The organism is Lactobacillus johnsonii ATCC 33200 (genome assembly GCF_000159355.1).
In the GTDB taxonomy this organism is placed as follows: domain Bacteria; phylum Bacillota; class Bacilli; order Lactobacillales; family Lactobacillaceae; genus Lactobacillus; species Lactobacillus johnsonii.
On the sequence record NZ_GG670120.1, the window covers coordinates 189,645 to 281,964 of the forward strand.

82 protein-coding genes, 2 tRNA genes, 1 other RNA gene, 3 pseudogenes and 1 riboswitch are annotated in these 92,320 nt (G+C 34.0%); of the genes and pseudogenes, 75 read left to right on the top strand and 13 right to left on the bottom strand.

The genetic code is table 11. From position 1 onward, the window contains the following. Positions 1-53: 53 nt before the first annotated feature. Complete coding sequence (locus HMPREF0528_RS00955; RefSeq protein WP_034525035.1) at positions 54-719, bottom strand: YigZ family protein; 666 nt, start codon at positions 717-719, stop codon at positions 54-56. Positions 720-841: 122 nt separating this feature from the next. Here HMPREF0528_RS00955 and HMPREF0528_RS00960 point away from each other — a divergent pair, with 122 nt between their 5' ends. The 10 genes from HMPREF0528_RS00960 (at position 842) to trxB (ending at position 11,224) form a co-directional block, all read left to right on the top strand. After that, entirely contained in the window at positions 842-2,029 is a 1,188-nt protein-coding gene (locus tag HMPREF0528_RS00960) for a DEAD/DEAH box helicase family protein (protein ID WP_004893874.1), read from the top strand. Next, positions 2,026-2,697 carry a ComF family protein gene (locus HMPREF0528_RS00965; RefSeq protein WP_012846454.1) on the top strand — a complete coding sequence of 224 codons (672 nt, stop codon included), beginning with the start codon at positions 2,026-2,028 and terminating at the stop codon, positions 2,695-2,697. Before HMPREF0528_RS00960 ends, HMPREF0528_RS00965 begins: the two co-directional genes overlap by 4 nt. An 81-nt stretch (positions 2,698-2,778) precedes the next feature. Continuing rightward, entirely contained in the window at positions 2,779-3,324 is a 546-nt protein-coding gene (gene hpf, locus HMPREF0528_RS00970; RefSeq protein WP_034525038.1) for a ribosome hibernation-promoting factor, HPF/YfiA family, read from the top strand. 157 nt (positions 3,325-3,481) lie between these two features. Further along, complete coding sequence (gene secA, locus HMPREF0528_RS00975; RefSeq protein WP_004893881.1) at positions 3,482-5,881, top strand: preprotein translocase subunit SecA; 2,400 nt, start codon at positions 3,482-3,484, stop codon at positions 5,879-5,881. A gap of 81 nt (positions 5,882-5,962) precedes the next feature. Beyond that, a protein-coding gene (prfB, locus tag HMPREF0528_RS00980) for a peptide chain release factor 2 (protein WP_098043176.1) occupies positions 5,963-7,079 on the top strand; the annotation gives its coding sequence in 2 pieces (ribosomal slippage) (positions 5,963-6,034 and positions 6,036-7,079; 1,116 coding nt in all). Between the two features lie 18 nt (positions 7,080-7,097). Further along, positions 7,098-7,376, top strand: a complete 279-nt coding sequence (locus HMPREF0528_RS00985; protein ID WP_004893888.1) for a hypothetical protein — start codon at positions 7,098-7,100, stop codon at positions 7,374-7,376. Next, the gene (gene hprK / locus HMPREF0528_RS00990) at positions 7,369-8,328 is read left to right on the top strand and encodes an HPr(Ser) kinase/phosphatase (RefSeq protein ID WP_004893890.1); all 960 of its coding nucleotides are present in this window, start codon (positions 7,369-7,371) and stop codon (positions 8,326-8,328) included. The genes HMPREF0528_RS00985 and hprK overlap by 8 nt, the downstream gene beginning before the upstream one ends. Continuing rightward, positions 8,325-9,161: a prolipoprotein diacylglyceryl transferase gene (gene lgt / locus HMPREF0528_RS00995; RefSeq protein WP_004893893.1), complete on the top strand. Its 837-nt coding sequence runs from the start codon at positions 8,325-8,327 to the stop codon at positions 9,159-9,161. Before hprK ends, lgt begins: the two co-directional genes overlap by 4 nt. 36 nt (positions 9,162-9,197) lie before the next feature. Further along, positions 9,198-10,217, top strand: a complete 1,020-nt coding sequence (locus HMPREF0528_RS01000) for an NAD(P)H-dependent glycerol-3-phosphate dehydrogenase (protein ID WP_004893895.1) — start codon at positions 9,198-9,200, stop codon at positions 10,215-10,217. A 71-nt stretch (positions 10,218-10,288) separates the two neighbouring features. Further along, positions 10,289-11,224 (top strand): thioredoxin-disulfide reductase, encoded by a 936-nt coding sequence (gene trxB, locus HMPREF0528_RS01005; RefSeq protein ID WP_004893896.1) that lies wholly within the window; start codon positions 10,289-10,291, stop codon positions 11,222-11,224. Between the two features lie 80 nt (positions 11,225-11,304). On the opposite strand, the gene galE is transcribed toward trxB, so the two are convergent. Genes galE through HMPREF0528_RS01020 form a run of 3 tightly spaced genes read right to left on the bottom strand, consistent with a single transcriptional unit; the run spans position 11,305 to position 15,146 of the window. Next, positions 11,305-12,297, bottom strand: a complete 993-nt coding sequence (galE, locus tag HMPREF0528_RS01010) for a UDP-glucose 4-epimerase GalE (RefSeq protein ID WP_004893899.1) — start codon at positions 12,295-12,297, stop codon at positions 11,305-11,307. 31 nt (positions 12,298-12,328) lie between these two features. After that, complete coding sequence (locus HMPREF0528_RS01015; RefSeq protein WP_004893901.1) at positions 12,329-13,282, bottom strand: beta-galactosidase small subunit; 954 nt, start codon at positions 13,280-13,282, stop codon at positions 12,329-12,331. Then, positions 13,266-15,146, bottom strand: coding sequence for a glycoside hydrolase family 2 TIM barrel-domain containing protein (locus tag HMPREF0528_RS01020; RefSeq protein ID WP_004893903.1), 1,881 nt, complete (start codon positions 15,144-15,146; stop codon positions 13,266-13,268). The genes HMPREF0528_RS01015 and HMPREF0528_RS01020 overlap by 17 nt, the downstream gene beginning before the upstream one ends. Positions 15,147-15,359: 213 nt before the next feature. On the opposite strand from HMPREF0528_RS01020, the gene HMPREF0528_RS01025 reads away from it, so the two are divergent. The 13 genes from HMPREF0528_RS01025 to whiA all read left to right on the top strand — a co-directional run bounded on the left by HMPREF0528_RS01025 (position 15,360) and on the right by whiA (position 34,744). After that, on the top strand, positions 15,360-16,370 hold the full coding sequence (locus tag HMPREF0528_RS01025; protein WP_004893906.1) for a LacI family DNA-binding transcriptional regulator: 1,011 nt from the start codon (positions 15,360-15,362) through the stop codon (positions 16,368-16,370). Positions 16,371-16,555: 185 nt separating this feature from the next. Continuing rightward, positions 16,556-18,520, top strand: a complete 1,965-nt coding sequence (locus tag HMPREF0528_RS01030; protein ID WP_004893907.1) for a sugar MFS transporter — start codon at positions 16,556-16,558, stop codon at positions 18,518-18,520. Between the two features lie 11 nt (positions 18,521-18,531). Continuing rightward, positions 18,532-20,538 (top strand): beta-galactosidase, encoded by a 2,007-nt coding sequence (locus tag HMPREF0528_RS01035; RefSeq protein WP_004893909.1) that lies wholly within the window; start codon positions 18,532-18,534, stop codon positions 20,536-20,538. Between the two features lie 127 nt (positions 20,539-20,665). Next, the gene (locus tag HMPREF0528_RS01040; protein ID WP_004893912.1) at positions 20,666-21,835 is read left to right on the top strand and encodes a galactokinase; all 1,170 of its coding nucleotides are present in this window, start codon (positions 20,666-20,668) and stop codon (positions 21,833-21,835) included. Positions 21,836-21,853: 18 nt separating this feature from the next. Then, positions 21,854-23,323 carry a UDP-glucose--hexose-1-phosphate uridylyltransferase gene (locus tag HMPREF0528_RS01045; RefSeq protein ID WP_004893914.1) on the top strand — a complete coding sequence of 490 codons (1,470 nt, stop codon included), beginning with the start codon at positions 21,854-21,856 and terminating at the stop codon, positions 23,321-23,323. Between the two features lies 1 nt (position 23,324). Continuing rightward, entirely contained in the window at positions 23,325-24,311 is a 987-nt protein-coding gene (locus tag HMPREF0528_RS01050; RefSeq protein ID WP_004893915.1) for an aldose epimerase family protein, read from the top strand. A gap of 146 nt (positions 24,312-24,457) precedes the next feature. Further along, a complete protein-coding gene (locus HMPREF0528_RS01055; RefSeq protein ID WP_004893918.1) occupies positions 24,458-26,182 on the top strand; it encodes a phospho-sugar mutase in 1,725 nt (574 codons plus the stop codon). Between the two features lie 98 nt (positions 26,183-26,280). Beyond that, the gene (gene uvrB / locus HMPREF0528_RS01060; RefSeq protein ID WP_004893919.1) at positions 26,281-28,296 is read left to right on the top strand and encodes an excinuclease ABC subunit UvrB; all 2,016 of its coding nucleotides are present in this window, start codon (positions 26,281-26,283) and stop codon (positions 28,294-28,296) included. Positions 28,297-28,310: 14 nt separating this feature from the next. Beyond that, the gene (gene uvrA, locus HMPREF0528_RS01065; RefSeq protein ID WP_004893921.1) at positions 28,311-31,166 is read left to right on the top strand and encodes an excinuclease ABC subunit UvrA; all 2,856 of its coding nucleotides are present in this window, start codon (positions 28,311-28,313) and stop codon (positions 31,164-31,166) included. A gap of 61 nt (positions 31,167-31,227) precedes the next feature. Beyond that, positions 31,228-31,767 carry an HdeD family acid-resistance protein gene (locus tag HMPREF0528_RS01070; protein WP_004893923.1) on the top strand — a complete coding sequence of 180 codons (540 nt, stop codon included), beginning with the start codon at positions 31,228-31,230 and terminating at the stop codon, positions 31,765-31,767. A gap of 108 nt (positions 31,768-31,875) precedes the next feature. Next, complete coding sequence (gene rapZ, locus HMPREF0528_RS01075) at positions 31,876-32,751, top strand: RNase adapter RapZ (protein WP_004893926.1); 876 nt, start codon at positions 31,876-31,878, stop codon at positions 32,749-32,751. A gap of 10 nt (positions 32,752-32,761) precedes the next feature. Continuing rightward, positions 32,762-33,799 carry a gluconeogenesis morphogenetic factor MgfK gene (gene mgfK, locus HMPREF0528_RS01080; protein ID WP_034525042.1) on the top strand — a complete coding sequence of 346 codons (1,038 nt, stop codon included), beginning with the start codon at positions 32,762-32,764 and terminating at the stop codon, positions 33,797-33,799. A gap of 3 nt (positions 33,800-33,802) precedes the next feature. Then, positions 33,803-34,744 (top strand): DNA-binding protein WhiA, encoded by a 942-nt coding sequence (gene whiA / locus HMPREF0528_RS01085; RefSeq protein WP_004893933.1) that lies wholly within the window; start codon positions 33,803-33,805, stop codon positions 34,742-34,744. Between the two features lie 48 nt (positions 34,745-34,792). On the opposite strand, the gene clpP is transcribed toward whiA, so the two are convergent. Both clpP and HMPREF0528_RS01095 read right to left on the bottom strand, forming a co-directional pair. Further along, entirely contained in the window at positions 34,793-35,380 is a 588-nt protein-coding gene (gene clpP / locus HMPREF0528_RS01090; RefSeq protein WP_003647009.1) for an ATP-dependent Clp endopeptidase proteolytic subunit ClpP, read from the bottom strand. Positions 35,381-35,521: 141 nt separating this feature from the next. Next, a complete protein-coding gene (locus HMPREF0528_RS01095) occupies positions 35,522-36,970 on the bottom strand; it encodes an APC family permease (protein ID WP_004893945.1) in 1,449 nt (482 codons plus the stop codon). Positions 36,971-37,405: 435 nt separating this feature from the next. Between HMPREF0528_RS01095 and HMPREF0528_RS01100 the strand changes: the two genes are divergently transcribed. The 10 genes from HMPREF0528_RS01100 to HMPREF0528_RS01145 all read left to right on the top strand — a co-directional run bounded on the left by HMPREF0528_RS01100 (position 37,406) and on the right by HMPREF0528_RS01145 (position 47,536). Continuing rightward, positions 37,406-38,437: a sugar-binding transcriptional regulator gene (locus HMPREF0528_RS01100; protein WP_004893947.1), complete on the top strand. Its 1,032-nt coding sequence runs from the start codon at positions 37,406-37,408 to the stop codon at positions 38,435-38,437. A gap of 54 nt (positions 38,438-38,491) precedes the next feature. Continuing rightward, a complete protein-coding gene (gap, locus tag HMPREF0528_RS01105; protein ID WP_003647012.1) occupies positions 38,492-39,508 on the top strand; it encodes a type I glyceraldehyde-3-phosphate dehydrogenase in 1,017 nt (338 codons plus the stop codon). Between the two features lie 106 nt (positions 39,509-39,614). Continuing rightward, positions 39,615-40,826, top strand: a complete 1,212-nt coding sequence (locus HMPREF0528_RS01110) for a phosphoglycerate kinase (protein WP_004893954.1) — start codon at positions 39,615-39,617, stop codon at positions 40,824-40,826. Positions 40,827-40,844: 18 nt separating this feature from the next. After that, entirely contained in the window at positions 40,845-41,600 is a 756-nt protein-coding gene (gene tpiA / locus HMPREF0528_RS01115; protein ID WP_004893957.1) for a triose-phosphate isomerase, read from the top strand. A gap of 46 nt (positions 41,601-41,646) precedes the next feature. Beyond that, a complete protein-coding gene (gene eno / locus HMPREF0528_RS01120) occupies positions 41,647-42,945 on the top strand; it encodes a phosphopyruvate hydratase (RefSeq protein ID WP_004893959.1) in 1,299 nt (432 codons plus the stop codon). Between the two features lie 123 nt (positions 42,946-43,068). Next, complete coding sequence (secG, locus tag HMPREF0528_RS01125) at positions 43,069-43,302, top strand: preprotein translocase subunit SecG (protein WP_004897700.1); 234 nt, start codon at positions 43,069-43,071, stop codon at positions 43,300-43,302. Between the two features lie 83 nt (positions 43,303-43,385). Further along, positions 43,386-45,728, top strand: coding sequence for a ribonuclease R (rnr, locus tag HMPREF0528_RS01130; RefSeq protein WP_004893965.1), 2,343 nt, complete (start codon positions 43,386-43,388; stop codon positions 45,726-45,728). Between the two features lie 14 nt (positions 45,729-45,742). Beyond that, entirely contained in the window at positions 45,743-46,198 is a 456-nt protein-coding gene (gene smpB / locus HMPREF0528_RS01135; RefSeq protein WP_004893968.1) for an SsrA-binding protein SmpB, read from the top strand. Between the two features lie 12 nt (positions 46,199-46,210). Next, a complete protein-coding gene (locus HMPREF0528_RS01140; RefSeq protein ID WP_004893969.1) occupies positions 46,211-46,780 on the top strand; it encodes a GNAT family N-acetyltransferase in 570 nt (189 codons plus the stop codon). Between the two features lie 186 nt (positions 46,781-46,966). Further along, the gene (locus HMPREF0528_RS01145) at positions 46,967-47,536 is read left to right on the top strand and encodes a TetR/AcrR family transcriptional regulator C-terminal domain-containing protein (RefSeq protein WP_004893972.1); all 570 of its coding nucleotides are present in this window, start codon (positions 46,967-46,969) and stop codon (positions 47,534-47,536) included. On the opposite strand, the gene HMPREF0528_RS01150 is transcribed toward HMPREF0528_RS01145, so the two are convergent. Both HMPREF0528_RS01150 and HMPREF0528_RS01155 read right to left on the bottom strand, forming a co-directional pair. Further along, positions 47,533-48,048, bottom strand: coding sequence for an LURP-one-related family protein (locus HMPREF0528_RS01150; RefSeq protein ID WP_004893974.1), 516 nt, complete (start codon positions 48,046-48,048; stop codon positions 47,533-47,535). The two genes, HMPREF0528_RS01145 and HMPREF0528_RS01150, sit on opposite strands and share 4 nt — an antisense overlap. A gap of 29 nt (positions 48,049-48,077) precedes the next feature. After that, the gene (locus HMPREF0528_RS01155) at positions 48,078-48,938 is read right to left on the bottom strand and encodes a Cof-type HAD-IIB family hydrolase (RefSeq protein ID WP_004893976.1); all 861 of its coding nucleotides are present in this window, start codon (positions 48,936-48,938) and stop codon (positions 48,078-48,080) included. A gap of 76 nt (positions 48,939-49,014) precedes the next feature. Between HMPREF0528_RS01155 and HMPREF0528_RS01160 the strand changes: the two genes are divergently transcribed. The 3 genes from HMPREF0528_RS01160 to tsaE all read left to right on the top strand — a co-directional run bounded on the left by HMPREF0528_RS01160 (position 49,015) and on the right by tsaE (position 51,239). After that, entirely contained in the window at positions 49,015-49,710 is a 696-nt protein-coding gene (locus tag HMPREF0528_RS01160; protein WP_004897693.1) for a uracil-DNA glycosylase, read from the top strand. A gap of 73 nt (positions 49,711-49,783) precedes the next feature. After that, positions 49,784-50,761 (top strand): phosphate acetyltransferase, encoded by a 978-nt coding sequence (gene pta / locus HMPREF0528_RS01165; RefSeq protein WP_004893980.1) that lies wholly within the window; start codon positions 49,784-49,786, stop codon positions 50,759-50,761. A 1-nt stretch (position 50,762) separates the two neighbouring features. Continuing rightward, on the top strand, positions 50,763-51,239 hold the full coding sequence (gene tsaE / locus HMPREF0528_RS01170) for a tRNA (adenosine(37)-N6)-threonylcarbamoyltransferase complex ATPase subunit type 1 TsaE (RefSeq protein WP_004893981.1): 477 nt from the start codon (positions 50,763-50,765) through the stop codon (positions 51,237-51,239). Positions 51,240-51,255: 16 nt separating this feature from the next. Here tsaE and HMPREF0528_RS01175 read toward each other — a convergent pair whose 3' ends face one another. Then, a complete protein-coding gene (locus HMPREF0528_RS01175; protein WP_004893984.1) occupies positions 51,256-51,789 on the bottom strand; it encodes a 3'-5' exonuclease in 534 nt (177 codons plus the stop codon). 117 nt (positions 51,790-51,906) lie between these two features. On the opposite strand from HMPREF0528_RS01175, the gene murB reads away from it, so the two are divergent. From murB to crcB, 11 genes are all read left to right on the top strand, one after another. Beyond that, a complete protein-coding gene (gene murB / locus HMPREF0528_RS01180) occupies positions 51,907-52,812 on the top strand; it encodes a UDP-N-acetylmuramate dehydrogenase (RefSeq protein ID WP_004893987.1) in 906 nt (301 codons plus the stop codon). A 65-nt stretch (positions 52,813-52,877) separates the two neighbouring features. Further along, positions 52,878-53,969, top strand: coding sequence for an ABC transporter ATP-binding protein (locus HMPREF0528_RS01185; RefSeq protein ID WP_004893990.1), 1,092 nt, complete (start codon positions 52,878-52,880; stop codon positions 53,967-53,969). A 3-nt stretch (positions 53,970-53,972) separates the two neighbouring features. Next, positions 53,973-54,785, top strand: a complete 813-nt coding sequence (locus HMPREF0528_RS01190; RefSeq protein ID WP_004893994.1) for an ABC transporter permease — start codon at positions 53,973-53,975, stop codon at positions 54,783-54,785. Further along, a complete protein-coding gene (locus HMPREF0528_RS01195; protein ID WP_004893996.1) occupies positions 54,782-55,579 on the top strand; it encodes an ABC transporter permease in 798 nt (265 codons plus the stop codon). The genes HMPREF0528_RS01190 and HMPREF0528_RS01195 overlap by 4 nt, the downstream gene beginning before the upstream one ends. Beyond that, complete coding sequence (locus HMPREF0528_RS01200; RefSeq protein ID WP_004893998.1) at positions 55,576-56,649, top strand: ABC transporter substrate-binding protein; 1,074 nt, start codon at positions 55,576-55,578, stop codon at positions 56,647-56,649. Before HMPREF0528_RS01195 ends, HMPREF0528_RS01200 begins: the two co-directional genes overlap by 4 nt. Before the next feature lie 40 nt (positions 56,650-56,689). Then, the gene (gene cdaA, locus HMPREF0528_RS01205) at positions 56,690-57,538 is read left to right on the top strand and encodes a diadenylate cyclase CdaA (protein WP_034525045.1); all 849 of its coding nucleotides are present in this window, start codon (positions 56,690-56,692) and stop codon (positions 57,536-57,538) included. Beyond that, on the top strand, positions 57,535-58,503 hold the full coding sequence (locus HMPREF0528_RS01210) for a CdaR family protein (RefSeq protein WP_004894003.1): 969 nt from the start codon (positions 57,535-57,537) through the stop codon (positions 58,501-58,503). The genes cdaA and HMPREF0528_RS01210 overlap by 4 nt, the downstream gene beginning before the upstream one ends. 24 nt (positions 58,504-58,527) lie before the next feature. Beyond that, complete coding sequence (glmM, locus tag HMPREF0528_RS01215; RefSeq protein WP_004894005.1) at positions 58,528-59,883, top strand: phosphoglucosamine mutase; 1,356 nt, start codon at positions 58,528-58,530, stop codon at positions 59,881-59,883. A gap of 21 nt (positions 59,884-59,904) precedes the next feature. After that, positions 59,905-59,967: riboswitch (Fluoride riboswitch) on the top strand. A gap of 86 nt (positions 59,968-60,053) precedes the next feature. Continuing rightward, on the top strand, positions 60,054-60,869 hold the full coding sequence (locus HMPREF0528_RS01220; RefSeq protein ID WP_004894009.1) for a Cof-type HAD-IIB family hydrolase: 816 nt from the start codon (positions 60,054-60,056) through the stop codon (positions 60,867-60,869). Then, positions 60,862-61,242, top strand: coding sequence for a fluoride efflux transporter FluC (locus HMPREF0528_RS01225; protein ID WP_004894011.1), 381 nt, complete (start codon positions 60,862-60,864; stop codon positions 61,240-61,242). Before HMPREF0528_RS01220 ends, HMPREF0528_RS01225 begins: the two co-directional genes overlap by 8 nt. Positions 61,243-61,247: 5 nt before the next feature. Further along, positions 61,248-61,607 carry a fluoride efflux transporter CrcB gene (gene crcB / locus HMPREF0528_RS01230; protein ID WP_004894013.1) on the top strand — a complete coding sequence of 120 codons (360 nt, stop codon included), beginning with the start codon at positions 61,248-61,250 and terminating at the stop codon, positions 61,605-61,607. A gap of 52 nt (positions 61,608-61,659) precedes the next feature. On the opposite strand, the gene HMPREF0528_RS01235 is transcribed toward crcB, so the two are convergent. Then, positions 61,660-62,877, bottom strand: coding sequence for a DUF4097 family beta strand repeat-containing protein (locus HMPREF0528_RS01235; RefSeq protein WP_004894015.1), 1,218 nt, complete (start codon positions 62,875-62,877; stop codon positions 61,660-61,662). A gap of 111 nt (positions 62,878-62,988) precedes the next feature. Between HMPREF0528_RS01235 and HMPREF0528_RS01240 the strand changes: the two genes are divergently transcribed. Both HMPREF0528_RS01240 and HMPREF0528_RS01245 read left to right on the top strand, forming a co-directional pair. Next, positions 62,989-63,696, top strand: a complete 708-nt coding sequence (locus tag HMPREF0528_RS01240) for a hypothetical protein (protein WP_004894016.1) — start codon at positions 62,989-62,991, stop codon at positions 63,694-63,696. A gap of 1 nt (position 63,697) precedes the next feature. Beyond that, the gene (locus tag HMPREF0528_RS01245; RefSeq protein WP_004894019.1) at positions 63,698-64,474 is read left to right on the top strand and encodes an alpha/beta fold hydrolase; all 777 of its coding nucleotides are present in this window, start codon (positions 63,698-63,700) and stop codon (positions 64,472-64,474) included. Positions 64,475-64,518: 44 nt separating this feature from the next. Here the strand turns inward: HMPREF0528_RS01245 and HMPREF0528_RS01250 are convergent, their stop codons facing one another. Then, a complete protein-coding gene (locus HMPREF0528_RS01250; RefSeq protein ID WP_004894022.1) occupies positions 64,519-65,409 on the bottom strand; it encodes a metal ABC transporter solute-binding protein, Zn/Mn family in 891 nt (296 codons plus the stop codon). A 163-nt stretch (positions 65,410-65,572) separates the two neighbouring features. Between HMPREF0528_RS01250 and coaBC the strand changes: the two genes are divergently transcribed. The 19 genes and pseudogenes from coaBC (at position 65,573) to HMPREF0528_RS01345 (ending at position 83,025) form a co-directional block, all read left to right on the top strand. Further along, positions 65,573-66,781, top strand: a complete 1,209-nt coding sequence (coaBC, locus tag HMPREF0528_RS01255; RefSeq protein ID WP_004894024.1) for a bifunctional phosphopantothenoylcysteine decarboxylase/phosphopantothenate--cysteine ligase CoaBC — start codon at positions 65,573-65,575, stop codon at positions 66,779-66,781. Then, entirely contained in the window at positions 66,778-67,293 is a 516-nt protein-coding gene (locus tag HMPREF0528_RS01260) for a VanZ family protein (RefSeq protein WP_004894026.1), read from the top strand. The genes coaBC and HMPREF0528_RS01260 overlap by 4 nt, the downstream gene beginning before the upstream one ends. Positions 67,294-67,366: 73 nt before the next feature. Next, entirely contained in the window at positions 67,367-68,098 is a 732-nt protein-coding gene (locus tag HMPREF0528_RS01265; protein ID WP_004894030.1) for a YebC/PmpR family DNA-binding transcriptional regulator, read from the top strand. 160 nt (positions 68,099-68,258) lie between these two features. Continuing rightward, positions 68,259-69,236, top strand: a complete 978-nt coding sequence (comGA, locus tag HMPREF0528_RS01270; RefSeq protein ID WP_004894034.1) for a competence type IV pilus ATPase ComGA — start codon at positions 68,259-68,261, stop codon at positions 69,234-69,236. Next, a complete protein-coding gene (locus tag HMPREF0528_RS01275; RefSeq protein WP_004894037.1) occupies positions 69,202-70,203 on the top strand; it encodes a type II secretion system F family protein in 1,002 nt (333 codons plus the stop codon). Before comGA ends, HMPREF0528_RS01275 begins: the two co-directional genes overlap by 35 nt. Positions 70,204-70,215: 12 nt before the next feature. Next, a complete protein-coding gene (gene comGC / locus HMPREF0528_RS01280; RefSeq protein WP_004894040.1) occupies positions 70,216-70,512 on the top strand; it encodes a competence type IV pilus major pilin ComGC in 297 nt (98 codons plus the stop codon). Continuing rightward, entirely contained in the window at positions 70,509-70,925 is a 417-nt protein-coding gene (locus HMPREF0528_RS01285; RefSeq protein ID WP_004894043.1) for a type II secretion system protein, read from the top strand. The genes comGC and HMPREF0528_RS01285 overlap by 4 nt, the downstream gene beginning before the upstream one ends. Beyond that, complete coding sequence (locus HMPREF0528_RS01290) at positions 70,915-71,133, top strand: hypothetical protein (protein WP_004894048.1); 219 nt, start codon at positions 70,915-70,917, stop codon at positions 71,131-71,133. Before HMPREF0528_RS01285 ends, HMPREF0528_RS01290 begins: the two co-directional genes overlap by 11 nt. A gap of 5 nt (positions 71,134-71,138) precedes the next feature. Then, positions 71,139-71,642 (top strand): competence type IV pilus minor pilin ComGF, encoded by a 504-nt coding sequence (gene comGF / locus HMPREF0528_RS01295; RefSeq protein WP_004894050.1) that lies wholly within the window; start codon positions 71,139-71,141, stop codon positions 71,640-71,642. 205 nt (positions 71,643-71,847) lie between these two features. Next, the gene (locus HMPREF0528_RS01300; RefSeq protein WP_004894051.1) at positions 71,848-72,849 is read left to right on the top strand and encodes a class I SAM-dependent methyltransferase; all 1,002 of its coding nucleotides are present in this window, start codon (positions 71,848-71,850) and stop codon (positions 72,847-72,849) included. 25 nt (positions 72,850-72,874) lie between these two features. Beyond that, on the top strand, positions 72,875-74,083 hold the full coding sequence (locus HMPREF0528_RS01305; protein ID WP_004894055.1) for an acetate/propionate family kinase: 1,209 nt from the start codon (positions 72,875-72,877) through the stop codon (positions 74,081-74,083). Positions 74,084-74,139: 56 nt separating this feature from the next. Next, positions 74,140-74,506, top strand: a transfer-messenger RNA (tmRNA) gene (gene ssrA / locus HMPREF0528_RS08925). Positions 74,507-74,752: 246 nt separating this feature from the next. After that, the gene (locus HMPREF0528_RS01310; RefSeq protein ID WP_004894057.1) at positions 74,753-77,119 is read left to right on the top strand and encodes a glycoside hydrolase family 68 protein; all 2,367 of its coding nucleotides are present in this window, start codon (positions 74,753-74,755) and stop codon (positions 77,117-77,119) included. Between the two features lie 237 nt (positions 77,120-77,356). Then, positions 77,357-78,247, top strand: a complete 891-nt coding sequence (locus tag HMPREF0528_RS01315; RefSeq protein WP_004894060.1) for a DUF3737 family protein — start codon at positions 77,357-77,359, stop codon at positions 78,245-78,247. Positions 78,248-78,249: 2 nt separating this feature from the next. Then, positions 78,250-79,418 (top strand): annotated as a pseudogene (locus tag HMPREF0528_RS08930) (MalY/PatB family protein). Between the two features lie 59 nt (positions 79,419-79,477). After that, positions 79,478-80,443, top strand: a complete 966-nt coding sequence (gene manA / locus HMPREF0528_RS01330; RefSeq protein ID WP_004894069.1) for a mannose-6-phosphate isomerase, class I — start codon at positions 79,478-79,480, stop codon at positions 80,441-80,443. Positions 80,444-80,467: 24 nt separating this feature from the next. Continuing rightward, positions 80,468-80,860 carry an SdpI family protein gene (locus HMPREF0528_RS01335; protein ID WP_034525189.1) on the top strand — a complete coding sequence of 131 codons (393 nt, stop codon included), beginning with the start codon at positions 80,468-80,470 and terminating at the stop codon, positions 80,858-80,860. Beyond that, complete coding sequence (locus HMPREF0528_RS01340) at positions 80,860-81,570, top strand: response regulator transcription factor (protein WP_004894075.1); 711 nt, start codon at positions 80,860-80,862, stop codon at positions 81,568-81,570. The genes HMPREF0528_RS01335 and HMPREF0528_RS01340 overlap by 1 nt, the downstream gene beginning before the upstream one ends. A 3-nt stretch (positions 81,571-81,573) precedes the next feature. After that, positions 81,574-83,025 carry a sensor histidine kinase gene (locus HMPREF0528_RS01345; protein WP_004894077.1) on the top strand — a complete coding sequence of 484 codons (1,452 nt, stop codon included), beginning with the start codon at positions 81,574-81,576 and terminating at the stop codon, positions 83,023-83,025. 41 nt (positions 83,026-83,066) lie between these two features. On the opposite strand, the gene HMPREF0528_RS01350 is transcribed toward HMPREF0528_RS01345, so the two are convergent. Then, positions 83,067-85,259, bottom strand: coding sequence for an LTA synthase family protein (locus HMPREF0528_RS01350; RefSeq protein WP_004894079.1), 2,193 nt, complete (start codon positions 85,257-85,259; stop codon positions 83,067-83,069). A 159-nt stretch (positions 85,260-85,418) separates the two neighbouring features. Between HMPREF0528_RS01350 and HMPREF0528_RS01355 the strand changes: the two genes are divergently transcribed. The 7 genes and pseudogenes from HMPREF0528_RS01355 (at position 85,419) to HMPREF0528_RS01385 (ending at position 90,519) form a co-directional block, all read left to right on the top strand. Beyond that, positions 85,419-86,021 (top strand): VanZ family protein, encoded by a 603-nt coding sequence (locus HMPREF0528_RS01355; protein WP_034525049.1) that lies wholly within the window; start codon positions 85,419-85,421, stop codon positions 86,019-86,021. A gap of 82 nt (positions 86,022-86,103) precedes the next feature. Beyond that, complete coding sequence (locus HMPREF0528_RS01360) at positions 86,104-87,447, top strand: glucose-6-phosphate isomerase (RefSeq protein WP_004894083.1); 1,344 nt, start codon at positions 86,104-86,106, stop codon at positions 87,445-87,447. 104 nt (positions 87,448-87,551) lie between these two features. After that, a pseudogene (locus HMPREF0528_RS01365) lies at positions 87,552-88,708 on the top strand (MFS transporter). Further along, on the top strand, positions 88,701-89,141 hold the full coding sequence (locus HMPREF0528_RS01370) for a hypothetical protein (RefSeq protein WP_004894090.1): 441 nt from the start codon (positions 88,701-88,703) through the stop codon (positions 89,139-89,141). Before HMPREF0528_RS01365 ends, HMPREF0528_RS01370 begins: the two are co-directional and overlap by 8 nt. A 151-nt stretch (positions 89,142-89,292) precedes the next feature. After that, a tRNA-Glu gene (locus HMPREF0528_RS01375) sits at positions 89,293-89,364 on the top strand. A 5-nt stretch (positions 89,365-89,369) separates the two neighbouring features. Further along, positions 89,370-89,442: transfer RNA gene (locus HMPREF0528_RS01380), tRNA-Gln, on the top strand. A 57-nt stretch (positions 89,443-89,499) separates the two neighbouring features. After that, positions 89,500-90,519 (top strand): serine hydrolase domain-containing protein, encoded by a 1,020-nt coding sequence (locus HMPREF0528_RS01385; RefSeq protein ID WP_004894092.1) that lies wholly within the window; start codon positions 89,500-89,502, stop codon positions 90,517-90,519. Positions 90,520-90,745: 226 nt separating this feature from the next. Here HMPREF0528_RS01385 and HMPREF0528_RS01390 read toward each other — a convergent pair. Beyond that, a pseudogene (locus HMPREF0528_RS01390) lies at positions 90,746-91,657 on the bottom strand (phosphatase PAP2 family protein). Positions 91,658-92,320 lie beyond the last annotated feature (663 nt).

A 92,320-nucleotide genomic window follows, 5' to 3' on the forward strand; every position in this document is an offset into this window, starting at 1 on the left:
TAAAACTAAAAATAAAAAGTTAACTTTAAACGTTAAAACAACGTAAATCTTTTTTATTGTTCATGGAAATTTAAATTAGTAACAGGAATTTCATTAAATCTTTGGTCTATTTTCTTGAAATCTACTTTTCCCGATAATAAATTAATTAGATCCTCTTCAACTTGAGTGATTTGATCTAGATCTAGGAAAATTTTGATTGTTACATCAGTAGTATATATTTGATTATCAATGAGGATTTTATTTTCATTTAAATAGTGATTAACCTCATCAAGTCGATTATAAGGAATTGTAAATTCAATTAATTGCTGCATGACGCATTTTACAACACCAATATTTTGAGCAGCTTCAGTTACAGAATTTGAATAAGCGCGGATTAATCCACCAGCTCCCAACTTAATGCCGCCAAAATATCTTGTGACTACAGCAGTCACATCTTTTAATTTCATTAATTGCAGAGCTTTTAGTTCAGGGATACCTGCTGTTCCGGAAGGTTCACCATTATCACTGGCCTTAACTTGATTATCATTTAATCCTAAAGTATAAGCATATGTATTGTGAGTTGCATCATGATATTTTTTAGAAATTTGCTCAATAAATGTTTGGGCTTCTTCCACTGTTTTAGTACGAGCTAACGAGCAGATAAATCTACTTTTTTTGATAACTATCTCATGTTGACCCGATTTACTGATTGTTAAATAGTTTAGTTGTTTTGATGACAAAAAATCGCCTCCAACTGCGTAATTAATATAGGGTGATATTGATGAGTGAATTAAAAGGACGCCAATGAATAGATAGTCAAAATAACCATAACATAAATAGTAAGACGACAAAAGTTCCTGCAATGATAAATGGTTTATGCCAACGATGTAACACTAAAGCAGATGCAACATTACCTAATGGATATTTATATTGCCGAGAATGTATTGGTGTTGGAAGAATAAGTGAAGAGAAGAATTTAGAAAGAAACATTGAAAAAAGTACTTATCCTAAAATAGTTACTCCACTAAGTTGGCAGGGAAAATTAACTGATCAACAGGAGTTGATCTCTAATGAGTTAGTTAATTCCTTTAAAGAACGACGAAATCATTTAATTCATGCAGTAACTGGAGCCGGTAAGACAGAGATGCTTTTTAAAGTAGTAGAAGAAGTTTTAAAAAATGGTTTCCGAATAGCAATTGCTACGCCTCGAATTGACGTAGTTGATGAATTATTTCCCCGCTTTCAAGCAGCATTTGAAAATGTGGAAATTGGAAAATACCATGGACGTGAATATCATGATGCAAAAGACGAGCAATTTATCATATGTACAACACATCAACTTTTAAAATTTTACCAGGCCTTTGATTTGATTGTGATTGATGAAGTAGACTCTTTTCCCTTTTATGAAAATAAAATGCTTCATTTTGCAGCTGAAAATGCTGTAAAAGAAAAGGGATGTACATTTTTTCTAACTGCGACTCCAGATGAAAAATTGCTAAAACAGGCTAAAGGTAAGGCAATTAATTATTCTTTGCTGAAGAGAAGATTTCATAAGGGATTACTACCTGTACCGAAAGAAAAATATTTCTTTAAACCTTTTATTTCTAATAAAGGAAAAGTTCATCCTGTTCTGATTAAGCAGATTAGGAGAATTATAAATCTGAACAAACCTCTTCTGGTATTTGTTCCGAGAATCAAAGATTTGCCCGTATATAAGAAACATTTGACTGCTGTTTTTAAAGAGAAAAAGATCGTGAGTGTATATGCGGGTGACAAAGAAAGGCAAAGTAAAGTCGCTAGATTTCGTAATCAAGAAATTGATATTTTACTAACAACAACGATTTTAGAAAGAGGAGTAACTTTTAAACATGTTCAAGTAATTGTAATTGCGGCAGATGATCCAATTTACAATACTCCAAGTCTAGTTCAGATTGCAGGTCGAGTAGGAAGAAGTGCAGATGACAGAGATGGGCTAGTTTTATTTTGTTATCACAAATATACAAAAAATATCCGACAAGCGATGAAACAGATTAGGATGATGAATAAGTGAATAATTGTTTATTGTGTCACTCTTCTTTTTGCAGAGAGATAAACTATGAAAAATTGTTTTTATTTGTTAAGTACAAGGAAAGATATACTTGTTCTGAATGTCTAAAAAAGTTTGTTAAAAAGAAAGGAAAAATATGTTCAGGTTGTAATAAAGAAATAAATACAGAGGGACTATGTAATGATTGTCTACAGTGGAAGCAGAAATATGTAGGCAATTTGTTAGACAATCGTTCTTTATATCAATATAATGATACTTTTCATGATGTTATGGTGCGGTACAAAAGATATGGAGATTATATTTTGTGTCATGTCTTAGCTGAATTAATTGATCAGTTGCCAGCAGCTGATTATTATGTTCCAGTTCCGAGTTCGCCCAGTCATCTAGAAAAGAGAGGATTTGATACAGTTTGCGCTATTTATCAAAAGTTAGTTCCTTTAACGAAATTATTAGTTAAGGCAGATACGGAGAAAGCCCAGGGAGAAAAGAATAGGGAGGAACGGTTATTAACTAAGCAAACATTTTCGGCTATCGATAATAAAAATGTTAGTGGAAAAATTTTATTGCTAGATGATATTTATACGACCGGTAGAACCCTGTATCATGCACGAGATGCTCTTTTAGAAGTTTATCCTAATTGTAAAATAAATAGTTTTACAATTAGCAGATAAATCATTAGTAAAACCGCTTACAATTTGCTATACTAAATGTGTAAGAAAAAACGTCATAAGACGTTGGAAGGAGAATCTACAATGTTAAAATACAATGTTCGTGGAGAAAATGTCGAAGTTACTGATGCCTTAAGAGAGTATGTTCAAAAGAGATTAAATAAGCTCGAAAAGTACTTCGAAATTAATTCTGATGTAATTGCTCATATCAATTTAAAGGTTTATCCAGATCACACGGCTAAGGTGGAAGTAACAATCCCACTTCCATACCTAGTTTTACGTGCAGAAGACACAACTGATGATATGTACAAGAGTATTGACTTTGTTTCTGAAAAACTAGAACGTCAAATCAGAAAATACAAGACTCGTATTAACAGAAAGAGTCGTGAGAAGGGCTTAAAAGATTTCTTCTATGAAGACTTAGAAGAAGAAAAGAAAGCACCTAAAGAATTTGATATTGTTCGTAACAAGCATTTGGATTTGAAACCAATGAGTGCAGAAGAAGCCGTTTTACAAATGGACTTGTTGGGCCATGATTTCTTTGTTTTTGAAGATGCAGATACAAATGGAACAAGTATTGTATATCGCAGAAATGATGGTCGTTATGGCTTGATTGAAACTAACGAATAATTAAAACAATCTTATAAATTAAGAGTCTCTTGAGCAGCGATAAGCTTAAGAGGCTTTTTCTTGCAATAGTAGATTTCTCATTTTTCCAAATTAATGTTAAAATTACATAGTATTATTTTAGATTTGTGCACAAAATTTAAATTTAAGGACCGATTAAATGGCTAATATTCTTAAAAAAATTTACGATAACGATAGAAGAGAATTAAAGAAATTTGAAAAATTAGCAACTAAGGTAGAATCTTTAGGAGACGAGTACGAAAAATTATCTGATGAGCAACTCCAAGCAAAGACACCAGAATTCCGTAAGCGTTTAGAAAATGGTGAAACGTTAGACGATATTCTACCAGAAGCATTTGCTACAGCACGTGAAGGTGCAAAAAGAGTTTTAGGATTATATCCTTTCCGTGTTCAAATTATTGGTGGTATTGCGCTTCATTACGGTAATATTGCCGAAATGATGACTGGGGAAGGTAAGACCTTAACTGCTACTTTGCCAGTTTATTTAAATGCTTTAACGGGGAAAGGTGTTCATGTGGTAACAGTTAATGAATACCTATCTAGCCGTGATGAAAGTGAAATGGGGCAATTATATAAGTGGCTCGGTTTATCTGTAGGTTTAAACCTTAATTCGATGTCTGCAGATGAAAAAAGAGATGCTTATAATTGTGACGTTACTTATTCAACGAACTCAGAATTAGGATTTGATTATTTAAGAGACAATATGGTTGTCTACAAAGATCAAATGGTTCAACGTCCACTTAACTATGCAATTATCGATGAGGTTGACTCAATCTTAATTGATGAAGCTAGAACACCATTAATTATTTCTGGACAAGCAGAACAAGCAAACAGTGAGTATATTCGTGCTGATCGTTTTGTTAAAACCTTAGTTGAGGATAAAAGTGATGACGATGTAGATGATGAAGAAGACCATGGTGACTACAAGATTGATTGGCCAACCAAAACAATTAATTTGACCAATCAAGGAATTAAAAAAGCTTGTGAACACTTTGGTTTGAAGAATTTGTATGACATTGATAACCAAGTTTTAGTTCACCATATTGATCAAGCGTTAAGAGCTAACTACATTATGTTGAAAGACATTGATTATGTAGTTCAAAATGGCGAAGTTATGATTGTCGATTCTTTCACCGGACGTGTAATGGAAGGTCGTCGATATTCTGATGGACTTCACCAAGCAATTGAGGCAAAAGAAGGGGTTAAGATTCAAGAAGAGTCTAAAACTCAAGCGACTATCACTTACCAGAACTTCTTTAGAATGTATAAAAAGCTCGCAGGCATGACAGGTACAGCTAAGACGGAAGAAGAAGAATTTCGTGAGATCTATAACATGGAAGTAATCACTATTCCAACTAACCGTCCTATTGCTCGTAAAGACTTACCGGATATTTTATATCCAACCTTAGATTCTAAATTTGAAGCTGTAGTAAAGGAAATTAAGGAGCGTCACGCCAAAGGACAACCGGTATTGGTTGGTACTGTTGCTATTGAAAGTTCTGAACGTTTAAGCCAAATGCTTAACCAAGCAGGTATCCCACATGCAGTTTTGAATGCAAAAAACCATGCTAAAGAAGCAGAGATCATTATGAATGCTGGTCAAAGAGGAGCAGTTACAATTGCTACTAACATGGCTGGTCGTGGTACTGATATCAAATTAGGGCCAGGTGTTAAAGAATTAGGCGGTCTAGCTGTTATTGGTACTGAGCGTCATGAATCTCGCCGTATTGATAATCAGCTTCGTGGTAGATCTGGTCGACAGGGTGATCCTGGTGTAACAAGATTTTATCTATCTTTAGAAGATGATTTGATGAAGCGTTTTGGTGGAGATCGAGTAAAATTATTCCTTGATCGAATATCTGATAATGATGACGACAAAGTCATTGAATCACGTATGATTACTAAGCAAGTTGAATCAGCTCAAAAGCGTGTTGAAGGTAACAACTACGATACTCGTAAGCAAACTTTGCAATACGATGATGTTATGCGTACGCAACGTGAAATTATTTACGGGGAAAGAATGCAGGTTATTTCTGAAGATAAATCATTGAAACCTGTTTTAATGCCAATGATTAAGCGGACTATTGATCATCAGATTGATATGTATACCCAAGGCGACAAAAAAGATTGGCGTAATGATCAATTAAGAGATTTTATTTCATCTGCTATTACCGATGAAGAAACTACGAAAAAGCTTAATATGAAGCACTTAAGTGCGGAAGAACTTAAGAAGCGCCTTTATCAGATTGCAGAAGATAATTATGCTGAAAAAGAAAAACAACTTGCTGATCCTGAACAAATGTTAGAATTTGAGAAAGTTGTTATCTTACGTGTTGTAGATGAACGCTGGACTGATCATATCGATGCGATGGATCAATTACGACAATCTATCAGTCTAAGAGGATATGGACAATTAAATCCATTAGTTGAATATCAAGAAGCGGGCTATAGAATGTTTGAAGAAATGATCAGTAATATCGAATTTGATGCCACCCGTCTATTTATGAAGGCTCAAATAAGACAAAACATTAGTCGATAAAAATAAAGGGAGGCAGATAATGTCTCTCTTTTTTGCTATTATTAAAGTAAAAATTAATTTTATAATGTGAGGAAAATAAAAATGGAGATTAGTGAAATTCAAGCAGAATTAAATGATCTTAGTCCTAAGTTAGAGCATTTCAGGAGGTCTCTTTGACTTCGATTCATTAAATGAAGGTATTGCGATTAATGAGCAAAAAATGGCAGAGCCAGGTTTTTGGGATAATCAAGAACAAGCACAAAGCTTAATTAATGATACTAATCGAATGAAGGAAAAAAGTGAAAACTTTAAGCAACTTGAAGCAAAATTCGATGATGCTCAAACTGCTTTAGAATTACTTAAAGCAGATCCAGACCCTGAATTGAGTGAAGAATTATCTGAAGAAATGGTGTCATTATCACAAAGTTTTCATGATTATGAATTATCATTATTGTTATCAGATAAGTATGATCAACATAATGCTTTAATGGAAATCCATCCCGGTGCTGGTGGTACTGAGGCCATGGATTGGGCTGATATGCTTTTAAGAATGTATCAACGCTATGCAGCTAGTCATGATTTGAAATTTGAAATTGAAGATTATGAACCTGGTGAAGAAGCTGGTGTTAAAAGTGTAAGCATCCGGATTCAAGGAAAAAATGCTTTCGGATTACTTAAATCTGAAAATGGTGTTCATAGATTAGTAAGAATATCTCCTTTTGATTCGGCAAAAAGACGGCATACATCTTTTGCTTCTGTAGAAGTAATACCAGAGATTGATCAAAGTATTGAGGTTGATATTAATCCAGATGATTTAAGAATTGACGTTTATCGTTCAAGTGGTGCTGGAGGTCAGCATATTAATAAGACTTCTAGTGCAGTTCGAATCACCCACTTACCTACTGGTATTGTTACCTCATCGCAGGCTCAGCGATCCCAATTGCAAAATAGAGAAACTGCAATGAATATGTTACGGGCAAAGTTATTCCAGCTAGAAGAAGAGAAGAAAAGAAAGCAGACCGAAGAACTTAAAGGTAATCAAAAAGAAATTGGCTTTGGATCTCAAATTCGCTCTTATGTTTTTCATCCTTACAATATGGTAAAAGATCATCGGACTAATTTTGAAACCAGTGATGTAAATGGTGTAATGGATGGAAAATTAGATAATTTTATTTATGCTTATTTACAGTGGCTATTGAGCCAAAAAAATCCGAATTAAAGTTTAAGGAAAAGATCTATGGGATTTGTAACTATTTTAATATTGGTATTAGCTGCTTTAATGATTTTAAGTATTTTATTTTCAATATTTAAATTCTTTATTGGCTTGTTACCTGTTGCTATAATTGTTGCTTTGATTATTTGGCTACTGGCTAAGTTTTCTGGTAACAAAAAAGATACAGAAAAAACTAATAGCCATAATCCAGTGCAGCCATCCACTAATAATCAAAAGCGAAAGAAAGCACGAAATGTTTCAGTTAAAGATGTAGAAGATAAAGAGGATAACAAAAATGGTTGAAGCAGTTAAAGTCAGTGAATTAGTAAAAGATCTCCCTTCACTTAGAGTGGTTGAAGGAAAGGAATATCTGGATCAAAAGTTAATTGATACTTCTGATATTTCACGTCCAGGTTTAGAATTAACAGGTTATTTTGATTTTTATCCTAAAAATAGAATTCAATTGCTAGGAAGAACAGAAATTTCTTATAGTGCACGACTAGATCATGATTTGCGTGAGCGAGTATTTACCAAAATGGCAACTCCAGAAACTCCTTGTTTCGTTGTGTCACGAGGTTTACCAATTCCGTCAGAGATGCTTGAAGCAGCTGAGAAAGAAAATATACCTGTTCTCTCGAGTAATATGGCTACAACACATTTATCAAGTGTCATTACTCAATTTCTAGATGAAAAACTTGCACCTCGAAAGAGTATTCACGGTGTTTTAGTAGAAATCTATGGAATGGGTGTATTGATCATTGGAAATTCTGGTGTTGGTAAGTCAGAAACAGCCCTAGACTTAATTAAACGGGGACACCGTTTAATTGCGGATGATCGAGTTGATGTTTACCAAAAAGATGATAAGACGGTAGTGGGAGAAGCTCCTAAGATCTTAAAGCATTTAATGGAGATTCGCGGAATTGGAATTATTGATGTGATGAATCTTTTTGGTGCTGGAGCAGTTAAAGAAAGTACTGAAATTAAATTGATAATTTGTTTGCAAAATTGGGATCCAAAAGCCAATTATGATCGCCTAGGATTTAATGAAAAGACGCGTGAAATTTTTGAAGTAGATGTACCGCAAGTAACTGTTCCAGTTAAAGTGGGACGAAATCTGGCTATTATTATTGAAGTAGCAGCTATGAATTTCAGAGCTAAGAAAATGGGCTATGATGCTAGCCAAAAATTTGAACAAAATCTAACTGAATTAATTTCAGACCATTCTAAAAAAGACGAGGGTGAAAGCAGGAAATGAGTTTAGCTTTAAATCCTGTAGCTTTTAATCTGGGCCCGCTTCAAGTTAAGTGGTACGGTATTTTAATGGCTACGGGAGTTTTAGTAGCAACTTTAATGGCAATTAATGAAGGAAAGAAAAGTCATATTATGCCTGATGACTTCATTGACTTTCTCCTTTGGGCAGTTCCGATTGGTTTTATTGGGGCTCGAATATATTATGTAGTTTTTGAATGGGGCTATTTTTCTCAACATCCCGACCAAATAATTGCTATTTGGAATGGTGGTATTGCTATTTATGGTGGTTTGATCGCTGGACTAATAGTGTTGTTGATTTTTTGTCATCAACGAATGCTACCGCCATTTCTAATGCTTGATATCATAGCTCCAGGTGTAATGGCTGCGCAGGTAATTGCTCGGTGGGGTAATTTTATGAATCAAGAAGCGCATGGTGCTAAAACCACTTTATCCTTTCTAGAAAGTCTACATTTGCCACATTTCATTATTCAGCAAATGTATATTAATGGTTCATATTACCAACCGACTTATTTGTATGAGTCGACATTAAATTTAATTGGCTTAATTTTAATTTTGAGTTTACGTCATAGAAAACATCTTTTTAAGCGTGGAGAAATATTTTTAAGTTATGTAATTTGGTATTCCGCTGTTCGTTTCTTTGTTGAAGGGATGAGAACGGATAGTTTATACATTGCTAATACAATTAGAGTTTCACAAGCATTGAGCTTGATTTTGTTTTTTGGCGCAATTATTCTTTGGATTTATCGTCGTAAAGTTGTAAAGCCAAAGTGGTATTTAGCTGGCAGCGGTTTAAAATACCCGTATAATAGAGATTGAAAGAAATAATTTTTTATAGAAAGTTTGAGTAAAAAAATGGCAAAGATTGCAGTTTTAGGTAATGGTTCATGGGGTTCTGTTCTTGGTTCAATGTTAGCTGATAACGGAAATGATGTAGTATTATATGGAAACATTGATAGTGTTAACCAAGAAATTAATGAACATCATACTAATACTCACTACATGAAAGATTGGAAACTTAATCCGAATGTGCCCGCTACTGGAGATTTAGAAAAAGCATTGGATGGTGCCGAAATTGTTTTATTTGTTTTACCAACTAAAGCAGTTCGTATTGTTGCTAAAAATGTACGTAAAATATTAGATAAAACTGGCGCTACTCCTTTATTGGTAACTGCAACTAAAGGAATTGAACCAGGAAGTAAAAAACTAATTTCAGATATTTTAACTGAGGAAGTTTATCCAAATGATAGTGAAAAAATAGTAGCTATTTCAGGCCCTAGTCATGCTGAAAATGTTGCTCAAAAGGATTTAACTGCAATTGCTTGTGCATCTACTAGTGAAGAAAATGCTAAGAGAGTACAAAAGATATTTTCAAATAACTATGTCCGTTTCTACACTAATGATGATTTAGTGGGAGTTGAAGTAGGTGGAGCAGTGAAAAATGTTATTGCAATCGCTGCAGGTATCTTAGTTGGTAAAGGATATGGTGATGATGCAAAAGCTGCTTTAATGACTAGAGGCTTAGCTGAAATTACTCGTTTAGGAGTTAAATACTTCGGCGCAAAACCAATGACTTTTTCAGGTCTTTCAGGAATTGGTGATTTAATTGTAACAGCAACTTCTCAAAATTCTCGTAATTGGCGTGCAGGTAAGCAAATTGGAGAAGGAAAGAGCCTTGATTATGTTTTAGATCATATGGGCCAAGTTGTCGAAGGTGCTACGACTGTTAAGGCAGTACATGAATTAGCAGAAGAAAAGAATATTGATATGCCAATTAGTGAAGCTATTTATCGTGTTTTATATGAAAATGCCGATGTAGATCAAGAAATTAAGACAATGATGGGAAGAAATCCTAAGCCAGAAATTCAACTATAAGCAAAAAGATTGCAATTTTTATTTGTTCATAGTAATATATACTTATAAAAAGTAAGAATAGAGGCTAGAATATGGCTGAGAAAAAAAATTACGATGTAATTGTAATTGGAGCAGGCCCTGGTGGTTTAACTGCTGCTTTATATGCCGCTCGAGCTAATTTGAAAGTAGTTATTTTGGATCGTGGTATTTATGGCGGCCAAATGAATAATACTGCTGGCATTGATAATTATCCTGGCTTTGTTGATATTCAAGGACCTGAATTAGGCGAAAAGATGTATCAAACTGCTACAAATGCTGGAGCTGAATTTGCTTATGGCGATGTACAAAGTATTATCCAAGATGGCAATAAAAAGATCGTTAAAACTGATTCGGGTGAATACGAAGCTGGTGCGGTCGTTATTGCTACTGGTGCAGTTCATAAGCATCTTGGAGTTCTCGGTGAAGAAGAATATGCTGGAAAAGGTGTATCATATTGTGCTGTTTGTGATGCCGCTTTCTTTAGAGATGAAGATGTTGCTGTAGTTGGTGGCGGAGATTCAGCTATTCAAGAGGGGCTATATTTGGCACAGTCTGCTAAGTCAGTCACGGTTATCCATCGGCGTGATCAACTTCGTGCAAAAGCTGAATTACAAAAGAAAGCTTTCGAAAATGATAAGATGAAGTTTATCTGGAATGCTCAAACTGAAGAAATTGTCGGAGATGGCAATAAAGTAACTGGTGTGAAATATAAGGACAAAGAAACTGGTGAAGAAAAAGAAGTTAAAGTAGCTGGTGTATTTATTTATGTTGGTATTCAACCACAAACGGATGCTTTTAGAGATTTAGGCATTACTGATGAACAAGGCTGGATCCTAACTGATGATCATATGCGTACTAAAGTTGTTGGGGTCTTTGCTTTGGGTGATGTTCGAGCAAAAGAACTTCGTCAAATTGCAACTGCTGTCGGTGAAGGAAGTATTGCTGGTCAGGAAGTCTACAACTACTATCAAGGTTTGAGCGAAAAGTAAATTATCCAAATTAAAAGCTGTCTATCATGAGTTGGTAGACAGCTTTTGTTGTACGTGAAATTAAAATTATTATTTTGCTTTTACTTATCTTCATAGCCCTTTGGGTGACTCTTGTGCCAGTTCCAAGCAGTTGCGATAACGTCATCAACATTTTCATGCTTTGGCTTCCAGCCTAGAACTTTACGTGCCTTACTTGAATCGGCAACTAATGAGTCAGGATCTCCGCCTCTTCTTGGTCCAATAGTGTAAGGGATGTCAATGCTAGTAACTTTCTTAGCAGCTTCAAGAATTTCTAAGTTTGAGTAGCCTTGAGCAGTACCTAAGTTAAAGACATCAGACTTGTTAGTTTCCATTACGTGCTTAAGAGCTAAGATATGGGCGTCAATTAAGTCTTCAACTTGAACGTAGTCACGGACATTAGTACCGTCTTTAGTGTCATAGTCGTCACCAAAAATAGTAAAGTTGCCATCACCAGAAATAGCACTCTTTAAGATATTTGGAATCAGGTGAGTTTCAGGACCGTGATCTTCACCAATTGAGCCGTCGCTTGAAGCACCAGCAACATTAAAGTAGCGAAGAGCGATAGACTTAATGCCGTCAGCGTTGTCAGCCCAGTGCATAATCTTTTCCATCATCATCTTGGTTTCGCCATAAGGATTGATTGGATCAAGTGGTGTATCTTCAGTAATCGGTAAAGTCTTTGGAATACCATAAGTAGCAGCGGATGAAGAAAATACTAGGTATTTAACTTTAGCGTCATCCATTGCTTGAAGAAGAGAAATCATACCTGAGACATTGTTGTCGTAGTATTTCAAAGGTTTCTTAACTGATTCAGGAACTAATGAGTAAGCGGCAAAGTGCATAACAGCATCAATGTTTTCGTCCCGTAAGATCTTGCTTACTAAATTAGTATCTTCGATGTCGCCTTGATAAAATGTAGCTCTCTTGTCAACAGCCTTTCTATGACCAGTGTAGAGAGAATCAAGGACAACAACATCGTTTCCCTCTTCAATTAATTTTCTAACAGCATGAGAGCCGATATAACCGGCACCACCAATAACTAATACTTTCATATTTATAATACTCCTTCTAAATTTATTATTTTTAACTTAATTTGAATGAAAATTCAAAATTTTTACTTGAATCTATTCTATATTTTTCTTCAACATCTGTCCCCCAACTGTCTATTCCCCCTACACCGCGTACTTTTCCAGCGATTACTAAAACTGTTCTGCGTGCTAGTGGAAGTTCTTCAATGTGTGTGGCATTTTCTAATTCTTCAGCGGTATAGGGGAGGCAACTAAAGTTAAGTGGTTTATCAGTTTTATTAATTTCTAGTTGAAAATCATTTGTATCACGATCTGCATTATTCAGGCTAGTATTTCTAGTGATAATTAATTTATCTGTGTCCATATGCATGCCATTTTCTTGTGGAACCAAATATTTTGTGACAGGTAAACCTTTTACGTGAAATACTCCTTTTTTTGCCCCTGCTTTACGATCAGGATAGGTTTCAGAAGAAAGTCCGTAATATTCAAATCCAGTTGCCATCGTAGGCATGATAAAACGTATTCCTAGGACTGGAAGAGATGGCAATCCTTCTTTTCCCATGTAACGTATTTTAATAGTTGCGTGTCCACTGGAATCAATAACATAGGTAATCGTGCATATAGTTGCCGGCGTAGTAGTAGTTTTATAATCAAAACTAATTTTTACGAGATTTGCATATTCATGGTTAGAAAATTGATTATTGAATGGAGCGATAGGTAGAGGATCAAATTTTTGATCATCAACTGTTAGATGAATTTTACTACATTGGCTGAACATATCCGCTCCTAACCATTGAGCAGCCTTAACGCTAAAGCCATTACCCCGATCGTTATCAGTTGTGGCACGCCAAAATGTTGGAGTAGGGATACGATAGAGCCATTCTTTATTATTGATTTTTAGGGATTCAAGTCCGCCTTTTTCATAACTAAAAATATATTGAAATTTTTTAGTTTGTACTCCTAACGCTGCATCTCCGTAAATAATGTGGAGTTTATTTGTGTAATCCATAATAATATTTAACCTCCTGCATTGCTGGTTTTTCAGTTCGATCAGCAAACATTAGACCATCCCCAGAAAATTCATAATCTGAGTGTCGATCATCAAAGTCGCCCCCGTATCTGAGTGCTTTTTTACCGCTTATTGGATCATAGGTTAAAAGAGCTTGATCAATAAAGTCCCAAATAAATCCGCCTAAATATTGTGGATATTCATCAATTAATTTAATGTAAGATTTCATTCCACCATCTGAATTGCCCATATCATGCATATATTCGCATTCAAGAAATGGCTTTGAAGGATTATTTTTTAAATATTTTTCAGCTTCTTTAGGTGGGAGATACATGTAACTTTCTAAATCAGATATTTTATTTTTTAAGTCTGGTGTATGAACTACACCTTCATAATGCGTAAGGCGTGTATCATCGTGCGATTTATAGAATTGATTCATTGCTATTAAATTTTCACCAGCATATGATTCATTACCTAGCGACCAAAAGAGAATAGAAGTATGATTCTTTAAAGTTTCATAATTACTTCTGGCACGATCAATAACTACATTACGCCATTCTGCTAAAGATCCTGGAACATTATACGAAGGCTCAACTTCTCCCATTTTTTGCCATGTTCCGTGAGATTCTAAATTATTCTCTGCCATAACGTAGATACCATTTTGATCACATAAGTAATACCACGGAATTTGATTAGGGTAATGGCAAGTACGTACCGCATTGATATTGTTTTTTTTAAAGGTCTGAATATCGGCTTTCATATCCTGTTTAGTAATGGTACGTCCGCTATTCATATTCCATTCGTGTCGGTTGACTCCATTTATAATTAGTCTCTTTCCATTGAGTAATACAACTTTATCGTCAGTTATTTTAATTTCTCGAAATCCAAATTTATAAGAATTTAACTCAATTAGATTTTTATTTGAATCGTGGACTTCAATAAATAACTGATATAAATAAGGGTGATGGTTATCCCAAAGATGAATGTTTTCCAGTAATTTATTTTCGATTGTAATTGTTGAAGTTAGATTATGTTCTTCATCCAGTAAAGTTTGCCCATTGATATCTTTTATTTTTAAACGTACATATCCATTTTTTGTACCAGTAAAGGATAATTTGGCATTGAAAATTCCATCATGATAGTCATTTGTAATTGTTGGTTTTAATGCAAGATCCATTAAATGTGTTTCTGGAAAAGCAAGTAGCTTTACTGAGCGGAAAATTCCAGAAAATCTAAACATATCCTGATCCTCTAAAAAAGAGGCAGTACTGTGTTTGAATACTTGTACAGCTAAAATATTGTTCTTTTCTTTAAGGTAGGGGGTAAGATCAAATTCAGATGGAGTAAAACTATCTTCACCATATCCAATAAAATGACCATTTAGCCAAACAAACATTGCTCGTTCTACTCCTTCAAAGAAAACATGAACGTGCTTTCCTTGAAAAGAATTATCTAGATCAAAATGTTTAATGTAAGAACCGACCGTATTATCTTCTCCTTCACTGAATGAACGATCTGTTTTCTGTCCTAGCGAATAAGCTGGTCTGCGAAAAATTTTTCCTTCCCAAGGATAGAGGGTATTTATATATTGATTTTGTGCATAATTATTTAATTCAATTTCACTTGGAACAGGAATGAAATCAAAATCTGAAGCATCAAAATTAGTTTTGTAAAAACCAAGTGGTCTAGTTTGGGGATTATCAGAAAATTTAAATTGCCATTTTCCATCTAGACTTTGAATAAAACTGCTACGTTTTTGTTCCCATTCTTTATAATTTTTGAAATATAAATGATCACTGTGCGCTGCAATTTGATTAACGCGGAAAGTTTCTGGATCATCTAGCCATCGAATATTTGCTTTCATGGTTCTACCTGATTTCTAAGAATATTATATTGAAGACGCTTTTATTATATCACTTAAATAAATAATTTACTAAAAAATAGTAAATTATTTACAAATAATATTTGTGTTTTATTGATTAGTTTTGAAAATGATCTTCTGAACTGATAATGTTATTTATAGAAGAAATAAAACTTTTGTTTAAACAGAGTAATTAAATTATAGAAAGAATTAATTATGGCAACTATAAAAAAAATAGCAGAAGAATCTGGTTATTCTCCAGCTACTGTATCTCGTTTGTTAAATAATGATCCTAACTTATCCATTACAGCTGATACAAAAAATAAAATTTTAGAGATTGCTAATAAGTTAGGTTACTGGAAAGATCATCAAGAAAAGAAAATTCGTCCTACGATTGCACTGTTGTATCGTGTTAATCATGAAGAGCAATTACAAGATGAATATTTTACTTCGTTAAAGAATGCTTTAATTTCAACAGTTGAAAAAGAAGCCCTTCAAATGAAAACATTTTATGAAATAGATGATTTAATAAAAAATGCTTCTTTATTTCAAGGATTTATTGGAATAGGGGCTGCACCAATTGAAAATAAAAAATTAAAGCAGTTGCATAAGATATTGCCTAATGGAGTTTTTGTTGATACAAATCCTGATCCTGAATTATTTGATTCTATTCGCCCAAATCTTGAACTTACGGTTAAAAATGCGATCGATCTGTTCTTCAAAAAAGGATATGAAAAAATTGGATTTATTGGTGGAGTCGGACCAAAGCATGACGGAATTCAAGAATTTGATCGACGAGCTAGTGCTTTTGCTGAGTATTTGAAAGCTAAAGGAAAAAATAATAATTATATGTTTGTTGAGGGGCCTTTTAGTGTTGAAAATGGTTATCAATTAGGTAAAAAGGTTACGGCAAAATGTAAAAATAAGTTTCCGCAAGCATTTTTAATTGCTTCTGATACGCTAGCAGTGGGCGTTTTACAAGCATTTAATGAAGAAGGGATTAATATTCCAAAAGAAACAGCGATATTAAGTATTAACAATAGCAATGTTGTTAAATATGTTTCTCCGCCTTTGTCGTCTTATAATATTGACCAGCAAGAAATGATTGATATGGCATTAAGTATGCTGATTAATTTAATTATTAAACCTGATCGAGCTCATATTGATGTAAATATGAACACAAAATTAGTTATCCGTAAAAGTTTTATTCCTAAGGAAGATAAATAATTTAATAAATAAAAATAATTTTTTCATAGAAAAATAAAAAAGGAATGCTGATAGAGACATTCTTTTTTATTTTGATATTTAGTAAATTATTTAGTAAATAAAAGTTATTTATTTACTAGGAATATAAATGCGAGTATTATATCAATGTAAGCGATTGCGCAGTTTGCGATGAGGAGGAAATTTTTATGAAATCTCATGGAAAGTCAGGAAAGCAAATTTTTTCCTACGCGTCATTTTGTTTGGGTAACTTAGGTCATTCAGCTTTCTATGGTGTAATGAGCACATACTTTGTTATTTTTATCACCAGTAGTATGTTCAGTGAAATGCAGGCATCTATTGCAGATAAGCTGATTGGATTAATTACTGGTTTAATGGTTGTCATCAGGATAGCTGAATTAGTAATTGATCCTATTTTAGGAAATATAGTCGATAATACTAAAACAAAGTGGGGAAAGTTTAAACCTTGGATTTTAGTGGGTACACTAGTAAGTACACTACTTTTATTGGTATTGTTTACTGGAATTTTTGGTTTAGCTCAAAAAAGTTGGCTCTTATTTGCTGTATTATTTATCTTAATTTATATCGGTTTTGATATTTTTTATTCATTATCTGATGTTTCTTATTGGGGAATGGTGCCAGCTTTAAGTGAAGATTCACATGCACGTGGAATTTATACATCATTGGGTGCTTTTTCAGGAACAATTGGCTGGAACGGATTAACAATTATCGTAGTACCGATTGTGACCAGTGTTACTTATATGGTAACTGGTAAGCACGAAGAAGGAGCAGCTGGATGGCTAGCTTTTGCAGCAGTAATTTCCGCTCTCGCCATTGTCTGTGCTTTAATTGTTTGCTTTGGTACTAAGGAAAAGCACAATATTATTAGAAATTCGGCGAAGCAGAAGACAAGTTTGAAGCAAGTTTTTGGAGCAATATTTCATAATGATCAAATCTTATGGCCAAGTCTTGCTTACCTCTTATATTCATTAGCTTATATTATTACTAATGGTGTTTTGTTTTATATGTATAAATTTGTAATTGGTAAGCCTAACGAATTCTGGGTAGTAGGTGTTATCGCAACTATTATTGGCTTTTGTATCAGTCCAAGTTTTCCAATTTTAAATAAATATATTCCAAGAAAATGGTTATTTGTTGCTGGTCAAACTTGTATGGTTTTAGCTTACGTTCTCTTCATTTTTGGACGTAATAATGTAATCCTAATGGATTTGGGATTAGTTTTACTAAATATCAATTTCGCTCAGTTGGTAACTGTATTGACTTTAACTGATGCTATTGAATATGGTCAGCTTAAGAATGGGCAAAGAAATGAAGCAGTTGTCTTAGCGGTTCGTCCAATGATTGATAAATTTACTGGGGCAGTTTCTAATGCTTTAGTTGGTTATGTTGCAATTGCGGCTGGAATGACTGGAACAGCTACTGCTGCTGATATGACGGCTCATGATATTAATACTTTCAATATTATTGCCTTATATATTCCATTAATTTTAGCTGTTTTGTCAATCATTGTTTTTTTGACAAAAGTAACATTATCAGAAAAGAAACATGCGGCCGTTGTTGAAGAATTAAAAGATAAATTGGCGGAGGGCAAGATTGAAAATGATAAAGAAGAATCTGATGCGAGTGTTACAAATGAAATTGTTTATGCACCAGCGGATGGTAAATTAATGAATTTAAGCGAAGTTATTGATGAGAATAATAAGCCATTTCCAGGTAAAGGATTTGCTATCAAGCCAAGTAGAGGAAGGATCTATGCCCCATTTAATGGGAAAATTAAATTTACCTTTGTTACTAAACATGCTTTCGAAATTATTTCCGATGAAGGGTTACAAGTAGTGGTACATGTTGGTTTAGGAACGGTTAACTTACGTGGAAAAGGCTTTGAGACTTACTATGATGATGGCCAAAATGTGAGAAAAGGAGATTTATTACTTGGATTTGATCGAGACCTTGCTCTTGAAAATGGTTATCAAGACACAGTAATTGTTTTTTATACACAACCACGAAAAATTGTAAAAACCAGTGAAGTTGAAACTGGTAAGACTGTTAAGCATGGAGAAGAAGTTGTAAGCGTGGAATTTAGAGAAGCGCTAAAGAATTCAGAAAAAACAATGAGATTACAAGCAGAATAAAGGAGAAAAATATGACACAATTATCACGCTTTTTATATGGTGGAGATTATAATCCTGAGCAATGGCCAGAAGATACTTGGGCAAATGATATACAAGTTTTTAAACAAGCACATTTAAACTCAGCTACTATTAATGTTTTTTCTTGGGCTTTATTAGAGCAAAAAGAAGGAGAATATGATTTTTCAAAATTAGACAAAATAGTTAAAGAATTATCTGATGCTAATTTTGATATCGTCCTTGCAACTGCAACTGCAGCTATGCCTGCTTGGATGTTTAAAAAATATCCTGATGTGGCACGAGTAGATTATCAGGGAAGACGACATGTTTTTGGGCAAAGACATAATTTTTGCTCCAATAGTAAAAACTATCAAGTTCTTGCTAGTAAATTAGTTAAAAAAATAGTAAGCCGATATTATAAAAATCCTCATATTAAAGTTTGGCATGTTAATAATGAGTATGGGGGCAATTGCTACTGTGACAATTGTCAAAATACTTTTAGAGACTGGCTAAAATATAAATATAAAAATTTAGAGACTTTAAATAAAGCATGGAATATGAATGTGTGGAGCCATAGGATTTATGATTGGGATGAAATAGTAGTTCCAAATGAATTAGGAGATGCCTGGGGAGCAGAAGGCACTGAAACTATTGTTTCTGCATTATCGCTTGATTATTTGCGTTTTCAATCTGAGAGCTTATTGAAACTTTTTAAGATGGAGAAAGCTATTATAAAGAAATATGACCCAGTGGCTTTAGTAACAACTAATTTTCATGCTTTACCTAATAAATTACTTGACTATCAAAAATGGGCAAAAGAACAAGACATTATTTCTTATGATAGTTATCCAAGTTATAGCATGCCAACTTATCAGTCAGCATTTTTATATGATTTGATGCGTTCGTTAAAACATCAACCCTTTATGCTGATGGAATCGACACCTGCTCAAGTAAATTGGCAACCATATAGTCCATTGAAGAGACCGGGACAAATGGCAGCTACAGAATTGCAAGCAGTTGCTCATGGAGCAGATACAGTTCAATTTTTTCAATTAAAACAAGCCATTGGCGGATCGGAAAAATTCCATAGTGCAGTAATTTCACATTCTCAAAGAACTGATACTAGAGTATTTAAGGAAGTAACAGAACTAGGAGAAAAACTAGAAAAAACTGGTTCGACAATTTTAGGATCAAAGACAAAGGCAAAGGTAGGAATTGTTTTTGACTGGAATAACTTTTGGTCTTATGAATATATTGACGGAATTACGCAAGATCTTGATTATGTAGAATCAATTTTGGATTATTATAAACAATTGTATAAGCGCAATATCCCAACGGATATCATTAGCGTTGACGACGATTTTAGTCAATATGACTTAGTTGTAGCTCCAGTTTTATATATGATAAAAAGCGGTTTGGCAGAAAAAATTGATCAATATGTAAAAAGGGGTGGTAATTTTGTTGCTAGCTATTTATCTGGAATAGTAAATGAAAATGATAGCGTGTACCTTGGGGGATACCCTGGTCCTTTAAAAGATGTTTTAGGTATCTGGGTTGAGGAAAGCGATGCAGTAATTCCAGGACAAAAAATTACTGTTTCCTTAGATAGTAACAATTATCAAGCTAACTTAATTTGTGATTTGTTGCATTTAGAAGGTGCACATGCTTTAGGAAACTATAATAGTGAATTTTATAAAGAAACACCAGCAGTTAGTGAGAACAAATGGGGGAAAGGTACTAGCTGGTATATTGGAACGCAATTAGATGAAGCGGGATTAAGTAAAATATTTGATCATCTTATTTCAATTGTGAATATAAAATCTTTAATAGAGACTAAAACGGATTTAGAAATAACTAAAAGAGTTACAAAAAGCGGAAAAGAATTATACTTCGTCTTAAATATGAGTAATGATACAAAAGATTTGCCGTCTGAATTTGATGCATATAAGAATTTATTTACGGATAAAAGTGCAAATAAAAAGATGAAGGCATGGGAAGTGCAATTATTGAGTAAGCTTTAGAAATAAGTTAGGTATAAAGGATTAATATTAACTTTATACCCTTTTTATGAAATTTAATAAATTTATTTACTAAATAGTTTTATAATTAATTATGAAAACGATTACAAAAAATTAAGAGGTAAAAATTATGAATAAAGATGAATTACTTAAAGATTATCAAGAAGTATTTAGTGAAAGTGGAAAAGATGTTTTCTTCTCACCTGGTCGAATTAATGTGATTGGAGAGCATACTGACTATAATGGAGGACATGTTTTTCCAGCAGCAATTAGTTTAGGTGTTTACGGCGTTTATGGACCAAGAGATGACAAAAAGGTTTGTCTTTATTCAGGTAATGTAGATGGTGAAATTGTCGAATTTGATTTAGATAATGATTCAGTAGAAAAAGATAAACGCTTTTGGACTAATTACTTTAAAGGAATGATTACTTATTTACGTCAAAGAGAAGACGGCGAAAAAATTAACCATGGTTTTAATCTTTATATTAAGGCTGACTTACCATCAGGATCTGGTCTATCTTCAAGTGCAGCAATTGAAATGCTAATGGGAATGATTTTAAAAGATGAATTTGATTTAGATGTTGATCGTCCAACTTTGGCAAGACTAGGACAAAAAACTGAAAATGATTTCGTTGGCCTAAATTCAGGAATCATGGATCAATTTGCTTGCATCATGGGTAAAAAAGATAGTGCTATTTTCCTTGATTGTAACACGATGGAATATGAATATAAGCCACTTAAACTGGGCGATTATGAAATTATTATTATGTCTACTAATAAAGAGCATACTTTAGCAGATTCTGCTTATAACGATCGTGTTAGTGAATGTCACAAGGCCTTAGAAAAACTACAAACTAAGCTTGATATTAAAGCACTAGGTGAATTAGACGATAATACTTTTGATGAATATTCATACCTAATTAACGATGAAACGGAATTAAAACGTGCTCGTCATGCAGTTAGTGAAAACGGAAGAACAATCAGAGCAACTAAGGCCATGGAAGATAACGATCTTGAAAAATTGGGTCGATTGATTGATGCATCTCATATTTCCCTTCATTATGACTATGAAGTAACGGGTAAGGAACTTGATACTTTAGCAGAAGCAGCTTGGAAACAAGACGGAGTTTTAGGGGCCAGAATGATTGGTGGCGGTTTTGGCGGTAGCGCAATTGCAATTGTGAAGAAGAACGAAGCTGAAAACTTTAAGAAAAATGTTGGCAAGATTTATCGAGATGCAATTGGTTATGACGCAAGTTTCTACGATACAGAAATTGTAGATGGAACTAAGAGAATTTAATATTAAGAGGCTACAGAAATGAAAATTATTGAGAAATTTGCAGATGAAGTTATTGAAAGTGGAGCCTATCAAGAATTAGATCGTGTATACATAATTAACAAGATCAAAGCCTTAGTTGGTGATGAAGACCAAGAATGTGATGAAAAACAAACATCAGTACACCAACTTGTGCAAATGGCTGTCGATCGTAAAATTATTCCAGATGACAATACTTCACGCGAAGTCTTGAATGATGAGTTATATGATTTGAAGACTCCAACACCTTCAAAAGTAAATGAAATTTTCTGGCAAAAGATGCAAAAGTCAGCTAATAGAGCAACTGATTGGTTTTATAAGCTTTGTGTTGATAATAATTATGTCAAAAAAGAAGCAATTGCTAAAAATATTGTTTTTTCAGGCAGGAGTTCTAAGAATCATGAATTAGAAATTACTATTAATCTTTCAAAGCCTGAAAAAGATCCTAAAGCCATTGCTGCCGCAGCTCACAATACTGGTAATAAATATCCTCAATGTGCTCTATGCTTAGAAAATGAAGGTTATGTTGGCGGATATGGAAAAAATGCCAGAAGTAATTTACGTGTAATTCGAATGACTATCGGTGGTCGTCCATGGGGCTTTCAATATTCACCATATGCTTACTTTAATGAGCATTGTATTTTCTTAGATCAAAAGCATATTCCAATGATTATTAATCAACAAACCTTAATTAATTTGATTGATATTGAAAAACAACTCCCAGAATATTTTGTTGGTTCAAATGCAGATTTGCCAATTGTCGGCGGTTCAATGCTGGCTCATGAACACTATCAAGGCGGACGTCACGTCTTTCCAATGATGAAGGCAAAGATTAAGAAAGAAGTTATTTTTGATAAATATCCGGATGTTAAGGTAGGAATAGTTGATTGGCCAATGAGTGATTTGCGGCTAATTAGTAAAAATTCACTAACTTTAATTAGTCTAGGTAGTAAGATTATTGATTTTTGGGATCGTTATAATGATCAAGATCGTCAAATTACGGCTTTTGATGGTAAGACTAGACGTCATACGGTTACTCCAATTATGCATCGTGATGAAGAAAAATTTGTTCTAGATTTAGTTCTTCGCGATAACAATACTAGCGATAAGTATCCATTAGGAATTTTTCATCCACATTCTGAGCTTTGGCATATTAAGAAAGAAAACATCGGTTTAATCGAAGTTATGGGGAGAGCAATTTTGCCTGGAAGACTTAAGAAAGAACTAGAAGAAGTAAAGAAATATTTACTCGATGAAAATAATGAGATAGCTGAAAGCCATCTTGCTTGGGCTCAAGAAATTAAAGCTAACCATCAAATTACTAGCGAAAATGTAGATAGCATCCTTCAACAAGCTCTAGTTGAAGTGTTTGATCAAGTTCTTGAGTGTGCCGGGGTCTTCAAGAATAATGAAAATGGAGAAGCTGGCTGGCAAAAGTTTACCGAGGCTTTAGTTAGCGAGGTAGATAGATAAAATGAAAACAAGTTTTAGAAAGTATAGTCGTAAAAATGGTCAGGACTTATGTGAAATTAGTCTTGAAAATAATCAAGGAATGAAGGTTAAGATTCTTAATTATGGAGCAACTTTAGAAAAAGTTCTACTTGATGGCGAAGATATGATTTTGTCATTAAATAGTCCAGAAGATTATTCAAAAGAAAGAAATTTTCTGGGTGGGACCGTTGGCAGAATTTGTGGACGCGTTCGGCTAGGTCAATGGAAACATGGCAACCAAATATATCAACTTCCTCAAAATGATGGAGAAAACCACATTCATGGTGGTATTGGAACTGATATGAAAATCTGGAACTTTAAATTAAAAAATTCAGAACAAGAGTCTCGAGTTGATCTCTTTCTTTTTGATCCAGATGGAGATAATGGCTATCCCGGCAACATGAAGTTATATGCCACTTATAAGCTTGATAATGAAAATAACTTGTCATACAAATTAGAAGCTGTTAGTGATCAGTTAACAATTTTTAATCCGGCTAATCATACATATTTCAACTTAGGTGAAAGAGCTACCGACTTAAAACTCCAACTTGCAGCGGATTACTATTTGCCAGTAGGTACGGATGGATTGCCAAATCAAGGAATGAAAAATGTAGAGAATACAGTGTTTGATTTTAGACAAGGTAAGAAGATATCTGCTGCTTTAGATAGTGATGATAGTCAAATTAACTTGCGTAACGGTCTAGATCATCCTTTTATTTTGAATGGGATGCAGCCTGCAGCAGTGTTGTCATCTAATAAATACAAAATGATTATGACCACTAATGCACCAGCAATTGTTACTTATACAGCTAACCATTTTAATCATACTGGTGTAGCAAACAATGTTGGACAATACGATGGAATTACTTTAGAAGCACAATATCCACCAGCAGAAGGTATAGAATTAGGAGAAATTACTTTACTCCCTTTTGAAAAGTTTGAGCGTAAGATTAACTGGAACTTTAGTTAATTACATACAAACAGTAGTAAATTTTATAAAAGCGTTTAATATCTTTTGCAAACAGAATAATTTAATTGTTAATTATGATAGCAATTTCACAATGAGTTGCGTTAAAATAGCAGATGAAACCATAAAATGTACGTAAAGAGGAAATTATGAACGCAAAAGAAATTTATAGTCAATGGACTAACGCAAATAATTTGCCTGATTATTTAAAGGATCAATTAAGTGACCTAGGTAAAGATGAAAAGTGGATTGAAGATGCTTTCGGACAAGATATTAATTTTGGTACTGCCGGAATGAGAGGTAGACTTGAACCTGGTACAAACAGAATTAATTTGTTTACTGTGGGAAGAGTAACCGAAGGTCTTGCAAGACTAATTGACGAAAATGGTGAAGAGGCTAAGAAACGGGGCGTTGCAATTTCTTTTGATTCGCGTTATCACTCAAGAGAATTTGCCGAACATGCAGCTCGTATTTTAGGTGCACATGGAATTCATGTATACCTATTTGATGATTTAAGACCAACTCCTGAATTATCATTTGCTGTTCGTCATTTAAATACCTTTGCCGGAATTAACATTACCGCATCACATAATGCTAAACAATATAATGGTTATAAGGTTTATGGCGAAGACGGTGCTCAAATGGCGCCAGAAAATGCAGATCGTTTGTTTGCTTATGCTCAAAAAGTTGATGACATTTTTAGCATTAAAGCTGCTCCTGTGGAAGAACTACGCGCTAATGGCACCCTACAATTAATTGGTGAAGATGTAGATAAAGCATACTTAGCTCATTTAAAGGATGTTACTGTTGATCCTGAAATGGTTAAGGCTAATGCTGATAAATTAAAAATTATCTACACTCCATTACATGGTACTGGAAAGATGCTATATGATCGTGCCTTCAGACAAGGTGGCTTTGACAATGTGATTCCAGTTCCAAGTCAATCTATCATTGATCCAGAATTCCCTACAACTATCAAACCTAACCCAGAATACCGTGATGTATTTGAACCAGGATTTAAGCTTGCTAATGAAGTAGATGCAAATGTTATTATCGCAACTGACCCAGATGCAGATAGAATGGGTGCAGCTGTTAGAAAATCAGATGGTGATTTCCAAGTTTTAACTGGTAATCAAATTGCTACATTAATGGCATACTACTTATTAGTTCATATGAAAGAAAATGGAACTCTTTCGTCAGATTATGAATTAGTAACTTCAGTAGTTTCAAGTGCACTTCCATTTAAGATTGCTGATGATTTTGGTATTAAAACTAAGCATGTGCTAACTGGATTCAAGTACATTGGTGAAGAAGTTGACCGTATGAATAAAGAAAATGACGGTAAATTTTTGATGGGATTTGAAGAAAGTTACGGTTACTTATTTAAGCCATTCGCTAGAGATAAGGATGCTATGCAAGGTGCATTAATGTTTGCAGAAGTAGCAAGTTACTATGCATCTAAGGGAATGACTGTTTTTGATGGATTACAAGAGATCTGGCAAAAATATGGTGTAGCTTACGAAATTACTAAGGCTATCGAAATGCCTGGTATTGGTGGTCAAAAGAAGATGGCTGAATTAATGAGTAAGTTGCGTAAAGAACATTTAACTGAAATTAATGGGGCAAAAGTTGTTAAGATTCAAGACTTCGAAACCCAAGAAACCATTGAAGATGGAAAGAAAACTCCATTAACTGGTTTCCCTAAGTCTAACGTTTTGAAGTATTTCTTAGATGATGAAACTTGGGTTGCTCTTCGTCCGTCAGGAACTGAACCTGTAATTAAGGCTTATGTTGGAGTAAATAAGAAAGATATTGAAACTGCAGAAAAAGCTGCAGAAGAGTATCAAGATGCATTAGCTAATTTGTTAAAGTAATGCAAAAATAGTGCGAAAATACGTTCGCTGTAGTAAAATGAATACGTTATATAGAAGTTGGGCTATTTTAGTCCAACTTTTTTTGCGGAGGATGAAAAATGATTAGACGACAAAAAAATAAAAAATTTGAACTTGTCTCTAAATTTCAACCAGCAGGAGATCAAGAGCAAGCAATTAAAAAGTTGACTGATGGATTTGAGCAAGGAGAAAAAGCACAAATCCTAGAAGGTGCTACTGGAACCGGTAAGACTTTTACTATGGCAAATGTAATAGCTAAGTTAAATAAGCCAACTTTAGTAATTTCTCATAATAAAACTTTGGTTGGCCAACTGTATGGTGAATTTAAAGAGTTTTTCCCTAAGAATGCCGTTGATTATTTTGTGTCTTATTATGATTACTATCAACCAGAAGCTTACGTACCACAATCTGATACTTATATTGAGAAAGATTCATCAATTAATGATGAAATTGATCAATTACGGCATAAGACCACTAGTGATTTAATGTCGAGAAATGATGTAATTGTTGTGGCGTCAGTATCATGTATTTATGGTTTAGGTGATCCAAGAGAGTATGCGGCTAGTGTAGTTTCTTTATCTGAAGGCCAAGAGTTTAGCCGGGATGTGTTATTACGAGATTTAGTAAATATTCAATATGATCGTAATGATATTGATTTTCAGCGTGGACGCTTTAGAGTACGCGGTGATGTAGTAGAAATTTTTCCAGCAGGATATTCTGATCATGCATTTAGAGTTGAATTTTTTGGTGATGAGATTGACCGAATTGTTGAAGTGGATTCTTTGACCGGTGAAGTAATTGGAGAGCGAGAACAAGTTTCTATTTTCCCAGCAACTCACTTTGTTACTAATGAACAAATTATGGAAAGAGCTTTGGCCTCAATTAAAGATGAAATGAATATTCAGGTGAAAAAGTTCGAAGGGGAAGGAAAACTTTTAGAAGCTCAACGAATTAAACAAAGAACCACGTATGATATGGAAATGATGAGTGAAGTTGGCTACACTAATGGAATTGAAAACTACTCTAGACACATGGAAGGACGAAAAGCTGGACAGCCACCACATACCTTGTTAGATTTCTTTCCTGATGACTTCTTAATTTTAATTGATGAATCGCATGCCACAATGCCAGAACTAAAGGCAATGTACAATGGAGATAGGGCACGTAAGCAAACCTTAATTGATTATGGTTTTAGACTTCCATCTGCTTTAGATAACCGACCTTTAAAATTAGAAGAGTTTGAAAAACATGTAAATCAAATCATGTACGTATCAGCAACTCCAGGTGATTATGAGCTTAATCAAACTGATCACAAGGTTGAGCAAATTATTCGTCCTACTGGATTACTTGATCCTGAAATTGAGGTTAGACCAATTAAGGGACAAATCGATGATTTAGTTGGTGAAGTTAATAAGCGTATTGAACGTAATGAGCGCGTTTTTGTTACAACTTTAACTAAAAAAATGGCTGAAGACTTAACCGACTATTTAAAGGATTTGGGGATAAAAGTACGATATCTACATTCTGATATCAAAACTTTAGAGCGTCTTGAAATTATTAGAGATTTAAGACTAGGAAAATTTGATGTACTAATAGGGATTAATCTTTTAAGGGAAGGTATCGATGTTCCTGAAGTGTCTCTAGTTGCAATTCTAGATGCTGATAAAGAAGGTTTTCTTCGTTCTACCAGACCTTTGGTTCAAACAATTGGGCGTGCTGCTCGAAATTCAAATGGTAAGGTAATTATGTATGCTGATTCAATTACTGATTCGATGCGTGAAGCAATTGACGCTACGGAGAGAAGACGTAGTCTACAAATGAAATTCAACAAAGAACACGGCATTACTCCTAAAACTATCGTTAAGCCAATTAGAGATGTAATTTCTATCACTAAGGATAGTGATGATAAAGAGAATAAAGAAAGTTTTGCTGACCTAAACTTTGATGAATTGACTAAGAAGCAAAAACAAAATATGATTAAGACTTTAACTGCACAAATGCAGGAAGCTGCTAAAAAGTTGGACTTTGAAGAAGCAGCTAACTTGCGTGATGCAATTATGGACTTAAAAAAACAGGTGCATGAAAAGAAAAAGTAGAGGAGGATAGTTAAATGGTAAATGATAAAATTGTTATTCACGGAGCACGGGAACACAATTTAAAAGATATAAGTTTATCAATTCCAAAAGATAAATTAGTAGTTATTACTGGTTTATCGGGCTCTGGAAAAAGTTCACTGGCATTTGATACCTTATATGCTGAAGGTAGAAGACGATATGTAGAATCGTTGTCAAGCTATGCTAGACAATTTTTAGGGCAAATGGATAAAGCTGATGTTGACTCAATTGATGGATTAAATCCCGCAATCTCAATTGATCAAAAGACGACATCACATAATCCACGCTCAACGGTCGGAACCGTAACAGAAATTAACGATTATTTACGTTTATTGTGGGCTCGTGTAGGTCATCCGATTTGTCCCAATGATGGAACTTTAATTGAAAGACAAAGCGTAGATCAAATGGTGGATCGAGTAATGGATTTGCCTGAAAGAAGTAGAATTCAAATTTTGGCTCCAGTTATCCGTTCTAAAAGAGGAGAACATAAAGAGGTATTTAAGCGAATTCAGCGTGCGGGGTATGTACGGGTAATTGTAGATGGCGAAATGCATGAAATTACTGATGAGTTTGAGCTAGATAAAAACAAGAGACACAGTATTGATATTGTTGTGGATCGTTTAATTGTTAAAGAAAATATTCGTAGTCGGTTATTTGATTCAGTAGAAGCAGCTCTTCGTTTAGCAGATGGGTACATGGATGTTGATGTAATTAAGGGCGAACGCATCAATTTTTCGGAATACTATGCATGCCCTATTTGTGGTTTTACTGTTGGTGAAATGGAACCACGGTTATTTTCATTTAATGCACCTTTTGGAGCTTGTCCTGATTGTGATGGACTAGGTATGAAGCTTTCAGTAGATGAAGATTTAGTAATTCCTGATAAGGATAAGTCATTAGGTGAAGGAGCCTTAGTTCCTTGGGCTAACTCTAAATACTATACAGCGATGTTAGAACAAGCATGTACAGCCATGAAAATACCCTTAGATAAACCATATAAAAAATTAACTAAAAGACAAAAGGATTTAATTTTAAATGGATCTAAGGGAAAGAAAATAAAATTCCATCTCGAAGGAGACTTTGGTGTAAACGATACAGTTCAAGAATTTGAAGGAATTTTAAATAATATCAATCGTCGATACCACCATCCAATGTCTAAATTCATGCGTGATGCAATGGGTAAGTATATGACTGAACTGACTTGTTCAACTTGTCATGGTAAAAGATTGAATGAAAAGGCTTTAGCCGTGAAAGTAAATGGTAAAGATATTGCTGAAGCATCTGATCTTTCGATTGCAAAAGCATTAGAATTTTTCAATTCAGTTAAATTAAGTGAACAAGAAGAAATGATTGCTAAGCCAATTTTGAAAGAAGTGCGGGATCGTTTGACATTTTTAATTAATGTTGGATTAGACTATCTTACTTTATCTCGTTCTGCTGGCACTCTATCTGGTGGAGAAGCGCAAAGAATTAGACTAGCAACTCAAATTGGTTCTAACTTGTCAGGCGTTATGTATATTCTAGATGAACCATCAATTGGTCTTCATCAGCGTGACAATGATCGTCTTATTTCTTCCCTTAAGAAAATGAGAGATCTTGGAAATTCTCTAATTGTAGTAGAACATGATGATGAAACCATGAAGCAAGCCGATTACTTAGTTGATATGGGACCGGGAGCAGGAGTATACGGCGGAAAAGTGATGGCTGCAGGTACGCCTGAAGAAGTAATGAAGAATCCCCATTCTTTAACTGGGGAGTACTTGTCAGGTAAAAAGATTGTTCCAGTTCCATTAGAGCGAAGAAAAGGTAACGGTAAGAAAATAACTGTTACTGGTGCAAAAGAAAATAATTTAAAAGATGTTTCTGTTGATTTTCCTTTAGGTAAATTAATTGTTGTAACCGGAGTATCAGGTTCCGGGAAATCAACATTAGTTAACTTGATTTTGAAACGTGCTCTGGCACAGAAGTTGAATAATAACTCTGCAAAGCCCGGTAAGTATGAATCAATTGAGGGATATAAAAATATCGAAAAAATTATAGATATTGATCAAAGTCCTATTGGACGAACTCCGCGTAGTAATCCAGCCACATATACTAGTGTATTTGATGATATTCGTACTTTATTTGCCCAGACTAATGAAGCAAAAATGCGTGGCTATACTAAGGCTAGGTTTTCTTTTAACGTTAAGGGAGGTCGTTGTGAAGCATGTCATGGAGATGGAATTATTAAGATAGAAATGAATTTCTTGCCTGATGTGTATGTCCCTTGCGAAGTTTGTCACGGAACAAGATATAACTCAGAAACTTTGGAAGTAACCTACCGTGAAAAAAATATTTCTCAAATTTTAAACATGACAATTAACGAAGCATGCAAATTCTTTGAAAATATTCCTAAAATTCATCGTAAATTACAAACAATTGTTGATGTAGGATTAGGATATGTAAAGTTAGGACAATCAGCAACTACTTTGTCTGGTGGAGAAGCACAAAGAATGAAATTAGCTTCTGAATTACAAAAACTTTCTACTGGAAATAACTTCTATATCTTGGATGAACCTACAACTGGGTTGCACACTGATGACATTAAACGTCTGTTAGAGGTATTGCAGCGCTTAGTTGATGAAGGAAATACAGTTTTAATTATTGAACATAACTTAGACGTCATTAAAAATGCAGATTGGCTAATTGATCTAGGCCCTGAAGGAGGAGATGGTGGTGGACAAATTGTGGCTACTGGTACTCCAGAAGAAGTTGCTCAAGTCAAAGAAAGCTATACTGGTCAATATTTAAAACCTGTTCTTAAAAGAGATACTGAATTAACTAAGCAAATGATAAATAATAAAAAAGAGTAAGAAGAAAGTTAATGGTGTTTTAGGAAATTAAGTGTAGAATATTATCTGGGAGGATATAAAAATGAACGACATTTATAATTCTAGACATCAAGGCTTTGATTGGGGCTCATTTATAGCAGGGATTTTGTTTGTTATAGCATCATTCTTGTTATTACGCTACCCTGGTCGTGGTTTACAAGCATTTGTATTTGTATTCGGTATTTTATCAATTTTACAAGGCCTAATTTGGATTTCAGCATATGTTAAATTTCATAATATTTTTGATTTGAGCTGGGTAACAATAATTTCTGCAATTATTGATATTGTAATTGGTGTTTTGTTCCTATGCTCACGTGAAATTGGGGGATTAACTTTAGCTATTTTATTTGCTATCTGGTTCTTAGCTGATTCGATTATTGGGATCATTTTCTCATGGCACTTACGTGAATATTCAACTGGATACTTTGTTCTTTGCTTAATTTTAAACATCATTAGTTTAATTATTGCTTTTGCTTTACTATTTAACCCAATGTTAGCCGCTATTACTTTAGTTTACTTAGTAGCATTTTGGTTAATGGTATTTGGAATTAATGAAATTTTTGTTTCATGGATGCATAGATAAAATAAAAAGTCGTATATCGTTGGAAAACTACCAAAGATAACGACTTTTTATTTTATTTAAAAAATGGAACACCCGGTATGTTATAATGTCGATTAAGGAGGGATAATTATGGCTGAACAAAAGAAACAATTATTGATTGTTACTGGTATGAGTGGTGCAGGTAAAACTGTGGCAATTAAAGCATTAGAAGATATGGGATATTTCGTGGTAGATAATTTACCACCGGAATTATTGGGAAGTTTCTGGGAATTAATTAACAATTCTTCGGATTTTAGTAAGGCAGCAGTAGTTGTTGACTTGAGAGTAAAGAGTTTTTATAAAGATTTGGTTGACGAAATCAAGTCTTTAGAGGATAGTCAAAATGTTCAGTCAACAGTTTTATTTTTAGATGCTTCAGATGATGTCTTAGTGTCTCGGTATAAAGAAACAAGACGTTTGCCTCCTTTGGCTCATACAGGTAGATTGCTTGATGGAATTCAAGAAGAAAGAAATATTTTATCAAGAACAAAAAATATTTCAAATATAATTATTGATACTTCTCACCTTTCTACTAAAGAATTAAAGGCAAAATTAGTAGATAAGTTTGGAGATAATCGAACTCGGACGTTTTCAATTGAAGTAATGAGTTTTGGATTTAAATATGGTATTCCAATTGATGCAGATATTGTAATGGATGTAAGATTTTTGCCAAATCCATTCTATATTCCCCAACTTAAGCCATTTACTGGTTTAGATCGTCGAGTTTTTGATTATGTAATGAGCAAGAAAGAAACTAAAGAGTTTTATGCTAAGTTTTTAGATATGTTGGAGACGGCTATTCCAGGATATATTGCTGAAGGAAAAGAAAAATTAACTATTGCAATTGGTTGTACAGGTGGTCAGCACAGAAGCGTTTCAATTGCACGCCAATTAGCGGTTGATTTAGCTAAAAAATATCCTGTTGATATTTCTCACCGAGAGATTAGTCGTTATATTGGACAATAAAGGAGCGGAGATGGCGTACGGAGAAAATAAAATTGTACATGTCATTCGTGGACGTCGCCCTAAAATTGTTGTTATTGGCGGAGGGACAGGTTTACCTGTTATTTTAAATGCTCTAAAGGAGCAAAACGCTGATATAACAGCTATTGTTACTGTGGCTGATGATGGCGGATCGTCCGGTGCAATTAGAGATTATATTAATGTGGTGCCACCAGGGGATATAAGAAATGTATTGGTTTCTTTATCTGATTTACCACAAGAAGAAAAAGATATTTTTCAATATCGATTTAATTCATCTGACTCATTTTTTGCAGGTCATGCAATTGGAAATCTAATTATTGCTGCCTTAGATGAAATGCAGGGAAATATTTTTGACGCTGTTCAATCCCTATCTAGAATGATGCGAATTGATGGAAGAATCTTTCCTGCTTCGAATGAGCCTTTGACTTTAAATGCGGAATTTGTCGATGGAACAACTGAATCAGGAGAAACAGAAATCACATCAAAAGACAAGAGGATTAAACGTGTCTGGGTTACCGATACTGACTCAGATGAAGAACCTAAAGCTGTGTTGCCAGTTTTAGCAGCTATTATGCAAGCAGACGCAGTAGTTTTAGGACCGGGTAGTTTATTTACATCGATTTTACCTAATTTGATGATTTCTAATTTAGGGGATGCTGTAAGACAAACTAAAGCTGAGGTAATTTATATTTGTAATATTATGACCCAGCAAGGTGAAACAGATCATTTTACAGCAGCTGAGCATGTGCAAGTTATTAATGACCACTTAGGAGGCCATTATATTAATACAGCTTTGGTTAACGGCGCTAAGATTGATATGACTAAATTTAACCCAGCCGATTACGATGCTTATCTTGAACCAGTAAGGAATGATTTTGCCGGATTGAGGGCTCAAGATTGTCGAGTAATTACAGCTGACTTTATCGATCAACATAGTGGATTGGTTTTTCATGATGGAAAAAAAGTGGCTGATGAAATTTTGAATTTAGCTTTTGAAGCATATTGTCGAAGACAGAAGGAACAGGACTAGTTAATGGTTTCATACGCAAGTGATGTAAAAAAAGAACTTACAAGTCTGCCAGTTCATCCCGAACACGCTAAGGCAGAATTAGCAGCTTTTTTGCGAATGAACGGAGTACTTAGCCTGCACGATCATCAATTTAGTTTGGATATTACAACTGAAAATCCAGCGATTGCAAGGAGAATATTTTCTCTTATTAAGACTGCTTATGGAATTGAACCTCTATTAATTGTTTCTAAGAAGATGAAATTAAAGAAAAATTATCAGTATTTAGTTAGACTTCAAAAACAAGTTCATGAAATTCTAACTGACTTAGAAATTTTTGATAGTAATAATGGTCTTATTACGGGAATTCCCGAAAAGATTATGTCTTCGGAACAAAGAGCAATGTCCTATTTAAGAGGAGCTTTTTTAGCATCTGGAAGTGTAAATAATCCAGAAACTAGTCGCTATCATTTAGAGATTTATTCTCTTTATGAAGATCATAATCAAGATCTATTAAAGTTAATGAACAATTTCTTTTATTTAAATGCAAAAGAAACTAGGAGACGAAGTGGCTATATCGTCTATTTAAAAGAAGCAGAAAAAATTGGTGATTTTCTCCATATAGTTGGTGCAGTGAACGCGATGCTAGCTTTTGAAGATTTAAGAATTATGCGTGATATGCGTAATTCGGTGAATCGTTTAGTGAATTGCGATACAGCGAATCTAAAAAAGACTGCAAATGCAGCAGCTAAGCAAGTTGAAGATATTCAATTGATTGAAGAAAAATTTGGTTTAGAAAACTTACCTGAAAAATTGACTGTGCTAGCTCGTTTTAGGTTAACGCATCCAGAACTTTCTCTTAAGGAAGTTGCAGCACAAGTACCAGATGGTCCAATCTCAAAGTCAGGGGTTAACCATCGTTTTCAAAAAATTCGTGAAATAGCGAAGCAATTAAAAGAAGAAAATTAGATAAAAAAATAGAGCTCACATCGTGAGCTCTATTTTTGTCTAAATAAATTAGTCTTTCTTTTGGTTTACCAAAATTTCATCGATTAAACCATAGTCTTTAGCTTCTTCAGCAGACAAGTAATTGTCGCGTTCAGTATCCTTAAGGATCTTATCAAGAGGTTGACCAGTGGTTTCATGTAAAATTTGGTTAAGTTTTTTACGACTCTTTAAAATTTCATTAGCTGCAATTTGAATGTCAGTTTGTTGACCTTGTGCACCACCTAATGGTTGGTGGATAAGAACTGTTGAGTTTGGTAATGCAAAACGTTTACCCTTAGTTCCACTAGTTAAAAGAATGGAAGCCATAGAAGCAGCCATACCAATGGCAATTGTAGATACGTCTGATTTGATAAAGTTCATTGTATCCATAATTGCTAATCCAGAGGTAATAACACCACCTGGAGAATTAATGTAAAGAGAAATGTCTTTAGTGTTATCTTGTGCATCTAAGAATAAAAGTTGAGCAATGATGGAATTAGCCATTTGGTCATTAATTTCACCACTAAGCATAATGATTCTATCTTTTAATAATCTTGAATAAATATCGTAAGCACGTTCACCACGTGCAGTTTGTTCAATAACTGTAGGTACGAGCATTAATTTTACCTCCTAAACAAAATTAGCACTCTAATAAGTACAGTGCTAATTAAATCACTTACTTTTAATCATGTCAACTGATCAAGCTTAATTTTATGTAGAAAAAATGACCGATATATTTTTTATATCGGCCATTTGTAATTAATCCATTAGTGGATTATTACCATCTTCTTTTTTCTTGATTGCTGGTAAAATCAATCCTAAAGCGATCAAGATAATTGGAGTAATAATATTAAGGAAAAGTGTAAATGGATCAGGAGAGTAAATTCCTAAAATACAACATGCAGCTGTTACAATGAAACACCAAATTCCAGCAGTATACGCAAGACCTTGATTTTTTGTCATTTGATAAGAAGTATCAAATTTTGTTTGATGCTTTCTAAGAGCAATATAAGCTGCAAATACCCATAAATAGCGCATTGGCATTGTAGTAGAATTTAATTTAACTAATTGTGCCATAACAGCTTGTGCATCTGGTAGTAAAGCTTGAGCTGCAATTAAACCACCGGAAAGGATAACAACCATCCAAATACCGTTGATATATGCTCCATGTTTATTAACTTTAAGGAGTTTCTTAGGGATGAATTTTTTAGCTTCTTTACTACCTAATAACATTCTAAGTGGAGCATCGATACTAATAACTAAGGTAGAAAATTGTCCAATAACGTTACACCATGAATAGATATACATAAACAAGCCACCAACATGGTAATAATCACCTAAACGCTGGAATGCCATATAAGCACCGTTTGAAATATATTCATTTAAATTATTATTAACGACCTTAGGATCAAACATCAAAGCCATGGCAAATGTTCCTAAAATAGCAGAAATCATAACCATAATAGCAAGAGCCATCATTGCTTTCGGGAAGTTTTTTGAAGGGTCTTTAACTTTATTTACATAGGGAGATATTTTTTCACATCCACCAACAGCAAAAACTAGAATTGAAAGAGAAGTTAAATACTTAAGATTGAATGTTGGCATTAAACTTTTCCAATTAAAGTTAATTGAATAATATCCTGCGTGAGGGTTAATTGCTGGAGCAGCAAACATCATAATGATAAACAAAATAGACATGATAAACATTGATGATCCAGCAATAGTGGCTAAACTTTTAAGAACAGGAATTCCTTTACTAGTGACCCAGCAGAAAAATAGGAAAACAACTAAAGTAGCAAGTTGAGTCCACGCTGTTGGAAGACCATCGTACCATTTGGTATTTCCAAAAATTCCCCAAGCCATCGCTCTTAAGCCACCGGTACCTTTACTGGAAATATAAACGACGTGACAAGCCCAATACGTCCATCCGGCATAATATGCCCATTTTGCACCCATGGTCGCATTAACCCAAGATGAGACACCACCGTTGGCATTTTTAAATGTAGCGCCTAATTCTCCAACCATTAATGCATAGGGAACAAAATAGAGTAAAAACATTAGAACCCAACTGAAAACGACCTTAGTACCATCGAAGTAAACATAACCATTTACAACATTGCCAAAGCCCCAAACGGTTGAAAATGCCATCATTGCCAGTGTAGGCCAAAGCATTTTTTTGGCGTCAGACTTTTTTTCTTCTTCGATCATAAAATAACCTTTCTGTCTATGTACATAATTAACACCAAATTTAATTATAACGAAAATGCTTACAAATGATAGGCTATTTCTAAATAAACCGAGTAATTAAATGATACAAAAAAGCAGCCATCATACGCTGGCTGCTTTTATGCGCCCCCTGAGAGTCGAACTCAGATTTTAAGAACCGGAATCTTACGTGCGATCCATTACACTAAGGGCACGACAAACTAAAATAAGTATATCAGAAAATGTAGAAAGTACAAATTAATTATTCTGAATGATATATCTTGAATTTAAAAAAAGATATTGCTATACTAAAGACTGTCGAGAGAGAAATGTGAATTGAAATATAGTTAATTCACGTCTCTCTAATATTTTTAAGCTTTTTGGGTCGCTTACCGTCATATGGTGGTATCATTTTTGACCCAATAGAGGGAGCGAGCAATGGACTCGGATTTAACCTTGTTGCAAAGCTTAGTTCCTGATGTTTTAAAAATAATTCGGCAACGTTTTCTTGTTCTTGAACAGATTTCGCTGTTAGCTCCAGTTGGGCGAAGAGTTGTTGCTGAAAAATTAGGATTAAGCGAGCGCAATGTGCGAACTGAAACTGATTATTTACGGCAGTTAGGACTCATTAATATCCAGAGCTACGGTATGGAATTAACTGATAAAGGAAAGAGAACTTTAAAAGAAGCTGCTCCTTTAATCGATCGCTTGTTTAACGCTAGTCAAACTGAGATTGAATTGGCACAAAAATTAGGGATCGATCGAGCCATTATTGTTCCTGGTGATATGGATCGACAAGAGCGCGTTGTTGACTTAATGGGTGAACAACTTAACTCGGCACTTGATTTACTTTTACCATTAGGAAAAAGTATTATTACCGTTTTAGGTGGTACTACTGTGGCGGGAGTGGCACATCATCTTTCTCCTAAATTAAGCCGCTATCGGGATTTGTTATTTGTTCCCGGAAGAGGAGCAGTTGGAGAAAGCGTTGAAATCCAGAGTAATACTGTTGCTCAGATGATGGCTTCTGAGACAGGTGGAAAGCATAAAGGGCTATATTTACCTGAAAATGTTTCATCTGAGGCTTTGACTTTGTTGCTTCAAGACACAGATATTGCGAATGCGATTTCAAACATTTATAATAGTGATATGGTGATACATGGAATTGGGAGAGCAGATGTCATGTCAAAGAGACGTGGCTTAGATGTAATGACTAGTTCCAAGCTTCGAAATGATGGAGCTGTGGCCGAATGTTTTGGGTATTTCTTTGACCAACAAGGTAGACTTGTAAAACGTATCCCACGGATCGGTCTTCAATTAGAAGACTTAGATAAAATACCTCATGTATTTGCAATTGCTGCTGGGGCTAGTAAAGCCTCTGCAATTGTAGCTTACATGCATCATGCTCCTAAACAAACGTGGTTAATCACGGATGAAGGAGCCTCAAACTTGGTTTTAAAGGGGAAGTAATTCCCGTTTAAAATAAATTGTTACTTACATATTTCCTAAGGAGGAATATAAGATATGACAGTTAAAATTGGTATTAACGGTTTCGGCCGTATTGGTCGTTTAGCATTCCGTCGTATTATGGATTTAGGCGAAAAGTCTTCAGATATTGAAGTTGTTGCAATCAACGACTTGACTACTCCAGCACTTTTAGCTCACTTACTTAAGTACGACTCAACTCATGGTACTTTCAACCACGAAGTTTCAGCAACTGATGACTCAATCGTAGTTGACGGTAAGAAGTACCGTGTTTACGCTGAACCACAAGCACAAAACATTCCTTGGGTTAAGAACGATGGCGTTGACTTTGTTCTTGAATGTACTGGTTTCTACACTAGCAAAGCTAAGTCAGAAGCTCACCTTAAGGCTGGTGCAAAGCGTGTATTAATTTCTGCACCTGCAGGTTCAGACTTGAAGACCATTGTTTACGGCGTAAACGATGATACTTTGACTGCTGATGACAAGATTGTTTCAGCTGGTTCATGTACTACTAACTCATTAGCACCAATGGTTAATGCCTTACAAAAAGAATTCGGCATTGAAGTTGGTACTATGACTACTATCCACGCTTACACTTCAACTCAAATGCTTTTAGATGGTCCTGTACGTGGTGGTAACTTACGTTCTGCACGTGCTGCAGCTATCAACATTATTCCTCACTCAACTGGTGCTGCTAAGGCTATTGGTCTTGTTGTTCCAGAATTGAACGGTAAGTTGAACGGTCACGCACAACGTGTTCCAGTTCCAGATGGTTCTGTAACTGAATTAGTTTCAATCTTAAGCAAGGATGTAACTGCTGACGAAGTTAACGAAGCAGTTAAGAAGTACGAAAGTCCTTCATTTGCATACAACGACCACAATATCGTTTCTAGCGACGTTTTAGGTATGACTGCTGGTTCAATCTTTGACCCAACTCAAACTATGGTAACTACTGCAGGTGACAAGCAATTAGTTAAGACTGTTGCTTGGTACGACAACGAATACTCATTCACTTGCCAAATGGTTCGTACTTTATTGAAATTTGCTACTCTTTAATCATTAATTGTTTATTACTGATTTTAAGTAAGCAGACGAGAGAAGGCGGAGGGAATTACTTCCTCCGCCTTTTTTCAAATAATCTATCGGAGGTAAATTAGTTTAAATGGCTAAATTAATCGTTTCAGACCTTGATCTTAAAGGTAAAAAAGTTTTAGTTCGTGTTGACTTCAATGTTCCAATTAAGAATGGTGTTATTGGTGACGACAACCGTATTGTTGCTGCATTACCAACTATTAAATACATCATTGATCACGGTGGTAAAGCAATTTTGCTTAGCCACTTGGGTCGTGTTAAGTCAGATGCTGACAAGAAAGAATTGTCATTACGTCCAGTAGCAGAACGTTTAAGTGAATTATTAGAAAAGCCTGTAACTTTTGTACCAGAAAACGAAGGTAAAGAAGTAGAAGAAGCTATCGACAACATGAAGGATGGCGACGTTGTCGTTCTTGAAAACACTAGATTCCAAGATATTGACAACGACTTTGGTAAGCGTGAATCTAAGAACGATCCAAAGCTTGGCGAATACTGGGCAAGTCTTGGTGATGTATTTGTAAACGATGCATTTGGTACTGCTCACAGAAGTCACGCTTCAAACGTTGGTATTGCAACTGCTATGAAGAAGGCTGGTAAGCCTGCAGCAGCTGGTTACTTACTTGAAAAGGAAATTAAGTTCTTAGGTGATGCTGTTGAAAACCCAGTTCACCCATTTGTAACTATTCTTGGTGGTGCAAAAGTATCAGATAAGATTGGTGTCATTGAAAACTTAATTCCTAAGTCAGATCACATTTTAATCGGTGGTGGTATGGCTTATACTTTCTTAGCTGCACAAGGTCACAAGATTGGTAAATCATTGTTTGAATCTGACAAGGTAGAACTTGCTAAGAGCTTGCTTGAAAAGGCTGGCGACAAGATTGTTCTTCCAGTTGATAACGTTGCAGCTACTGAATTCTCAAATGATGCTCCTCACGAAGTTGTTGGTGACGATATTCCTGACAACGAAATGGGTCTTGACATCGGTCCTAAGACTGTTGAAAAATTCAGAGATATCTTAAAAGATGCTAAGACTGTTGTATGGAACGGACCTATGGGTGCATTCGAAATGCCAAATTACGCAGAAGGTACTTTGGAAGTTGGTCGTGCATTAGCTGACTTAAAGGATGCTGTAACTATTATTGGTGGTGGTGACTCAACTGCTGCTGCTAAGCAATTAGGAATCGCTCCTAAGATCAGTCACATTTCTACTGGTGGTGGTGCTTCACTTAACTACCTTGAAGGTAAAGAATTACCAGGAATCGCTTGTGTTTCTGACAAGTAAAATTAGGAGGAATTTTTAATGCGTACACCAATTATTGCTGGTAACTGGAAATTACACATGAACCCTGAACAAACCATTGAATTTGTTAATGCAGTTAAGGGTAAGCTGCCAGATCCAAGTAAAGTTGAATCAGTTATTGCTGCACCTGCAGTTGATCTTTATGTTTTAAAGAAGACTGCTGAAGGCTCAAACTTACATACTGGTGCAGAAAATGCATACTTTGAAGTTGAAGGTGCCTTTACTGGTGAAACTTCACCTAAAGTTTTGAATGAAATGGGTATTGACTACTGTATTATTGGTCACTCAGAACGTCGCGGTTACTTCCACGAAACTGATGAAGACATTAACAAGAAAGCTAAGGCTTTATTTGCTAATGGCGTAACTCCAATTATTTGCTGTGGTGAATCTCTTGAAACTCGTGAAGCTAACAAGCAAGATGAATGGGTAGTAGCTCAAATTAAAGCTGCTTTAGATGGCTTAACTGCAGAGCAAGTTTCTAAACTTGTTATTGCTTACGAACCAATTTGGGCTATCGGTACTGGTAAGACTGCTTCTGCTGATCAAGCTGAAGAAATGTGCAAGACTATTCGTGAAACTGTAAAAGACTTGTACAATGAAGAAACTGCTGAAAATGTTCGTATCCAATACGGTGGTTCAGTAAAACCAGCTAACGTAAAAGAATTAATGTCTAAGCCTGACATTGATGGTGGTTTAGTTGGTGGTGCTTCTCTTGATCCAGAATCATTCTTAGCATTAGTAAACTACCAAGATTAATTAACAATTTATTTAAACGGAATTAGAAGAAAAAAGGAGAATCTCCATGTCTGTTATTACTGATATTCACGCACGTGAAGTTCTTGACTCTCGTGGTAATCCAACCGTTGAAGCTGAAGTTTACACTGAATTAGGTGGCTTTGGTCGTGCTATTGTACCATCTGGTGCTTCTACTGGTGAACATGAAGCAGTAGAATTACGTGATGGTGACAAGTCTCGTTTTCTTGGTCAAGGTGTTTTAACTGCTGTTGAAAACGTTAATGGTGAAATTGCAAAAGCTATTATTGGCTTAGATGTAACTGATCAACGTTTAATTGACCAAACTATGATTGACCTTGATGGTACTCCAAACAAGGGTCGTTTAGGTGCTAACGCTATGTTGGCTGTTTCATTAGCAAGTGCACGTGCTGCAGCTGATGAATTAGGTTTACCTTTATACGAATACTTAGGTGGACCAAACGCTCATGTTTTACCAACTCCAATGATGAATGTTATTAACGGTGGTAAGCACGCAGATAACAACGTTGATATCCAGGAATTCATGATTATGCCAGTTGGTGCTAAGTCTCTTCATGAAGCTGTTCGTATGGGTGCAGAAACTTTCCATACTTTGAAGAGCTTGCTTCAAGAACGTGGTGAATCAACTGCTGTAGGTGACGAAGGTGGTTTTGCACCAAACTTGAAGAACAACGAAGAACCATTTGAAATTTTAGTTGAAGCTATTCAACGTGCTGGCTACAAGCCTGGTCAAGATATTTCTATTGCATTTGACTGTGCAGCTTCTGAATTTTACAACAAGGATACTAAGAAGTATGTGACTGTTGCTGATGGCCGTGAGTACACTGCTGAAGAATGGACTTCACTTATGGAAGACATCGTTGATAAATACCCAGTTATTTCCATTGAAGATCCTTTGGACGAAAACGATTGGGAAGGTTGGAAAGTCTTCACTGAACGTTTAGGTGATAAGGTACAAATCGTTGGTGACGATTTATTCGTAACTAACACTAACTACCTTGAAAAGGGTATTAAGATGGGTGTTGCTAACTCAATCTTAATTAAGCTTAACCAAATCGGTACTTTGACTGAAACTTTTGAAGCTATTGAAATGGCTAAGGAAGCAGGGTACACTGCTGTTGTTTCTCACCGTTCTGGTGAAACTGAAGATACTACAATTGCTGATTTAGTTGTTGCAACTAATGCTGGTCAAATTAAGACTGGTTCAATGTCAAGAACTGATCGAATTGCTAAGTACAACCAATTAATGAGAATTGAAGAAGCTTTGGGTTCAACTGCTCAATACAAAGGAATTCACAGTTTCTACAACTTACACAAACAATTTTAATTAATAGTTGAAATAAAAGAAAAAGGGACGTTGCTTTAGGTGACTCCCTTTTTCTTTTAGCATTCATTAGCTAAATATGGTAAAATCAGTACAGTAAGAAATTTAGGTAATGGAGGCAGCGCTTTGTATAATATCGTCATGACGCTACTCATCATTGTTAGCTTTTTAATTATTATTGCTACGTTGATGCAGCCGCAAAAGCAACAAGATGCCTTAAACGCATTGTCCGGCGGTGCAGTATTTAGCGGCCAGACAAAGAAGCGTGGATTTGAAGCATTAATGGAAAGGATTACCGCTGTATTATTGGTTCTCTTTTTTGCTCTTGCTTTGATCTTGGCAGTACTTTCATCCAAGTAAAAAAAACCTTCCGGTCACAGGAGGGCTTTTTTAATTTCTTTTAACTTAACTTATTTTATAAAGAAATTGAGGCAATTTATATAATGACACAGAATGAACGAGTTTTAGCTGATGTTTATGAAACATTTAGACATAATCCTCAAGAACAATATGACGTGGATCAACTTGAAGATGATCTTAGTCGTAGCCAAAGATTGAATTTTCCTGATTTGGTTAAAGCTTTAACTTTTTTAGAGCATAGTAAAAAGATTGTAACTGATGGTCAGGGAAAGTACCAGTTGAATCAATTAAACACCGTTGCTGAAGGTACCTTTAAGGCAAATGATAAAGGATTTGGTTTTGTCAGATTTGATGATGAAAGCATGGAAGATGCCTTTATTGATAAACATAATACTAAATTTGCTATTGATCGGGACCGCGTTAAAGTAAAAATTATTGCTGGTGCTAATCCATGGAATGGCAAAGGTCCAGAAGGTAAAATCGAAGAAATTACTGAACGTGGTGTAGAAACTTTAGTTGGAGAATTTCATCCATACTCTGATGAAGTAGTAAAATCAAGTGGATTTTACGGTTATGTTGTTAGTGAAAATAGAAAATTAAAGAAATATAAAATTAATATCACTGATAATGGTGTTAAGCCACAAATAGGTGATATGGTGAAAATTTCTATTACTAAATATCCTGATGAAGATCAACCAGATGAAATGCAGGGTGTAGCACTTCTCACAATCGGTAATAAGAATGATCCTGGTGTTGATATCATGTCAATTGTTGTTGATAATGATATTCGGACTGATTGGCCTGAAGAAGCAATGGATCAAGCAAATAACATTCTTGATCATGTAACTGAAGAAGAAAAAAGTAAACGGGTTGATATTATCGATCAACCAGCTGTAACAATTGACGGTGACGATTCTAAAGACTTTGATGATGCAGTCGTAGTTTGGAAACTCCCTAATGGTAACTATCACTTAGGAGTACATATAGCTGATGTATCTCATTATGTAAAAGAAGGCACACCGCTAGATAAAGAAGCTTTTGCTCGTGGTAACAGTACATATTTAGTTGATCGTGTTATCCCAATGCTTCCATTTAGATTATCAAATGGTATTTGTTCTCTTAATGAAGGTGTAGAACGTTTAGTTCTATCATGTGATATGGAAATCACTCCAGAAGGTAAACGTGTTGGATATAGAATTTATCCATCAGTTATGAAGTCACATGGACGTTTAACCTACAATAATGTTAATAAAGTTCTTGATCCAAATAATCATGAAAAGCTAGAGCAAAAGTACGCAGATGCAGCACCAATGCTTCATGAAATGGCCGATTTACATAATATTTTGTATAAAAAACGTCACCAACGTGGGGCTATTGATTTTGAAGAACCAGAAGCAAAAATTGTAGTTGATGATAAGGGTAAGCCAACAGATATTGTTCTTCATGAACGTGGAACTGCTGAAAAGATGATTGAATCCTTTATGTTGATGGCAAATGAAACTGTTGCCGAAGACTACTATAAGAAACATACACCTTTCCTTTATCGTGTACATGAAACTCCAGATCAAGAAAAAATGCAATCATTCTTTGAGTTTGTAAGTGCATTTGGACTAAACGTAAAGGCTGATCCAAGTGATGTAAAGTCAAAAGATTTGCAAAAGATTGTAGCTAAAACTGAGGGTACACCTGAAGAAGCTGTTGTTCAAATGATGATGCTTCGTAGCTTAAAGCAAGCACATTATTCTCCTGAAGCACTGGGTCACTTTGGTTTAGCAGCTAAGTACTATACTCACTTTACTTCACCAATTCGTCGCTATTCTGATTTAATGGTCCACCGTATGATTCATGAATATGCAAATAAAAATATGGATCAAGACATTCAAAAACACTTTAAGGCTCAACTTCCAGATGTTGCTGAACAAACTTCAACACAAGAACGAAAATCAATTGATACTGAACGAAGTGTAAACGATCTTAAGATGACTGAGTTTATGGCTGATAAAGTTGGTCAAACATTTGATGCAATAGTTTCTTCAGTAACAAGTTTTGGAATATTTATTCAATTACCAAATACTGTTGAAGGTTTAATTCATATTTCTAATTTAAACGATGACTACTATAATTTTGATGAAAAATCATTAACTTTAACTGGACGTAATTCACATAAGCAGTTTAAGATTGGGATGCCAATAAAAGTTAAGTTGATTAGAGCTGATGTGGAGCAACATCAATTAGACTTTGAAATTTATGATCCGAATGCACCAAAGCGTCCTCAAAGAAGTAATAATCATGGAAAACGTAGCTTTGATAAAAGACGTAAAAATAATGTAAACAAGAGAAATAGCAATACTTCTCATGTAAACAATGGTCATAATTTCAAGATTCGTCATCGTAAAACAACAGCTGTTAAGTCTAATAAAAAATAATTAGGAAGAAAACGATGAAACAAAAAGTAGATAATTTGATTGCTCAAAATAAAAAAGCAAGTCATGATTATTTTATTAAAGAAACTCTTGAAGCCGGAATTGCGTTAACTGGGACGGAGATTAAATCAATTCGTGCACGTAGAATTAATTTACGGGATGGATATGTTCAAATTGTTAATGGATCTGCTTTTTTAGAAAATGTTCATATTAGTGAATATAAAGAAGGTAATCGCTATAATCATGATCCTTTACGATCACGGCGCTTGTTGCTTCATAAAAAAGAAATTGCTCGCTTAGCTGGAATTCAAGCTCAACAAGGAATGGCTATTATTCCTTTAAAAGTCTACTTAAAACATGGATTTGCTAAAGTTTTAATTGGTGTGGGACAAGGTAAGAAGCAATATGATAAACGTCAAACTATTAAAAAGCGTGATCAAGACCGTGAAATTCATCGTAAGTATGGGATTTAGTAGGTGAATTAAATGATTAGAAAGGCAAAATTAACTGATTTTCCTTTAGTTTATCCAATTTTAAAACAAATCTTTGACGAGATGGATATGGATACTATTAAAGCTCTTCCAGAGAGTCAGTTTTATGATTTAATGAAACATGGCTTTTATTCTCCTCATTATCGTTACTCACATAATCGAATGTGGGTAGAAACAGATGATTTAGATCGACCAATTGGTCTCATAGTAATGTATGGCTATGACGATCAAGATTTAATCGATATTTCATTAAAAAGTTCTTATCCGAAAGTTGGCTTGCCTCTGGATGCAGTTATTTTTTCAGATAAAGAGGCACTCCCGCATGAATGGTATTTAGATGCTATTGCTGTTTCTCCAAAACACTGGGGAAAAGGAATTGGACAGAAATTAATTAAAATCGCCCCTGAGATAGCACGACAAAATGGATATAAAAAGATAAGCTTGAATGTTGATCAAGATAATCCTAGAGCTGCTCGTTTGTACGATTATGTGGGCTTTAAAACTACTTCTACCATGACGATTGGAGATCGGATGTATAACCATATGGTTAAAAAAGTTAATTAAAATAAAAGAGAATCAATCATTAAAGAAAGATTGATTCTCTTTGTGTTATTAAATTTAAAGAAATATTTAAAAATAACACTAATTACATTATTGATATTGCACACAACTTAAAAAACTGTTAAACTAATAAAACTATGTAAGATTGGAGAGTGATCATAGTTTTATTAGAAAGGAAATTAGAATGAAATGCTGGATGAATTACAACGAGTTCAAATAGCTTTACATGATATGTTATCTCAACCAGACTTAAAGAAAATAAATATTTCTAAACTTTGTATTGAAGCCGGAATTAGTAGAAGAACTTTCTATTTACGATATGGAAAAATAAATAACTGTATTGAAGCTTGTATTTTGTTGGAGCTAAAAACAGAGTTACGTAAAAATGAAAAAAATAACTTAAGACAAATTCTTAATAGTTTATGTAGCTATATTCAAAAACATAAACAATATTTCTATAATGCATATAATTTCAGTGAAGAAAACTGTATGTGTGAAAAGATGAGGGAACATTTTTTTCAATATATTCGCTCATATGTTTACAAGCGAGGAAGTTTTTCAGAGCTCATCCTTAAACAATTGACTAATATCCTCTATGATCGAATTTGTTTTTGGATTAGTCATAGCTGCAATAAAAGTTATAGTTATTTATTGGAAGATTTAGCAATCATTATTGAATTAATTGATTTTCAAAAGCACGTTTGTTCTCATCAATATCAAGTGTTTAATTTCTCACATTATTATTTAAACTGTGATTAAGAAAGTGCATTAATTTGATTTTGAAAATTAAAAGTTGGCAAAAATAGTGGTTTAGTATGCCACTGTGTAAAAAGCAAACTAATTAAAATAATAAAGGGGACGTCTTCAGGGCGTGAGATATCACAGCTCCAGGTAAGCCCCATGTCAGTGACTAGTGAAGAAACGCTAGCCACTTTTTTAATACCTGAGTAAAATCCGTATCTTCCTTGTTTTAAACTTCCTTTGATCCAATAATTTAACCGAGTAATGTAGAATAAATTAGTAAAACGACTATTAAGTTTTTTTACTTTGATTAGAGAATGATTAACCACATCAACACTATAACTTGCTAAAAGATGGTTAGAGTCTAAATAAAGTCGACCAATTTCATTATGGTTAATATCAGTTAAAATGATTGGTTGGTTAAATTCATTAAGATTGCCTTTTAAGATATAAACTATTTCACCCTGATCATTTTTTACTGGAATTTGACCACAAGTTTGACCATGTGTAAGTTGGACAGTATAACGCATAATTTCATCTGCCTTTAGGAAAATTATGTTTATTTACAAAAATGACGAATTGCGTATGCAACTCCATTATCATTGTTACTTTTAGTAATAAAGTTAGCAATTTTCTTGATTTCAGGTGCAGCATTTTCCATTGCTACACCTACGCCAGCCATGCGAATCATTGATTCATCATTAAGATTGTCGCCAATGGCCATTACTTCATTTGGTTGGTAGCCTTGCAAGCGAGCATAATCCATTAAAGCAATCCCTTTTTGAGCTTTAATATTGTTAATTTCGATATTAGTAGAAGAACTCGCAGTGACAATTAAATCACCCATTTTTCCGATTTCTTCACGAATATGTTTAAATACTTTAGGGCCATCAGGATGAAAAGCAACAAATTTCATGGCTTCAAAGTCTGGTTTTTCAAGCAAATCTTTAAAATCAGAAACATATTTAATTCTCATGATTTCATCTGAGCCAGCAGCAAAAGAAACTGCCTTTTTAAAAGTTAATTTTTTGTTGAGATCAACTAATAGATCAGAAAAGTTAGCAATTCTGCGCAAACGAGAATCTGAATAAACATTATCTGCAGCAACTATTTCAAAGTAAAAACCAGAATCTTTGAGTAATTTATTGATCTTAATGCTTTGGTCTTTAGGAATTGGTTCATTTACAATTAGTTTGCCAGCAGTATTAAAGACCATGGCGCCATTCAAATTAATGAATCCGGTATGAAGTCCGGCTTTAGCAAGTATGCCCTGAGATTCGGAAGGCGCCCGACCTGTTGCAACTAAAAATTCAACGCCTTTTGCTTGTGCTTCTTTTATAGCAGCAATATTTTCAGATGAAATTTGCATTTGTTTATTTAACAACGTGCCGTCCATGTCACTTGCAATAAGTTTAATCATTTTAAGTCCTCCAATCTTTTATCTATATGATATCATGAACTTGGATTTCTTAGAGAGACAAGAGGATAGAATAAGTATGAAAAAATTAATTGGAAATGATTGGGATGAAGTTTTAGCACCAGCTTTTGAAAGTGAAAAGTATCAAGAATTACGTGATTTTTTAAAGGAAGAATATCAAACGAAACAGATATTTCCCGATATGTATCATATTTTTACTGCTTTTAAATTAACAAGTTTTGCAGATACGAAAGTTGTAATTTTAGGACAAGATCCATATCATAATCCAGGTCAAGCTACTGGGATGAGCTTTAGTGTTAATCCAGGAGTTCCATTGCCTCCATCTTTAAAAAATATTTATAAAGAACTATATGATGATGTGGGTGCAGTCCCAGTAAATCATGGCTACCTCAAAAAATGGGCAGATCAAGGGGTATTACTTTTAAATGCAGTTTTGACTGTACCATATGGAAATGCTAATGGGCACCGAGGTAAAGGATGGGAACTAATTACGGACACAGCTATTAAGGCGCTAAGTGACCGAGGAAAAGTTGTCTTCATTTTGTGGGGAAAATTTGCACAAAATAAAATTCCTTTAATTGATGAGGGAAAGAATGTAATTATCAAATCTCCTCACCCTAGTCCTTTTTCAGCAGATCGTGGCTTTTTCGGTTCACGTCCGTTTTCTAGATGTAATGATGCTTTGATTAAATTTGGTGAAAGTCCAATTGATTGGCAATTACCACAAGAAGTAAACCCAGCAGATATGGCATAGTTTTTGTTTTGAGAAAAAGCTTTGAAATTGTAAAATATTATCTATAAATAAAAAAAGAAAGGCTTAATTTGTTATGAAAGTATTTGACTCACTTAAGAAAAAGGCAGAAGAATCAAAGAAAGTAATTGTTTTTCCGGAAGGAAACGATGACAGAATAATAAAAGCTGCTGTTCGTCTCGAAAAAGAAGGTATTGTTAAACCACTTTTACTGGGAAAGCCTGATGAGGTAATAAAGACTGCTCAAAGCTTGAATGTTGATCTAGGCTCAATTGAAATTATTAATCCAGCAGTTTATCCAGATTTTGAAAAAATGTGTCAAGACTTTGTTGAGCTAAGAAAGGGAAAGAATACTTTAGCCGAAGCAAAGGAAATTTTACAAGATGTTTCTTACTTTGGCACAATGTTAGTATATGAAGGAAAAGCCGACGGGATGGTTTCAGGAGCTACTCATTCTACTGCTAATACTGTGCGTCCAGCTCTTCAAATTATTAAGACTAAAAAAGGTATGAGCCGTGTTTCAGGAGCTATGATCATGGAACGCGAAGATGAAAAGTATATTTTTGCTGATTGTGCTATTAATATTGATCCAGATAGTGAAACTCTAGCTGAAATTGCTTATCAATCAAGTAAAACCGCTGAAATGATTGGCCTTGAGCCTAAAATTGCAATGCTTAGCTTTTCAACTAAGGGATCAGCAAAGGGCCCAATGGTAACTAAGGTGCAAGAAGCGGCTGAGTTAGTACACCAAAAATATCCAGACTTAATTTGTGATGGAGAATTACAATTTGATGCCGCAATTGTTCCTCGGGTTGGAGAAGCAAAAGCCCCAGGTTCTGCAGTTGCCGGACATGCAAATGTGTTTATTTTCCCAGAACTACAATCTGGTAATATTTCTTATAAAGTGGCAGAACGTTTAGGTGGATTCAGCGCAATTGGTCCTGTATTGCAAGGTCTTGCTGCTCCAATTAACGATTTGTCACGTGGATGCAAGACGGAAGATGTGTATTTATTAGCTATTTTAACTGCTGCTCAAGCTAATATGGAGAAATAAAATGAACTCATTAGAAATAAATTCTGATGAACAGATGCAAAAGTTAGGCAACGCAATTGGTAAAAGTAGTAAGGGTCATGATTTATTGCTCTTATCTGGTGATTTGGGTGCCGGAAAAACTACATTAACTAAAGGAATTGCAAGAGCTTTAGGAATTAAACGTCCTGTTAAAAGTCCCACTTTTACAATTGTTAGAGAATATCGGGAAGGTAAGAGACCACTTTTCCACATGGATATGTACCGGCTAGAAGATGGAGACTTATCAAGTATTGATATGCCTGGATATCTAGCTGAAGATGGGTTGGTCGTAATCGAATGGCCGCAATTTATTATTGAAGACCTACCTAACGATTATCTTGAATTATCGATTAAGCGTGTAGATGATTCATGGGATTCTACCAAGCGAATAGTTGAATTTAAAGCTGTCGGAGAAAGAAACAAGCTTTGGTTGTCAGAAATAAAAAAATATTTTGAATAATAAAAAATGGTTAAGCTTAGATAGGCTTAACCATTTTTTTGATTGGATCATCTCCAACACGTTTATTTTCCTCAATTAAAATACCTGCACAAGCTTCGCTATCGCTTAAAGCATTATGGTGGTGCCATAAATTGATATTTAAAGCTTCTGAGACTGTATCTAGTTTATGATTAGGAAGATAGGGTTCAAAGGCTTTACTAGTTGCTAAAGTATCAATTGCAAAGTAATGGGGTGCCGGAATATTATAGCGAGCCAGCGATTTCTCCATTACGCGGCAATCAAATCGAGCGTTATGGGCAGCTACTAACATTCCTGGTTGATATAATTTTTTTATTTTTGGCCAGACTTCAGCCATTGTTGGAGCATTTTTTATGTCTTCAGCTGTAATGCCATGAATTCTTATATTTCTTCCATCAAAAGGCATTTGTGGATTGATAACTGTATAAAAACGATCCACAATTTCATTATTTCTAACCATAACTAAAGCAAGAGAACAGGCACTTTCCGGATGACTGTTTGCCGTTTCAAAATCCATTGCAGTAAAGTTCATTTTTATCCTCTAAATAAAACATTATTTTTCTTTTTAGTATAACACTTAAGGTAGAAAACTATCCATTTAATGCGGTATGATTAAAGAGATGATTATTTAAGGAAAAGAGAGATAAAAATGCAACTGATGGATTTAAAAAAACAGGGGATTGACATTCAAGAAAATATTCCATTGAGCCGTTTTACTTTTACTAAGACGGGAGGACCTGCGCAGTATCTTGCTTTTCCTAAAAATTTAAATGAGCTCGAACTATTAGTAGATACGGTTAAAGAAAATAATATTCCTTTAACTGTTATTGGAAATGCTTCTAACTTGATCATTAGAGATGGTGGTATTTCTGGTTTAGTTTTGATTTTGACAAAAATGGACACAATTGTTGCAAATAAAGATGAGGCAACTGTTACAGCGGATGCTGGGGCAAGAATTATTGATACATCTGAAGCAGCATGTGAAGCTGGTCTAAGTGGACTAGAATTTGCGGCTGGTATTCCTGGTAGTGTAGGAGGAGCCGTCTTTATGAATGCGGGCGCCTATGGCGGTGAAACGGAGTTTGTTATTAAGTCTGTTCGTGTCTTAACTCGTGCTGGTGAATTTAAGACTTACACACATGATGAAATGGAATTTGGCTATCGCCACTCCTTGGTTCAAGAAACTGGAGATATTGTTGTGAGTGCTACTTTTGGTCTTGAGCCCGGAGATAAATGGGCTATCAAAGCAAAGATGGAATATTTTAATGGTTTACGCAGAGCAAAACAACCACTAGAATATCCTTCTTGTGGAAGTGTTTTTAAACGTCCAGCAGGACATTTCGTAGGACCAATGATTATTAAAGCAGGTCTGCAAGGTAAAAGAATTGGTGGAGCAGAAGATTCAATGAAGCATGCAGGCTTTATTGTTAATGTTGGCGATGCTACAGCTACTGATTATTTAGATTTAATTCATTTAATTCAAAAAACAATAAAAAAAGACTTTGGTATTGATTTACAAACTGAAGTAAGAATTATTGGAAAAGAAAAAGATTAGATACTAGTACAAAGCTACAAGTAACGGCTTGTAGCTTTTTTTATGAGATAGATGGTGAGAAAAAATTGAGCGATATTATTAAATTAAAGCATGTTCGTAAGGAATATGATGATGGTTTTGTAGCACTAAAGGACATTAATTTAACGATTGAATCAGGAAAATTTTATTCTTTATTAGGTCCATCGGGTTCTGGGAAAACTACTATTTTAAGAATAATTGCTGGATTTAGCGAACCGACGAGTGGACAAGTTTTTTTTGATGGGAAAGATATTACTAATTTAGATGCTGCTAAAAGGAAAATTAATACTGTTTTTCAAAATTATGCTTTGTTTCCTAATATGAATGTTTTTGAAAATGTAGCATTTGGTTTACAAATTAAGAAAAAGGATAAGCAAGAAATAAAATTAGCTGTTAAAGAAGCTTTACACATGGTTCAATTAGATGGTTTTGCAAATCGAGAAATTTCTGAATTAAGTGGTGGACAGCAGCAGCGAGTTGCAATTGCTAGAGCAATTGTTAATCAGCCAAAGGTACTACTTTTAGATGAATCTTTATCTGCTTTAGATAAACGTTTAAGAAAAGATATGCAATTTGAATTACGTGAAATTCAAAAAAAGCTGGGGATTACTTTTATTTTTGTTACTCATGATCAAGAGGAAGCTCTAGCAATGAGTGATGAAATTTTTGTTTTAAATGAAGGGAAAATTCAACAAAGTGGTAGTCCGGTTGATATTTATGATGAACCAGTTAATGACTTTGTTGCTCGCTTTATTGGCGATTCTAATATCTTAAGTGGACGAATGATTAAGGATTATGAAGTAGAATTTGGAAATCATCGTTTTGAATGTGCTGATGCAGGTATTAAACCTGGTGAAAAGGTAGAGGTCGTTTTAAGACCAGAAGATTTAGATATCACTGATATTGAACATGGAAAACTAAGAGTTGTGGTTGAAAGTCAGCTCTTTTTAGGAGATCATTTTGAAATTAAGGCCATTGATAGTGACGAAAATGAATGGTTAATTCACTCAACTAATCCAACTAAAATTGGTAAGAAAGTAGGAGTATATTTTGATCCTGAAGATATTCATGTTATGCGTTTTGGCGAAAGTGAAGCTGAATTTGATAAGCGTTTAGAGGCATATGAAGGAGAGGAGTAAGATATGAAAAAAAGTAAATTGTTTTTTCTCATTCCTTATATTCTATGGCTTGGCTTATTTGTTATCGCCCCTATTATTTTGATTACAATTAATGCATTTAAAGGGGATGATGGCTTTACCTTAAAGAATTTTCAGCAATTTTTTGTTAATGGTACTTTTTTAAGAATGACTCTAAATTCATTTTGGTATGCATTCTTAATTACCTTAATTACGCTGCTAATTTCTTATCCAATTGCCTATATTTTAAGCCAAATGAAAAACCAACAATTTTGGCTGTTATTGATTATTTTGCCTACTTGGATTAATTTGCTTTTGAAAGCTTACGCATTTATTGGCATTTTTAGTAAGCATGGACTATTGAATAATTTTCTACGCCTTTTTGGAATAGCACCTGCAAATATTTTGTTTACTGATTTTGCCTTTATTTTTGTTGCAGCTTATATCGAAATTCCATTTATGATTTTGCCAATTTATAATGCAATTTGTGATATTAATCCTGCTGTAATTCAAGCGGCTTACGATTTGGGTGCAAGTAAATGGCAAACATTTATTAAAGTTTTATGGCCACTTTCAAAATCTGGAGTTGAGTCAGGAATTCAAGCAGTATTCATACCTTCACTTTCTTTATTTATGCTAACTAGGTTAATTGGAGGAAATCGAGTAATTACACTTGGTACTGCAATTGAAGAATACTTTATGACGACTATGAATTGGTCAATGGGTTCGACAATTGGTGTGGTATTAATAGTGTTAATGGTGATTGTTATGCTCTTTACCTCATCAGATCATCATCATAAAAAGGAGATCAAACTATGAAAAAAATAAAATGGTCCCGAATCTATTTTGCTTTTGTTCTGGTTTTGATGTATTTACCCATTTTTTATTTAATATTTTATTCTTTCTCAAGTGGTCATAATATGGATCATTTTGAAAAGTTTACTTTAAGTCATTATCAGGATCTTTTTAATGATAATAGGCTATTAGCCATCTTTCTAGAAACAATTTTACTAGCACTCTTATCTAGTTTGATTGCCACTATAATTGGTACTTTTGGAGCAATTGCAATTAGTCAGACTAAAAATAAAAAAGGACGAAAAACTTTGCTAGCCTTAAATAATGTTTTGATGGTATCGCCGGATGTAATTATCGGAGCGAGTTTTTTAATCTTCTTTACTTTTTTAGGGATTGGCTTAGGTTTTGGATCTGTTTTATTAAGCCACATTGCTTTTTCAATTCCAATTGTTGTATTAATGGTTTTGCCCCGCTTAAAAGAATTTGATTATTCTTTAGTAGATGCTGCTCGAGATTTAGGTGCATCCACTTGGCAAGTTTATAGCAAGGTAATGATTCCGGCTATTACACCAGGGATTTTAGCTGGCTTTTTTATGGCTTTGACTTATTCCTTAGATGATTTTGCAGTTACATTTTTTGTGACAGGAAATGGTTTTTCAACATTGTCAGTAGAAATTTATTCACGTGCGCGCCAAGGAATTAACCTAGAAATCAATGCCTTGAGTACTGTAATGTTTATTTTTGTAATGATTTTAGTACTTATTTATTATGTAATTACTAATCATAAAACCCATATTGGTAAGGGGCGTGCACAATGAAGAAACTATTAATTGGAATAGTAACTATTTTATTAGTCTGCTTTGGCTTAGAAGTTGGGGCCAAACAATTAAATAATAATGGTGTTAGCGCTAATAACAAAAATTTGATTATCTATAATTGGGGTGATTATATTGACCCCAAGCTAATCAATAAATTTGAAAAACAAACTGGATATCATGTAATTTATGAAACATTTGATTCTAATGAAGCCATGTACACGAAGATAAAACAAGGTGGTACTGCATACGATATTTGCGTCCCTTCAGACTACATGATTTCAAAAATGCGTAAAGCTAACTTACTTGATAAAATTGACACTAAGAAAATTCCAAATTACAAAAATATTGGGAGTGAGTTTTTACATCACTCTTTTGATCCAAAAAATACCTACTCTGTTCCGTATTTTTGGGGAACGTTAGGGATTGTATATAATGATAAATTTGTAAAACCTGGGCAAATAAAGCATTGGAATGATCTCTGGTCCAAGGATTATCGGCATAATATTTTATTAGTTGATTCTGCTAGAGATATTATGGGACTTTCTTTAGCGTCTATGGGAAAGTCTTTGAATACTACTAATTCCTTAGATCTGAAATTAGCAAAAACAAAATTGGACGGTCTCGGACCAAATGTAAAAGCAATTATTTCAGATGAATTAAAAATGTATATGATTCAAAATGAAGCTGCTGTTGGAGTAACGTGGTCTGGAGAGGCTCGTACAATGCTAAACGATAATAAACACTTACATTATGTAGTGCCACCTGAGGGCTCAAACTTATGGTTTGATAATTTTGTCATTCCTAGGACCGTAAAGAATAAAAAAGGTGCTTATGCTTTTATTAATTTTATGCTTGATCCTAAAAATGCTGCTCAGAATGCAGAGTATATCGGGTATGCAACTCCTAATGTAAAAGCTCAAGAATTATTGCCAAAGGAAATAAAAAACGATAAACAATTTTATCCAAGTAAACAAGCAATGAACAATTTACAAGTTTATCAAGACTTAGGTCCAAAGAAAATTCAAGAATATAATGATCTATTTCTCGAATTTAAAATGTATGGTCGATAAGAGCTTGGTTTAGGTATAATTGAATTTTAGGAGGGTGGCAATGAAGTTTAATATTGAGCAGATATTTACCTGGCAAAATCTGATGAATATTATTGATATTTTAATTGTATGGTACATTATCTACCGTTTAATTATGTTGGTAAGAGGGACTAAAGCAGTTCAATTAGCTAAAGGGATATCATTAATTATTCTGGTTAGAATTGTAGCTGGGTTGTTACATTTACATACTTTAACGTATTTTGTCGATCAAATTCTTTCTTGGTCAGTAATTGGAATAATTGTTATTTTCCAGCCAGAAATTAGGCGTGGCTTAGAGCATTTAGGTAGATCACCAATTTTTGGTGGGACTACAATGACTGAAAAGCAAGCTGCTGAAAAGATGATTGGAGAATTAGATAAAGCAATTCAGTATATGTCAAAAAGAAGAATTGGTGCTTTGATCACGATTCAACAAAATACAGGACTAGAGGACTATATTGAAACCGGTATTCCAATTGATGCTGATATCACCGGCGAATTATTAATCAACATTTTTATACCTAATACGCCATTGCACGATGGTGCCGTAATTATTCGCAATAATCGAATAGCAGTTGCTGCAGCTTATTTACCTCTTTCTGATAATAGTATGATTCCTAAAAAGCTTGGGACACGTCACCGTGCAGCTGTTGGCATCTCAGAAGTTACTGATGCAATTACTATCGTTGTTTCAGAGGAAACAGGTGGGGTAACTATTACTCGTAATAGCCAGTTTATACTTGATCTAACTAGAGAAGAATATTTGAAATATTTAAATGCTCAATTAGTTCCAAAAGAGGAAGAAGAAAAGCCAAAGTGGTATCAAAGAATTGTAAATCATGTTTGGAATTGGGGGTCAAATAAAAAATGAAAAAGTTTTTTGATAAACCTTGGTTCTATCGAATTATTGCTTTGATTTTGGCTATTTTATTAGCTGTTTATGTAGCATCTAATCAGCAAGGTTATGTTACTCAAGGCCGACGTGAAGAAACATTAAAAACTGCAACTAAAACTCAGGTAATTAAGGCGCCCTTACAAGTTTCGGTTAATACGGATAAGTACTATGTAACGGGATATCCTGAAAAAATAAATTTAACTTTAGAAGGATCGAATGCTTTAGTTACATCTACTATTAATACTCAAAACTTCCGTGTCTACATTGATTTAAGTCATTTAAAAACAGGAGAGCATACTGTACCAATTAAGGTAAATGGTTTAAGTAGTCAATTAACTTATAATATTAGCCCAAGTAAAGTACGCGTAAATATTCAAAAGAGAAAATCTCGTACTCTTCCTGTACAAATAGAGTATAATAAGAATGCTGTAGCTCGTGGATATAATCTTGGAACTGCTAAAAGTGATCCAGAAGTAGTTAATATTACTGGAGCTAAAAGCGAAGTTAACCAAGTTGATCGAGTAGTAGCTCGGGCAAATTTACCAAAGGGAATAGACAGCACATTTGAACGTGAAGAAATGCTGGTAGCACTTGATAAAGATGGACATCAGCTTAATGTCGTTATGGATCCAGTAACGGCATATATTACTATCCCAATTAACTTATCTAAAAAGAAGGTTAAGATAAATGTAACTTCGAAGAATGAATCTTCGACTCATGTTTATTCTTTAACTGCAAAGAAAGAAAATATTGAGATATATGGTGATGAAAATACGCTCAAGAAAATAACGTCTCTTCCTTTAAAGGTTGATTTAAGCGGTATTGATCATGATGTTACAAAAAATATCACACTTAAATTGCCAGATGGCGTTGTTAAGGCATCACCATCAGTAATATCAGTTCATATAAAAGTAACTGATACTACTGTTAAAAAAGAATAAAACAAGGAAAGGTTGTTAAAAATTATGCTTAAATATTTTGGAACAGATGGTGTACGGGGGGTTGCTAATGCTGGCTTAACTCCAGAGATGGCTTTTAAATTAGGTCGTGATGGAGGATACGTTCTTACTAAGGATAAAAAGGATGGAGAAAGAGCTAAGGTATTAGTTTCTCGTGATACACGTATTTCTGGACAAATGTTAGAGTATGCATTGATTTCGGGTTTGCTTTCCGTCGGAATTGAAGTTTTAGAAGTTGGTGTAATTACTACTCCTGGTCTTTCTTACTTAGTACGTGCACAAGGTGCAGATGCTGGTGTTCAAATTTCAGCTTCACATAATCCAGTTGAAGATAATGGAATTAAATTCTTCGGCAGTGATGGCTTGAAGCTATCTGATGCTAAGGAAGAAGAAATTGAAAAATTAATTGATGCACCTGAAGATAAGCTTCCACGTCCTTCCGCAGAAGGTTTAGGAACTGTAACGAATTATCATGAAGGTGCATCTAAGTACTTACAATTTATTGAAAATACTTTACCAGAAGAATTAAGTGGAATTAAAGTTGTTGTAGATGGCGCTAATGGTGCTGCTAGCGCATTGATTTCAAGATTATTTGCTGATATGGGAGTTGACTTTACTACCATTGCAACTCATCCAGACGGTTTAAACATTAATGATCATGTGGGTGCAACCCATACTAAGAAATTACAAGAAGAAGTTGTAAAAGAAGGTGCTCAATTAGGTTTAGCATTTGATGGGGATGCTGATCGTTGTATTGCTGTCGATGAAAATGGTAACGAAGTTGACGGTGATCACATTATGTACGTTATTGGCTCATATCTTGCTGATCATGGTCGCTTAAAGAAAGATACAATTGTTACAACTGTAATGAGTAACCTTGGTTTTACAAAGGCTTTAGAAAGACGTGGCCTTAAAAATATAAGAACACAAGTTGGTGACCGTTATGTTTCAGAAGAAATGAGAGCTAATGGTTATAATCTTGGTGGAGAACAATCCGGTCACGTTATTATCAGCGACTACCACAACACCGGTGATGGGATGCTTACGGGATTACATTTATTATATGTAATGAAGGATACCGGTAAATCCCTCAGTGAATTATTGAGTGACTTTAAAGAATACCCACAACGTTTAATTAATGTTCCTGTTGAAAATAAAAAAGACTGGAAAGAACATAAACGCATTACTGAAGCCATTGAAAAGGTTGAAAAAGAATTAAGTGATGAAGGACGTATTTTTGTTCGTCCATCTGGAACTCAAAGTTTGCTTCGTGTAATGACTGAAGCTCCAACACAAGAATTAGCTGACAAGTACTGTGAAGAAGTTGCTAAGGTTGTTGAAGAAGAAATGGGTTCAAACTAATTATTTTTGGCTTTATTTAAAATTTAATATGGTGATGGTGTTCACCAATTTAACCGATTAATATCTGACGACGCCTACTTCTTGTATCAACAGGGAGGTAGTGTCGTCTTTTTTTATGCATTTTTGTATAATAGAAAGGAGAGTAACCGATTACATAAGGAGAAAAACTAATGAATATAAAATTAATTGCTGTAGATCTTGATGGAACATTATTAAATGATAAACAAGAAATAAGTGTTAAAACCAAGCAAGCACTTCAAAAGGCATCAAAGATGGGAATAAAAATAGTTCCTTGCTCAGGTAGACCATTTCCAGGTATTAAGGACTATCTTAATGAATTGGACTTAAAGGATTCTACTCAGTATGTGGTTGCATTTAATGGAGCTTTAGTGTTAAATTCTCAAGGAAAAGCAATCGTTGAAGAACTGTTAAGCTATAATGATTTTATCTTTTTTGAAAAGATTGCTGATAAATTACAAGCAAATTTTCATATTGAAGTAAGAGATAAGTTTATTACATTAGATCATTTTATTAACTATTATCTATCACGTGAAAGTTGGTTAACAAGAATGCCAATAGAGGTTTCTGAACTAAAAGATATTTCGGAAGATATTAAATTTACTAAGGCAATGTTTTCAGGATCTCCAGCTGAAATGAAGAATATTTATGGGAATTTATCAGAGGAAGTATTTGAAAGATATAATGTCTCAACTTCAGATGAAACTTTGATTGAGATTAATTCTAAGCATGCATCTAAAGGAAATGCGTTAAAAGAGTTAGCTAAAAAACTAAATTTAAAAGAAGATGAAGTAATGATTTTTGGTGATCAAACTAATGATATTTCTATGTTTGATGTGCCGGGATTCTATAAAGTAGCTATGGGAAACGCGGTTTCTGAGATAAAAAAGCGTGCTAATTTTATAACTAAAACAAATAATGAAGACGGAATAGCGTATGCATTAAGAAGGCTGGTTTTTAATGAATAGACGATTGAAAAATTATTTAAGTGTAGGGATTTTTGCTTTTTTTGGAGGTGGACTGCGAGCCTATTTAAATTTAATCTGGTCACAGATTGGAACTTTGACTGCTAATATTATCGGCTGCTTTTTATTGGCATTTTTTACTTATTTTTTTGTTGAATACCGAGAAGGAAGAGATTGGCTAGTTACTGGATTAAGTACAGGATTTGTTGGTTCCTTTACTACTTTTTCAAGTTTTAATTTAGATACGCTTAAGCAATTAGAAAGTGGGATGAATAGTCAAGCAACTATTTATTTCTTTAGTTCGATCTTTATTGGTTTTTTATTTGCTTATTTGGGAATGTTAGTAGGTAAAAGAACAGGTAGAAAGTTGGCATAAAAAGCATGATAACAGTTTTAACAGCCGGATTCGGAGCTATTTGGGGAGCAATTTTAAGATATGGCATTACTAACTATGGTAAAAAACATTGGTCTGAGAAGTTTCCGTACGCAACGCTATTAATAAATCTTACAGGAGCATTTTTATTGGGATTTATTTTTTCTCGTAAATTCTCACCCTTTATCTATGCTTTGATTGGAACAGGAGTATTAGGCGGTTATACAACATTTTCAACGTTAAACGTTGAATTGCTGTCTCATTGGCGAGATCGTAATTACAGTGTATTCACCCCATATGCATTGCTATCATATGGTGGTGGCTTAATTTTAATATTTCTAGGATATAAAATAGGTACTTTGATTTAGATTTCAAAAAAAAGAATGTATCAGATTCCGATACATTCTTTTTTGATAGTTATTAATTTTGATTTTTAATCGAAACTTTTCCTACTTTGCTTGAAATATCAATTAAATTAGTTGAATCTTCTTTACCAACATAGCCTTCAATTTTATCGTAATCATCGTTTCCGTAAATAATGGCATCAAGAGGAAAATCAGTTGGACCAATTTTTTTGGTATTAATTTTGAATTTGAAAAATATTGCCGGTGGGACATTAACCGATATATTACCAACTTTACTTTGAATTGATAAATTAAATTTAGACTTTTCAGCCAGTGATAAGTTAATTTTTCCCACATCAGATTTAATATTACCACTTCCAGTAAGATTATTTAGGAGCATTAATCCGGTATCGGTTACTAAATCTATATTCTCACTTGTAAGCCTATTTACAACAATCTTGCCACTTTTAGTATCCACAAAAAAGTTTTTAGTATTAATATTTTCTAATTCCATATTCCCACTAATTGTGTGATAAGATATTTCTTCTTTTGCATCCACATCATTACTGTTCAGCATTCCTGAGTGACCATTAACATGAAAGACATTAGCGAAAGTATTAGAAATGACAATATCTCCGGATTTTAAGTCTGCTTGTACTCGTTTAAGAGTAGAGTGAGCTAATAGAAAATCTCCTGAAACCGCAGTTACATCTACCATACAATAATTAGAAATTTTATTAATATAGACATCCCCACTTTGACTACGAATAGTTAGAAAACCGGTGAACTCTTTAGGTAAAAATAGCAAAGTTTTATTTTTAAAAATACCAACTAGTTTGCGAGGGCCTTGGGTAATTTTTAAAACATTTCCAACTTTTTCAACCGTTGAGTGTAGGTTTTCAATATCGCGAGACATAAAGTCATGTACGATTAGTTGGGAAGAATTAGTTGGTAAAACTAAAATATCACCCAAGCGGTAGTTAAGATGAATTTCATCAATTTGATTTAATTTTATCTTTAGTTCATTGACTAGTTTTGAATCGAAAATTTTGGCGAAAAAATCATTATATTTTACATAGTCATTTTCTTCTAAACTTTTTAGTTGAGAAAGCATGGTATCAAGATCTGTTAAGTTTAAAAGTGCTTTTTGCTCTGCTTCAACTTGACTAGCACCATGCTGAATTTCTTTTTTTATTAAGTTTTTAATTTTTTTACTTAAAGTATTTTGTAAAGGTTTATTTTCTTTAATATGAGGAAATTTATTGAAAAATTCTTTTAGTTTTTCATCAATCATGCTGAACTCCTTTGATATTTGTTACACTTTTATTATATAGCACTAAAAAATCTATGGATTTACTTTATTAAGTGTAAAAAATAATCTTAAAATTTTCATTAGGAGAAAAAATTGAAATTTGTAAAATGGATTTGGAGATTGGTTGTAGTTGGGCTCATCTATATATCATTAAGTTTAACTTTAACCAGTCCCGTAGAATTAAAAGTAGACAGCACAGCCGGCTTAGTAAAAAGTTCTATTAATAAGGTTGTTGATCAAGCAAATAATAGTGATTTACAAATGGGTGTTAGTTTTCTGCAAGATTCAGGTATTGAAGATACACTCTTGTCGCAGCTGCCTAAAAATATCGAATTAAAGACGTCTTATCAAGGCTTAAATCAATTAAGCACCAATTATTTGGATAATGATAAGTTAACGGATGCTGATCTGAATTTAAAGAATGATACGCAGCAGGAGCAAGTTTTTAATCAAGTCATATTACAATTGGTAAATGAACAGTTGAGGCAAAATTCTGATTCAGTAAAACAGGCTGCTGAGATTTATCATTTAATTTACTTCTTGTTGATTGGACTGTATATTTTAGCAATGGCTTTAGCTTTGTTTGGAAAAAAAGTAGCCCTTATTCCACTTTTAATTGCTGCTATTGGATCATATGGTGTTTTATCTTATGCAGCCCAGATTGCCACGAGTTCGCTGCATGAAAGTGTGTATAGCGGAATTAATGTAAGCCTAAGCAGTGGATTAACACAAGCTTTAATTACCGCAATTATTGCGGCTGTAGGCTGTCTATTTATTAAAATTAAGCAGAAGCGGGAATAAAATGCTATTTAAGACAAGTGATAATGTAGAAATTAATTACCAGTTAACCGGAAAAGGAAAAATAATTGTTTTAGTTAATGGTTTTGGAGCCTATCAAGAAATATGGTCAGCACAAGTACCATTTTTAAATAAACTAGAGTATCAAGTTTTAACCTATGATCACAGAAATATGGGAAAAAGCCAACGAACAGAAAAAGGCCATACTATTGAGCGTTTGACACAAGATTTGAATGAACTGACATCATTTTTGAAAATTAAACAAGCTATTTTTATAGGACATTCAATGGGGGCTTCTATCATCTTTTGTTTAATGAAAAATAATCCAAAGCTAGTTAAACAAACATTGTTAATAGATCAGTCACCTAAAATGCTTAATGATGAAAATTGGAAATATGGCTTTATGGATTATACAAAAGAAAATTATTTAAAAAAATGCCAAGAAATACCACGGGTTCATGAAACATATAATGGCTTGGATGATAATGTGTATGCTAAGTTAATGAAGGCCAAGAAAGCCAATCCATTTAATAGAAAAGATAATGTAGATTTGCTTGAAAATCATATGTCATTAGATTGGCGAAGAGTTTTAGAAAAAACAACAATTCCAACTACTTTTTTTGTTGCAAAGGAAAGTCCTTATTATCGAGAGGGATATGAAAAGAATCTTGAACAAAAGAATAGCCGAATAAATAGCTTTATTATGTCACCGACGGGACATGTAATTATGGCGGAAATTCCACAGCAATTTAATATAAAGTTAAAAGATATTTTAAAGTAAAAAAGAGGGTCTCTTATTAGAGGCTCTCTTTTTAATAAACTAAATTAGTCTAGTTTTTTATTAATATTTGCCAAATTCTGATAATTTTCTGTCATCCATTTTATGTAACTTGTATCGTTGGGAATGGTTTCACGAACTTGTAAGATTGGAATATTTTTTGACTTAGCTCTTTTTACAAAATTATTAACAGTTGAACTGCTTACTTGAGAATTTTTAACAAAGAAAGAAATTCCACGATTATTAATTGTTTGGTTCATTTGATGAATAATTTTGGCATTTGGATCTGTTTCATTTTCAATTGCTTCTTCAAAAGCTTTATCACCAATCTTAAAGTGAGTAGCATTTAAGGCATAGTCAAACACTGGCTCGCTGACATATACTGGCTTTTGTTTTTCACCATCAATAGAATCTGCAATTTTTTGTATCTTATTGATTTTTACAAGATATTTTTTTCCATTTTCTTTGTAGTAAGCTGCATGTTTTTTGTCTATTTTAGAGAGTCGCTCTACTAAATAGTTAACATATTTTTTAGGCATGTTTAAATCAAACCAAATATGCGGATTTGCGCCATTTTTTAGATTCATTAAATCTTCGCCAACTAAAACAGCGGACTTATTAGTTGATTTAGCAAGTTTAGGAAGCCAAGAATCATAGCCTAAACCGTTAGCAACAACAATTTTTGCATTTTGAACTTTTTTTGCGTCTGCAGTTGTTGGTTCAAAGTCATGTGGATCAGTAACACTGTTAGTAATAATAGCAGTTGCTTTACCATATTTTCCTAAGACATTTTGTGCGATATCGGCATAAACATTAGTACTTGTTACGATAGAATTTTTATTTGATGAATTTTCTTTTTTTGAGCAGCCAGTAAGAATTAAAACAAGACTACTAATTGCAAAAAAGAAAGCAAAAATCTTTTGATAATGTTTTCTCATTCTATATATTTATCCTTTCGAATTATGTTGTTTAGATCTGCATTCAATATAAATCATAGCAGAATTTACTAATATTTTTTAATTTGCTAATTTATTTTTAGTAATTCGACTTAGTAAGCTTGTGTTATAGTAGAAAGAAATTGTGAATTAAGGTTGATAAAAAATGAAAGCTACAATATATATAACGGGTAGTATTGCTGCATATAAGGCAATTAGTGTTGTACGTGATTTTCAAAAAGAAGGACATGAAGTAAGAGTAGCGATGACCGAAGAGGCAGTTCATTTGATTGGAACACAAACTTTAGCTGCTTTAACGAAGCATCCAGTATTAACTGATCTCTGGAAGGAGAATAGAGCTGATAAGATCCAGCATATTGAATTGGCCGACTGGACTGATATTGCGGTTGTAGTTCCGGCAACAGCTAACTTTATTGCAAAAATAGCCAATGGGATAGCAGATGATGCTGCAAGTACAACGTTTTTAGCAACTGCTGCACCTAAATATGTTATTCCGGCAATGAACAGCCATATGTGGAGTAATCCTGCATTTCAAAGAAACTTACAGCAATTAAAGCAAGATGGAATCTTTGTAATGGAACCTGATACTGGCCGTTTAGCTGAAGGATATAATGGTAAGGGAAGAATGCCTGAACCAGCAGCAATCATGAACTGGGTAAACTCATCTCTTCAAGTAAATGATGAATTAGCTGGTAAAAAAGTTGTAATTACTGCTGGCGGAACTGTCTCCCCACTTGATCCTGTTCGTTATTTAGGGAATCGCTCTAGTGGAAAGATGGGACTGGCCTTAGCAAATGCAGCTCTTACGGCTGGTGCAGAAGTTGTTTTGATCGTAGGACATGTTTCAGTTCCTATTCCTGCGTCATCAAAAATGACAGTTATTCATGTAGAAACGACTGAAGAAATGCTTGCAGCTGTGAGGAAAGCTTTTTCTACTGCGGATGCTTTAATTATGGCGGCTGCTGTAGCGGATTATGAGCCAGTGAACTACATAGATCATAAAATTAAAAAGCAAGATCAAGGAGATAAACTAAAAATTTATTTAAAAGAAACTCCTGATATCTTAAAAACAATGGGAAGTTTAAAGCAAGAACAGCAAGTTGTGGTTGGTTTTGCAGCTGAAACAAATGATTTACTCGAAAATGCGACTAAAAAGTTGAAAAATAAAAATGCAGATATGATTGTGGCCAATAATGTTAGTCAGGGAGTATTTGGAAGCGATAGGGATAAGGTTACGGTATTAAGAAAAGATAAAGCAAATGAAAATATCGCAGAGACAACTAAAGTAGAAATAGCTAAGAAAATAATTACTTTAGTTGCTGAAGAGCTTGAAAGTAGGAAAGTTATAAAATGAAAAAAACTTTTTTAACTAAGCGAGAAATTATTTTTGTATGTTTAATGATTGCTGTATTACTGGGATTGTTTATTTCTAGTTCAATGACTTATCATGAGCAAGAGATGTCACCGGGATTTATACATCGTCATTTTCCAATTATTGAAAGAATAGTAGGAAATTGGAATATTTATTATGGTGGACGATGGCATAATGCAGTTTTGGACAATGGTGAAGCTGGGATGACACAGTTTGTCATGAGAAAATTTGCTCACTTTTCATCTTATTTTTTAGTGGGTCTATTTGCTTGTTTGGGATTAGATCGATTGTTTAAGAAATGGTGTGGTCCTTTATTTATTTGGCTAGGTATTATTGGTTTGGCTGGATTAGACGAATTTCACCAGTATTTAACTGGAGACAGAACACCTAGTGTTCATGATGTAGCGCTTGATTCAGCTGGTGCACTTTTAGCGATCTTAATTTGTATTTTTGTTTATTGGCTTAGACATCGTGCAGAAAAAAGTAATTCCTAGATTGAATTTAAACCTTTAGTGCGTTATGATTGACAAGGTTAACTATATTAAATAAAAAGAAAGAAGGATTCTTATGTCAGGACATTCAAAATGGCACAATATTCAAGGCCGCAAGAATGCGCAAGACGCTAAGAGAGGTAAAGTTTTCCAAAAATTATCTCGTGAAATTTATATGGCTGCAAAGAGTGGTGGTCCTGACCCTTCAGGAAATCCTACTTTACGTATGGTTATGGATAAAGCACGTGCAGCTAACATGCCTAAGACTAACATTGAACGTGCTATTAAAAAGGCTGAAGGTAATTCAGATGAACATTATGATGAAATTACCTACGAAGGTTATGCACCAGGTGGTGTTGCAGTTTTAGTTGAAGCTTTAACTGATAACAAGAACCGTACTGCTTCTGATGTTCGTGTTGCCTTTACTCGTAATGGTGGTTCTCTTGGTGCAACTGGTTCTGTTGCTTACATGTTTGACCGTAAGGGTTACCTTGTAATTGATCGTTCAACTACTGACGCTGATGAAGATCAAGTTTTGCTTGATGTTATGGATGCTGGTGGAGACGACTTGGAAACTAGTGATGATGCATTTGAAATCTACACTGATCCTAAGCAATTTACTGCTGTACGTGATGCATTGGAAAAAGCTGGCTATAAGTTAGCTAATGCAGAATTAACTATGATTCCACAAAACACCACTCCAGTTCCAGCAGATAAGAAAGAGCAATTTGCTCACTTAATTGATGCATTAGAAGATAACGATGACGTTTCTAATGTATATACTGCTGCTGCAGATGATGATGAATAATAATTTATCGCAAAATAGATCTAAAATTATATTTTAGATCTATTTTTTTGGACTGACCTTTAGGTCAGTCCATTTTTTTTTTGCAAATTATTTTGAATAATAAAAAATAATTTTGATTTTTTGCGTACTAATAAATATAAAGTAAAAGGAGGGATTAAGAGTGAATGAGATGTCGGAAAGAATTTTAGAAGAGGCGATTGAAAGACATGCTAGTGATATTTTTATCTTTCCTATTATCAATGGATACGAGGTAAAAATTCGAACTGCAATGGGTTTAAATAAAATTCAAGAGTTAAGTCGACATGGTGGAAGAGAGCTCTTAAATTATTTTAAGTTTCAAGCACAGATGGATATTTCTGAACGGCGTAGACCCCAGGTAGGAGCGTATCAGATCGAGTTTAAAAGAAAAAAGATATTTTTACGTTTTTCTAGTGTTGGAGAATTTGCCGGAGCTGAATCTTTAGTAGTTAGGTTGATTTATGGAGAAAAGAATAATAATTACTTTCTTCCGGAGCAGTTTAATTTAATTAAAAAACTTACCAATCAACGTGGATTAATAGTTACAAGTGGGCCAACAGGATCGGGAAAAACTTCAACCATGTATGAGTTAGCGCAAGTGATTGGAAAAAATAAAGTTGTAATGACTATTGAAGATCCAGTTGAAGTGTGGAATCCAGACTTCTTACAGACGCAGGTGAATCTAATTGCGGGGATTACATATCCCGATTTGTTGAAAGCAGCTTTACGGCATAGACCGGATATTTTAATTATTGGTGAAATTCGAGATCAAGAAACAGCAAAAATCAGTATTAATGCGGCGTTAAGCGGACATTTAGTGTTAGCTACTATTCATGCTAAGACGGCTTTGCAAACAATATCCCGTCTTGAAGGATTAGGTATTACTAAAGATGAACTGAGCAATTGTTTAACGGCGGTTTCTTATCAACGATTATTACCTATAAAAGATAAGAATGATGTTGCTTGTTTAATGGATATTGGATATGGAGAAATGCTTAATCAAGCCATCACTAATAACGATAAACGTAGTAATTTGCATGATTGGCAGAATAGTTTAAATCAATTAGTAAAACGAGGAAAGATTAGTGAAAAAACTCAGCAACTTTTTGAAGAAGGATAAGTTAAATAGTGCTGACCAATTGATTTTTATTGATTATTTAAGGCAGGCTTTAATTAATGGATATTCCTTGAATGCTAGTTTGAGACTATTACCAAAAATTTGGAGGGGTAATTCTCGTCAACTTCTTTATGTAAATCAACGAGTAGAAGAAGGAAGTCAGTTAGGGGATGTACTGCAAGAAGTGGGATTTTCTAGTACTTTAGCTGCCCAAATAAATCTAGCAATTATTGATGGAAATCTATTATCTTGCTTAGATCAAATGAGTAAGCTTATTCGATTAAAGAATAAGCAATTAAAGAAATTAAAGGGAGAATTAGCCTATCCAGCGCTTTTAGTTGGGATGATGGTTACCTTGCTAATTTGTATGCAAACATTTTTAAAAACAGAAATGTCTGATAATGACTGGACTAGCAATGTAATGCTTGGTGGTCTAGTACTTTTAGTCATAGTAGCAGTATTTTTTATTAGTAAAACAATTAGATTACTTAATAGACAAGATTATTATGCTCTTAAAAAACTAACAAATTTACCTATGATTGGAGCTGTTTTACGGTTATATGTTCATTATCTAGTTGTATCTGATTTAGCAGTTTTATTAATTAATGGTTTTTCACTACAAAAAATCTGTCAACTTACTGCTATGCAACCTGATAGGTCATTACAACAAGTTATCGGGATAAAAGTAAAAAATCAACTAGAAAAGGGTACTGAAATTAAAGAAATTATTGAGCAAGAATTTTTCATACCTAATAATTTGGTCATGCTTCTAGAAACTGGAACAACTAGAAAGGAAATTGGAAAGCGTGCCTTATTACTTAGCAAGACACTTTTTTATGAACTGAATCTAAAATTGAATAGCCTAATTCTCAATATCCAACCGATATGCTTTATTTTTATTGGGATTTGTATTTTAGGGATGTATTTAAAGATATTAATGCCGATGTATCACTTAATGGAAACTATGTAGAGGAAAAATAAAATGAAAAAATTAAAACAATTTATTATAAAAAATAAGCAAGTAAAAGGATTTACTTTAGTAGAAATGGTAATTGTAATTGCTATCATTGCAATGCTGATTTTGCTGATTGTGCCGGGACTAAGCAAGCAAAAAGATAGAGCTACGAGTAAGACTGATGAGGCTTTAAGAACAACAATTGAGACACAAAGACAGCTGGCTGAAGATAATGGAGATGGAACTTCCTTAGAAGAACTTGTAAAAAAAGAGTATATTTCTCAAAAGCAAAAAGAAAGATATGAAAAATTACCACAAAAATGATTTTCAAAAAAACGAGAGGATTTACCTTAATTGAAACAGTAGTTACATTAGCAGTGGTTTGTCTTCTAGTCTTGATGCCAACTCTTTATGTAAAGAATATCAAGGAACAGGTGGTTTTAGATAATAGTACACGTCAAGTGAAATCTACCATTAATAAGTATTTACATCTAGCAACAGTAAAAAAGAGGTCATATTTTTTGTCATATTTTGATAATAATTCTTCAATTCAAATAAGGGAACCTCATAAGGTTTCGCAAGTTTATTTAGATAAACATATTAGGGTTTACAATTTTGATAATCTTTACATTAGCAATCGTGGAACAATTTCACCACGGACGATTACCATTAAGAATGATAAGAAAGAAAATAAAATAAAAATACAAATGACATGGGGAAGAATGGTTGAAGAATAAAAGAATAAAAGGATTTATTTTCTGGGAAGCATGTTTAGGATTTACAATTGCTTGTTTGGGAGTAATTTTATTGGGCTTGACACTTAAGCAAAATAGGCAAACGGAAAAGCAAATTGAAAAAAGAGTAGATAAATCCTATGCTGAATATATTTTTAAACATAGTGATAAGAAAACATTATTAGTCCATGATCATGTCTATCATAGGTAAAAATAATGAAAAGAATAAAAGGTTTTACTTTATTAGAGGCAGTTTTTGCAATTGCGGTTACGATTTTATGTGCGCAAATACTTTTTGGACTCGTAAATACACTTAGAAAAATTAATCATCAAAAAAGTGGAATAAATGAAATTGCATATAGTTATGTACAAGTAAATAATTTTTTAAAAGAAAGTGGGCATGTTGAAGTAAGTACAACTGGATCAGACCCAACTAAAATTATTCTCAGAAAATTTTCTGATAAAAAGAAGAATGATCCAACTTATGAGACGTATGTGATTGATTTAAGCTCAAATGATACTTTAAGAATGCGGACAGATGAGGGTGGACATATGCCTCTACTTTTTAAAGTTAAAAAAATTAGATGTTCTACGTCAAAAGATTCATTTACAATCCTGATAACTGAAAAAGATGGTAGACAAAGTGAAATGTATTTTAAAACAGATTTACCAGAAAAAAAGGAAGTGAATCCAGCTGATGAGAAAGAAAAAAAGAGTTAATCGAGTAAACGGGAGTGCTTTGGTTAGTAGTTTACTGCTTATTAATATCTGTATTACTTTTACGTTAATGTACCAGCATACTTTTACTGAAAATATGGAAAGCAATCTTTCTTTAATAAATTATTTCTCTAAGTAATAAGGAGTGCTTGCTAGTATTTGAGGATACCTATAGAATATTAGAAGGAATATTAAAGAAGGAAGAAAAATGCAAAAAGTAGAAGAATTGTATCCAAAATTTCAGACAGCTATTGAGCATTTACAAAAGGCTCTTAATGTTTCTTTTTCATCTGCATTGACGGAAACCTTTGATAATTTAGAAAACGGGAAGATCAAAGTTGAGTCAGGTGCTCCCGATAAGGAAACTGTAGCTGAATTGACTGAAGAATATCGTCAATTAGATTATGATAATTTGCCACGGGCATTGAAAGTACAAATATTTACTTTATTAGCTTTAAAAGCCATTACTCAAGATGCTCGTGACTATAACTTGATGCCTACACCATCGGTGGTCGCTACAATAATTGCTTTGATTTGGCAAAAAATTGTTCCTACTGGTAAAAAAATTGTGGTTGATCCAGCCATTGGAACTGGAAATTTACTTTATTCAGTAGTTAGACAGTTAATACAAGAGAATCATTCTCAAAATAATTACAATCTAATTGGAATTGATAACGAGGAATCTCTCTTAGACTTGGCTGATATTGGTGCGCATCTTGAAGATTTAAAGATTGATTTGTATTGCCAAGATGCATTAGATCCATGGATGATTGAAAAGGCTGATGTTGTCTTAAGTGATCTACCGGTAGGTTACTATCCACTAGATAATAATGCTCAACGCTATGAAAATCATGCAAAAGAAGGACATTCATTTGCCCATACTTTGTTCATTGAGCAAATTGTAAATAATCTTAAGAGAGATGGCTTTGCATTTTTAGTGGTACCACGATTGCTATTTACTGGCAAAGGCTCTACTGAATTCATGACTTGGTTAGCAAAAAAAGTTAATATTCAATCTATTGTAGATTTGCCAGATAATATGTTTTCAAGCCAAATTCAGCAAAAATCGATTTTAGTTTTCCAAAATCATGGAGATCATGCTGTGGAGCGTGAAGTACTGGTAGCTAAATTAGATTCACTAAAAGGACCAGAATCTTTAGTAGCATTTAATATGAAGTTAAATGATTGGTATGATAAAAATAAAGATTAATTTTATAAGTATATGAGGTATATATATGAAAAAAGTTTTAGCAGTAAATTCAGGTAGTTCATCATTTAAGTACAAATTATTTTCTCTTGATAATGAAGAAGTAATTGCATCTGGTATGGCTGACCGGGTAGGATTACCAGGCTCTGTTTTTACTATGACTTTAGCTGATGGTAGTCAACATGATGAACAAAGTGATATTGCTAACCAAGAAGAAGCTGTTCAAAAGTTACTTAGCTGGCTTAAAGAATATAATGTTATTGATTCCTTAGAAGATATTGCGGGCGTAGGTCACCGTGTAGTTGCTGGTGGAGAAGAATTTACTGATAGTACAGTAATTACTGAAGATAATCTTTGGAAAATTTATAATATTAGTGACTATGCGCCTTTACATAACCCAGCTGAGGCAGATGGTATTTATGCCTTCATGAAAGTTTTGCCTAATGTACCAGAAGTTGCTGTTTTTGATACGTCATTTCACCAATCACTAGATCCAGTTCAATACTTATATTCTGTTCCTTATAAGTATTACGAAAAGTTCCGTGCTAGAAAATATGGTGCACACGGTACTTCTGCGCGCTATGTATCACGTCGCACTGCTGATCTTTTAAATAAACCAGTTGAGGACTTAAAGATGGTTCTTTGTCACTTGGGTAGTGGTGCATCAGTTACTGCTATTAAAGATGGAAAATCTTTTGATACTTCAATGGGATTTAGTCCTGTTGCAGGAATTACGATGAGTACCAGAAGTGGTGATGTAGATCCTTCTTTACTTCAATTTATTATGAAAAAGGGAAACATTACTAGTTTTAACGAAGTTATCAAGATGTTGAATACCGAATCTGGTTTATTGGGTCTTTCAGGAATTTCACCAGACATGAGAGATATTGAAAAAGCTATCAAAAATGGTGATAAGCAAGCTCAACTTACAAAAGATATATTCATTAATCGAATTGTTCGTTATATTGGTGCCTACATGACTGAAATGGGCGGATTAGATGTTTTAGTCTTTACAGCAGGTATTGGGGAACATGATGCAAGTGTAAGAAAGCAAATTATGGATGGTTTTACTTGGCTTGGTCTTGAATATGATGAAGAAGCCAACAAAACTAATCATGAGGGTGTGATTACTACACCAAATTCAAAAATTACTGCTATGATTGTTCCAACAAATGAAGAATTAATGATTGCACGTGATGTTGTTCGTTTAGCAAAATTAGATAAGTTAAACAAATAAGGTTAAAATCAAAGTTATAGCATTTTAATAGGGACTGTGATATCATTGAAACATCTGGGGATGTTTTGGGATTCGACAGGCGTAGATTCGCGTTAACTGCGATTCGTAGGTCACGTCTACGTTAAAAACGTCACAGTTAAATTATAACTGCAAATAACGAAAATTCTTACGCAGTAGCTGCTTAGTCAGCCTGCGTGATCCAAAGATGGATTGCTCGTGTCTATCTACGGGTCTTACCATTTAACGAGCTACGTTTAACTACTTACCTTAATAGTTAGAAATAAGATTCTTAGGTTAGTTTTGATAGTTTAGCCCTGTTATATGGCGTTTTATCAAAGCGAATTTTAAGTAATATAACTATGATCGTAGATGTTAACGACGAAATACGTTTGGACAGGGGTTCAATTCCCCTCATCTCCATAAATAAAAGCCTGTAAGTTACTTACGGGCTTTTTTATTATGTATGTATTAATTGCTATGTTGAAGATTCAAGAATGTGATTAGCAAATTCTGTTTTGAAATAAAATTGATAATCGTTTAACATTCGGTATTAATAAAGGATTTTCTCTAAATCTATACAATTTTTTCTAAATTTTATTTATTTTTTTATAAAAAGATGATAGGTTTTTAGATGAAATGTTAAACGCTTAACATGTAGGAGGAGAAAAGATGTTGGAAAATAAAAATCATAAAAAGATATCTTTAAGCGGAAAATCTTTGTTAATGGGAACCTTGTCAACAGCAGCAATTGTATTAAGTGCATCAACTACAAATGCTGCGACTACTAATGCAGACAATGTTAATGAAAATCAAACTGTAGAAGTAACTGCTACTTCAGTAAATAATAAGCAAGTAACTGAAAAAGATAGTACAGATAAAAGTACTAGTGATGTAGCTGAAAATGCTAACACCAAGAAATCAAACGAAAATAAAGAAACTGCAGAAAATAATACTCAAACACTTGCTACTAATGCTCCAGTAAGTGATGTGAAAAATACAAACACAGTTACAGCTGAACCAACTGTTGATAAAGTAGTAAATAATAGTGATCAAAAGACAACTAATGCTGCAACTAGTGATACTAAAAAAGATGATGTAAAACAAGTTGAAAAGAAAGACGCAGTAGATAAAACAAATACTGAGGAAAATAAAGAGAGTTCAGTAAAGCCAGCTGAAAATGCTACTAAAGCTGAATTAAAGGGCCAAGTTAAAGATATCGTTGAAGAATCTGGTGTTGATACTAGCAAGTTAACTAATGATCAAATTAATGAATTAAATAAAATTAATTTCTCCAAAGAAGCAAAAAGTGGTACTCAGTTAACTTACAACGACTTTAAAAAAATTGCTAAAACTTTAATTGAACAAGATGCTCGTTATGCTGTTCCATTCTTCAATGCAAGTAAAATTAAAAATATGCCTGCTGCTAAAACACTTGATGCTCAAAGTGGAAAAGTAGAAGATTTGGAAATTTGGAATTCATGGCCTGTTCAAGATGCAAAAACTGGTTACGTATCTAACTGGAAAGGCTACCAATTAGTGATTGGTATGATGGGAGTTCCAAACGTCAATGATAACCACATTTATCTTCTTTACAACAAGTATGGTGATAATGACTTTAATCATTGGAAGAATGCTGGTCCTATTTTCGGCCTAGGTACTCCAGTTATTCAACAATGGTCTGGATCAGCAACTTTAAATAAAGATGGCTCAATTCAACTTTACTACACTAAGGTTGATACTAGTGATAACTACACTAATCATCAAAAACTCGCTAGTGCAACTGTTTACTTAAATCTTGAAAAAGATCAGGATAAGATTTCTATTGCTCATGTTGACAACGATCATATTGTCTTTGAAGGTGATGGTTACCACTACCAAACTTATGACCAATGGAAAGAAACTAATAAAGGTGCTGACAACATTGCAATGCGTGATGCACACGTAATTGAAGATGATAATGGTAATCGTTACCTTGTGTTTGAAGCAAGTACTGGAACCGAAAATTATCAAGGTGATGATCAAATTTATCAATGGTTAAATTACGGCGGTACTAACAAGGATAATTTAGGTGATTTCTTCCAAATTTTATCTAACTCCGATATTAAAGATAGAGCTAAATGGTCAAACGCTGCAATTGGTATCATTAAATTAAATGATGATGTTAAGAATCCAAGTATTGCAAAGGTCTACAGCCCACTTATTAGTGCACCAATGGTAAGTGATGAAATTGAACGTCCTGATGTTGTTAAATTAGGTAATAAGTATTACTTATTTGCTGCTACTAGATTAAACCGTGGTAGTAACGATGATGCTTGGATGGCAACTAACAAAGCAGTTGGTGATAATGTAGCTATGATTGGTTATGTATCTGATAACTTAACTCATGGCTATGTTCCATTGAATGAATCTGGCGTTGTTTTAACTGCATCTGTACCGGCTAACTGGCGTACTGCAACTTATTCATACTATGCAGTTCCAATAGAAGGAAGAGATGATCAACTTTTAATTACTTCATACATCACTAATCGTGGTGAGGTTGCTGGAAAGGGTATGCATGCAACTTGGGCACCAAGTTTCTTGTTACAAATTAATCCAGATAACACTACTACTGTTTTAGCTAAAATGACTAACCAAGGAGATTGGATTTGGGATGATAGTAGTGAAAACCCAGATATGATGGGTGTACTTGAAAAAGCTGCTCCAAATAGTGCTGCCCTTCCTGGAGAATGGGGAAAACCAGTTGATTGGGATTTAATTGGTGGATACAACTTGAAGCCACACCAACCTGTAACTCCTATTCCAAATGTACCAACTACTCCTAAAACCCCAACCACACCAGATAAACCAGAGGTACCAACTACTCCTGAAACTCCAACTCCAGAAGTTTCAAAGAATCCAGTTAAGAAAACTAGTCAGTCTAAACTTCCAAAGGCTGGAGATAAAAATAGCTTTGCAGCAGTTGTTTTAGGTGCTGTAAGTTCAATATTAGGTGCTGTTGGTTTAACAGGTGTTTCAAAACGTAAACGCAATAATTAAATTAAAAAAGATGAGTTCCGTTGAACTTATCTTTTTTGCTATAAATATAATTTATCCTAGGATGAAAAAATGTGAATTTTCTCAAAAATAGCTTTTTTCTATAATAAGTTAGAAAAGTAATGGAGTACTACCTATCTATAGGTCAGAAGTATATTTAAGTATGCTTATCAAATATTAGACAATTACTTTTCATAATTTAGACTAGATGTTTGAAAGCTTTAATAAAAGAGGAAATATATGCAAGAAATTAAAGAAAAATATTTTGAAGGAGAAAGAGCCCTGTATGGCCTTTCAAATACAATTTTAAAAGATGTTACTTTTGGTGAAGGAGAATCTCCTTTAAAAGAAACCAAAGATTTAGAGATAAAAGCCACTATTTTTAAATATAAATATCCTTTATGGTATTCAAATAACATTAATATCACTGATACGATGTTTGAAACAATGTCTCGAAGTGGAATCTGGTATACCAATAATGTTTCTATTAAAAATTCTAATCTGCAAGCTCCAAAGTTATTTAGAAGATGCAAAAATATCACATTAGACCATGTTTTCTTTTCCAATGCAGAAGAGACAATGTGGACCTGTGAAGATATTACAATTAAAAATACAGAAATTAACGGGGATTATTTTGGAAAAGATAGCTCTAATATTTACATGGAAAATGTTAGAGTAATTGGAAATTACGTATTTGATGGAGCTAGAAATATTGTATGTAAGAACTGTAGTTTTGTTTCAAAAGATGCTTTTTGGAATTGTGAGAATGTAACTTTGATTAATTATCAGATAGATGGGGAATATTTGAGCTGGAATAGTAGTCATATTACGTTTAAAGATTGTACTATTGAGAGTGATCAGGGACTATGTTACATGGATTATGTTACTTTAGAAAATTGTATCTTAAATCAAACGCGTTTAGCCTTTGAAAAATGTAGTAATATTAAAGCAACTATAAACGGCAAAATTACTAGTATTAAAAATCCAATTTCAGGAATAATTAAGGCTAAAAAGATAGAAATGGTAATTATTGATCCTACTAAAGTTGATCCTAAGGCTACAAAAATTATTTCTATAGAACCAGTTGATAGAGAAGTATCCGTTTCTGATCAAAATCAAGAAGGTGAATAAATTTGAAATATGATTTTAAGACAGTAGTAAATAGAAGACATACGGATTCTGTAAAATGGAATATACAAGATAATGAACTGCCAATGTCGATTGCAGACATGGATTTTAAAACAGCTCCTGAAATTATTTTGGCAATGCAAGAAAAGCTTAAGCTTGGGGCCTTTGGCTATGAAGAAGCCGGAGAGGACTATTTTAATGCTGTAAGCAGTTGGTATCAACTAGAGCATGGAGCTAATGCTGATCCAACATGGATGATCTTTGTCACTGGAGTAGTACCAGCAATTTCATCAATTATCAGACGCATATCCCATATTGGTGATAATGTATTGGTGCAAGAGCCAGTTTATAATATTTTTTATAATTCTATTGAGAATAATGGTCGTCATATATTATCAAGTGATTTGAGCTATCACGATGGAAAATATGAGATCAATTGGCAAGATTTAGAAAATAAATTAGCTAATCCATTGACCACATTAATGCTCTTCTGTAATCCTCATAATCCTACAGGAATAGTGTGGTCACGTAGTGAAGTAGAGAGAATAGCAGCTTTATGTTAAAAGTATCATGTGGTTTTGGTATCGGACGAAATCCATGGTGACATAGTTAGAAATAATGTAAAATATACACCCGCATTTTCTGTTACCAGAGAATTGAGAAATAATGTAATCAGCCTCGTATCACCAAGTAAAACTTTTAATGTTGCTGCTCTTCATGCTGCTACGGTAATCATTCCTGATGAGAATTTACGCATAATTGTTAATCGAGGACTCAATAGCGATGAATTAGCTGAGCCAAATCTAATGGCTATTCCGGCAACAATTGCTGCTTATACGGAAGGACTTAACTGGCTGCATGATTTATTAGATACAATTAATGAGAGAATTTTATCTATGCTGAACATGAAATAAATAAAAACTTGAAAAATGTAAAGATTGTCTCTGGACCTGCAACTTACTTAATGTGGTTAGATGTAAGCGAAATTTCAAAAGATAGTAAAAAATTAGCAGATTATCTTCGAAAAGAAACTGGCTTAATTGTTTCAGCTGGCAGCATTTATCGGGGTAACGGGAGTCAATTTTTACGTCTTAATTTGGCCTCACCAATATCGATGGTAGAGGATGGAATTGAACGATTGATTACTGGAATTAAAAATTTTTCTAAAAAATAACTGAAAGTGGTTTCAAAGTCATCTCAAAAAGATATATACTTTTATTGAGGTGATTTTTTATGGAACCATTATTTTTAACACCATACTTTAGACCAAAAATTTGGGGTGGTCGTAAATTAAATACTGTTTTAGGATATGATATTCCTGATGGAAAGGTTGGAGAAGCCTGGGTAATTTCAGGATACAAAGACGATGCTTCAATTGTTAATGCAGGTCCATTTAAAGGAAAGACATTGCGAGAAGTATATTTAGAGCATCCTGAGTTATTTGGTAATCCAAAAGCAAAGGAATTTCCTTTACTAGTTAAATTCTTAGATGCAAATGATAATTTATCAGTTCAAGTTCATCCAGATGATGAATATGCCAGAATTCATGAAAATGATTCAGGGAAAACAGAAAGTTGGTACGTGCTTCATGCTGAACCAGCTGCTAAACTTATCTATGGGCACAACGCTAAGAGCAAGGAAGAGCTAGAAGATTGGATTAAAAATGGAAAGTGGTCAAAGCTTTTACGCTATGTACCTGTAAAAGAAGGAGACTTTTTATACGTTCCTTCTGGTACTGTACATGCTCTAACAAAGGGTATTATGGTTATTGAAACCCAACAATCAAGTGATGTAACGTACAGATTATATGATTGGGATCGCGTAGATAAGAAGACGGGAAAGAAGAGAGAGTTGCATATTAAGCAATCTCTTGATACTATTCAAGTACCACATAAAGATCCGAAACTGAAAATTACATCAGAAACAGTAGGAGATGCTAAGATTACTACGTTAGCACAACCACCGATGTCACCACATTTTTATTTATGGCAGATTGATGTTGATGGAGATTTTGCTTGGAGTTTAAATGATCATCCTTATCTTCTAGTATCTGTAATTAAAGGTAGCGGTAAGTTTATTGCTGATGGTAAAGAGTATGATATTAAATTAGGAAGCAACTTTATTATTCCTAACGAAATGAAGAACTTTAGTTTCAGCGGTAACTTACGTTTAGTGATTTCAGCTCCGGGTAAAGAATAAATTTAAGTGAATGGAGTTGTTCAAATGATTTATATTGGTTGCGGGGTAATAATGTTTGTAATCGGGGTCATTTGGTTGATTGCTCCTTCGCCCAACCCTAATCGAATTTATGGATATATGTCCTATTTAGCTTCAGTTAATGAAGCAAGCTACCAGTATGCACAAAAAGTAGCTCGTAATTATTTTATGTTATTTGGTTTGATCCAAACTCTTTTAGGATTAGGAATTCGTTTTTTGCATTGGGATCGCTACTTTTTAATTTGGTTGCTTACTTTTTATTTGTTTATCTTGGCTCCGATAATCTTAACTGAAAAGAAATTGCAGGCTTTTTTGCGTGCTCGGCATGAGTTGCCACATGATTATATTGAACCGGATAAGATTAAACATACTAGAGTAAAAGGATTTAAGGACAAATAATGCTAAAGATATTAATGGTTGAAGATGACAATTCTGTTGCGGAAATGATGAAAATGTTCTTTAGTAAAGAGCAGTGGGACGTAGATATAGCTAAAGATGGAGTAGAAGCTGTTGAAATGTTTAAGGCAGATCCAAGCTCTTATGATATCGTTACGCTAGATCTTAATTTACCTAAAAAAGATGGTATAGAAGTAGCAAAGGAGATTAGAGCTATTTCTATCTCAATACCGATCATTATGTTAACGGCTAGAGATTCAGAAACTGATCAGATTTTAGGATTGGGAATTGGTGCAGACGAATATGTTACTAAGCCCTTTAGTCCTTTGGCCTTAATAGCACGGATCAAGGCGCTATATCGCAGAAGCCATCTGGAAAAGGATATGCATGCTTCTAATGGCATAAAATATGATGTAGTAACTAAGCATTTAAAAATTTCGAAGGACCGTCGAGAAGTACGATTTGATGATAAAGTTGTTGAAGGTTTGACCCCTAAGGAATTTGATTTGCTTTATACTATGGCTCAAAAGCAAAAGCAGGTTTTTTCAAGAGACAAACTTTTAGAGCTAGTGTGGGGATATGAGTTTTTCGGTGAGGAAAGAACTGTCGATGCTCATATTAAAAAATTACGTCAAAAATTAGAGAAAGCTGGTCCGCAAGTAGTTCAAACCGTTTGGGGTGTGGGCTACAAGTTTGATGATTCTGAGGTATAGAAGTTGAAGTTATTCTATCAAGAAATTTTAGGTTTTTTGCTGGTAATAATTACTAGTATTGTAATTATTGGCTCATCAACTATTCATTTTGCGACTATTCAAGCCTATTCTCAAAGTTACACTCGCTTAGAAGGATATGGAACTTCGATTGGGAAACTAGCTTTAGCGAAAGATAATCCTAAACATGAATTAGATGCTAAATTTTTGAAAAATTTACAGGTAGTAATGGAATGCGAAGATGTAAATCTTCACATTTTTAATAATAAAAATAGACAAATTTATCCAGAAACTACAATGAACTGGGCTTTACCGCAAAAGTTGTTTAAACAATTAAAGAATGGTAAGACGATTCGCATTAGAAATGATCATGAGGATGGACGAGTAAGTTCTTTTTCAAATAAAGATGCATATACTAGTGTAATTGTTCCCTGGCGTAGTAAAGGAAAACTGGTGGGAGTAATTTGGATCGGTTCACGTGTGCAAAATGTGGAACAAATGATTGTACGAGAAAAGCATAATCTGTTGACAGCTTTACTTAGTTCTTTAGTTATTGGTGGGTTGATCAGTTTTATCTTGTCGTACTATATTTCAAGAAAGATTAAGCTTTTATCGAATGCTACTAAAAAAATCGCACAGGGAGACTTTAATATCCATCTAAAACACAAGGATACTGATGAGATTGATGATTTAGCACGTAATTTTAATATTATGGTTAATGCTTTAAAAGAATCAAACGATGAAATTAAGGCACAAGAAAAGCGACGAGAGCAATTTGTGGCTGATGCTGCTCATGAAATGCGAACTCCGCTTACTACAATTAACGGTTTGTTAGAAGGGTTTGAATATGATGCTATTCCTGAAGAAGCCAAACCTAAGTCTATTGCTTTAATGCACAGTGAAACAAAACGATTAATTAGATTAGTAAATGAAAACTTAGATTACGAAAAAATTAGAAATAATAAAATTAGTCTGATTCAATCAAAATTCAATGCAACTGAAATTTTAGCAAATTTATTAACACAAATGAAGCAAAAAGCTGCTCAAAAGAATGATGAGTTGATTTTAAATTGTCCGCAGCAAGTTGAAGTTTATGCAGATAAAGATCGTTTCACTCAGATAATGGTTAATCTAGTTCAAAATGCATTACAATTTACTGAAAATGGAAAGATTACAATTTCTGCTAAGAGGATTGAGCATGGCGCCCAATTTAAAATAGCCGATACAGGAATTGGAATGAATAAGAAACAAATGAAATACATTTTTGAAAGATTCTATAAGGCAGATCCATCGAGAGCGAAAATTGGCTCGGGAGAATCTGGCTTAGGACTTTCGATTGTTTTATCTCTTATTAAACAGCATGGCGGTAAGATTAACGTCGATTCAGAATCTGGAAAGGGTGCAACGTTTACGGTAACCTTATATGATAAGGGTTATAAGGAATTTATTAAAGACTAACAAAAAGGGTAGTACTTAAAAATATAAGTACTACCCTTTTTCTATTTATCGAGATTATCTTTTCCTGGAGAACTGTTTTGATTATTTTTATTTTTTTCACTTGTAGCTGATTGAATATTCTCAGGAATATTATTGATTTCATCCTTATCAATTTCTGAAGCATCAGTTGTATAGAGCTCAGTAGTTGTCCCCTTGTGCTGAGAATAAAGAGAAGTAGATTTGTTACCTAATTCTTTTCTTAATTGCAACATTTTTTGATAGTTAATTTTGTAGTCGAATTCGTTCGGATTAGTTGGAATAAAGCCAGCTGGAGTGTAGAACCGTAGCAGATTATGATTATTTAACAAATCGGAATAGTGAAGAGAGGTGCGTCCATACTCAACTAATTTAGCAATTTCAGCTTTTTGCTTTTTATTAAATTTAGTGATCTTTTCCCCAGTTTGATGATTGTAAATTGTTCCCTTAATACCTTTACCGCCAATAATTATATATTTCGGAGTAACAATAGTACCGTTTCTAAACACAATTACTTGTCGATATTGTTTGGAGAATAAATCCTGACCAAATTGAATATAATTTTTATTTGAAATTCCTAAAAGATGAAGTAACGTTGGGAGAACATCAATTTCACCGCTGAGCTTGTTATCAATTGTCCCCTTAATTCCATTCATATGGATCATGAAAGGAACTTTTTGAAGTTCTGTTGTGTCATAAGATGTCCATTTACTAAAATCTTTACCTAATACTGGTGCAAGAGCAGATAATTCATCATCTGAACTACCAACACCGTAATGGTCTCCATAAAGGATAACCATTGTATTTTTATCAAGGCCACTCTTTTTTAGATAATCAAAGAATTCTTTAACTGATTGGTCAAGATAATGCGCTGTTTCAAAGTAATTATTGATGGTTGTATTTGAAGTATTTGTAGTAGTAAAGTTATTATCTTTATCTTCTTGATCAAGTTGAAATGGAATATGGTTAGTAACAGTCAAATACTTAACATAGAATGGTTGCTGAATCTGTTCAAGATACTTAATACTTTCACTAAACAATAGCTTATCTTTTAGGCCATATCCGATTTTGTCGTTCTTTTTTTGAGAGAAATAATTTGCATCGAAGAAATAGTTATATCCTAAATTTTTATATACTTCATTTCGATTCCAAAAAGTTCCTATATTACCGTGAAAAACAGCCGAAGTATATCCAGTCTGACGAAGAATTTGAGGTGCACCTTGGAAAGTATTTTCAGATCCTAATGATGAAAATAGGGAACCATCTGAAATGCCGTATGTGCCAGTTTCAAGCATATTTTCTGCATCACTGGTTCGTCCCAAGCCTACTTGATGATAAAAGTTACTAAAGCTAACGGTGTCTTTATTATGATAGAGTGAGTTAAGAAATGGAGTAACTTCTTGTCCATTAACTTTTAATCCAATTAGAAATTGTTGAAAACTTTCTAGATGTAGGACAATGACATTTTTCTCCTTGGCTTTACCAAAATATTCCGGATTTGCTTTTGCATAATGTTTTTTAGTAAAGTCGAGTACTTGATTAATATCTTCTGCATTAGCATTTTTCTTAACTTGGTTTGATTGTGCACTTTTTAAGAGATCATATACTGAATAAGTATCAAGTCCAAGATATTTAACTACGTAAGAGCGGTCGAATGTATTTCTTAATAATCGTGGACGTGAGGTTTCAGCTAAAAACATATTTAAAGTTAACATGAAAACGCCAAATGATGAGACAGCAAATGGACGTTTAAATCCATACTTACGTGGATCAATTTTGATAACTTTAATAATCAATAAGATAATGATAATTATGAGATCCAGCCAAAGAAAAATATCGCTGGGATGCAGTAAAGCAACCGTACTCTTTCCTAGTCCTTGTGATACTTTTCCGGTATTTTGAATAGTTTTACTAGTTAAAAAGTCTGAAAACTGACGATAATAAATGACATTTGCAAAAAGCAAAATCGTATTTATTGTGTCTAAAACTAGCATTGCAATATAAGAGACTAATGGCTTAGAGAAATAGAGCCCTAAACTAAGAATAATAATGCATGTGCCTAAAGGCGTTAACCAGACGATGAAGTGCTGGTATGGGTCACTTAAGCCAAGCTTAAAGTCAAAGTAAGCCGCATACATATATTTTGCCCAAAAACAAAGTGTTAGGATTGTTAAGAAACCAATTCTAGTTTGCCAGAAATTACGTTTTGTTTTATTCACGCTTCACTACTCCTTTTAATAAGGAATATTTTACTGGTAATTTCAAAAAACGACAAACTTTTGTTAAAGGTTTGCGATTTTTTAATATTTTGAAAAAAATCATCTTTCATGGAGATCTTTACGTTATAATTAAGCCAAAATTACGGAGTCGGTTAGGTTATGCTTTTTTTACAATCCTTATATGAATATATTTTTCACCATTATGCAGCGCATATTAATCACTTTGCCTTAATTAAGTTGATTTTGTATAGCTTAGATAAGACACTTTTTTACTTTATTATTTTTGTAATTATTCGATTGTTCTGGCTACTATTGGTGAGACATAGAAGAACCTTAAAGTCAGAAGCTTGTGTATGGATTTTTAGTTTTTATATTATTTTGCTCTTAATGCTGACAGTATTTAGAGATACATATTTTCCATGGCAGTTGACATTTAATTTCCATCGTAGTCTAAGCGATATAAACTTAGTATTTATGAAAGAAACGCTGAAATTGACTCATGGTCAGAGTTTACTTGACTTTTTTTATAATTCGCTTGGAAATGTTTTATGGTTCATCCCGTTTGGTTTCTTATTTCCTACAGTTATTCAGAAAAAAAGTATGGTGGGAACCATTTTGGCTGGGGGATGTTTATCCGTAATTATTGAATCTTTGCAATTTGTTTTAGAAACTGGTGTAAGCGATATAGATGACGTATTTTTTAATGTTTGCGGGACTATAATTGGATTTATATTATATCGAATTATTTATAGATTCTTATAAGAAAAACTCTAGTTTTATGAAGAAGTAACTGCTAAAATAAGGTTTGTATGTGAAAAAGTTACAAAAAAAGGAAGTTTAAATAATGAGTAAAATTGTTCACTTTGATGCAAGTAAATTAACTCCTTTTGTTCATGAAAATGAACTAAAGGAAATGCAAGCAATGGTAACTGCTGCAGATCAAGAATTACGCGAAGGTACTGGCGCAGGTAGTGACTTCCGTGGTTGGATTGATTTGCCAATTAATTATGATAAAGACGAATTTGATCGTATTAAAAAAGCAGCTAAAAAGATTCAAAATGATTCAGAAGTTTTAGTTGGTATTGGTATTGGTGGCTCATACCTTGGTGCCCAAGCTTCAATTGAGTTCTTAAATAGCTCTTTCTACGGTAGAGAAAAAGAAAAGTACCCAACTGTAGTATTTTGTGGTAATTCTCTTTCAGGTTCATACCTTTACGATTTGCTTGAATGGTTAGGAGATAAGGACTTTTCAATTAATATTATTTCTAAGTCTGGTACTACTACTGAACCTTCAATTGCTTTCCGTGTATTGAAGGATAAGTTAATCAAGAAATATGGTAAAGAAGAAGCTGCTAAGAGAATTTACGCAACTACTGACCGTGCTAAGGGTGCTTTGAAGACTGAAGCAGATGCAGAAGGTTACGAAGAATTCGTAGTTCCAGATGATATTGGTGGTCGTTTCTCAGTATTGTCAGCTGTTGGTTTGCTTCCAATTGCCGTAGCTGGTGGTGACATCGATGCTATGATGAAGGGCGCTGCAGATGCACGTGCTGCTTACACTGATCCAGATGTTTTAAAGGACAGTCCTTATCAATATGCAGCAATGCGTAATATCCTTTACCGTAAAGGTTACACTACTGAATTACTTGAAAACTATGAACCATCATTAAGAATGTTTGGTGAATGGTGGAAGCAATTAATGGGTGAATCAGAAGGTAAAGATCAAAAAGGTATTTACCCATCTAGTGCTAACTTCACTACTGATCTTCACTCACTTGGTCAATACATCCAAGAAGGTCGTCGTAACTTAATGGAAACAGTTATTCGTGTTGAACACCCAACACATGATGTAACTATTCCTGACGATAAGGAAAACCTAGATCAATTAAACTTCTTATCAGGTAAAACTATGAATTACGTAAATGATCGTGCTTACGAAGGTGTAGTTCTAGCTCATACTGATGGTGGTGTACCAGTTATGACTGTTGATATTGAAAATCAAGCAGCTCATACTTTAGGTTACTTAATCTACTGGTTTGAATTAGCTGTAGGTATCTCAGGCTACTTAAATGGTATTAACCCATTTAACCAACCAGGTGTTGAAAGTTACAAGAGAAACATGTTTGGTCTTTTAAACAAACCTGGTTATGAAGACTTACATGATGATTTAACTAAACGCTTAAAATAAATCTACTTAGCATATTTTTATAGTATGCAGATCGAATATAGCTAGATAATAGTTAAAGAAAGGGTAGAGGCTAATTGCCTCCGCTCTTTTTTATTGGAGAAAAAATGAAAAAACAGACAGAAAATACATTGGCTGTCCTAGCAACAGAGTTCATGTCCTTTGTTGGAATTTTAACTGAAACAAGTTTAAATGTAACTTTTCCTGCGATGATGAAACAATTTAACGTATCTTTAGATACAATTCAGTGGACTACAACTGGATATCTATTGATGATTGCAATAATTATGATTAGTTATTCTTATCAAAACGAGCGTTTTACTGCTAAGCAATTGTTTGTAACAGCTGCAATTGCATTTATGGTTGGAAGTATTATTTCAGCATTTGCATTAAACTTTTATATTTTATTGTTAGGGAGTCTAAGGTGTGGGTCTCTGTACACCAATGATGTTTAATTTGATTGTAGAAGTAATGTAGAGAGATGAATGGGGCCTATATATGAGAATTGCTGGTTTAGTAGTAGCAATGGCTCCGACTCTCGGTCCAGCTTTTGGGGGAAAGCATTTCTTATTACCTTAATTGGCGGTGGATTTTTATAATTTCTACAATTTTCGCACTATTAGTTTTTATTACTGGAATTTTTGTGATTGGAAGCTACCATCCAGTAAAAAAGAAATCTTTTAATTGGCTGGCTTACGCAATTTTAAGTGCAGGGATGGTAAGTTTAGTAATCGGTGTAAATCAATTGAGTAAAGGACTGAAAAATTGGCGTCTATGGATTTTATTAGTATTAGCCGCAATTTTATTCATCATATTTGTCAGAATTTCTAAACGTTCTACTAGTAAGCTACTTGACTTATCAGTTTTTGAAGATAGGGCATTTATTTTTGGAGCATGTGCTTATTTTTTGCTTCAGTTTATTAATATTGGAGTGAGTTTTGTCTTACCTAACTATATCCAAATCGTTAATAAACAAACATCTTTAATTGGGGGACTCGTTTTACTTCCAGGCAGTATTGTTGCTAGACTCCTGAATTCTTATTTTGGTCGACTATATGACCGCCTAGGAGCAAAAGTGCCATTATATGGTGGCGCGTTTTTAATGGCGCTAGGGAGCTTTTTATTAGCTAATTGGGGCTTAAGCTTAACCACATGGATGATTATTTGTTTTTATGGAATTTTGATGTTAGTGTGTGATTGGTTTATGTTTCAACTAGATAAAGAAAAACCTACAAGAGAAGAAAGTGTAACTAAAGATGAATAATAATTTTTTAGCTATGGAAAAGACCATACACGATTTTGCTCAAGAGCTTTATTTTAGAAATGAAGCTGCAACGGATTTAGTGGAAAAGGATGAACAAAAAGATTTATTACATTTTGATAGAAGCGGTTTTGAAGAATTACAAGAGATTGCTGGTATTTTGAAAGATTTTTGTCAGCCACAAGTTCGAGCTATTTTAGAAGTTAGTGAAGATGCAAATAAAACCGACTTAGATCAGAAGTTATTGAAAAATCAATCCCATCAGTTACTTCAAAACTACGCTAACTTAGAAAAGTTAGTTGCTTATGCGGAGAAACAAGCAGAACAAAAAAATAAGAAATTGAGTAAGCAATGGGTGGAGTTAAAAGAAAATCTAGCTAAAATGAATATTAATCAAATAGAAGATATTGAGAAAACTACAAAAAGTATGTCATAAAGAGTGAAAATAAGTGATATAATTGAAAAGCTGCATCATGGTGAGTAAGACGTGATGCAGCTTTTTTTCACTTTAAATTACTTTTCAAAGAAAAATGGCAATGTAACTTGACAGATTTACAATATTCAATTATATTTACATATGTTGAATTTGCCCGTTGGTCAAATGGTTAAGACGCCACCCTCTCAAGGTGGAGTTACGAGTTCAATTCTCGTACGGGTGATATACTGAGATATAGCCAAATTGGTAAGGCACAGGATTCTGGTTCCTGGATGTTTCGGTTCGAGCCCGAATATCTCAATACGTTACCGTCAGATCACTGATCTGGCGGTTTTATTTTATAATCCAGGTGGTAAGGATGATAGAATTTTTTAAGACTCAACATTTAGTTGAAAGTATGGTTAGTGAGCGGATTATTCCTGGAGTAAATTATGCTTTTATTAAAAAAAAGCAAGTATTTACCTCAACAGTTGGCTTTGCTAGTTTGATACCTAAAGTTGAGCAACTTAGTCCTTTTGCTCTGTATGACTTAGCTAGTTTAACTAAGGTGTTAGGAACAACTAATGTTTTTTTGAAGCTGAAAGAAGAAGGAAAACTTAATTTTACAGAACCTCTTAAAGATTTTATTCCTGAATTTAAAGATGAACGTATTCGCCTTAGTGATTTGTTAACCCATACTAGTGGAATTCGGGGATGGATTCCTAATCGTGATGAATTAGCTGCCCCCGATTTATTGAAGGCGATTATAGGCTTACCAGTGACTGATGAATTTAAAACCAAAATGCGATATGCCGATACTAATTTTATTTTATTGGGATTAGTTCTTGAGAAAATCTATGGGCTACCTGTGCAAGATATCATTATGCAGGAGATTATTTTACCTGCCAAATTGAAAGAGACAACTTTTCATCCTAAGGCGAATGAGTGCGTTCCTACCGCTTTAACTGAAAGTGGAAAAATGTTACGAGGGATTGTGCATGATCCTAAAGCTCGCGTACTAGGAAAGGATTGTGGCTCTGCAGGCTTGTTTGCAAATCTGGAGGATTTAATAAAGATAACCCAAGCTTATTTAGGACTGCGTGATGATGTCTTACCTCTAGAGCAGGCTACACTAGCTAACTTGTTTCAAGTTGAAACGCCTAAGAAAGTACATCCTCGTTCTTGGGGATGGGATTTACGGTTTGATCCTGTTGACCAACACCCATTGATTTACCATACTGGCTTTACTGGAACATTTATGCTAATTGATCGGCTTAATCAAACCGCAATGATTGTTTTAACAAATCGAATCCATCCGAGCGGACATAATCATATTTTTCTTGCAATGAGGGAAAAGATTGTTGATACGTTTTTGAAAGAAAATGTCTATAAAAATTAAAAAAGGGATAATGTCAATTGACCAATGTCATTAAGTTAAGACATTGACTCTGAACGGAGAACGTCTTAGAACACTCATCAGAATTTGATGAGTTTTTTTTGCTTAATTTTTGAAACCGTTTTACGCTATCTTTGATTAGAAATTTTATCAAAGGTGGCGTATTCTCATGACTTTTAACACATAAATAAAAGCTGTGGTCACCTTTCGATGGTCACAGCCCTGATTTTTAAAAATCTTCAATTAGCTTTTTACCAAGACCGTTCATGATAAAGATGATCAGTGCGGTCAGGAAAAACGAGAACGTAACGTCCGAAAGGAAATGTGCGCCCACGATTACTCGACTTATAGCGATCACGACACCATAAACGATGCCACCAATGAAAAAGATCTTACGCTTATTGTTGGAAACGAACCATGAAAAAACGATGCATAACGTTGCCGCCATCGCATGCCCGGATGGGAATGACTTATGCCCATTAACGCCATTGATCGTCAGCTAATTGGTAAATTCATGATTGCCGCTCGTGAGTTCATATGGGCGATAGCGTCCCCACAGGTCTTTTAAGGTCAGATTAACTTCCAATGCAAACCAAACCGTCAATGACGCCAAAATCGCAATTTTCATATAGCGAGTCAGCTGTTTAGTCGTTTTGTTTTTCAGCCACCATTGTACCAACAGCGTAAATATAACGAAAAACAGCAGCCAGACCATTATAATCATTGAGCCTGCATAACCGCCCTTTACTGAGTCGCTGTTGGCCATTGCTATCGCCTTACCGTTTTTAAGGTTAGTTTGTGCCGAATACAGATAGCCCAAGAATTCATTGACATACTTCTTGCTCTGCCAAAGCGACAGTGCAAGCCCGCCAACAAACAACGGTCCTGCCAGCAGCTTTTCACAGTCGCCTTTCCAGGCATAAGTCATCGTAATCTGTCCACATAAGGCAAAAATAAGATAAACCGGAAACTCGCCAAAAGTCTGACAAAACGTCCCTACCCAGCTGTGATAATTAATTAAGGTATTGCTGATGGCTAAATCACCAAAATAGGTAATCGTTAATAAAATAATGCAAATAATCGCTGAGATGCCAAACAGCTTCTTTTGATTCTCTTCGCTCAAATTAATCCCTCCTGTCAAGTTTTAGGATAGACTTTCAAAGTAAATAAACGCCCACTAATCAAGTTAATTTTAGGTAAAAAAGTCAATGCCCTAACTTAATGACATTGACCGTAACCCTATATTCTAAGTATGTTCGTTAATATTGTTAGTACGAAGTACAGCTTCTACCACCTTATTGGCTGACTTATTGGCAAAATAAAAAGAGCAGCAACTCTGACCAGTTACCACTCAATCAATTTATAAAAATGGAAGTATACATAAAATGAATATCCAAAACAATAATAATAGATCGCAGGACAGATTAAAAGCTCTGCTTGGTCAATATTTGCAGATGCAGGGTATTAATATAAAGCACAATTTCACGCGTTTAAACCCAAACCATAGCGATAAAAACCCAAGTATGACTTATTTATAAATTTACTTTTAATGTTTAATGAATGAGGTTAGCTTCAGAGCTAGCCCCTTTTTATTTGGTTGATATTGGTGCTGCATCCTCCTACCCAACAACATTGGAAGGTATTCAGCATAAGGAGCGGTGCAAGTCCATAATGTATGATAAATTCGCTTTTCAGAGCTTTTTTAACAATTATAAATAAATTGAACATATAACAAGTATATTAAGCTTAGAAGCCCGTTTTCGAAGTCATATTAGGGGACAAAAATGTAATATTATGCTGAAGT

Bases quoted from the DNA above. Each gene is read 5' to 3' on its own strand.
- secA (WP_004893881.1), top strand. From the start codon at position 3,482: ATGGCTAATATTCTTAAAAAAATTTACGATAACGATAGAAGAGAATTA.
- HMPREF0528_RS01140 (WP_004893969.1), top strand. From the start codon at position 46,211: ATGATTAGAAAGGCAAAATTAACTGATTTTCCTTTAGTTTATCCAATT.
- coaBC (WP_004894024.1), top strand. From the start codon at position 65,573: ATGAAAGCTACAATATATATAACGGGTAGTATTGCTGCATATAAGGCA.
- pta (WP_004893980.1), top strand. From the start codon at position 49,784: ATGAAAGTATTTGACTCACTTAAGAAAAAGGCAGAAGAATCAAAGAAA.
- HMPREF0528_RS01055 (WP_004893918.1), top strand. From the start codon at position 24,458: ATGAACGCAAAAGAAATTTATAGTCAATGGACTAACGCAAATAATTTG.
- HMPREF0528_RS01310 (WP_004894057.1), top strand. From the start codon at position 74,753: ATGTTGGAAAATAAAAATCATAAAAAGATATCTTTAAGCGGAAAATCT.
- eno (WP_004893959.1), top strand. From the start codon at position 41,647: ATGTCTGTTATTACTGATATTCACGCACGTGAAGTTCTTGACTCTCGT.
- HMPREF0528_RS00960 (WP_004893874.1), top strand. From the start codon at position 842: ATGATAAATGGTTTATGCCAACGATGTAACACTAAAGCAGATGCAACA.
- HMPREF0528_RS01040 (WP_004893912.1), top strand. From the start codon at position 20,666: ATGAATAAAGATGAATTACTTAAAGATTATCAAGAAGTATTTAGTGAA.
- HMPREF0528_RS01360 (WP_004894083.1), top strand. From the start codon at position 86,104: ATGAGTAAAATTGTTCACTTTGATGCAAGTAAATTAACTCCTTTTGTT.
- HMPREF0528_RS01370 (WP_004894090.1), top strand. From the start codon at position 88,701: ATGAATAATAATTTTTTAGCTATGGAAAAGACCATACACGATTTTGCT.
- HMPREF0528_RS01305 (WP_004894055.1), top strand. From the start codon at position 72,875: ATGAAAAAAGTTTTAGCAGTAAATTCAGGTAGTTCATCATTTAAGTAC.
- HMPREF0528_RS01095 (WP_004893945.1), bottom strand. From the start codon at position 36,970: ATGATCGAAGAAGAAAAAAAGTCTGACGCCAAAAAAATGCTTTGGCCT.
- HMPREF0528_RS01155 (WP_004893976.1), bottom strand. From the start codon at position 48,938: ATGATTAAACTTATTGCAAGTGACATGGACGGCACGTTGTTAAATAAA.
- lgt (WP_004893893.1), top strand. From the start codon at position 8,325: ATGAGTTTAGCTTTAAATCCTGTAGCTTTTAATCTGGGCCCGCTTCAA.
- comGF (WP_004894050.1), top strand. From the start codon at position 71,139: ATGAAAAGAATAAAAGGTTTTACTTTATTAGAGGCAGTTTTTGCAATT.
- HMPREF0528_RS00985 (WP_004893888.1), top strand. From the start codon at position 7,098: ATGGGATTTGTAACTATTTTAATATTGGTATTAGCTGCTTTAATGATT.
- tpiA (WP_004893957.1), top strand. From the start codon at position 40,845: ATGCGTACACCAATTATTGCTGGTAACTGGAAATTACACATGAACCCT.
- HMPREF0528_RS01025 (WP_004893906.1), top strand. From the start codon at position 15,360: ATGGCAACTATAAAAAAAATAGCAGAAGAATCTGGTTATTCTCCAGCT.
- HMPREF0528_RS01260 (WP_004894026.1), top strand. From the start codon at position 66,778: ATGAAAAAAACTTTTTTAACTAAGCGAGAAATTATTTTTGTATGTTTA.
- HMPREF0528_RS01200 (WP_004893998.1), top strand. From the start codon at position 55,576: ATGAAGAAACTATTAATTGGAATAGTAACTATTTTATTAGTCTGCTTT.
- glmM (WP_004894005.1), top strand. From the start codon at position 58,528: ATGCTTAAATATTTTGGAACAGATGGTGTACGGGGGGTTGCTAATGCT.
- HMPREF0528_RS01175 (WP_004893984.1), bottom strand. From the start codon at position 51,789: ATGAACTTTACTGCAATGGATTTTGAAACGGCAAACAGTCATCCGGAA.
- HMPREF0528_RS01190 (WP_004893994.1), top strand. From the start codon at position 53,973: ATGAAAAAAAGTAAATTGTTTTTTCTCATTCCTTATATTCTATGGCTT.
- hpf (WP_034525038.1), top strand. From the start codon at position 2,779: ATGTTAAAATACAATGTTCGTGGAGAAAATGTCGAAGTTACTGATGCC.
- HMPREF0528_RS01265 (WP_004894030.1), top strand. From the start codon at position 67,367: ATGTCAGGACATTCAAAATGGCACAATATTCAAGGCCGCAAGAATGCG.
- HMPREF0528_RS01015 (WP_004893901.1), bottom strand. From the start codon at position 13,282: ATGGATTACACAAATAAACTCCACATTATTTACGGAGATGCAGCGTTA.
- HMPREF0528_RS01050 (WP_004893915.1), top strand. From the start codon at position 23,325: ATGAAAACAAGTTTTAGAAAGTATAGTCGTAAAAATGGTCAGGACTTA.
- HMPREF0528_RS01030 (WP_004893907.1), top strand. From the start codon at position 16,556: ATGAAATCTCATGGAAAGTCAGGAAAGCAAATTTTTTCCTACGCGTCA.
- HMPREF0528_RS01300 (WP_004894051.1), top strand. From the start codon at position 71,848: ATGCAAAAAGTAGAAGAATTGTATCCAAAATTTCAGACAGCTATTGAG.
- HMPREF0528_RS01000 (WP_004893895.1), top strand. From the start codon at position 9,198: ATGGCAAAGATTGCAGTTTTAGGTAATGGTTCATGGGGTTCTGTTCTT.
- smpB (WP_004893968.1), top strand. From the start codon at position 45,743: ATGAAACAAAAAGTAGATAATTTGATTGCTCAAAATAAAAAAGCAAGT.
- HMPREF0528_RS01235 (WP_004894015.1), bottom strand. From the start codon at position 62,877: ATGATTGATGAAAAACTAAAAGAATTTTTCAATAAATTTCCTCATATT.
- rapZ (WP_004893926.1), top strand. From the start codon at position 31,876: ATGGCTGAACAAAAGAAACAATTATTGATTGTTACTGGTATGAGTGGT.
- galE (WP_004893899.1), bottom strand. From the start codon at position 12,297: ATGAAAGTATTAGTTATTGGTGGTGCCGGTTATATCGGCTCTCATGCT.
- HMPREF0528_RS01340 (WP_004894075.1), top strand. From the start codon at position 80,860: ATGCTAAAGATATTAATGGTTGAAGATGACAATTCTGTTGCGGAAATG.
- HMPREF0528_RS01245 (WP_004894019.1), top strand. From the start codon at position 63,698: ATGCTATTTAAGACAAGTGATAATGTAGAAATTAATTACCAGTTAACC.
- HMPREF0528_RS01225 (WP_004894011.1), top strand. From the start codon at position 60,862: ATGAATAGACGATTGAAAAATTATTTAAGTGTAGGGATTTTTGCTTTT.
- mgfK (WP_034525042.1), top strand. From the start codon at position 32,762: ATGGCGTACGGAGAAAATAAAATTGTACATGTCATTCGTGGACGTCGC.
- HMPREF0528_RS01145 (WP_004893972.1), top strand. From the start codon at position 46,967: ATGCTGGATGAATTACAACGAGTTCAAATAGCTTTACATGATATGTTA.
- manA (WP_004894069.1), top strand. From the start codon at position 79,478: ATGGAACCATTATTTTTAACACCATACTTTAGACCAAAAATTTGGGGT.
- HMPREF0528_RS01220 (WP_004894009.1), top strand. From the start codon at position 60,054: ATGAATATAAAATTAATTGCTGTAGATCTTGATGGAACATTATTAAAT.
- HMPREF0528_RS01285 (WP_004894043.1), top strand. From the start codon at position 70,509: ATGATTTTCAAAAAAACGAGAGGATTTACCTTAATTGAAACAGTAGTT.
- HMPREF0528_RS01070 (WP_004893923.1), top strand. From the start codon at position 31,228: ATGAACGACATTTATAATTCTAGACATCAAGGCTTTGATTGGGGCTCA.
- HMPREF0528_RS01035 (WP_004893909.1), top strand. From the start codon at position 18,532: ATGACACAATTATCACGCTTTTTATATGGTGGAGATTATAATCCTGAG.
- clpP (WP_003647009.1), bottom strand. From the start codon at position 35,380: ATGCTCGTACCTACAGTTATTGAACAAACTGCACGTGGTGAACGTGCT.
- whiA (WP_004893933.1), top strand. From the start codon at position 33,803: ATGGTTTCATACGCAAGTGATGTAAAAAAAGAACTTACAAGTCTGCCA.
- HMPREF0528_RS01355 (WP_034525049.1), top strand. From the start codon at position 85,419: ATGCTTTTTTTACAATCCTTATATGAATATATTTTTCACCATTATGCA.
- HMPREF0528_RS01110 (WP_004893954.1), top strand. From the start codon at position 39,615: ATGGCTAAATTAATCGTTTCAGACCTTGATCTTAAAGGTAAAAAAGTT.
- tsaE (WP_004893981.1), top strand. From the start codon at position 50,763: ATGAACTCATTAGAAATAAATTCTGATGAACAGATGCAAAAGTTAGGC.
- HMPREF0528_RS01315 (WP_004894060.1), top strand. From the start codon at position 77,357: ATGCAAGAAATTAAAGAAAAATATTTTGAAGGAGAAAGAGCCCTGTAT.
- comGC (WP_004894040.1), top strand. From the start codon at position 70,216: ATGAAAAAATTAAAACAATTTATTATAAAAAATAAGCAAGTAAAAGGA.
- uvrB (WP_004893919.1), top strand. From the start codon at position 26,281: ATGATTAGACGACAAAAAAATAAAAAATTTGAACTTGTCTCTAAATTT.
- HMPREF0528_RS01045 (WP_004893914.1), top strand. From the start codon at position 21,854: ATGAAAATTATTGAGAAATTTGCAGATGAAGTTATTGAAAGTGGAGCC.
- HMPREF0528_RS01210 (WP_004894003.1), top strand. From the start codon at position 57,535: ATGAAAAAGTTTTTTGATAAACCTTGGTTCTATCGAATTATTGCTTTG.
- murB (WP_004893987.1), top strand. From the start codon at position 51,907: ATGCAACTGATGGATTTAAAAAAACAGGGGATTGACATTCAAGAAAAT.
- rnr (WP_004893965.1), top strand. From the start codon at position 43,386: ATGACACAGAATGAACGAGTTTTAGCTGATGTTTATGAAACATTTAGA.
- cdaA (WP_034525045.1), top strand. From the start codon at position 56,690: ATGAAGTTTAATATTGAGCAGATATTTACCTGGCAAAATCTGATGAAT.
- HMPREF0528_RS01020 (WP_004893903.1), bottom strand. From the start codon at position 15,146: ATGAAAGCAAATATTCGATGGCTAGATGATCCAGAAACTTTCCGCGTT.
- HMPREF0528_RS01250 (WP_004894022.1), bottom strand. From the start codon at position 65,409: ATGAGAAAACATTATCAAAAGATTTTTGCTTTCTTTTTTGCAATTAGT.
- HMPREF0528_RS01195 (WP_004893996.1), top strand. From the start codon at position 54,782: ATGAAAAAAATAAAATGGTCCCGAATCTATTTTGCTTTTGTTCTGGTT.
- crcB (WP_004894013.1), top strand. From the start codon at position 61,248: ATGATAACAGTTTTAACAGCCGGATTCGGAGCTATTTGGGGAGCAATT.
- HMPREF0528_RS01160 (WP_004897693.1), top strand. From the start codon at position 49,015: ATGAAAAAATTAATTGGAAATGATTGGGATGAAGTTTTAGCACCAGCT.
- HMPREF0528_RS01100 (WP_004893947.1), top strand. From the start codon at position 37,406: ATGGACTCGGATTTAACCTTGTTGCAAAGCTTAGTTCCTGATGTTTTA.
- trxB (WP_004893896.1), top strand. From the start codon at position 10,289: ATGGCTGAGAAAAAAAATTACGATGTAATTGTAATTGGAGCAGGCCCT.
- uvrA (WP_004893921.1), top strand. From the start codon at position 28,311: ATGGTAAATGATAAAATTGTTATTCACGGAGCACGGGAACACAATTTA.
- HMPREF0528_RS01335 (WP_034525189.1), top strand. From the start codon at position 80,468: ATGATTTATATTGGTTGCGGGGTAATAATGTTTGTAATCGGGGTCATT.
- HMPREF0528_RS01385 (WP_004894092.1), top strand. From the start codon at position 89,500: ATGATAGAATTTTTTAAGACTCAACATTTAGTTGAAAGTATGGTTAGT.
- HMPREF0528_RS01150 (WP_004893974.1), bottom strand. From the start codon at position 48,048: ATGCGTTATACTGTCCAACTTACACATGGTCAAACTTGTGGTCAAATT.
- gap (WP_003647012.1), top strand. From the start codon at position 38,492: ATGACAGTTAAAATTGGTATTAACGGTTTCGGCCGTATTGGTCGTTTA.
- hprK (WP_004893890.1), top strand. From the start codon at position 7,369: ATGGTTGAAGCAGTTAAAGTCAGTGAATTAGTAAAAGATCTCCCTTCA.